The 106,070-nt window shown below is 71.0% G+C and carries 85 protein-coding genes (1 of these 85 only partly in view); 32 read left to right on the forward strand and 53 right to left on the reverse strand.

Annotated elements, in window-relative coordinates:
• Positions 1-381: the 5' portion of a GntR family transcriptional regulator gene (locus ACFVGW_RS02920; protein ID WP_385850559.1), read on the reverse strand. The gene continues 354 nt to the left of window position 1, outside the view; only the first 381 of its 735 coding nucleotides appear in the window; the start codon lies at positions 379-381; its stop codon lies beyond the left edge, outside the window.
• 128 nt (positions 382-509) lie between these two features.
• On the opposite strand from ACFVGW_RS02920, the gene ACFVGW_RS02925 reads away from it, so the two are divergent.
• Positions 510-1,511 (forward strand): Gfo/Idh/MocA family oxidoreductase, encoded by a 1,002-nt coding sequence (locus tag ACFVGW_RS02925; RefSeq protein ID WP_385850470.1) that lies wholly within the window; start codon positions 510-512, stop codon positions 1,509-1,511.
• Positions 1,512-1,577: 66 nt separating this feature from the next.
• Here the strand turns inward: ACFVGW_RS02925 and ACFVGW_RS02930 are convergent, their stop codons facing one another.
• The 4 genes from ACFVGW_RS02930 to ACFVGW_RS02945 are packed head-to-tail and all read right to left on the reverse strand — an operon-like array spanning position 1,578 to position 5,104.
• Positions 1,578-2,006 (reverse strand): PaaI family thioesterase, encoded by a 429-nt coding sequence (locus ACFVGW_RS02930; RefSeq protein ID WP_383219708.1) that lies wholly within the window; start codon positions 2,004-2,006, stop codon positions 1,578-1,580.
• 4 nt (positions 2,007-2,010) lie between these two features.
• Complete coding sequence (locus ACFVGW_RS02935) at positions 2,011-3,189, reverse strand: cytochrome P450 (protein ID WP_385850471.1); 1,179 nt, start codon at positions 3,187-3,189, stop codon at positions 2,011-2,013.
• Positions 3,190-3,221: 32 nt separating this feature from the next.
• Positions 3,222-3,890 carry a response regulator gene (locus ACFVGW_RS02940; protein ID WP_383219705.1) on the reverse strand — a complete coding sequence of 223 codons (669 nt, stop codon included), beginning with the start codon at positions 3,888-3,890 and terminating at the stop codon, positions 3,222-3,224.
• Positions 3,887-5,104 carry a sensor histidine kinase gene (locus ACFVGW_RS02945; protein WP_385850472.1) on the reverse strand — a complete coding sequence of 406 codons (1,218 nt, stop codon included), beginning with the start codon at positions 5,102-5,104 and terminating at the stop codon, positions 3,887-3,889. The genes ACFVGW_RS02940 and ACFVGW_RS02945 overlap by 4 nt, the downstream gene beginning before the upstream one ends.
• A 147-nt stretch (positions 5,105-5,251) precedes the next feature.
• On the opposite strand from ACFVGW_RS02945, the gene ACFVGW_RS02950 reads away from it, so the two are divergent.
• Positions 5,252-5,470 (forward strand): hypothetical protein, encoded by a 219-nt coding sequence (locus tag ACFVGW_RS02950; RefSeq protein ID WP_385850473.1) that lies wholly within the window; start codon positions 5,252-5,254, stop codon positions 5,468-5,470.
• A 6-nt stretch (positions 5,471-5,476) separates the two neighbouring features.
• Here ACFVGW_RS02950 and ACFVGW_RS02955 read toward each other — a convergent pair whose 3' ends face one another.
• From ACFVGW_RS02955 to ACFVGW_RS02965, 3 genes are all read right to left on the reverse strand, one after another.
• Positions 5,477-5,836, reverse strand: a complete 360-nt coding sequence (locus ACFVGW_RS02955) for a hypothetical protein (RefSeq protein WP_385850474.1) — start codon at positions 5,834-5,836, stop codon at positions 5,477-5,479.
• An 11-nt stretch (positions 5,837-5,847) separates the two neighbouring features.
• A complete protein-coding gene (locus ACFVGW_RS02960) occupies positions 5,848-6,774 on the reverse strand; it encodes a DMT family transporter (protein ID WP_385850475.1) in 927 nt (308 codons plus the stop codon).
• 108 nt (positions 6,775-6,882) lie between these two features.
• Entirely contained in the window at positions 6,883-7,491 is a 609-nt protein-coding gene (locus tag ACFVGW_RS02965) for a dihydrofolate reductase family protein (protein WP_385850476.1), read from the reverse strand.
• Between the two features lie 173 nt (positions 7,492-7,664).
• On the opposite strand from ACFVGW_RS02965, the gene ACFVGW_RS02970 reads away from it, so the two are divergent.
• Positions 7,665-8,405: an SDR family NAD(P)-dependent oxidoreductase gene (locus ACFVGW_RS02970; protein ID WP_385850477.1), complete on the forward strand. Its 741-nt coding sequence runs from the start codon at positions 7,665-7,667 to the stop codon at positions 8,403-8,405.
• A gap of 254 nt (positions 8,406-8,659) precedes the next feature.
• Here ACFVGW_RS02970 and alc read toward each other — a convergent pair whose 3' ends face one another.
• Positions 8,660-9,790, reverse strand: a complete 1,131-nt coding sequence (alc, locus tag ACFVGW_RS02975; protein ID WP_383291974.1) for an allantoicase — start codon at positions 9,788-9,790, stop codon at positions 8,660-8,662.
• Between the two features lie 3 nt (positions 9,791-9,793).
• A complete protein-coding gene (gene allB, locus ACFVGW_RS02980) occupies positions 9,794-11,128 on the reverse strand; it encodes an allantoinase AllB (RefSeq protein WP_383219694.1) in 1,335 nt (444 codons plus the stop codon).
• Positions 11,129-11,455: 327 nt separating this feature from the next.
• Between allB and ACFVGW_RS02985 the strand changes: the two genes are divergently transcribed.
• Entirely contained in the window at positions 11,456-12,265 is an 810-nt protein-coding gene (locus tag ACFVGW_RS02985) for an IclR family transcriptional regulator (RefSeq protein WP_352189150.1), read from the forward strand.
• Positions 12,266-12,443: 178 nt separating this feature from the next.
• Here the strand turns inward: ACFVGW_RS02985 and ACFVGW_RS02990 are convergent, their stop codons facing one another.
• Both ACFVGW_RS02990 and ACFVGW_RS02995 read right to left on the reverse strand, forming a co-directional pair.
• Entirely contained in the window at positions 12,444-13,124 is a 681-nt protein-coding gene (locus ACFVGW_RS02990; protein ID WP_385850478.1) for an ABC transporter ATP-binding protein, read from the reverse strand.
• On the reverse strand, positions 13,121-14,206 hold the full coding sequence (locus ACFVGW_RS02995; RefSeq protein WP_385850479.1) for an ABC transporter permease: 1,086 nt from the start codon (positions 14,204-14,206) through the stop codon (positions 13,121-13,123). The genes ACFVGW_RS02990 and ACFVGW_RS02995 overlap by 4 nt, the downstream gene beginning before the upstream one ends.
• A 112-nt stretch (positions 14,207-14,318) precedes the next feature.
• Between ACFVGW_RS02995 and ACFVGW_RS03000 the strand changes: the two genes are divergently transcribed.
• A complete protein-coding gene (locus ACFVGW_RS03000; protein ID WP_385850480.1) occupies positions 14,319-15,491 on the forward strand; it encodes a sensor histidine kinase in 1,173 nt (390 codons plus the stop codon).
• Entirely contained in the window at positions 15,488-16,126 is a 639-nt protein-coding gene (locus ACFVGW_RS03005; RefSeq protein WP_383568020.1) for a response regulator, read from the forward strand. The genes ACFVGW_RS03000 and ACFVGW_RS03005 overlap by 4 nt, the downstream gene beginning before the upstream one ends.
• 73 nt (positions 16,127-16,199) lie before the next feature.
• Here ACFVGW_RS03005 and ACFVGW_RS03010 read toward each other — a convergent pair whose 3' ends face one another.
• Both ACFVGW_RS03010 and ACFVGW_RS03015 read right to left on the reverse strand, forming a co-directional pair.
• Positions 16,200-17,567, reverse strand: a complete 1,368-nt coding sequence (locus ACFVGW_RS03010) for a pyridoxal phosphate-dependent decarboxylase family protein (RefSeq protein WP_385850481.1) — start codon at positions 17,565-17,567, stop codon at positions 16,200-16,202.
• A gap of 139 nt (positions 17,568-17,706) precedes the next feature.
• Positions 17,707-18,030 carry a DUF5955 family protein gene (locus ACFVGW_RS03015; protein WP_383219683.1) on the reverse strand — a complete coding sequence of 108 codons (324 nt, stop codon included), beginning with the start codon at positions 18,028-18,030 and terminating at the stop codon, positions 17,707-17,709.
• Positions 18,031-18,222: 192 nt separating this feature from the next.
• Between ACFVGW_RS03015 and ACFVGW_RS03020 the strand changes: the two genes are divergently transcribed.
• From ACFVGW_RS03020 to ACFVGW_RS03030, 3 genes are all read left to right on the forward strand, one after another.
• Positions 18,223-18,837, forward strand: coding sequence for an NTP transferase domain-containing protein (locus tag ACFVGW_RS03020; protein WP_383219681.1), 615 nt, complete (start codon positions 18,223-18,225; stop codon positions 18,835-18,837).
• A gap of 225 nt (positions 18,838-19,062) precedes the next feature.
• Positions 19,063-20,694 carry a malate synthase A gene (aceB, locus tag ACFVGW_RS03025; RefSeq protein WP_385850482.1) on the forward strand — a complete coding sequence of 544 codons (1,632 nt, stop codon included), beginning with the start codon at positions 19,063-19,065 and terminating at the stop codon, positions 20,692-20,694.
• A 306-nt stretch (positions 20,695-21,000) separates the two neighbouring features.
• Positions 21,001-22,155 (forward strand): GDSL-type esterase/lipase family protein, encoded by a 1,155-nt coding sequence (locus ACFVGW_RS03030; RefSeq protein ID WP_385850483.1) that lies wholly within the window; start codon positions 21,001-21,003, stop codon positions 22,153-22,155.
• Between the two features lie 25 nt (positions 22,156-22,180).
• Here ACFVGW_RS03030 and ACFVGW_RS03035 read toward each other — a convergent pair whose 3' ends face one another.
• From ACFVGW_RS03035 to ACFVGW_RS03065, 7 genes are all read right to left on the reverse strand, one after another.
• Positions 22,181-24,067 (reverse strand): hypothetical protein, encoded by a 1,887-nt coding sequence (locus ACFVGW_RS03035; protein WP_385850484.1) that lies wholly within the window; start codon positions 24,065-24,067, stop codon positions 22,181-22,183.
• A 97-nt stretch (positions 24,068-24,164) separates the two neighbouring features.
• On the reverse strand, positions 24,165-26,297 hold the full coding sequence (locus ACFVGW_RS03040; RefSeq protein ID WP_385850485.1) for a DEAD/DEAH box helicase: 2,133 nt from the start codon (positions 26,295-26,297) through the stop codon (positions 24,165-24,167).
• Positions 26,294-27,625 (reverse strand): BREX system ATP-binding protein BrxD, encoded by a 1,332-nt coding sequence (gene brxD / locus ACFVGW_RS03045; protein WP_385850486.1) that lies wholly within the window; start codon positions 27,623-27,625, stop codon positions 26,294-26,296. Before brxD ends, ACFVGW_RS03040 begins: the two co-directional genes overlap by 4 nt.
• A complete protein-coding gene (gene pglZ, locus ACFVGW_RS03050; RefSeq protein ID WP_385850487.1) occupies positions 27,622-30,366 on the reverse strand; it encodes a BREX-2 system phosphatase PglZ in 2,745 nt (914 codons plus the stop codon). Before pglZ ends, brxD begins: the two co-directional genes overlap by 4 nt.
• Complete coding sequence (locus ACFVGW_RS03055; protein ID WP_385850488.1) at positions 30,366-34,226, reverse strand: PglY protein; 3,861 nt, start codon at positions 34,224-34,226, stop codon at positions 30,366-30,368. Before ACFVGW_RS03055 ends, pglZ begins: the two co-directional genes overlap by 1 nt.
• Before the next feature lie 125 nt (positions 34,227-34,351).
• A complete protein-coding gene (locus ACFVGW_RS03060) occupies positions 34,352-34,849 on the reverse strand; it encodes a hypothetical protein (protein WP_385850489.1) in 498 nt (165 codons plus the stop codon).
• 257 nt (positions 34,850-35,106) lie between these two features.
• Positions 35,107-36,507, reverse strand: coding sequence for a PIN-like domain-containing protein (locus tag ACFVGW_RS03065; protein ID WP_385850490.1), 1,401 nt, complete (start codon positions 36,505-36,507; stop codon positions 35,107-35,109).
• 424 nt (positions 36,508-36,931) lie between these two features.
• Here ACFVGW_RS03065 and ACFVGW_RS03070 point away from each other — a divergent pair, with 424 nt between their 5' ends.
• On the forward strand, positions 36,932-38,317 hold the full coding sequence (locus tag ACFVGW_RS03070) for a hypothetical protein (RefSeq protein WP_385850491.1): 1,386 nt from the start codon (positions 36,932-36,934) through the stop codon (positions 38,315-38,317).
• A 79-nt stretch (positions 38,318-38,396) separates the two neighbouring features.
• Here ACFVGW_RS03070 and ACFVGW_RS03075 read toward each other — a convergent pair whose 3' ends face one another.
• Entirely contained in the window at positions 38,397-40,325 is a 1,929-nt protein-coding gene (locus ACFVGW_RS03075; RefSeq protein WP_385850492.1) for an AAA family ATPase, read from the reverse strand.
• Positions 40,326-40,422: 97 nt separating this feature from the next.
• Complete coding sequence (locus tag ACFVGW_RS03080; RefSeq protein ID WP_385850493.1) at positions 40,423-40,902, reverse strand: ATP-binding protein; 480 nt, start codon at positions 40,900-40,902, stop codon at positions 40,423-40,425.
• A gap of 122 nt (positions 40,903-41,024) precedes the next feature.
• Between ACFVGW_RS03080 and ACFVGW_RS03085 the strand changes: the two genes are divergently transcribed.
• Both ACFVGW_RS03085 and ACFVGW_RS03090 read left to right on the forward strand, forming a co-directional pair.
• Positions 41,025-41,882 carry a helix-turn-helix domain-containing protein gene (locus ACFVGW_RS03085; protein WP_385850494.1) on the forward strand — a complete coding sequence of 286 codons (858 nt, stop codon included), beginning with the start codon at positions 41,025-41,027 and terminating at the stop codon, positions 41,880-41,882.
• A complete protein-coding gene (locus ACFVGW_RS03090; RefSeq protein ID WP_385850495.1) occupies positions 41,879-42,085 on the forward strand; it encodes a DUF397 domain-containing protein in 207 nt (68 codons plus the stop codon). The genes ACFVGW_RS03085 and ACFVGW_RS03090 overlap by 4 nt, the downstream gene beginning before the upstream one ends.
• A gap of 81 nt (positions 42,086-42,166) precedes the next feature.
• Here the strand turns inward: ACFVGW_RS03090 and pglX are convergent, their stop codons facing one another.
• The 4 genes from pglX to ACFVGW_RS03110 all read right to left on the reverse strand — a co-directional run bounded on the left by pglX (position 42,167) and on the right by ACFVGW_RS03110 (position 56,665).
• Positions 42,167-45,847 carry a BREX-2 system adenine-specific DNA-methyltransferase PglX gene (pglX, locus tag ACFVGW_RS03095; protein WP_385850496.1) on the reverse strand — a complete coding sequence of 1,227 codons (3,681 nt, stop codon included), beginning with the start codon at positions 45,845-45,847 and terminating at the stop codon, positions 42,167-42,169.
• A 103-nt stretch (positions 45,848-45,950) separates the two neighbouring features.
• Positions 45,951-50,879 carry a DUF3320 domain-containing protein gene (locus tag ACFVGW_RS03100; RefSeq protein ID WP_385850497.1) on the reverse strand — a complete coding sequence of 1,643 codons (4,929 nt, stop codon included), beginning with the start codon at positions 50,877-50,879 and terminating at the stop codon, positions 45,951-45,953.
• Positions 50,880-51,020: 141 nt separating this feature from the next.
• Positions 51,021-55,454: a BREX system serine/threonine kinase PglW gene (gene pglW, locus ACFVGW_RS03105; RefSeq protein WP_385850498.1), complete on the reverse strand. Its 4,434-nt coding sequence runs from the start codon at positions 55,452-55,454 to the stop codon at positions 51,021-51,023.
• Positions 55,455-55,714: 260 nt separating this feature from the next.
• Complete coding sequence (locus ACFVGW_RS03110; RefSeq protein WP_385850499.1) at positions 55,715-56,665, reverse strand: fibronectin type III domain-containing protein; 951 nt, start codon at positions 56,663-56,665, stop codon at positions 55,715-55,717.
• Between the two features lie 131 nt (positions 56,666-56,796).
• Here ACFVGW_RS03110 and ACFVGW_RS03115 point away from each other — a divergent pair, with 131 nt between their 5' ends.
• On the forward strand, positions 56,797-57,375 hold the full coding sequence (locus tag ACFVGW_RS03115; RefSeq protein ID WP_383568034.1) for a hypothetical protein: 579 nt from the start codon (positions 56,797-56,799) through the stop codon (positions 57,373-57,375).
• 30 nt (positions 57,376-57,405) lie between these two features.
• Complete coding sequence (locus ACFVGW_RS03120) at positions 57,406-58,002, forward strand: TIGR03086 family metal-binding protein (RefSeq protein ID WP_385850500.1); 597 nt, start codon at positions 57,406-57,408, stop codon at positions 58,000-58,002.
• A gap of 313 nt (positions 58,003-58,315) precedes the next feature.
• Here the strand turns inward: ACFVGW_RS03120 and ACFVGW_RS03125 are convergent, their stop codons facing one another.
• The 9 genes from ACFVGW_RS03125 to ACFVGW_RS03165 form a co-directional block, all read right to left on the reverse strand.
• The gene (locus ACFVGW_RS03125; protein WP_385850501.1) at positions 58,316-59,026 is read right to left on the reverse strand and encodes an aspartate/glutamate racemase family protein; all 711 of its coding nucleotides are present in this window, start codon (positions 59,024-59,026) and stop codon (positions 58,316-58,318) included.
• A gap of 56 nt (positions 59,027-59,082) precedes the next feature.
• Positions 59,083-60,534: a nucleobase:cation symporter-2 family protein gene (locus tag ACFVGW_RS03130; RefSeq protein WP_385850502.1), complete on the reverse strand. Its 1,452-nt coding sequence runs from the start codon at positions 60,532-60,534 to the stop codon at positions 59,083-59,085.
• Positions 60,535-60,856: 322 nt separating this feature from the next.
• On the reverse strand, positions 60,857-62,248 hold the full coding sequence (locus ACFVGW_RS03135) for an 8-oxoguanine deaminase (protein ID WP_383219664.1): 1,392 nt from the start codon (positions 62,246-62,248) through the stop codon (positions 60,857-60,859).
• 48 nt (positions 62,249-62,296) lie between these two features.
• Entirely contained in the window at positions 62,297-63,763 is a 1,467-nt protein-coding gene (locus tag ACFVGW_RS03140; RefSeq protein ID WP_385850503.1) for a nucleobase:cation symporter-2 family protein, read from the reverse strand.
• A gap of 70 nt (positions 63,764-63,833) precedes the next feature.
• Positions 63,834-64,757, reverse strand: a complete 924-nt coding sequence (pucL, locus tag ACFVGW_RS03145; RefSeq protein WP_383219660.1) for a factor-independent urate hydroxylase — start codon at positions 64,755-64,757, stop codon at positions 63,834-63,836.
• Positions 64,758-64,762: 5 nt separating this feature from the next.
• Positions 64,763-65,152 (reverse strand): hydroxyisourate hydrolase, encoded by a 390-nt coding sequence (gene uraH, locus ACFVGW_RS03150; protein WP_383219658.1) that lies wholly within the window; start codon positions 65,150-65,152, stop codon positions 64,763-64,765.
• On the reverse strand, positions 65,149-65,676 hold the full coding sequence (gene uraD / locus ACFVGW_RS03155; protein WP_383219657.1) for a 2-oxo-4-hydroxy-4-carboxy-5-ureidoimidazoline decarboxylase: 528 nt from the start codon (positions 65,674-65,676) through the stop codon (positions 65,149-65,151). Before uraD ends, uraH begins: the two co-directional genes overlap by 4 nt.
• A gap of 156 nt (positions 65,677-65,832) precedes the next feature.
• On the reverse strand, positions 65,833-66,171 hold the full coding sequence (locus ACFVGW_RS03160; RefSeq protein ID WP_352189184.1) for a helix-turn-helix domain-containing protein: 339 nt from the start codon (positions 66,169-66,171) through the stop codon (positions 65,833-65,835).
• Between the two features lie 44 nt (positions 66,172-66,215).
• Complete coding sequence (locus ACFVGW_RS03165; RefSeq protein WP_352189185.1) at positions 66,216-66,464, reverse strand: hypothetical protein; 249 nt, start codon at positions 66,462-66,464, stop codon at positions 66,216-66,218.
• A 140-nt stretch (positions 66,465-66,604) separates the two neighbouring features.
• Here ACFVGW_RS03165 and ACFVGW_RS03170 point away from each other — a divergent pair, with 140 nt between their 5' ends.
• From ACFVGW_RS03170 to ACFVGW_RS03185, 4 genes are all read left to right on the forward strand, one after another.
• Entirely contained in the window at positions 66,605-67,438 is an 834-nt protein-coding gene (locus ACFVGW_RS03170) for a TIM barrel protein (RefSeq protein WP_385850504.1), read from the forward strand.
• Positions 67,439-67,571: 133 nt separating this feature from the next.
• Positions 67,572-68,462 carry a 2-hydroxy-3-oxopropionate reductase gene (locus tag ACFVGW_RS03175; RefSeq protein ID WP_383219653.1) on the forward strand — a complete coding sequence of 297 codons (891 nt, stop codon included), beginning with the start codon at positions 67,572-67,574 and terminating at the stop codon, positions 68,460-68,462.
• 189 nt (positions 68,463-68,651) lie between these two features.
• Positions 68,652-70,109, forward strand: coding sequence for a catalase (locus ACFVGW_RS03180; protein ID WP_352189173.1), 1,458 nt, complete (start codon positions 68,652-68,654; stop codon positions 70,107-70,109).
• Between the two features lie 461 nt (positions 70,110-70,570).
• Positions 70,571-71,236, forward strand: coding sequence for a DUF1524 domain-containing protein (locus ACFVGW_RS03185; RefSeq protein ID WP_385850505.1), 666 nt, complete (start codon positions 70,571-70,573; stop codon positions 71,234-71,236).
• Here the strand turns inward: ACFVGW_RS03185 and ACFVGW_RS03190 are convergent.
• Positions 71,172-72,374, reverse strand: coding sequence for an MFS transporter (locus ACFVGW_RS03190; RefSeq protein WP_385850506.1), 1,203 nt, complete (start codon positions 72,372-72,374; stop codon positions 71,172-71,174). The genes ACFVGW_RS03185 and ACFVGW_RS03190 overlap by 65 nt on opposite strands.
• 76 nt (positions 72,375-72,450) lie before the next feature.
• Between ACFVGW_RS03190 and ACFVGW_RS03195 the strand changes: the two genes are divergently transcribed.
• Positions 72,451-73,431: an ArsR family transcriptional regulator gene (locus ACFVGW_RS03195; RefSeq protein ID WP_385850507.1), complete on the forward strand. Its 981-nt coding sequence runs from the start codon at positions 72,451-72,453 to the stop codon at positions 73,429-73,431.
• 54 nt (positions 73,432-73,485) lie between these two features.
• On the opposite strand, the gene gcl is transcribed toward ACFVGW_RS03195, so the two are convergent.
• A complete protein-coding gene (gene gcl, locus ACFVGW_RS03200; protein ID WP_385850508.1) occupies positions 73,486-75,273 on the reverse strand; it encodes a glyoxylate carboligase in 1,788 nt (595 codons plus the stop codon).
• Between the two features lie 829 nt (positions 75,274-76,102).
• On the opposite strand from gcl, the gene ACFVGW_RS03205 reads away from it, so the two are divergent.
• The 3 genes from ACFVGW_RS03205 to ACFVGW_RS03215 all read left to right on the forward strand — a co-directional run bounded on the left by ACFVGW_RS03205 (position 76,103) and on the right by ACFVGW_RS03215 (position 78,431).
• A complete protein-coding gene (locus ACFVGW_RS03205; protein WP_385850560.1) occupies positions 76,103-76,702 on the forward strand; it encodes a hypothetical protein in 600 nt (199 codons plus the stop codon).
• A 288-nt stretch (positions 76,703-76,990) separates the two neighbouring features.
• Entirely contained in the window at positions 76,991-77,821 is an 831-nt protein-coding gene (locus ACFVGW_RS03210) for a TIGR04222 domain-containing membrane protein (protein WP_385850509.1), read from the forward strand.
• Between the two features lie 22 nt (positions 77,822-77,843).
• Positions 77,844-78,431, forward strand: coding sequence for a GNAT family N-acetyltransferase (locus ACFVGW_RS03215; RefSeq protein WP_385850510.1), 588 nt, complete (start codon positions 77,844-77,846; stop codon positions 78,429-78,431).
• A gap of 70 nt (positions 78,432-78,501) precedes the next feature.
• Here the strand turns inward: ACFVGW_RS03215 and ACFVGW_RS03220 are convergent, their stop codons facing one another.
• Together ACFVGW_RS03220 and ACFVGW_RS03225 are read right to left on the reverse strand one after the other, a co-directional pair.
• The gene (locus tag ACFVGW_RS03220) at positions 78,502-80,085 is read right to left on the reverse strand and encodes an AMP-binding protein (RefSeq protein WP_385850511.1); all 1,584 of its coding nucleotides are present in this window, start codon (positions 80,083-80,085) and stop codon (positions 78,502-78,504) included.
• On the reverse strand, positions 80,082-81,758 hold the full coding sequence (locus tag ACFVGW_RS03225) for an AMP-binding protein (protein ID WP_385850512.1): 1,677 nt from the start codon (positions 81,756-81,758) through the stop codon (positions 80,082-80,084). Before ACFVGW_RS03225 ends, ACFVGW_RS03220 begins: the two co-directional genes overlap by 4 nt.
• 91 nt (positions 81,759-81,849) lie before the next feature.
• Between ACFVGW_RS03225 and ACFVGW_RS03230 the strand changes: the two genes are divergently transcribed.
• The gene (locus tag ACFVGW_RS03230; protein ID WP_385850513.1) at positions 81,850-82,785 is read left to right on the forward strand and encodes a response regulator transcription factor; all 936 of its coding nucleotides are present in this window, start codon (positions 81,850-81,852) and stop codon (positions 82,783-82,785) included.
• Between the two features lie 17 nt (positions 82,786-82,802).
• On the opposite strand, the gene ACFVGW_RS03235 is transcribed toward ACFVGW_RS03230, so the two are convergent.
• Positions 82,803-83,924: a winged helix DNA-binding domain-containing protein gene (locus ACFVGW_RS03235; RefSeq protein WP_385850514.1), complete on the reverse strand. Its 1,122-nt coding sequence runs from the start codon at positions 83,922-83,924 to the stop codon at positions 82,803-82,805.
• Between the two features lie 159 nt (positions 83,925-84,083).
• On the opposite strand from ACFVGW_RS03235, the gene ACFVGW_RS03240 reads away from it, so the two are divergent.
• Positions 84,084-85,211, forward strand: a complete 1,128-nt coding sequence (locus ACFVGW_RS03240; protein WP_385850515.1) for a magnesium and cobalt transport protein CorA — start codon at positions 84,084-84,086, stop codon at positions 85,209-85,211.
• 47 nt (positions 85,212-85,258) lie between these two features.
• On the opposite strand, the gene ACFVGW_RS03245 is transcribed toward ACFVGW_RS03240, so the two are convergent.
• Positions 85,259-85,636: a hypothetical protein gene (locus tag ACFVGW_RS03245; protein WP_385850516.1), complete on the reverse strand. Its 378-nt coding sequence runs from the start codon at positions 85,634-85,636 to the stop codon at positions 85,259-85,261.
• A 54-nt stretch (positions 85,637-85,690) separates the two neighbouring features.
• Positions 85,691-86,719: a saccharopine dehydrogenase family protein gene (locus ACFVGW_RS03250; protein ID WP_385850517.1), complete on the reverse strand. Its 1,029-nt coding sequence runs from the start codon at positions 86,717-86,719 to the stop codon at positions 85,691-85,693.
• A gap of 131 nt (positions 86,720-86,850) precedes the next feature.
• Between ACFVGW_RS03250 and ACFVGW_RS03255 the strand changes: the two genes are divergently transcribed.
• From ACFVGW_RS03255 to ACFVGW_RS03265, 3 genes are all read left to right on the forward strand, one after another.
• On the forward strand, positions 86,851-87,813 hold the full coding sequence (locus ACFVGW_RS03255) for a helix-turn-helix domain-containing protein (RefSeq protein ID WP_385850518.1): 963 nt from the start codon (positions 86,851-86,853) through the stop codon (positions 87,811-87,813).
• 118 nt (positions 87,814-87,931) lie between these two features.
• Positions 87,932-88,372: a pyridoxamine 5'-phosphate oxidase family protein gene (locus ACFVGW_RS03260; RefSeq protein ID WP_385850519.1), complete on the forward strand. Its 441-nt coding sequence runs from the start codon at positions 87,932-87,934 to the stop codon at positions 88,370-88,372.
• Positions 88,373-88,456: 84 nt separating this feature from the next.
• Entirely contained in the window at positions 88,457-89,341 is an 885-nt protein-coding gene (locus ACFVGW_RS03265) for a GNAT family N-acetyltransferase (protein WP_385850520.1), read from the forward strand.
• 153 nt (positions 89,342-89,494) lie between these two features.
• Here the strand turns inward: ACFVGW_RS03265 and ACFVGW_RS03270 are convergent, their stop codons facing one another.
• Both ACFVGW_RS03270 and ACFVGW_RS03275 read right to left on the reverse strand, forming a co-directional pair.
• Positions 89,495-90,760 carry an NAD(P)/FAD-dependent oxidoreductase gene (locus ACFVGW_RS03270; protein WP_385850521.1) on the reverse strand — a complete coding sequence of 422 codons (1,266 nt, stop codon included), beginning with the start codon at positions 90,758-90,760 and terminating at the stop codon, positions 89,495-89,497.
• A gap of 199 nt (positions 90,761-90,959) precedes the next feature.
• Positions 90,960-92,027 carry a DUF2332 domain-containing protein gene (locus ACFVGW_RS03275; protein ID WP_385850522.1) on the reverse strand — a complete coding sequence of 356 codons (1,068 nt, stop codon included), beginning with the start codon at positions 92,025-92,027 and terminating at the stop codon, positions 90,960-90,962.
• 162 nt (positions 92,028-92,189) lie between these two features.
• On the opposite strand from ACFVGW_RS03275, the gene ACFVGW_RS03280 reads away from it, so the two are divergent.
• The 5 genes from ACFVGW_RS03280 (at position 92,190) to ACFVGW_RS03300 (ending at position 97,815) form a co-directional block, all read left to right on the forward strand.
• Positions 92,190-93,737, forward strand: a complete 1,548-nt coding sequence (locus tag ACFVGW_RS03280) for a carboxylesterase/lipase family protein (protein WP_385850523.1) — start codon at positions 92,190-92,192, stop codon at positions 93,735-93,737.
• A gap of 74 nt (positions 93,738-93,811) precedes the next feature.
• Complete coding sequence (locus ACFVGW_RS03285) at positions 93,812-94,522, forward strand: response regulator transcription factor (protein ID WP_385850524.1); 711 nt, start codon at positions 93,812-93,814, stop codon at positions 94,520-94,522.
• Positions 94,509-96,485: a sensor histidine kinase gene (locus tag ACFVGW_RS03290; RefSeq protein ID WP_385850525.1), complete on the forward strand. Its 1,977-nt coding sequence runs from the start codon at positions 94,509-94,511 to the stop codon at positions 96,483-96,485. The genes ACFVGW_RS03285 and ACFVGW_RS03290 overlap by 14 nt, the downstream gene beginning before the upstream one ends.
• Positions 96,486-96,608: 123 nt before the next feature.
• Positions 96,609-97,088: a hypothetical protein gene (locus tag ACFVGW_RS03295; RefSeq protein ID WP_385850526.1), complete on the forward strand. Its 480-nt coding sequence runs from the start codon at positions 96,609-96,611 to the stop codon at positions 97,086-97,088.
• 64 nt (positions 97,089-97,152) lie between these two features.
• Positions 97,153-97,815 (forward strand): class F sortase, encoded by a 663-nt coding sequence (locus tag ACFVGW_RS03300; RefSeq protein WP_385850527.1) that lies wholly within the window; start codon positions 97,153-97,155, stop codon positions 97,813-97,815.
• Positions 97,816-97,827: 12 nt separating this feature from the next.
• Here ACFVGW_RS03300 and ACFVGW_RS03305 read toward each other — a convergent pair whose 3' ends face one another.
• The 8 genes from ACFVGW_RS03305 to ACFVGW_RS03340 all read right to left on the reverse strand — a co-directional run.
• Positions 97,828-98,946: an agmatine/peptidylarginine deiminase gene (locus tag ACFVGW_RS03305; protein WP_385850528.1), complete on the reverse strand. Its 1,119-nt coding sequence runs from the start codon at positions 98,944-98,946 to the stop codon at positions 97,828-97,830.
• Between the two features lies 1 nt (position 98,947).
• Positions 98,948-99,814 (reverse strand): ABC transporter ATP-binding protein, encoded by an 867-nt coding sequence (locus ACFVGW_RS03310; RefSeq protein WP_385850529.1) that lies wholly within the window; start codon positions 99,812-99,814, stop codon positions 98,948-98,950.
• Positions 99,807-100,826 carry an ABC transporter ATP-binding protein gene (locus tag ACFVGW_RS03315; RefSeq protein ID WP_385850530.1) on the reverse strand — a complete coding sequence of 340 codons (1,020 nt, stop codon included), beginning with the start codon at positions 100,824-100,826 and terminating at the stop codon, positions 99,807-99,809. The genes ACFVGW_RS03310 and ACFVGW_RS03315 overlap by 8 nt, the downstream gene beginning before the upstream one ends.
• A complete protein-coding gene (locus ACFVGW_RS03320) occupies positions 100,823-101,683 on the reverse strand; it encodes an ABC transporter permease (RefSeq protein WP_385850531.1) in 861 nt (286 codons plus the stop codon). Before ACFVGW_RS03320 ends, ACFVGW_RS03315 begins: the two co-directional genes overlap by 4 nt.
• Positions 101,680-102,648 carry an ABC transporter permease gene (locus ACFVGW_RS03325; protein ID WP_385850532.1) on the reverse strand — a complete coding sequence of 323 codons (969 nt, stop codon included), beginning with the start codon at positions 102,646-102,648 and terminating at the stop codon, positions 101,680-101,682. Before ACFVGW_RS03325 ends, ACFVGW_RS03320 begins: the two co-directional genes overlap by 4 nt.
• Positions 102,645-104,324: an ABC transporter substrate-binding protein gene (locus tag ACFVGW_RS03330; RefSeq protein WP_385850533.1), complete on the reverse strand. Its 1,680-nt coding sequence runs from the start codon at positions 104,322-104,324 to the stop codon at positions 102,645-102,647. The genes ACFVGW_RS03325 and ACFVGW_RS03330 overlap by 4 nt, the downstream gene beginning before the upstream one ends.
• A gap of 88 nt (positions 104,325-104,412) precedes the next feature.
• Positions 104,413-105,426: an agmatine/peptidylarginine deiminase gene (locus ACFVGW_RS03335; protein WP_385850534.1), complete on the reverse strand. Its 1,014-nt coding sequence runs from the start codon at positions 105,424-105,426 to the stop codon at positions 104,413-104,415.
• Between the two features lie 116 nt (positions 105,427-105,542).
• On the reverse strand, positions 105,543-106,070 hold a 528-nt coding region (locus ACFVGW_RS03340), incomplete at its 5' end, for an amidohydrolase family protein (protein WP_385850535.1).

Here is a 106,070-nt window from a genome sequence, read left to right on the forward strand (position 1 = left end):
GCCCTCCGGTACGCCGAGGGCGGCGGCGACCCGGGCGGCGGCGGGTTCGACGCGGTCGACGAGGACCCGGGTGGCGGGGCGCTGACCCGCGGACTCCAGGTCGTCGTAGAGGCTGCTGAGCTCCAGCGGGCGCCGGACCTGGCTGTGCACCACCTGGGTGCCGACCCCTCGCCGGCGGACCAGGAGGCCCTTGTCGACCAGGGACTGGATGGCCTGCCGGACGGTGGGGCGGGACAGGCCGAGCCGGGTGGCCAAATCGATCTCGTTGCCGAGCAGGCTGCCGGGGGCAAGGGCCCCGTTCTCGATGGCCGCTTCCAGCTGCCGGGCGAGCTGGTAGTACAGCGGGACCGGGCTGGTGCGGTCCACGGAGAGGGGTGGCATGGCGGCGGACGACGACGGCTTGGACACGCACGGGAGCGTAGCCCCAGGAGATGATGACAGGAAGTGGTGAAGTCCGATTGTCCTGACAAATCCTTGACAGGGTGACCGTCCGGCACCACCTTGGGGCCATGCGTATCGGACTGATCGGAACGGGTCGTATCGGGGCCTTCCACGCGGGCGTGCTCGCCCGCCACCCGGAGGTCGAGTCGCTGATCGTGGCGGACGCGGACGCCACCCGGGCGGCCCGGGTCGGCGGCGCGCTGGGCGCCACCGCGGCACCCACCGTCGACGCGCTCCTCGACCACGCCCTCGACGCCGTCGTCATCACCTCCGCCACCGCCGCGCACGCCGAGCTGATCGTCCGCGCGGCCGGCGCCGGGCTGCCGGCCTTCTGCGAGAAGCCCATCGCCCTGGACGTACCGGGCACGCTCGGCGCGCTGCGGGCGGTCGAGTCGGCGGGCACGGAACTCCAGCTCGGATTCATGCGCCGCTTCGACGCCGGGTACGCGGCGGCCCGTGCGGCCGTACGGTCCGGGCGTCTCGGGCGGCTGCACACCGTACGGGCGGCGACCTCGGACCCGGCCCCGCCGCCGGCCGCGTATCTGCCGCTCTCCGGCGGCCTCTACCGGGATTGTCTGGTGCACGACTTCGACATACTGCGCTGGGTGACGGGGCGCGAGGTCGTCGAGGTGTACGCCACGGGTTCCGACGCCGGCCCGGCGATGTTCCGCGCGGCGGACGACGTCGACACGGCGGCCGCGCTGCTCACCCTGGACGACGGCACGCTGGCGACGGCCACGGCGACCCGCTGCAACGGCGCCGGTTACGACGTACGGATGGAACTCGCGGGCGAGCGGGACCAGATCGCCGTGGGCCTGGACGACCGGACCCCGCTCACCTCGGTGGAGACCGCGGGGCCGCCCGCCCCGGTCAAGCCGTGGCCCGGGTTCCTCGACCGGTTCGCCCCCGCGTACGAGGCCGAGCTGGACGCGTTCGTACGGCTGGTGCGCGGCGAGGCGGTCAACCCCTGCGACGGCCGGGAGGCACTTCAGGCGCTCCGGATCGCCGAGGCGTGCGAGCGCTCCCGGCGGGAACACCGGCCGGTGGCGCTGGACGAGATCCCGTCGTAGCGCCCGTCCTCGCGGGCTGTCCGACGGGGCTCGCCGCGGCCCGGCGCGGCCCGGCGCTCGGCGGCCTCAGCCGGCCGCGGAGAGCACCGTCCCCTGCGCCACCGCGCACAGCGTCTCGGCACCCTCCTCGTCCACGGTCAGCAGATCGCACCGCACGACCGCCTGTCGTCGCCCCGCGTGGACCACGCTCGCGCGGGCGACGAGCGTGCGGCCGCGGGCGGGACGGACGTACTGGATGGAGAAGCCCGCCGTCAGGACGGCGGGGCCGAGCGCGGTGCCGGCCGCGAAGGTGAGCGCGTTGTCGGCGGCGTACGAGAGCACCCCGCCATGGGCGAAACCGTTCTGCTGCTGGAGCTCCTCGCGGAGGTCCACCTCCAGGGTGGTGCCGCCGTCGCCGAAGGCGGTGATCCGGGCGCCGACGAGCCGGCTGAACGGCTGGGCGTCCAGGACCTTCCGCGCGAGGTCGAGGTCGAGCTGGAGCGACGGATCGGTCATCGGGTCACCACCGGACGGGAAGGCGGCGGACACCGCGGACGAGGAGGCCGGGCATCCACTCCCAGGGGGCGCCCTCGGGGTCGAGTTCCAGCCGCGGGAAGCGCTCCAGGAGTGTCCGGATCGCGATGCCGCCCTCGAGGCGGGCGAGTGGCGCGCCGAGACAGTAGTGGATGCCGTGCCCGAAGGCCAGATGGCCGCGCGGTTCGCGGCGGATGTCGAAGCGGTCCGGTTCGGGGAAGCGCTTCGGGTCGCGGTCGGTGGCCGCGAGGGAGACGAAGACGGGCGAGAGCGCCGGGATGGCGGTGTCGCCCACGGTGATCGCCTCCTTGGCGATCCGGAAGGTGGAGGACTCCACGGGGCCGTCGTAGCGCAGCCCTTCCTCGATCGCCCCGTCGATCAGCCCGAAGTCGGCACGGAGGTCGGCGAGTTGGTCCGGGTGGGCGAACAGGGCCCGGACGGTGTTGGTGATCAGACCGACGGTGGTCTCGTGTCCCGCGATGAGCAGCAGGTAGGCCATTCCCCGCAGTTCGGGGAGGGACAGCGCGTCGCCGTCCTCGGCGCGGGTGGTGATCAGGGCGGAGAGCAGGTCGTCCGTGGGCCGCGAGGCGCGCTTGTCCTCGATGAGCGCGTCGAGGTAGGCGCCGAAGCCCTCGACGATCTCCCGCTCGGGCGTCCCGCCGGACGGCGCCACCAGCTCGTTCGACCAGCGGCGGAACGATTCGCGGTCGGCCGCCGGGACGCCGAGGAGCTCGCAGATGACGGTGATGGGCAGCGGGAAGGCGAAGGAGTCCACGAGGTCGGCCCGGCCCGCCGGCGCCATCGCGTCGGCCAGCTCGTCGGCGAGCTCCTGGACGCGGGGGCGCAGCGCCTCCACCCGTCGGCCGGTGAACTCGCGGGTGACGAGTTTGCGCAGACGGGTGTGGTCCGGTGCGTCGACTGCGAGCAGGTTGGGGCCGATGACCTCCTCGTCGACGGGGGTGACACCGACGAGGGAGGGCGACTTCACCAGGCGGGGGTCGGCGAGGGCCGCGCGCCCCTCCTCGTGGCCGACGACGAGCCAGAACTCCCAGCCGTCGGGCATACGGACGTGGTGGACGGGACCGCTCTCGCGGAGCTTCGCGTAGTAGGGATACGGATTCGCGGTGAAGTCCGCGCCCCACTCCCCCAGTTCGATGGTGGACATCGCCTCAGCCTAGGCGGGCCCGTTCCCGCCCCCTACTCCTGCCCGTCGTCGAGCAGCCCCGCGTCGTGGACCAGGAGCGCGATCTGGACACGGTTGTTGAGGTCGAGTTTGGCGAGAATCCGCGAGACGTGGGTCTTGACCGTCGGCACGCTCATGTACAGCGCGGCGGCGATCTCGGCGTTGGACCGGCCCTGGCCGACGGCGACGGCCACCTCGCGTTCCCGCTGGGCGAGTTCGGCGATCCGGCCCGCGGCGGTCGCGCTCCGGGACTGCTCGGGCCGCTCCGCGACGTGGCTCATCAGCTGGCGGGTGACGGCCGGGGAGAGCACCGGGTCACCGGACGCGACGCGGCGCACGGCGGTGACGATCTCGGCGGGAGGGGTGTCCTTGAGGACGAAGCCGGCCGCGCCGGCCCGCAGGGCGCGTACGACCTGTTCGTCGGCGTGGAAGGTGGTGAGCACGATGACCTCGGGGGCCTCGGGGCGGGTCCGCAGGCGTTCGGTGGCGGTGAGGCCGTCGACGTGCGGCATCCGGATGTCCATGAGGACGACGTCCGGGGCGAGGCGGGCGACGAGTTCGGGGACGTCCCGCCCGTCGGTGCCCTCCCCCACGATGTCGATGTCGTCGGCGCCGCCGAGCATCAGGGTGAGGCCCGCGCGGACCAGGGGGTCGTCGTCGACGATGAGCAGCCGGATGGTCATGTGGGCCACGGTAGCCAGGCGTGCACGGCGAACCCACCGTCGGGGGCGGGACCGTGGTCCAGACGCCCGCCCGCGAGAGTGGCGCGCTCCGTGAGGCCGATGAGGCCCTGGCCGGAACCGGGGACGTGCGGGACGGGGCCGGTGGGGGCGGGGTTGCGGACCTCGACGGTCAGCCCGTCGCCGGCACGGCCGCGCACGGTGAGGGTGACTTCGGCACCCGGGGCGTGCTTGCGGGCGTTGGTGAGTCCCTCCTGGGCGATGCGGTAGACGGTGCGGCCGGTGGCGGCGGGGACCGCGTCCGGATCGTCGATCGTGGAGTCGAGGACGACCTTCGCTCCGGCCTCGCGGGACTCGGCGACCAGCGCGTCGAGGGTGGCGAGCGTGGGCTGGGGCCGGTCGCCGTCCGCGGCTTCGCCGGGGGTGCGCAGCACGCCGATGATCTGCCGGAGGTCCTGGAGCGCCTCGTGGGCGCTGTCGCGGATGACACCCGCTGCGCGCGCGACCTGCTCGGGCGGGGCGTCGGGGCGGAATTCCAGCGCTCCGGCGTGCACGCTGAGCAGGGTGAGGCGGTGGGCGAGGACGTCGTGCATCTCGCGGGCGATGGCCTCACGGGCGAGCCGCTGCGCCTGCTCGGCGCGCAGCTCCGCCTCGGCCTCGGCGCGCCGGGCGCGCTCACGCAGGGCCTCGACGAGCTGGCGCCGGGAGCGTACGAGCATGCCCCAGGCGGTCATGAGCAGGATCAGGATGAGGCCGATGGCGATCCCGAGGAGGGCGCCGGTGGCGGGGTCGGGCCGTACGAAGACCTGGGCGACGTTGCAGACGGCGGCCAGCGCGCCGATCCAGGCGATCTCACGGAAGGGCCGGCGGACGGCGACGCTGAACAGGCTCACGAGGAAGGCGCCGCCGGCGACGGGCGCGACGACGCTGACGAGGGAGAGCGCGACGGCGAGGCCGACGGGCCAGCGGCGGCGGAGCCAGAGGGCGCAGCAGGCCGCGGCGCCGAGCAGTTGGTCGGCGAGGGCGACGGCCTCGCTGTTGTACTGGTCGCTGGTCTCGGCGGCGAGGAGTCCGATGAAGGCGGCACAGAGGAAGAGGACGCTGTCGACGACCCAGTCCCGTACGGTCCGCCGCGGCCTGCGTCCGGGGTCACCGGAGGCCGTGGGGTCGGCCATGGCCGAGGGCAGCAGCCAGGCGTAGGGGTCCGTACGTGTCATACGGACCAAAGTACGCACGTCAGGGGCGCGCGGCCGGTCACGGAGGGCCGGAAGCTACCAAAGTCGCACGGTCCGAGACTTCGGTAGCACGCGGTCTGTCCCGTGGACCGACGCGGGCGCCGGGCGCCCGGGACCATGATCGGTCCCATGAAGAAGATTCTGGAGTTCGTGGGCGGTGTGGTGCTGGTCGGCGGCATCGCGGGGGTGGTGCGCGAGCTGACGGGCTGGTTCCCGTTCATGGGGTTCACCCGGGCCCTGACGGAGAACGTGTGGTTCCTGGAGGACAGGGCGCTGTTCGCGAACGTCGTGATCGCGGTCGTCGGCTTCGTGATCGTGATGATCGCGGACACGACCCGCCGCACGTGACGAGGGTCAGCGGGAGGCCTGGTCGAGGCGGGTGACCTCGGCGAGGTGCTCGGCCATCCGGTGGGAGACGGATCCGCTGGTGTAGAGGACGCCGCCGATCACCGCGAAGGGGATCGATCCGCCGAGTACGGCCAGCAGCTCGGGCCAGTCGCGTTCCGCCACGCAGCTGCTGGATCCGTTGTGGAGGTTCTCGCTGCTGAAGCGGGACAGGCACTCGTGGCTGGACTCCTCGGGCGAGTAGGGCGTGAAGAGCAGCACCGCGAACCAGATCCACATCAGTCCGGCGAGGGCCAGCAGCCCGAGTCCCCACCCCTGGGTGCGCCGGGCGCGGGCCCGGAATTCTATGTCGTACGGCAGTGAACGCATGGGGCAAGAACCTACCGGGCGGTCTCGTCGGCCGCGCGACGGCCCCAACTGGTCCCGGCCAGAACCAGGATGGCGCCCGCGATGCCGAGGACGCCGGGGCGGTCGCCGGCGATCGCGATGCCCGCGGCGGCGGCCCACAGCGGCTCCGTGCCGAGCAGCAGGCTGACCCGGGACGGGGAGGTGCGGCGGACGGCCCACATCTGCACGAAGAAGGCGAAGAGCGTGCAGAAGACGGAGAGGAAGAGCAGCCCGGCCCATTCGCGCGGGCCGAAGTCGAGCGCGACGGACCAGGGGGACGCGCCGGTGCCGGGGAGGGTGGCGAGCAGGGCGAAGACGGCGACGGCGGAGCCGAGTTGAACGGTCGTGAGCGAGAGCGCGTCGGCGCTCCGGACGGCCGTGATCCGGGACATCGCCAGGACGTGCACGGTCCGCGCGAACGCGGCGAGGAGCATCAGCAGGTCACCGAGGGAGGGGGCGGTGAAGCCGCCGCCCTGTGTCAGGAGCAGCACGCCGGCGACGGAGAGCGCGGCGGCGGACAGGAAGGCGCGGGGCGGCCGTATTCCGGTGACGGCGGCCTCGGCGAGCGGCGTGAGGATCATGGTGAGGCTGATGATCAGGCCGGCGTTGGTGGCGGAGGTGTGGACGACGCCGTAGGTCTCCAGGAGGAAGATCCCGCTGAGGATCAGGCCGAGGAGGCCCGCGCCCCGCCACTGGGCCGCGTCCAGCGCCTTCAGCCCCCGCCATCCGGCGACGGCGAGGGCGGGCAGGACGACGGCGAACCGCAGGACGAGAACGGCGACGACGGTGTGCGTGGTGGTGATGCCCTTGGCCGCGAGATAGCTGGCGCCCCAGACCACGGCGACGAGGAGGACCGGAAGGTCGGTGAGCCAGGCGCGGCGCGGGGCGCGGAAGGGCACGGAGGCGGCGATCGAGGACATCGTGGGCCTGCTCCAACACGTCGGACGAGGTGGAGACTTCGGCGGCTCGCACGCGGGACGATCACCGTACCCGGGAAGACGAGTGGTGGCTACATGTTTCGCCTGCGGCTAGACGTAACTGCCGTACTCGGGGCGGCCCGCCAGTTCGTACGTGGTGATGGAGACGCCCGCGCCCGTGGTCCTGGCCCCGACGTTGCGGAAGGCGGTGGGCGAGACGCCGTCGAAGAGGTTGCGGCCCGTGCCGAGGACGACGGGGAAGACGAGCAGGTGGATCGTGTCGATGAGGTCGGCGGCGAGGAGGGACTTGGCCAGGCCTCCGCTGCCGTGCATCTGCACCTCGCCGTCGACGCGGTCCTTGAGGGCCGCGACCTCCTGGACGGCGTCGCCGCCGAGGACGGTGGTGCCGGCCCAGTCGGCCGTCGTGAGGGTGGTGGAGGCCACGTACTTGGGGAGCGCGTTGAGCTGCGAGGCGACGGGGTCTGCGGGATCGGTCTGCTTCGGCCAGTAGCTCGCGAAGATCTCGTAGGTACGGCGGCCGAGCAGGAAGGCGGCGGGGCGCGCGAAGACCTCGTCGATGAAGGCGCCGAAGTCCTCGTCGCCGTACGGGACGGACCAGCCGCCGTGCTCGAAGCCGCCGCTGGGGTCCTCCTCGGGTCCGCCGGGCGCCTGGTAGACGCCGTCGATGGTCACGAACTGGGTGAGGGAGAGCTTGCCCATGGTGCCGCCTTTCGCTCCTGCCGGGATCGGGATCCCCGGTCCATCGTGTCTCACAGGCTCCGACTCCACCGCTCGGCGGAAGTCATCGGCGTCCGATTGCCGCCAGCGTCGGAGTCCGGCCCCGACTTTGATTGAACCCGCAACCACACAGTGCGTTTTACGGAGGTTTCGGGATGTCCACGTTGAACGGCAAGGCGGTCCTGGTGACGGGCGGAAGCCGCGGGATCGGCGCCGCGACGGCGCTGCGACTGGCTCAGGAGGGCGCGGACGTGGCCTTCACGTACGTGGCGGGCGAGGAGCGGGCGAAGGAGGTCGCGGCACGGATCGAGGCGGCCGGACGGAAGGCGCTCCCCCTGCGGGCCGACGCGGCGGACGCCGGTGACGCGGCGGGCGCCGTGGAGTGGGCGGCGGACGCGCTCGGCCGGCTCGACGTGCTGGTCAACAACGCGGGGGTCGGGGTGATCGCCCCGCTGGACTCACTGGCCCTGGCCGATGTCGACCGGGTCCTCGCGGTGAACGTCCGGGGAGCGTTCCTCGCCGCCCAGGCGGCGGCCGCGCGGATGGAGCGGGGCGGCAGGATCATCACGATCGGCTCGTGCATGACGGCACGGGTGCCGGGGCCCGGTGGCACGCTCTACGCGATGAGCAAGGCGGCGCTGACCGGTCTCAACAGGGCGCTCGCGCGGGAGCTGGGCGAGCGCGGCATCACGGCCAACATCGTCCACCCGGGCCCGGTCGACACCGACATGAACCCGGCGGACGGCCCGTACGCGGCGGACCAGGCGTCCCTGACGGCCCTGGGCCGCTTCGGCACGGCGGACGAGATCGCGACGGCGGTGGCGTTCCTCGCAGGCCCGGGCGCGGCGTACGTGACGGGCACGGAGTTCTCGGTGGACGGCGGCCACGCGGCGTAGACCAGAACAACGCCCCAACCGAACAACGCCCCTCCCCGGCGGCCACCCCGGGGGCCCGGCGAGTGAGCCGAAGGGCGCGCCGGGGGAACGACCCCGAGCGCGCGGAGCCTCCCGAGGAACGAGGGAGGCGAGCACGGTCGGGGTTGTGAGCCCGGCTGAGGCGCCCGGAGGCGAACCGAGCCCAAAAAAGAAATAGCGCGAGGGCGCGCCGGTGCTGTCGGCCGGTGCGCCCTCGCGGGCCGGGCGGGGTGTCGTTACCCGCCCAGTTCCTGGTGGCGGGCCGTCAGGCGCGCCGCGCCCTCCTCGGTGAGCGAACCGAAGAGGCGGAGGCGGGAGATGCCGCCGTCGGGGTAGATGTCGATGCGGACCCGGGAGCCGACCGCCGGCGTGTCCAGCACGAAGCGGTGGTTGGTGTCGGGCTGGAGGCGGGTCCGGGGCAGGATCTCGGTCCAGTCCTCGGATCCCTCGGCGGCGACGGACAGCGCCGCCCAGCCCGCGCTGTTGCCCTTGAGGTACGCGGTGTCGATCTCGACGGCGCGGATCTCGGACTCGGCGGCGAGGCTGTAACGGATCCAGTCGTTGCCCTTGTCGCGGCGGCGCCGCGTCTCCCAGCCGTCGTCCATCTTGCGGGAGCGGCCCGGCTGGATGGTGTTGGTCGCCGGGGAGTAGAAGCGGTCGGAGGCGTCCTCGACCTGGCCGCCGTTCTCCAGCGCCGCGAGGTCGAAGGTGCCGAGGACGCCGAGCCAGCGCGGGTCCGGGGCGACCTCTCCGTACACACGGAGGCGGGCGATGCCGCCGTCGGGGTGCTGGTTGACGCGCAGGTGCGTGAAGCGCTGCTCGACGTCGACGGCGAAGCCGTTGGCGGCGTGGCCGCCGATGGCGGTGCGCGGGACGAGGGTCGTCCACTTCACGTCGTCCGCGAGGAGTTCCTCGGGCGACGGGGAGCCGGCGACGGACGTGGCCTCGACCGAGACGGCCTGCGGGTAGTTGCCGCGGAAGTGCGCGGTGTCGACGACGATGCCGCGGACGACGCCGGGGGCGCCGAGGCGTACGAGCGCCCAGTCGTGGTCGTCGGCGGTCGGGTGGGGCTCCTGGGCGGAGACACCACGGCGGCGGCGGGTCTCCCAGCCGTCCATGATCTTGCCCTTGTGCCCGAAGTGCTCGGGGTCGAACTCGGCGGCCTCGGGCTTGAGCATGTTCTCGCGCTCGGCGAAGAACTCGTCGTTGGCGGCGATCACACCGGCGCCGAGGCGGCGGTCGGCCAGGTCCGCGTACTGCGTGAACGGGAAGTCCGCCGTGCGGTAGTCGGCGTACGGGTCACCGCCGCCGAAGGGGCTGGCGTCGCCGGTGAAGGAGGCCAGAGGAGATATGTGCAGCCCGGTCACGGTTCAGTTGGTCCTTTCGAGGAGGCGGCCGGAGGGTTCGGCCAGGGTGCCGCGGTCGGCGATGCGTTCTCCGCGCAGCCAGGTGGACGTCACGACACCGTGCAGGGTCCGGCCCGCGTAGGCGGTGACCCGGTTGCGGTGCTCCAGCTCGGCGGGGTCGACGGTGAACGTCGCCTCGGGGTCGAGGACGGCGAAGTCGGCGTCGCGGCCGGCCTCGATCGCGCCCTTCCGGTCCAGGCCGGCGAGCCGGGCGGGGCCCTCGGACATCCAGCGGGCGACGTCGGTCAGGTCGTGGCCGCGGCGGCGGGCCTCGGTCCAGATGGCGGGCAGGCCGAGCTGGAGGGAGGAGATGCCGCCCCAGGCCGAGGCGAAGTCCGGGGTCTTGAGGTCGGCGGTGGAGGGCGAGTGGTCGGAGACGATGCAGTCGATCGTCCCGTCCGCGAGCCCCTCCCAGAGCGCGTCCTGGTTGGCGGCCTCGCGGATCGGCGGGCAGCACTTGAACTCGGTCGCCCCGTCCGGGACCTCCTCGGCGGTGAGCGTGAGGAAGTGCGGGCAGGACTCGACCGTGATCTTGACGCCCTCGGCCTTCGCCGCGCGGATCAGCGGGAGCGCGTCGGAGGAGGAGAGGTGCAGGACGTGGACGCGGGCGTTGAGCCGGCGGGCCTGGTCGACCAGGTTCTGGATCGCCGTGTTCTCGGCGTCGCGCGGCCGGGAGGCGAGGAAGTCGGCGTACTTGCCGCCGGCCTTCTGCGGCGCCGCGGCCAGGTGGTGCGGGTCCTCGGCGTGCACGATCATCAGGCCGTCGAAGCCGGCGATCTCCGCGAGCGAGTTCGCCAGCTGCTCCTGGTCGAGCTCGGGGAACTCCTCCACGCCCGAGGGCGACAGGAAGCACTTGAAGCCGAAGACACCGGCGTCGTGCAGCGGGCGCAGGTCCTTGACGTTGTCGGGCAGCGCACCGCCCCAGAAGCCGACGTCGATGTGCGCCTTGGCGCGGGCGACGTCCTGTTTGACGCGCAGGTGGTCGACCGTGGTGGTCGGCGGGAGCGAGTTCAGCGGCATGTCGAGGAGCGTGGTGATGCCACCGGCGGCCGCGGCGCGGGTGGCGGTCCAGAAGCCCTCCCACTCGGTGCGGCCGGGGTCGTTCACATGGACGTGGGTGTCGACGAGCCCGGGGAGCACGACGTCGTCGCCGACGTCCTCCAGCCGGGCACCGGCCGGTACCTCGGCGTCGTACGGCAGCACCGCGGCGATGGTCCCGCCGGAGACGGCGATCGACGCGGGCCGCGTCCCCTCGGGGGTGATGACGCGAGTCGAGCGCAGTACCAGGTTGACGTCCACCCGTACCCCTTTCCAGCAGAATTTCAACGAACTGTTGAAGGAGTCTTCACTCGGGACGACACGGCGTCAAGGGTGCACTTCCAGCATGACCCCGTCGCCGCGACTCGCGCCGCACCCCACTTGGATGTTTCCATGAAGTGGAATGGGAATTTCGTACAGTAGAACGTAGCTCCGTACAGGCGGGGTGGAGGCGGACGCCGCCGGGCAGCCGCCAGCACCGGACAAACACCCCCCTGACCGGCCCGTACACCGGGACCGGGACCGTGTGTCCGACCGGACGGCCCGGTAGGCTGCTGCCTTGCCCGCCTGCCCCGAAAGGACCTTGACGTGCCGACGTCCAGCGCCAGCACCACCGACGCCGCCAAGCCCGCCGCCGCGAGCGGTGGCGTCCAGTCCCTCGAGCGTGCCTTCGATCTCCTGGAGCGGATGGCCGACGCCGGGGGCGAGGTCGGGCTGAGCGAGCTCTCCGCCAGCAGCGGGCTGCCGCTGCCGACCATCCACCGCCTGATGCGCACGCTGGTGGCCTGTGGCTACGTACGCCAGCAGCCCAACCGCCGGTATGCGCTCGGCCCCCGCCTCATCCGCCTCGGCGAGTCGGCCTCCCGGCTGCTCGGCACATGGGCGCGGCCGTACCTCGCGCGGCTCGTCGAGGAGACGGGCGAGACCGCGAACATGGCGCTGCTCGACGGCGACGAGATCGTGTACGTCGCGCAGGTGCCGTCCAAGCACTCGATGCGCATGTTCACCGAGGTCGGCCGGCGCGTGCTGCCGCACTCCACGGGCGTGGGGAAGGCCCTGCTGGCCTACACGCCGGCGGACGAGGTACGGGCGCTGCTGGCCCGCACGGGAATGCCGGCGGCGACGGAGAAGACGATCACCACGCCCGAGGGCTTCCTGGACGCGCTCGCGGTGGTGCGGGACGCGGGGTACGCGGTCGACGACAACGAGCAGGAGATAGGAGTCCGATGCCTCGCGGTCTCGGTCCCCGACTCCCCGACCGCGGCGGCGATCTCGATCTCGGGGCCGGCCGGGCGGGTGACGGAGGCGGCGACGGAGAAGATCGTGCCGATCCTGCAGGAGGTGGCGCGAGAGCTCTCGACGGCCCTCGCGAACACCGCGGGCAACGGCACGGCGTAGCGCTCACCCCGGGAGTTGTGGGCACCCGTTCCGCCGGCGCGGAACGGGTGGGCACAACGGACCGGCGCCCTTGCCGGGCCAGGCTCCCCGTGCTCTTGCGGTGCCCGCGGGGCGGGTGCGCCGCCGTCGTGGATTGTGCCCACCCGTTCCGCCCTGCGGAACGATTGCCCACGACGGGTCAGGCCGGGGCCCGGCTCGTGAGGCGGCCGTCCTCCACCTGGACCGACGCGTCCACGCAGGTCAGATGGGCCTGGTCGTGCGTCACCAGGACCGTCGCCGTTCCCCGCTCCCGCGTCAGCGCGACCAGCAGGTCCACCACCGCCCCGCCCCGCTCGTGGTCCAGCGCGCTCGTCGGCTCGTCCACCAACAGCACCGACGGCTCGTTCATCAGCGCCCGTGCGATGTTGACCCGCTGCCGCTGCCCCCCGGACAGCTGGTGCGGGCGGCGCGCCGCCAGGTCGGCGAGGCCGACCGCGTCCAGGAGCGCCAGGGCCCGCTCCCGTACCGCCTGGGGCCGCGCCCCCGACAGATGCGCCATCACCTGCAGCTGCTCCACGGCCGTCAGCGACGGCAGCAGGTTCGGCTGCTGGAACACGATCCCGATCCGCTCCCGCCGCAGCGCCGCCCGCCCCGACCGGTCCAGCGTCCCCGTCTCCGTACCGGCCACGACGACCCGTCCCCGGTCCGGGGTCACGAGCGTCGCGGCCACCGCCAGCAGGCTGGACTTGCCGGAACCCGAGGGTCCGACGACCGCCGTCACACGGCCCGCCGGGACCTCAAGGGAGACGGCGTCGAGGGCGGTCAGGCGCCCGTCGCCGTCGGGGTACGTCAGGGTCACGTCGTCCAGCAGCAGAGTCATCGGGCGCTCCCGAGCGCGGTCAGAGGGTCGACGGCGGTGATCCGCCGGATGGACAGGGCGGCGCCGAGGACACCGAGGACGATGATCACGGCCGCCGGCCCGAGCACGGTCAGCGGTTCGAGTACGAAGGGCACGTCCCCGCCGCTGATCAGCACGCCCGCGCCCACCGCCAGGGCGGTGCCGAGCAGGGTGCCCGCCGTCAGCATCAGCACCGCCTGCCCGAGCGCGTCCTTCAGCAGGTACGGCGTCGAGGCGCCGAGCGCCTTCAGCACGGCCACGTCACCGCTCCGCTGGATCGTCCAGACGGTGAAGAAGGCCCCTATGACGAGCGCCGAGATGGCGAACAGGAAGCCGCGCATCAGCTGCAGCGAGCCGTTCTCGGCCTGGTACGACCCTATGGCGGTGAGCGCCTCGTCGATCGTCCGCGACTCCGTGCCGAGCGCCGCGTCGCCCGCCCCGAGGCCGGCCTCGTCCCTGACGTCCAGCGCGACGACCGTCGCCTGCTCCTCCGGCGTCGTGCCGTCGTGCCCCAGCTTCTGCCAGTCGTCGAGGGAGGTCCAGACGACGGGCGTGTGGCTGTACGAGGCGTCGCCCGCGACGGCCGCGACCGTGGCCTCCAGCGGGCCGAGGCGTACGGCCCCGCCCACGCCGACGCCCAGTTCCTCGGCCGCGGAGGCCGAGAGGACGACCCGGCCGGGCCCGAGCTTCCCGCTCTCCGGCGCCAGATCCCCCGACGGCTCCGTACCGAACGCGGAGACGGCGGCCGTACGGTCCCCGGCGGCGCCGTTGAGCGTACGGATGCCCAGCGGCTGCGCACGCGTGACGCCGGGCCGCTCCGCCCACCGCTGCCACTGGCTCTCGGTCACGGTCGAGTCGGTGAAGGAGACCGACCGGCCGGCCGGCGGCGCGGCGAAGGCGAGCCGGTCGGCCGGCAGGCCGGTGATCGCCGAGATGTTCTCGCGCGCGAGTCCGGCGGTCAGCCCGGACAGCAGCCCGACGAGCAGGGTGATGAGCACGACCACCGTGCCCATCAGGGTGAATCGCCCCTTGGCGAATCTCAGGTCTCTCCATGCCACGAACATGCGGCCAAGCCTTCCGGGCTCCGCCGCCTCGCGGCATCGCGCCACGGATGGCTCCGCAATCAAACTTTCGGTTGAGTCCGGATTGTCTGCCCCCGCCTACGCTGGACAGATCATGGATCCGCGTTCCCTCACCCCCGCACTGCGCGCGCTGCGCCTCTGTCTGCATCTGCTGATGGCGGGGCTGCTGGCCCTCGCGGCCTTCCGGGCCGACTCGGGCGCCGGCGTCGCGTTCGCGGTGCTGACGGGCGCGGTCTACGCGGCGGGGTCCGCCCTTCCCGCCGTACGGGACTCCCGGCGCGCGGCGGCGCTCTGGCTGGCCCTCCTGTGCGCGTCCTGGCTCGCGCTGCTCTGGGCCACGCCCGACGGGCTGTGGGTGGCGTTCCCGCTCTACTTCCTCCAGCTGCACCTGCTGCCGGTGCGCTGGGCGCTGCCGGCCGTGGCCCTGACCGCGGGCGCGGCGATCCTGTCGTACGTGCGCCACGGCGCGACGCTCAATCCCGGGGTCTTCATCGGGCCGCTGCTCGGCGGGGCGGTGGCCGTGGCGACGGTCCTCGGCTATCAGGCGCTGTACCGGGAGAGCGAGCGGCGCAGGCGGATGGTGGAGGAGCTGATCGCGACCCGGGCCGAGCTGGCGGCGGCCGAACGGCACGCCGGCACGCTGGCGGAGCGCGAGCGCCTGGCACGGGAGATCCACGACACCCTGGCGCAGGGGCTCTCCTCGATCCAGCTGCTGTTGCGGGCCGCCGAGCGGGCACTGCCGGAGGGCTCGCCGGCGGCCGGGCACATCGAGGGCGCGCGGCGGGCCGCGCAGGACAATCTGGCGGAGGCGCGGCGGTTCGTACGGGCGCTGTCGCCGCCGGATCTGGAGCACGGCTCGCTGGCCGCCGCCCTGGAACGGCTCTGCGAACCGGGCCCCGGTCCGGAGGTGTCGCTGCGGGCGCGCTTCACGGTGAGCGGGACGCCGGTGGAGCTGCCCACGCCGTACGAGGTGGCGCTGCTCCGGATCGCGCAGTCGGCGTTCGCGAACACGGTGCGGCACGCCTCGGCGGCCCGGGCGGAGGTCACACTGTCGTACATGGACGCCTCGGTGACGCTGGACGTCGTCGACGACGGCAAGGGCTTCGACCCCGCGCTGCTCACCTCCTCCGCGGACGGCGGTTTCGGGCTGCCGGCGATGCGCGCACGGGCGGAGTCGCTGGGCGGGGTGTTCACGGTGGAGTCCGCGCCCGGTCAGGGCACGGCCGTCGCCGTGTCCCTCCCTCTTCCCGCTGGAGTGTCGACATGACGATCCGTCTCCTGCTCGCCGACGACCACCCGGTGGTACGTGCCGGGCTGCGCGCCGTGCTGGACACGGAGCCGGACTTCGCCGTGGTCGGCGAGGCGGCGACGGCCGAGCGCGCGGTGGAGCTGGCGACGGAGCTGGCCGCGGCGGGCGGGGTTGACGTGGTCCTGATGGACCTGCAGTTCGGGTCCGGGATGCACGGCTCGGAGGCCACGGCGGCGATCACCGCGCGTACCGGCGGGCCGAGGGTCCTGGTCCTCACCACGTACGACACGGACGCGGACATCCTGGCGGCGGTCGAGGCGGGGGCCTCGGGCTATCTGCTGAAGGACGCCCCGCCGGAGGAGCTGGCGGCGGCGGTCCGTACGGCGGCGGCCGGCCAGTCGGCGCTCGCCCCGGCGGTGGCGCACCGGCTGATGGACCGGATGCGGACCCCGGCGGAGGCGCTGACGAAGCGGGAGCTGGAGGTGCTGCAGCTGGTGGGCGAAGGGCTGTCCAACCAGCAGATCAGCAAGGCGCTGTTCCTGAGCCAGGCGACGGTGAAGTCCCACCTGGTGCACATCTTCGCCAAGCTGGGCGTCGACTCGCGTACGGCGGCGGTGGCGGCGGCGACGGCGCGGCGTCTGATCCGCCGGTAGCGGGGGGGGAGGCCGACCGCCGCCGAGCTACGCGCTCCTCAGGCGCCGTCGGCGGGCACACCGCCCCCGGTCCTCAGGCGGCGTCGGCGGCGCGCCGGATCGCGTCGAGCGCGCGCGTCACGTCGTCGTCGGTCGTGGACCAGTTGCTGACCGAGATGCGCATGATGCGCCGGCCGTGCCAGGTGGAGCCGCTGATCCACGTCGTACCGTCGTCGAGGAGCCGGGCGAGTACCCGTTCCGTACGGGCGTCGTCGCCGAACTCGGCGCAGACCTGGGTGAACACCACGTCGTTGAGGACGGTGGCGCCGTCGATCCCGGCGATGCCGTCGGCGAAGGCGGTGGCGTGCCGGCAGAGCCGCTCGACGAGGTCGGCCACACCCGACCGGCCGAGGGATCTCAGGGCCGCCCAGACCGGGAACGCCCTGCCGCGCCGGGAGAGCTCGGGGACCTTGTCGATGGGGTCGCCGAGCTCGTGCTGGATCAGGTAGTCGCCCCGCAGGCCCATGGCCGCCCGGAGTGCGGACGGGTCGCGGACGATGGCGAGGCCGCAGTCGTAGGGGACGTTCAGGGTCTTGTGGGCGTCGGTCGCCCAGGAGTCGGCCTGCTCGCATCCGGCCGACAGATGCGCGTACGGCGGCGCAGCGGCGGCCCAGAGGCCGAAGGCGCCGTCGACGTGCACCCAGGCGTCCGCCTCGCGAGCGGCGCGGATCGCCTCGGGGAAGGGGTCGAAGGCACCGGAGTGGATGTCCCCGGCCTGCAGGATCACCAGTGTGGGGCTCCGCCCGCCGCCCGCCAGGGTGTCCCGGAGGGCCTGGGGGCGGATGCGGCCCTGGTCGTCCGCCGCCACCAGTTCGGGCCGCCCCAGGCCCAGGTAGCGCAGGGCCAGGTCGATGGCCATGTGACGGTGCTCGCCGGCGACGACGCGTACGGCCGGCCCGCCCGCGAGTCCTTCGCGGGCGACGTCCCCGCCGACCCGTCGCACCACCTCGTCGCGCGCGGCGGCCAGGCAGGTGAAGTTCGCCATGGTGGCGCCCGTGGTGAAGCCGACGGCGCTGCCGTCCGGCAGCCCGAGCAGGTCGAGCAGCCAGGCGCCCGCGATCTCCTCGGCGGCCGCGTAGGCGGGGGTGACGGTGCGCATCACGCAGTTCTGGTCCCATGCGCTGACCAGCCAGTCCGCGGCCAGCGCGGCCGGTTCGCCGCCGCCGACGACGAAGCCGTAGAAGCGGCCGCTGGGGAAGGCGGTGAGCCCGGGTTCGCAGGCCGCGGCCAGCAGGTCGACGACGTCTGCGGGCGGGCTGGGGTCGTCGGGCAGTGCGGTGCCGAGCGCGCGTACGATCTCGTCGACCGAAGCGCGGGCGGGGACCGGGCGGTCGGACAGGCTGGCCAGCCAGCGAACGGCATGGTCGTACGCCTGGCGGAGCGCCGCCTCGCGCGCGTCCATACCTCGGACTATGGGACAGTCGCCGCGGGCCCGCAAGCCGCGGCCCGCCGACCCGCGCGCCGCACGGCCCGACCGTGCGCGTCACGGCCGCCCGTGCGCATCATGGACCGTCCGGCATGCCCCCCGGCGCGGCCACCGCTCACGGCAGGTCGCTCGGAGGTTCCCCGAAGAGTTCGACGGCCTGGCGGACGCTCGTCAGTCCGTTCGACAGCGCGCTGACCGAGCCGATCGAGCCGGCGATCAGGAGCAGGGAGCGGCGCAGCCGCCGGACCTCGGGGACGCCGCTGACGGCCATCGCGTCCAGTGCGGCGAGTTCGTCCTCGGCGATGCCCCGGTCGGTGAACTCGGCCGGGTGGCCCGCCAGTTCGCGCCGGAGCCGGGAGACGGCGGCACGCAGCTCCACCACCCTCGGGTCCACGCCGCTGCCGGTTGTCACACGCCTCTGCCCAACGCTACGCAACAAGTTTCTCCCCCTCGCACGACACTGTGCGGTCGGACTCCACCGTCCCCCCTCGCGCCCTGGGGGATCACCGGCCCGACCCGTGGAACGGTGGTCGGGCGCCCGGAGTCGCGAGCAAGTTAACGCCATCGCGCGCCCGGCGCGCCACTGTGCGGACACAATTCAGGCGTCCGTGTCATGGGGTATGCAATGAGCATGACGCACTCACGGCATTCCACCCCGCTCGTGGCCGGCCTGCTCCTCGCCGCGGGCGGCGGCCGGCGGCTCGGCGGCCGCCCCAAGGCCCTTCTCACCCACCGCGGGCGCCCGCTGGTCGAGCACGCGGTGCGGGTGCTGCGCGAGGGCGGCTGCGAGGTGATCCACGTCGTCCTCGGCGCCTCGGCCGACGTCGTGAGGGAGCGGGCCCGGCTGCCCGGCTGCGTCCTGGTCGACAACCCGGAGTGGGCCGAGGGCATGGGGTCGTCGCTGCGGGCCGGTCTCGCCTCGCTGGCCGCGGAGGCGCTGCCGGTGGACGCGGCGCTCGTGTCGCTGGTCGACCAGCCGGGGATCGGCGCGGAGGCGGTGGCCCGGGTCCTTTCGGCGTACGGCACGCGCGACGCGCTGGCGGCGGCCTCGTACGACGGCAAGCGCGGCCATCCGGTGCTCTTCGGCGCGGACCGCTGGGCCGGGATCGCGGCGGGGGCGCTCGGCGACCAGGGAGCGCGTGACTATCTGAAGACCCACCGGGATGCGATCACCCTGGTGGACTGTTCGGATGTGGCCGAGCCCTACGACATCGACACGGAGGCCGATCTGGCGCACCTTGAGTGAAGGGTGTGGCACTGAGCGCCATGTTCTGTCGATCCGGAGAATCTCGACATCAACAAACCATTGAACTTCCACCATGAGGAAACTAGTATCCACTGTTCAGAAGCGCCTGATCCCTGACGGCGCTCCGCGGCCGTATCTCGGCGCCTGCGGCACTCCGTGCCGACCCCTGACGCCCGGCGGCCGCAAGGCACCGCCCGTGAAGCCCGCTGAAGGAAGTGACAGTTCATGTCCGCACCAGCGCCGTCCCCCCTGGCCGTCGTCGAAGCCGAGCCCCTGCCGAGGCAGGAGGAGGTGCTGACCGACGCGGCCCTCGCCTTCGTGGCGGAGCTGCACCGGCGGTTCACGCCGCGCCGGGACGAGCTCCTCGCCCGCCGGGCGGAGCGCCGCGCCGAGATCGCCCGCACCTCGACCCTCGACTTCCTGCCGGAGACCGCCGCGATCCGCGCGGACGACTCGTGGCGCGTCGCGCCGGCTCCGGCGGCGCTGAACGACCGCCGTGTCGAGATCACCGGTCCGACCGACCGCAAGATGACGATCAACGCCCTGAACTCGGGCGCCAGGGTCTGGCTCGCGGACTTCGAGGACGCCTCGGCCCCGACCTGGGAGAACGTGATCCTCGGTCAGGTCAACCTGATCGACGCGTACACGCGGAACATCGACTTCACGGACCCGAAGTCGGGCAAGTCCTACGCGCTCAAGCCGGCCGGCGAGCTGGCGACGGTCGTGATGCGGCCGCGCGGCTGGCACCTGGAGGAGCGCCACCTCACCTTCGAGGGCCGCCCGGTCCCCGGCGCGCTCGTCGACTTCGGCCTGTACTTCTTCCACAACGCCAAGCGCCTCGTCGAGCTCGGCAAGGGCCCGTACTTCTACCTGCCGAAGACGGAGTCGCACCTGGAGGCCCGCCTCTGGAACGACATCTTCGTCTACGCCCAGGAGTACGTGGGCATCCCGCAGGGCACCGTCCGCGCCACCGTCCTGATCGAGACGATCACGGCCGCGTACGAGATGGAGGAGATCCTCTACGAGCTCCGCGACCACGCGGCGGGCCTCAACGCGGGCCGCTGGGACTACCTCTTCTCCATCGTCAAGAACTTCCGTGACGGCGGGCAGAAGTTCGTCCTCCCGGACCGCAACGCGGTCACGATGACGGCCCCGTTCATGCGCGCGTACACCGAACTCCTCGTCCGCACCTGCCACAAGCGCGGCGCGCACGCGATCGGCGGCATGGCGGCCTTCATCCCGTCCCGCAAGGACGCCGAGGTCAACAAGGTCGCGTTCGAGAAGGTCAAGGCGGACAAGGACCGCGAGGCGGGCGACGGCTTCGACGGCTCCTGGGTCGCCCACCCGGACCTGGTCCCGATCGCGATGGCCTCGTTCGACGCGGTCCTCGGCGACCGGCCGAACCAGAAGGACCGGCTGCGCGAGGACGTCTCCGTGGCGCCGGGCGACCTGATCGCGATCGACTCGCTCGACGCGAAGCCGACGTACGAGGGCCTGCGCAACGCCGTCCAGGTCGGCACCCGTTACATCGAGGCCTGGCTCCGCGGCCTCGGCGCGGTCGCCATCTTCAACCTGATGGAGGACGCGGCCACGGCCGAGATCTCGCGCTCGCAGATCTGGCAGTGGATCAACGCGGGCGTCGTCTTCGAGCACGACGGGAAGGCCGTGAAGGCCACCCCCGAGCTGGCCCGCAAGGTCGCCGCGGAGGAACTGGCCGCGATCCGCGAGGAGATCGGCGAGGAGGCCTTCGCGGCCGGGAAGTGGCAGCAGGCGCACGACCTCCTGCTCCACGTCTCCCTCGACGCCGACTACGCCGACTTCCTGACGCTCCCGGCGTACGACCAGCTGACCGGCTGACCGGCAGTCCACCCGCTTCGGCCGACCCGCACAGCGGCCGGACAACACGCGGCATCGCCGCGGAAACAACGGCTCCGCCCCTGGTGAACGCACAGCACCGGGGGCGGAGCCGTGCTCGCTCCGGAGATCTGCCGCTCCTTGGGCCCCTGCTCCGGAGAATTTCGCTCCAGTGTGTTTCACAGGGCACGTGACGCAACCGAAACACGCACCTACCTAGCGGTAACAAGCCATGGCGTGCCAGATTCCGCATGCCACCGGCCGGCGGCTGTCCCCCACTCCTCTGCACCGACGCAGGAGAACACAGCCATGCCCAGAACCCCCCACCGCACGGTCCGAAGATCCCTCGCCGCCGCCGTGTCGCTGATCGGCCTGCTGGCCGCCGGAGTGACCCCCGCCGACGCCGCCCAGGGATCGGGGCCGACCGCCGTCGTGTCGATGGGCGACAGCTACATCTCCGGGGAGGCCGGACGCTGGCAGGGCAACAGCCTGACCACCACCGGCAGCCGGAACGGTACCGACCGGGCGTGGACGGGGAGCGGGTACGACCCCTCCCGCGTGTACGGCACGACGGCGGCCAACGGCTGCCACCGCTCCGACGCGGCCGAGGTGAAGAGCGCGGGCGGGATCGCCTCGGCCCTCGTCAACCTGGCCTGTTCGGGCGCGACGACGAAGAACGTCTTCCGCGCCTCGAACGGCGGCGTCGCGTACAAGGGCGAGGCGCCGCAGGCCGACCAGCTGGCCGCCGTCGCCGCCTCCCACGACGTCGAGACGATCGTGCTGTCGATCGGCGGCAACGACCTGGGCTTCGCCGACATCATCAGGAGCTGCGCGACCGACTACATCGTCTGGTACTCGTACTGCCACGACGACCAGCAGGGCGAGGTCGACGCGAAGATCGACACCGCGATGGCGAACGTCGGCAAGTCCGTCGACGAGATCCGCGCGGTGATGTCGGGCGCCGGATACGCGGCCTCCGACTACCGGATCGTCCTCCAGTCCTACCCCTCCCCCATCCCCCGCGCGTCGGAGAACCGGTACGGGGAGAGCGGCTGGAGCCGCACCAACACGGGCGGCTGCCCCTTCTGGAACCTGGACTCCGACTGGGCCCGGGACTCACTGGTCCCCCAGGTCTCGAACCGGCTCAAGGGGGTCGCGGCGAGCAAGGGCGTGCAGTTCATGGATCTGCGCGACATGCTGCAGGGGCGTGAGGTGTGCGCGAAGACCAGCAAGCTGGTCAGCGCCACGGTGCCGGCCTCGGCCGCGACGAGCGAATGGGCGAGGTGGATCGACCCGAACGAGACCCAGGGACCGATCCAGGAGAACGTCCACCCCAACCACTACGGCCAGTTGGCGCTCGGCCGCTGCCTCGCGCTGATCCACGCGCGGCCGAGCGGCAACTTCTCCTGCCGCAACACGGCGGGGGCCGGCGCCTCCGGCATGTACCTGACGGCCGTCTCCTGACGGTCGCGCACGCCCCCCACGGGGATCAGCGGGCGTGGCGTCCGCGCCGACCGCGACGCCGCGCCCGCTCGCTCGTCCTCCTGGCACCGATACCGATACGTCCGCGAGTACGGGGCAGCGCGACGCCCAGTGCCCCGAGGGTCCGTTCCGCGCGGTAGGGGTCCGCCGCCACCATCTCCTTGACGAGGGCGTCGACCCCGCCCGGCCAGCCCTCGGCGGCGGAGTCGAGGAGTGTCCGCCCGGCGTCGGTGCGGCGGTGCAGCCGGTCCAGGATCAGCACGGCGCGGGCGGAGAGCGGCACGCGGGCCTCGTCCGCCGGCTCACCCCGGGCCCGCAGGACCCCGCAGGCGTACGCGCCCATCACCGGGTCGTCCAGGGCCTCGCGCAGCGCCTCGACGGGGACGGCCTCGGGGTCGAGGAAGCCGAACAGGGCGCGGGTGTAGGCCGCCTCGAACGTGCCGGCGTTGACGGTGCCGAGGGCGTCGATCAGCGCGGACCAGGCCTCGACGGTGTCGCCGTGCGCGTGCAGCCATTCGGCGAGGACGCGGGTGGCGGCGGAGGCCGACCAGCCTTCGGCGGCGGCGATCACGGTCGGGGCGTCCCAGGCCGCGGCCTCCTTGGCGTCGGGCGCCGCTACCCAGCGCACCCGCAGCAGGTAGTGCAGGACCTCGACGCCCCAGGGGGTGAGGCCGAAGGCGTCACCGGTACGGAAGACCATGCCGGTGCCGGTCAGCCGGTCGACGGCGTCGGCCATGGCGCGCGCGGACGGTTCGAGGCGGGTCCGGTCCTCGTCGGTGACGGACGATCCGAAGAGCCGGGTCAGCTCGTCGGCGGGCGGGACCCGGTACTCCTCGGGGGCCGTCGCGGGTACGAGGACGGGTGCGTCCTCCAGCCGGGGGTCGACCGGCCAGTCCTCGAACTCGGCGGCGCGGCGGGCCACCGACTCGGCGCACGAGCCCCGCTGGTAGAGCGCGTACAGCAGATGCGCGGCCTCGCCGTCGTACAGTCCGCCGTCCTCGCCCTTCATCTCCTCGACGGCCGTTGCGAGCAGGTCCGCGCCGGCCTCGACGGACCGCTGCGGCTCGTGGGCCTCCATGGGCGGGGGCGGCAGCGGGACGGAGGAGTCGCCGTAGTAGTTGAGGTGCTCGTCGAGGAGCGTGTCGGCGAGGACGAGATGCGGGAAGGCGTCCGGGCCCGGGGCGAGATGGGCGTACGGTCCGGCGAGGGCGCCCGCGAGTCCTTCGGCGGTCCAGCGGTCGACCAGCCGGCCGCCGAGGCCGGCCACGCCGTGCGAGACGTCCGCGTCGGTCAGCAGGGGCCCCGCGGGTGAGGGCCGCTCCGCCTCCCGCACGTACGCGCCGGTGAGGGCGTCCGCGAGGAGCATGTCCGCGAAGTCGCTCCGGTTCATCAGGTCGGCCCGGTTGAGCCCGTCGGGCGGCCGTACCCCGTCGTGTCCGGCGAGCCAGGCACGGACGGCCGCGGGGTCGCCGGGGTCGGCGCCGTCGGCCCGCAGCAGCGAGGCGTACCAGCGCTGCCAGGTGTAGTTGGCGGGGTCCGTCATCGCCCGTTCGAAGTCGGGCACGATGTCCTCGACCGCGGCCACGATCCGCGCCTGCCGCTTGGCGTTCAGCCGCCCGGCCTCCCGCACCCGTTCGGTGAGGGCGACGAGCACGGCGGGGTAGGCCGCCAGCTCCTCGGGCGTCGCGTAGACGAACGCCGGCGCGTCCTCGACGAGCAGCCGCCGCACCAGCTCCACGCTGGGCTCGGGCAGCCCGCTGCGGCGGTCGGCCCCGCGCAGGGCCAGCAACGCGAGCACCGCGTCGGCGGCGCGTACGGACGATGGATCACGGAGCTGCGGTGTTCCGTCGAGGAACGCGTCGAGCCCGGTGTTGGAGAGAGGTGTGCCAGCCACAATTCCCAGCGTAGTTCCGACTCGCGACTGACACGGATTCCGAACCACCGGTCACTCAGAGTGGTGAATGGTTCCGAACAACAGGACGCTGACCGACTCAGTTGCCTACGTCTGCCACGAATCTCGCCGGTTCGTCCAATACCGTCTGTGCGCCTGCCAGGTCGGAGAAGCGGATCGCGAGGGTCGATTCGGCGAGGCGAGCCGGAAGTGCCTCGCCAAACTTCAACCCCTTCACCGCGCGAGCGTCCACCTCGGGAAGGCACAACTGCCCCGACGCCTCCGCGAGAGCCTGCTTCCAGGTCTGCGGGTCGACGTCTTCCCTGAGACGGACCCAGCAGTCGTTGATGCGCTGCGCCGGCGCGGCCACCCCGCCGAGCGAGGCCGCGAGCGTGGCATTGGCCCGGTGCCCCGCCCAGGTCCACCACCGTGTGTAGCCACCACTGCCGCGCACGATCAGCGTGCCGCCAGGATGCACCGCCTCGATGAAGTGGTCTCTCGCGTCGGCGAGGGATGCCGTCGCTCGTTTGGTGAGGCTCACCGGAGGATCGACTCCGAGAAGCACCTCACGGACCGCTCGAGTCAACTCGAACGACGTCGCCCGGGCGAATCCGAGTCCACTCCACTTCGCCTTTCCGCCCCCGTCCGTCGGCTCCACGTAACACCGCTTGCGGCGCCAGTCGATGTACGTGACCACCCAGCTACGGCCCGCCAGGAGGAGTTTCCGCGGTCCCTCGACTTCCTCCGTCAACAGATCCGGGTCGGTGCGACCGATCTCCATGCGGCCCTGGAGAACAGTGAATTGGGGTGGTGCTGTGAAGACTGCCGTCAGGCCCATGAAGTGCCGATGTCCGAAGCGGCGCTCGGCCTCCGGTCCGATGAACAGCATGTCGCCGTCACGATCGAGATAGCCCTCGTTCACAAGGTGCCTCAGAATCGGCTCGGCGGGCTGTCCGAAGGGGCCAAGCCCGTTCCACCAATCCCGCCACAACCGATCGCCGACCTGATGTTCCTGCAGGCAGAGTGCAAGGAGCTGCTGGGCGACGATGTGGCGTGGTTCGGGCGGGGCGATGACTGGTTCGACCCAGCCCCGTGACCACAGCAACAGCATTCCTGCCGCTGACAGCAGTCCGTCTTCCGTCAGAGCCAGGAAGAGGCAGTTGCGCGTCGTGTCTGCCCTCCTCCCCGTTCTGCCAAGCCGCTGCAGGAAGGAAGCAACGGTCGCCGGAGCATCGATTTGGATGACCCGGTCGAGATCGCCGACGTCGATGCCCAGCTCCAGCGTGCTGGTGGAGACGATCACGCAGTCCCGGGCCTCCGCGAACGCCTGCTCAGCGCGCCGCCGTTCATCGACCGACAGCGAGGCATGAGAGAGGAAGGTAGTGACTCCTCGAAGGCGCAGTTTCTCCCCGAGCTCCTCCACAAGACGCCGTGATTCGCAGAAGACGAGGCGCTTCTCTCCATGGTGCAACGAAGAGATCACTCGGGCCGCGTTGTCTACGGAACCGACGTAGTCGAGCTGGATGTCGCCGGGGGGCGTCTGTGTCACTACGCTCGCGTCGCTCGGATCAGCAAGGTGAGGTGCGACCACTCGAGCCGGCCTCTTACCGGCCCCGGATCCTTGAAGCCAGTGGAGAAGTTCCACCGGATTGCCCACGGTGGCTGACAGTCCGACACGCTGGATCGGCCGTCCCACGGACTTCTGCAACCGCTCGAGTAGTGCAAGCAGGTGCCATCCCCGGTCGTCTCCGGCGAAGGCGTGCACTTCGTCGACCACGATGGTCCGTAGCCCGGAGAAGAACGCCTTGTGGTCGACGTTCACGCTGACCAGCATGGCTTCCAACGACTCAGGAGTCGTCAGCAGGACATCGGGCCGGTTGTTCAAGATGCGCTTGCGGTTGCCCGCGGTCACGTCGCCGTGCCACAGAGCGGCGGTACGCCCGAGCCACGACGTGTACGTCTCCAGTCGTGGCAACAGATTGTTGAGCAATGCCTTCAACGGACAGACGTAGAGGACCGAGGTGCTCTGCCATCGCTCCGCGGTCATCCGTGAGAGCAGGGGGAAGGAAGCGGCCTCAGTCTTTCCACCCGCCGTGGGCGCCAGCAGAATCGCGTCCTCGCCGGCCATCAGCGGCTCGATCGCCTCCTCCTGCAGCGGACGGAGACCTCGCCAGCCGAGGGAGTTGACGATGTGGTGTGTCAGAACCGGATCCAGGTCGTCGAGCGCGCTCACGGTAGGTCCAGCTCGATGTCGTCGGCATCGACCTGCGCGGCGTTCCTCTCGACGTCATTGAGCTCAGCGCTGGACACGGTGAGCGCGTAATGCAGACGCGGGTCGAATTCGTCGAACTCATCGACACGGTCGAGTACATCGGCAACAAGTTTGCGCAGGAAAAGCCGCGGGGCGACTCCCACCTTCCCGCCAAGGCCACCGGTGACCGCCGCGGCAAGCTCCGTAAGGTACGCGTCGTCGACGCGTGCTTCGATCCGCTCGGGGTTCCGTGCCGCCCCCGCATAGAGGTCGCGGACATTGCGTCCGAGCTCTCCCAGACTCGGCAGGTCGAAGCCTGCAAGGCGTAGCTGCACCGCACGCGGCGAGTCGAAACGCGGGTCGGTGGTGAAGTCGGTGGCGAGGCGTTGAGCCAGCGGGGCAAGCCGCTGGACGCCCTGCTGACCGTCGTAGAACGCGGGCGTGCCCGTGATCACCAGGAACAAGCCGGGAAAGCGCCCGGCGTCGATCTCGTCCAGAAGCTGCCGCAGGGCGTTGAGCCCCTTCTCGCGCACATCGCCTCGCACCCGCTGCAAGGTCTCGATCTCGTCGAGAACCACGAGGAGTCCGGGGTGTCCGCAGTCGCGCAGCACGGTGAGCAGCCCCTGCAGGAAGCCCATGGCGCCGAAATGGTCCAGGTCTCCACGGACCCCCGCAGCTCTGCGGGCCGAGGCCGCGACCGACTTCTGGCCACCCAGCCAGGCGATGAGCGCCTCGGCCGTCGCGCTGTCGCCCACAGCACGCGCCTCGCGATAGCCGCGCAGGGCCGCCGCGAACGCGGGGGTCGTCCGGGCGACTTCGGCAAGTCGCTGTTCCATCAGTTCGTCGACGGCCGCGGCAAGTGCCTTCTCGTCGTCGTCCGCCACTTCACCGGCGTCGAGGATCTCCTCCTCGAGGGTGTAGAACCACGAATCGACCACCGCCTTGAGCGCGCTGGGCTGATGGGTGGCTGTGGTGAGCCGTTCCGTGAGACGCCGATAGACCGTCTCCAAGCGGTGAAGCGGTGTTTCGGTCTCGGAGATCTGCACTTCCGTGGTGGCCAGCCCCGCGCGCTTGGCCCGCTCGGCGAGCCAGCGGGCGAAGAACGTCTTACCGGAACCGTACTCACCACGGATGGCGTGAAATGCGGACCCACCGCGCGCCACTGTCGCGACGTCATCATCCAGGGCCGCGGCGAAGCGGTCGAGACCGACCGCGAACAGATCGAGCCCCGCTTGCGGCACGGTGCCGCGCCTCAACGCATCCACCACTTCACGGCGGCGGGCCGCGCTGACCTCCGTCACACCGGTCACGGACGCTCCGTTCCGAATTGCTCATGCAGAAGCGGGACGTTCAGTTCCACGGTCCGTCCCGCGTCCACCAGATTGATCACGCCATAGCCTTCGACGTTGAGAAGGCGCTGCACCACGGTGACGAAGATTTCGGGGTTCCGTTGCGACCTACCGGTGGCAGCGGTCGCGGCGGCGGCCACCGCGTCCGGGGTCAGCTTTCCACCGGCGGCGGCAAGCGCATCGATCACAGCAGCCACCGCCTTGGCGTCCGGGGCTCTGCGCACGAACGCCTTCTGTGCCGTGTACCGCTGTGTCCGCACGACCTTGTCGCCGAGCGTCGGTGTCTCCGGTGCCACGTCGTCCGCTGCGAAGAGTCCCTCGCCGGCCTGCGCCTCCTTGGGCTTCCGGCCCCGGCGGCTCACCGAAGCCTCCGGCTCCGCAGCTGCTGCGGTCTCGGTGCGAGGTTCCCACCAGGACGGCACGCTCTGTTCGGGTGGCAAAAGGACCCATCCCGACGGCAGCAGCTCCTGTGACGGCACCAAGGCAATCACCGGCACGGTCACCTCGGCGATCGATGCCCCGCCGTGGTACCCCGCCTTGCGCGGTGTGTACCTGAGGTCCTCACGCCATGGCGCCACGATGGAGCCGTCGCCTGCCAGGACGCGCGGTCCGCTGAGCTCTACTTCGCCCTCCTCGGCTGTGCCCGTGCGCCAGCGGGCGCTCTGCACGCCCGCTGCCTTCACCGGCCCGCGGCCCTTGGGCGAACGGTCTATGACGTGGCCGTGGTCGGAGACGAGCAACACGGGGCGGCCGTAGCCGCGGGCCGCGTTGAGCAGGTCCAGCAAGTGGCTGATGTCCTTGAGCCGCCAGGTGGTGCGTTCGCCCTCCTGCCCGTGGTCCAGCGCATCGTCGATGGTGTTCAGTACGACGCCCACCACTCCGTCGCCGGCGAGCGCATCGAGCAGCTCCGGGGCAAGACGGTGCCCTTCGACCCCACCGATCTGGCCCTTGTGGAAGAGCGTCCCCGTACGCCGGTGCCGTTGCCACAGAGCTGCGAACCCCTTGCTCTCCGCCGGCTGCTTGCCGCTCGTCGCCGTCCCCGACAGCAGTGAAGCCCGGCTGATGGTGGTGACCGACGGCAGCATGGACACGGCCGCCTGACGCCGTGCGCCTTCCGCCCCTTGCGGGGCGGGGACGATCTCCGTCCAGACACGACGGTCGATCTCGTCCCCGAGCTGCGTCGCTATGGCCGCACTCATGCCGTCCAGTACGAGCACGAGCGGAGCCGCTGCCGTCCTGCCCGTTCCGGCAAGCGGTACGGCGAGCGTGGTGAGCACGTCCTCGATGAGAAGAGCGCCCGCCGTCGCCTGTTTCGAGGCAGTCAGGGCCCAACCGGCCAGTCGGGCAGCGAACTGTTCGTCGATCGCCGCCCGCCGGGCACGGGCCTTGCCGATGAGCAGGTGGTACGCCTGGCCCACGACGGATTCCCCGAGCGGATCACCCTCCGCCAGGACAGCAAGCGCACGGTCGACCCATGCCCATTGTGCGAAATGTTCACTGACCCCCTGTCCTACCGATGCCACGACAGGAGCCGGCCCGTCGAGCCATCGCAGGACGCGCACCGCCATGCGTGCGGCATTGCAGCTGGCCGGGTGCAGACGGGCCAGCTGATGGGCCAGGACCTGGTTCAGCGCTGCCCCTGCCTCTTCGGAAGAGGTCTCCAGAGCGGCGGCCAGATCTCTCAAGCGCGCCTTGAGCCCTGAGGGCAGCAGGGGATCGACTCGCAGAGCCTGCCCGAGTCCGGCTTCGGCTGCGAGTTGGTCGGCTCGGTCGAGTACCGCGTAGACACGCTGCCGTGCCTCGGCGCCCGAAGCGCTGTTGGCCTCGGCCTCGCCGATCCATCGTGCGAGCGTGCCGATCACTGAGGAGGTGAAAGGCGGTAGGTCGTCCACCGAACGCAAGGTCGAACCGAACAGGCCTCCGAGTGCGAAGCTCGTTCCGGCCGGAGCATCCGGCGCGCTCAGTACGGAGCCGAGGACGCCGAGGGCCAGGGCGTCCTGCCCCCTGCCGTCCGCGATGAGCGCAAGGAGCGTGGGTGCGGCCGACCCGATCACGCCGCTGAGCCAGTCGGTCAGTCCGTCGCGCTCCGATGCGGCCAGCTCTCGGAAGCGCGCGGGCCCCGCAGTGGTCCGGGACCAGGCCAGCAGCGCATTGGTGTCCAGATCGAGCGCGTGCCCCCCTGCTGCACGACCCAGCCCCAGACGTTCACCGACAAGTGCCTTTACGGCGGCATCCCGTGTGAGGACGGATCCGTCACGCGGCCAACCGTCGGCAGGCTCGGCCTCGATCAGGGCGTCGAGCAACCAAGTCTCGCGGATCACACGAGGGTCGAGGTCGGCGGCTCCGAAGAGCTGCTTGACGATCTCGGCCCGGTCGACCGTGAGACTGCGGCGTCCGACGGCATGGGCACGCAGGTCCCAGCCCAGAGCAGTGGCCGGCACATCGCTCGTGACCACAAGCAGCCTGTCGGGCTCGGGCTCGGCCAGGAATCGCTGCCACGCGTCGACGATTCCCAGAACGGAATCCTGGTCGGTGACCCGCACCAGGCGCTGCCGACCGTCGATCCGGGCCGTGAAGTCGGTAGGGGCCGCGCTGTCATATCGGGCGTGGACCAGCAGGAGGCGGCGGTCCTTGGCCCGCCGCAGCTCCGTCTCGAGGAGTGCTTCGACGATTCTGCGGTCGATGAGCGGCCGCACCGCCATCAGGACTGCGCCTCGGCGCCTGCGGACCCGCTTTCCTCCGGCGGCACGACCTGCCAGGTGATCTCGACTGCCATCCCGGGGTTGGCGGCGGAGTAGGCGAGGATCTCGTCCCAGAGGTTGTCCATCGCCTTGCTCAGGGCGTTCTCCATGTGGCTCGGCTGCAGACGTACGGTTCGGGAGCCCGCCACACCCCCCGTGCCCACGGAGGCGCCGGGCCCCGGCGTCGAGCGTGTGGACGATACGGGCGGTGTGCCGTGCTGGGTGAGGCGGACATCGTCCGGGGTCGGCTCGACAGGGGGCAGCGGTACTACCGGTTCCGCCACCTGGGCCAGCCGAGCGGCGTCCTTGACCAGTGCGACGGCCTTGCTGCGGATGGAGTCCAGGACCGGGACCAGAGAGCGTTCGAATTCACTCGCGGCGGCGGCCTCGGCGATCTCCCCGATCAACCGCTCGGCCCGCTCGCCGACGTTGTCCCGCCGCCCGGCGAAGCCACGGACGCTGTCGAGAAGCTGCCAGTCGGCGTCGTCGAGCGCCTTGAGCACCTCGGGGGCGGATGTGATGGCCGTGGCCAGCACCGCGTCCGATGTGGCATACGAGGCACCGGCCAGTTCCCTGACCGTCGCGGTCGCTTCGTGATGACGCCCCAGGCGAGCGAGCAGATCCGCAGCGTCCTTCACAGACGACGTCCGTGCGCTGGTGTCCGACTCGAGCCCCAGGGCTTCCGCATGCCGGTTCAGAGACGTCCGGACCCCGTTGACCGCCTGCTCGTACTGGTTGATCTTTTCCCGTACGCCGGTGTGGAGCTTGTTCACGTTCCGCGCGAAGAGGGTGGGCTGGACCGCCACTCCGAAGATCTTGGCAGCCCTTTCTCTGGCGGTCGCGTACTCCTCATCCGTGGGCAGCTGCTGTGCGCGCAGGCCATGGCCCGCCCCAATGTCGTTCAGGTCGGGCGCCTGGGGCAGGGGGCTGCCTCCGTGGAAGATCCAGGCACGGTCGTCGAGCAGTGCGTACGTGGCGATGATCAGACTGCTGACGTTCTTGTCGAGGCCGGTCCAGCCGTGATCCGTGGCGATCCACTCGCGGATCTCCTCGACGGACAGATCCTCAGCGCCGGGCCGGTGCTGATGGGCGGCCTGGTTGATCCGTGCACGCCAGTCGTTGCGGAGGACCAGCGGTCCGTCGTGGACCTGACCGAGTTCGAGCGGCTCGACGATCTTCTTGACGGTCTTGAGGTGGTGGCTGTCGACCTCGATGCGGCGGCCGCCGTCGTCCATGGCCCGGGTGATCCAGGTCAGCGCGGTCTTCAACTCGGCGGGGGTGACGGGCTTGCGGTCGCCGGCCCGGTCGAAGTCGGGGTGCTTGGGGTAGAGGGCGCCGAACACTCCGTCGGCCAGGTGCTGCAGGTTGTCCATGAAGGACTTGCCACCCTGCAGCTGGGGCCGGCTGTACTCGGGCAGCAGGGAGAGGATGTGCTTCCCCTCGCTGACTTCCGCGGACACGCTGTTTTCGTCGACCTTGGCGATGCCGTACAGCTGCGCGAGCGTGGCGGTCAGCTGCGAGGTCAGGGTGTCGCGCTGGGCTGCCAGCTGATGACGGACGCGGACACGGTCGTCGGAGGCGAGGTGCCCGGCGTAGTCGTCGAGGCGGTCGCGCTCAAGGAGGTAGTTGATCTTGATGAGGCGGCCCAGCTGGGCGTTCTTCTGCTCGGAGAAGAACGACGGCAGCCAGACAAGGGTCGGCGCCAGGAGCCCTTCGGAGCGCAGCAACTCGACCCGCTGCGCGTCGTCGTTGGGGAAGTGCTGACCGTCATCGAAGGGGTAGTCGAGGATGAACCGCACCCGACCGTCCACGCCGGGGCGGAACTGCTCGGAAGGCAGCTGCGCGGTGTCGCGCACGTTCTCGAATACGAACTCGGCGGTGCGTCGGCTGCCCTTCCAGACGATGTCGTGCTCGCAGACGAAGGCGCCGGTGTCCTTGAGCCCGAGCGCCTTCCAGAGCTGGTCCTTGACCCAGATGCGGCGGGCTCCCGTGCGGTCTTCGTCGGCCACCATGTCGAGCAGTGGCTCGATGTCCAGATCGGACAGGTGGAGGGTGAACACGGGGTCCTGGTCGCCGTCGGCCCGGATCTCGCCGAACTCGGCCTGCAGTTCCCGCAGTCGCGTCACGACCAGCGAGCCCGGAGCAACGGTACGGGAGCGGATGGAGCCGTGGTTCAGGGCGGCGATCCGACCGCCGGTGAGCCGCTTGAGGGCGGGTACGTCAGGGGCGAGCGCGGCAAGCAGCAGAGTCTTGACGAACCGGTCGTCGGCGATGAACTTCTCGTTCTCCTCCGATCCGTACTTCTCCAGCAGGTGGGCCCGCACCTTGGTGTGGAAGGTGTGCGCAGCCTCCGCCTCGTTCTTGAGGCGGTCGGTGAACGCCTCTCCGGTGCCGTCGGAGAGCACGTCCCACAGGTCGCCGAGGGGGATCAGTTCCCCCAGCTTGAAGTCGGCGCGCCGGCGCCGCAGCATCTCCTGCAGCAGCTTGAGACCCGTCCGTTCCCGCTGGAGCGCGCCGGACAGTGCCACGAGGACGTTGAGGAGCGCGGGCGAGAGGGGGTAGACGGCCCGGAAGTCCGCCCAGTCGGCATGGGTGGCGCCGTGCGCGTCGAGCAGGACGTCCTTGACCTGCGAGCTGGTGGACTCGATGGCTCCGAAGGCCCCGTCCAGAGCCGCCCGGGCCTGCTCGTCCTTGGGCTTGAGGATGCGCTCCTTGATGATCTCCGGAAGGTTGCGGTCCTCGAGGCTCACGACGTCGAAGCGACCCGCCAGATACTCGACCTGCTGCTCCAGGTTCTTCACGTCGGCACCGACGACGTCCGCGCCGACGAGCTGCGAAAGGTCGCGCTGGCGGGAGATGAAGGACACGATGGGAACAGGGCGGGCGCTGTCGCCGGACTCGATCAGCTTGACCAGCTTGCTGACCTCGGAGTTCACCTTCTCCCGGTTCGACATGTGCGCCTGGAGCCACAGGATCAGCTCGTCGAGGAAGAGGACGAGACCGTCGTATCCGAGGGACTTCGCGTGCCTGCTGATGACGGCGAGACCGTTCTCCAGCGGCAGGAACGCCTGGGCGTCGCCTCGGGCGCCCTCCGCGTAGGAGGACATCGGCCCGGTCAGCAGCGCCGACACCAGCCGGTCGCGTCGGGCGTCGCCCGCGGGCGCGGCAAAGGCCGCATCCAGATCACCGGGGGTCCAGGCCGCACCCGAGCCGTCGATCACATCGAGATCGTCGAGGTCACCGTCCGAGCTCCCGGAATCCGTACCGGCGGAAGGAAGCAGCGCCACGAAAGCGTCGTGGCCGATGCTGTTCCGGAGCTTCGCCGCGTCGGCGAGCATCGAGTCGGCACGGTAGACGGCGGGGGTGGGGGCGCCCGGGTGCAGACGCCGCACTTCGGCGACGTACCCGCCGAGCAGAGCCGAGTCCAGGTCGGTGGAGCCGACGAGGTGGTACGGCACCATCAGGAATCGCTTGCCCCGAAGCCACTCGTCGTGTTCGGCGATGACTTCCTGGAGCCGGGGCTTGGAGCGTGCCGACGGCTCGTTGTTGAGGACGGCGTGGAGCACGGTCAGGAAGTGGCTCTTACCCGAACCGAAGGATCCGTGGAGGTAGGCGGCGTGGGAGTTCCCTCCCCGGACGGAAGCGCGGACGATTCCGAGTGCCTTGCCGAAGGCAAGCTTCAGCTGGTCGGTGACCACGTATTCCGCGACCCTGGCGGCGGTCTCGGTGAAGCCTCCGGTGAGCTCCACCTTGAAATCGCCGGCGTGGACGTCTTCCTTGATGTCGATGACATCCCGCAGGAAGAGCTCATTCGTGGACATCGGTGGCTCTCGTTCCCTCACTCGGCGGTTCACATGGTCCGCGCAGCGCGCTCGTCCCCCTATCTTGCCAGCTCGCAGGGGCTCTCAGCGGGGGCATGGGAACTTCCGTGACAGCCAGTCGATCATCACCGACCCTTGGCCGTGTGCAGAGGAAGAGGCTCCACCGGCGACCAGGTGAAGGTGCGGTCCTCCTCGAGGTGCGCCTCCCCCCAGTGAATGGAGTGGATGCCCTCACCGCAGCTGGCAGTGAAGAAGACCGAGACCAGTTTGGTGCTGCGTCCGAGCTCCTCGAATGCCTCGTGGATCTTGTCGTACTCCGGGGTGGTCGAAACCTCTTCCAGGGGAAACAGCCCTTCCCTCGGCTCGGGGCCGTGCGCTGTCAGCAGCCGCTTTCGTTGGGCGGAAACGTCGGCACGCAGGCGGGCACGATCGAGAGGTATTGGCCGGTCGGAATACTTGAAGGGGAAGAGGGCCCATCCGTTGAGAACGGCGAAGTCGTAGCCACGCAGCTCACGGACCGATCCCCCGAGGGCACGGGCTTCGTCCGCCAGCTCTTCCAATACGGCCTCGGCCAGGACGTGTCCGTACGGCCCGCGCTTCTTGAGATCGGCCTGGTCGTGCACGGTCCTGGCCCGCTGATGAGCGCGCGCCAACCGTTTCGGAATCCCTGCGACAAGCCCACTCGCCTGGTTTCCGAAGCACTCCCGCGCCCAGCGCGACGGCGCCGCGGCGACTCCGCTGGTCTCTGTGCCCCCACTCACGGCTACCCCCTGCCCTCGATCCGCTCTCCCTTGTGTGACAGGGAGATGAGAGGAGGGCAAGGGTGCGATTTCAGCCTCTGGGCAGGACCCGCGGCACCGGTGACACGGACCTGTTATTCCTACCGCTCGGTCTCTGAAGGCTTCGGACTATCGCCGGGGTCGCCATCGCCCTTGGGGGGCTGCGACGACCGCCCCGGCTCCACGAACGTTTCCAGAAGTATCGGCACGGCCTCGTCCGGGATCCGGAACCCGGTGGCCCACGAGGGCTCCGTGGGCGAACCGTAGATGGTGTGGAGCAGGAAGGACTCCTCGCCCGTCAGCAGACCCTGGTCCTCCAGCTCCCGCGCCACGGTGCTGATGGGCCGGGTGAAACCCTTGAGCCGCCGATCGTCGGGATATCCCGCCAGGTCGTACACGGTGGCCCTGTCCACGAAGCCGCCGTTCGCCGCAGCGGCGATGATCACCTTGGCGTGCGCCGGGTAGCGCACCCGCAGGTGCTCGACGAAGGTTCCGAGGGACTGTCGGGTCCAGCCGGTCTCGGCCGTCGTGTCTTCGCGGTCCGCCTCACGGAGCTGCTCCAGGTCGTCGACAGAGTCCTTGTCGACATCGAGTCCGTCGAGCAGCTCCTCTGCCCACTTGAGGAGGTCGGCGGGGGTCAGCATGTAGAGCTGTACACCGGCGTGCTCACGCAGCTCCACCACCAGCTCGGCTCGAGGACGGGCGGAGATGTCGCCGTCCTTCGGGTGCCACCAGTCCTTCTTGACGTCACCGGTGACGAGCAGAACGTCGCCTTCGCGGTTCTGCGCCTCCTTGAGGAGCTGCACCCAGAGGAGATAGTCGCCGGCCGCGCGCTCCGGCGGCTTCGTCTTGAAGTCCTCGTACCCGGGCGGGATCTCCTCGTCCGCTCGCTTCTGCGCCGCCTGGACCGCCTTGTCGTACTCGTCGGTCGGCAGAGGCTCCCCGATACGGCCTTGCAGGAGCGGCTCCAGGTCGGCCAGTACGGGGTCGCTGTGCGTCTCGGCCGTGCCCAGGAGAGCATCCCGCTCGGCCTGCGCGTCGATGATCTCCCGCAGCCCGTCGATCGCCTCGGCGAGCGTCTTGAGCCCGTCGTCGATGCGTAGGGTGACGCCCTCGTCCTGCTTGAGTCGTACGTCCTTCATCCACCGGTCGACGGCGTCGTGCGCCGACCTGCGCGCCTTGTCGAGGGCGAGGGAGGTCTCCTTTGCCCGGGTGCTGTGATGATGGCGGATCGACCTGAGTTCGCGATTGCGCCAGAACTCGGTGAGCACCTGATGCGGGACCCAGAGCCGGTCGCGGAGCTTGGAGAGAACGGCGAAGGTGTCCTGCCGGGTGCGGGCGTTGGAACGGTAGAGGTTGAGCAGCACGTTGGTGTCGAGGACGATCATCCCGGACTGGAAGACCCGCTCGTAGTCGCTCTTGAGCGGGGTGCGATGGGCCCCGTCGCAGTCGAAGATCCCGCGGCCGGTGGTCTGACCTTCCGGGTTGTCCTTGTACCCCATACTGCTACGCGCTTCCCCTCGTTGGCCCGGTACATGCCACGGGCATGCGAGCCATGATTCCGGGATGGACCGTGGTGCGGGAGTGGTGTCTCGGCCAAATCCGGCCTGGGGCGAAGTCTGGTCACGGAGGTGCGGAATGTCAGGTATGCGGCGGATTTCTCGGCGCATGGCAGGGAGGGCGATTCCGGCTCAGCGGGGTGGTGATGGCCTGCGCGGGCACGAGGAGGGCGCGACTCCGGCGTTGCCTTCCTTGCCTGTCGAGCCGTTCAACCGACGGGTTGAGTTACTTGTCGCAGTGGTCGACAGTCCGGAGGAGGCAGGGCTGTCGACGCAACTGTTGGAGGGCCGAGGGTGGTCGGTACGGCCTTGGACCCCTGGCGACGGAGAAGGGGATGCTCTGGGGAGTGGGCGACGTGGACTGTTGGTGGAAGTGCGCCTGCACGGGGCACGGTTCGGAGCCGTTCAGGCGGCGGTCTCGGAGATCGAGGGGCTGGCACGACGGCATCAGGCCGGGATGTGGGTGGTGGATGCGGCGCTGATCGAACACGAGCTGTCCGTCGATCACCGAACGGTGCTGCATGCGTACCGCAGGCGTAGGGAGGCTTCCTCTACGCCTTCCGAGCAGCCGAGCATCGTGAGCCGCCTCCTGGACCGGATTTCCGTACTGGGTTGGGGCACGACCGTACGACTCGTCAAGCAGCACGGACGGCCGTCCGTCGAGACAGTTGCCGCACGTTTGGAGCGCGGAGCTCTCACCGGCCGCCCGTACTACGCCGAAACTCATGGGTTGAGGGTTCCCACGGGCATGGAAGGCCGGGACCCCGCGGACCCGCCGCCGACCTCCCCGATTCCGGTCTGGCGTGTGGTCCTCCCCTTGCTGGCCTACCTCACGGCGGGGGTCGCTTGCGGATTCGCCATCGTTCTCGTGAACGGGTTGTACGTCATCCTGCCGCTCCTCATCGCCTGTGCGCTTGCGTGGCCGGTGGGACGTGAACTCACCCGCAGACACGAGCAACCGCCTCTTGCGGTCCAACTGGTCTGGGGCGCCATGGCTGCGTGGCCGCTGGCCGCGTCCGGCCTCCTCCTCGCCGTCGTATCACCCGGTCCTCCCGCCGAGCTCGCACGCGTGACCCTGTACGCCGTCTTCGGAACCTTCGCAGCCATTCTGATTCTCTACGGCCTCGCCTACGCGTTCGTGCACTCGTGGTTCAGTCGCAACGCCCACTGGGCGGTGCCGGCGCTCATCCCCGCCCTGGCGCTCAGCCTGCCCTGGTTTGGAGGGCTGATGCACACGATGTACCTCAGGTACGGGTTCGGCATCCCGTCGGAAGCCGTCCAGGTCTCGGTGTACTGGTCGTACGCCGCCTCGCTGAAGCCCGTCGCCATCGCCTTGGGTCTCGCCCTGGTCGTCCTCTCCTTCGCCGGGTGGATGCGTCGTTACCACCAATGGGTCAATGCCCAGGGGATAGTGCGGGTCGGTGTTCCGCTCATGAGCCTCTTCGTCATCGGCATGACGCTGGCCGCGGGTCTCCTCGGAGCGCAGGCTGCCGCAAATCGTGCACGGGCTGCCACGACTTCGGGCCACGACCCGGCCCCGTACTACGGCGTGCAGGGCACCCTTGTCTGTGTAAGACCACTGAACAAGGACATCGCCGTCTTCAACGGACCGCTTGCTTCCACCCGCCCGTTGCTGACGTTCGGCCCGTCCGGCGATCGTCTCTGGCTCTGGGACCCCCGGCGAGGAAAGCCCCTCTCCGTACGCTTGGAGGACGTGGTCGTGACGGAGAAAGCGTCGCGAGCGTGCAGTTGAGGTCACTCTGCGGCCGCCCGGTCCGGTGGAGCACGCGGTGTGCGCCCTCCACCAGTCCCGACACCGGGTGAGCCTGATGTCAGCGAACCATCCCCCTGACGTTCTCCACCATTGCCTGGAGAACGTACGGCGGGTCCGCCGCGGCCGTACGGGCCGCCTCACGGTACGTGGCCGCGTTCTTATCCGAGACGCCCTCGCCCGCGGCGATCAGCTGCTGCTGCCGCTCGCCCCAGGAGGGCCAGCTCTCACCGAGATACGTCTCCAGGTTGTCCGCGAACACCGTGTACGTGACGGCAGAACCCGTCGCCGGCCACGGCAACCTGGACTCCCCCAAGTAGCCAAGCAGATCGGCATTGCTCCCCGAGATCTTTCGCGCCTGCTGCTCGAAGGCGGCCTCCTTCTCCGCCCGCTTCTCTTCGTCGAGGTTCCGCACGGACTCGCGCTTGCGCTCCTCCATTCCGGCGTCACCGTCGAAGACCACGTGGCAGGGCACGCCCATCGCCGACAGGATCGCGTGACTGAGCAGGAGGTTGTCCCTGCCGGTCACGTCGACGTAGGTGATTCCCTCGGCGCCGAGGTTGATCCCGTTCCGCTCCGCACACCCGTCGAGCACCGCGCCGTCGGTCGTCCCCTCACCGAGGACCGCCGCGTGGGCGAAGAAGGCCTCGGCAAGTGAGCCCGCCATCGCGACTCCGGTACGCCGCCGGACGGCCTCCTCCTTCACCAGCCCCTCCAGCGACCGGCACAGCTCGTCCTCCGTCACCTGCCTCACCCGGGTGACCGGGTGCTCGGCTCCGGCGTCCCGAGTGAGCCGGCGGACCTGGTGATAGCCGGCAGGGTCAATGAAGACCGGACTGTGCGTCGCGTACATCACCTGTGTACGCCCATCGGCGGACGAGGTCACCAGCTCGCGCAGCACCTTCGCGAACGTCCGCGCCTGCGGCGGATGCTGGAACAGCTCCGGCTCCTCGACCGCCAGGCACAGCGTCCGGGTCCCGCCCTCCGGCCGCCTGCGGTCGGCAAGGTACTTCAGCGCAGCGATGATCAGCGCCCGCTGGAAGCCGTGCCCCTGGCGGTACACGGACGTCTCGGCGGCCCCGTCCTTGATACTCACCTGGAACGCCGTCTTGGCCGGCCTCGGCGCCCGTACGGTCGGGGTCACTATGACCTGACGGCCGGTGGTGAGCTTCGCGACCTCGGCGGAGAGCGCGTCGGAGATGTCCTTCAGAGCGGGGCCGTAGATGTTGTCGTGGACCGCCTGGCGGGCGAGCTGAGCGTTCTCCTCGATCTCACCGAGCTGGGCGTCGGCCTCGGTGCGGTCGACGGCGTGGTCGAGGATGCGGGCGATGGCGGAGGCCTTCTGGTCGTCGGCCTCCTCGTAGGCGCGCAGGTCGGCGGAGACGAAGACGAAGTCGATCAGCTGGGCGAGCTTGCTCTGCCCGGCGAACCCGAAGAAGTGGGTGTCCTCGACCTCCGCCTCGGTGAGCTGGTCCCGGTGCGTCCGCTCCCAGGCGAGCATGGCCTCGTTCACCGCCTTCTCACTGCCTGCGGGAGGCAGCCCGAGACTCGGGGTGCTCTCCCGAAGCTCGTTGTACGCCCTGCGCTTCGCCATCGCGCCGCCGGTCACGCTCCGGATCTCGTCGAAGGGCGCGTACGCGAGGGCCTTCCCGGTGATCTTGTCCTCACCGTTGTCCCAGGTACGCCAGATGCTGACGGTGGTGGCGTCGTCGGGGGCGTACCGGCCGAGGGCCTCGCGGTCGAAGTCGGTCAGTCCGTCGAACTCGACCTCGACGGAGATGCGCTCGCCGCCGGCACCGGCCACCGCCGAGTGAATGTCGTCGGTGGTGAGGGCCACCGACTTTTCGCCGTTGAAGAACCAATCGAGTGCGCGGAGCACGGTGGACTTGCCGACGCCGGTCGGGCCGATGAACGAGGTGATCTCGTCGAAGACTATGTCCACCTTGTGCAGGCAGCAGAAGTTCTCGATGCGTACGCGCTTGATCTTCACGGTCGTCCTGAAACGTGGTGCGGGCGGGCCCGTTGGGGCCCGCTGGGACGGATCAAGGCTAGCGAGACAGATACTGTTGTTTCAGATCTTTTCACTTTTATGAGGATGCGGTGAGTGGTGTTGCCAGGAGGTCGAGTTCTGCCCAGACCGTCTTCCCGGGAGCGCCTACCGGGGGGAACCAGCCGAGGCGGTCGGCCAGGTGGCGGACGAGGTAAAGGCCCCGGCCTGATTCCTCGATCGGCGGTGGTGCGTGCGTGAGGTCGGTGTTGAGCCGCCTCTCCGTACGGGTGTCGGTGACCTCGATGCGGAGGGTTGTGGCGACGAGGAGCAGGCGGAGACGGAAGTCCCGGCCGGGGACGTGGCCGTGGCGGACGGCGTTGGCGGTGAGTTCGGCGGCGATGAGGGTGAGGGTCTCGTTGGGGCTGGAGGTGTAGGGGTGACCCCAGTCGTCGAGCCGATGGGAGACGAGCCGGCGGGCGAGACGGGCTCCGCGTGGGGTGGAGGTGAACTGCATCGTGAACTCGTGGGTGGTGGTCGGATGTTGTTCCACCACGGGAGGAGTAATTGCCTGGTTCATGCGGAGAACGGTTGCGGAGCGTGCGTACCGTTGACCAGGAGTGACGCGCTGACGGTACGGGCTGTACGCGTTGGTGGCGCGCGGTGTACGTGGTGTGGGGCGTGGCGCGGGAGGTGTCGGGCGTGGTGGAGCAGCAGGGGTCTGAGGACGACCAGGAGTACAGGGGTGAGGGCGGCGATGAGTCCGGCTCGGGGATCCTGCACCTCTTCGGTCAGCAGTTGAAGCTGTGCCGCGTTCGGGCGGGGATGGAACGGGCGGAGGTGGGGGCGCGGACGGGGTACTCGGCCTCGACAATCGCGTCGTTCGAGCAGGGAAGACGGATTCCGCCGCCGAAGTTCATCGACATGGCGGACGAGGTGCTCGATGCGGGCGGGGTGCTGAAGGCCAGCAAGAGGGAGGTGGCCAAGGCGCAGTACCCGGCGTTCTTTCGGGATGCGGCGCGGTTGGAGGGCGAGGCCGTCGAACTGTGTGCGTACGACACCCACGTCATGAAGGGGCTCCTGCAGACTGAGGAGTACACCCGCGCGCTTCTGCGCATGCGTCGACCGCTCTTGGACGAGGCGACGATCGAGCAGCGAGTTGCTGCACGGCAGGCTCGGCAGGAGATCTTCAACAGATGGCCGGCCCCTTTGCTCAGCTTCGTCATGGAGGAGTACGTCCTGAGGCGCTGCCTTGGCGGCAAGGCCGTGCGGCGTGGTCAGCTCGATCAGCTCCTCCTCATCGGCGAGAAGCGAAACGTCGAGATCCAGATCATGCCGCAGGATCTCGAGGACAACGCAGGTGTGGACGGACCATTCACCGTGCTTACCCGTCGGGGCAGTGACCAGGTCGGCTACATGGAGGTGCAGGGAAAGAGCACGCTGCTCACCGATCGAGACGGGGTCCGTGCACTCGCGGCCCGCTATGGGATTATCCGAGCGCAGGCTCTCACCCCTCGTGAGTCGCTGGCCTTCATCGAGAAGTTGCTTGGAGAGGTATGAACGTCGAAGTGACCACTGATTCCGCTGCCACGCTCACTTGGTTCAAGAGCAGCTACAGCGGCGCCGAAGGCGGCGACTGCGTAGAGGTCGCAACGAGCCCCGGCACGGTCCACATCCGAGACTCGAAGGACAAGGCGGGGCCTGTTCTGTCCCTGGCGCCTGAAGGATGGGCGGCCTTCGTGGGGTTCGCCGCGCAGAGCTGAGCCTGACCACGATGGCGCCCCGCCGACGGACCGTTCCGTCGGCGGGGCGCAATCGTGTGTACGCGGCTTTACGCGCGGCCCTCAGTCGGCCACCTTCGCCCGACCGCGAGTCTTCTTCTCCGGGCGCCAGGCCGTAAGGTCCTCCGCCGAGAGTCCATGCTTGGCACGCTGCTCGTCCAGGTACGCCTGGTACTCCTCGGAGGGCGTGCCGCCCCACTCCTCGTCGTGTTCACCGTGCCACTGGTGGACCCAGGGCATCAGTTCCTGGATGCCTGCGATGAGCGGAGCGAGCCGCGGGGTGTCCCAACCAGCCTGCTCGGTACGGTCATTGACCACGTTGACGAGCGCCTGGACCTGATCCTTGTCGTCCCAGCCGGCCCAGCCGAGCAGGATGGTGGGGTCGGAATCGGGCGACGCGTCTGGGTACGAAATGAACCGCTCCTTGGGCACGTCCAGCTTGCCACGCTGAGACCAGTAGGAGTGCTTGAGGAAGTCAGCGCCGCTGTACTTGGGCGGCACCGGGATGTCGAGACGTTCCCCCGACTTGTCCTCCTCGCGCTGTAGGTCCCAAACCTGCTCCCACTGAGCGCGCTTCCGGAGACCCGAGTCCTTGTAGCGCAAAGCGGCAAGGTAGGGAACGTGCTCGTTCGCGATGACATCAGCAAGCACGGACGCGAGAGTAGCGTCGCGCTTGCCCATATGATCGGTGGCATACAGCGAGGCGACCGCCTGCACGTCGGCATCCTGCCGGAGGGCGTCGGCAAGCTGGGAAACTGTAAGCGTCCGGGGAACGGGGAAGCCATCCCGGAGGGCGAACCAGAGCTTCTCGTCCTCACATCGATCGAGCAGCCAGGCGCAGAGGGCTTCCTTCTCCTTCTTCTCCCAGGGCTCAGAGGTCCAGCGGCGCTTGCACTCGGGACGCTCAATAAGAGCGATGTCCTTGCGAGATTCAATGATGTCGATCCGAGCTTGAACGACAGCCTTGTACTCATCGGGCCACCGCGCAGGAATCTCGGTGACAGGGGCGGATCCGTGCCTCTCGAACCAGGCTGTAGCGACCTCGCCTGAGGCTACCTTTCGGGCGAGTACGATCTCGAATGCCCGCTCACCGAGAGCGACTTCAGGAACTTCCATGACACCCGAAAGGGTCGCATTTTCCACCTCGCCGGGAGTAAGTAGCTTGTACGAGCCGTAGACGATCCAGTCAAGCTCCTCTTGGAGCGCGATCATTCGTGACCGGACACTCTCGTGTTCCGCGAAGGCGTCATCCAAGCAAGCACGAGCAGGCAGAGAGGAGGCCGCGATCACGGAAGGTTCATGCGTCGCCAACTCCTGCGCATGCGTATCCATGATTCTCCCAAAACCGACGGGAAGCTCGGCCGGAATGGGGAATTCCTGAAGTTTGGTTCCCGTGAACTCGTAGTGCGAGATCCACGCCTCAGGGGCCCAGCGATTTCCTCCACCGCTCGAATTGTCAGCTCCACCCTTCGCCTGGCTCACTTGCTTGAGCCAGAAACAGGCTGTCGATGAGTTAAGCACCCCTAGCAGCTCCAAGTACTGCTCCTCCGTTGCCCCCTTGAGCAGCTTGATCACGGGTGCAGACTGCTTGAAGACTTTCCCGCCCCGGTCCAACACAAAGTGATTATGCGTCGCCACAAATGCGAACGTGATCGAGAGAGGCTCCCTCAGCTTACTGGGATACAGTTCCTGCCATTCATGCCACGCCATTCCCCGATCGAGCATGGGGACGCCAAAGCGTCGCCGATGCGAGATAGCCGTCCTATACGCACCCAGAAAGCGAGCCGTCATGCCCACCTGCTCAAGAGGAAGGGTCTCTAGCTCATCGTCGTAGACCCAAACAGAGTCATAAAGAGGCTCGAGATCGTAGTCTCGGACAATGTCACCCGTGACCATTAGACGCGTTGATCCAACACCAAGTCGCCGCGCGGCGCCATTCCGAGGCAGCAGGAACAAGTCATCCTCGCCCGTGACCGAGGTAATGCCCATGGATTCCGCACGACCAGCCAGCTTCTCAACCCTTGCGGCCTCCAAAGCCTCAAGAACTAGGCTGGCCCCACCACCACTCAACGACCATGGGTGCGCGGCATACTTGTCCCGCTGCGCGTCTTCAACTGACACCCACTCCGATTCACTACCGGGCTTCTCCACCTGGTCAACGATCGACACCCACACCGGACCAAGCGCACCGACCTTCGGGATGCTCGACTCACCCTTTACTCCAAGTACAGCCCGAAGTGGCTCCGTCTGCCGTGCGATTCGGTTTCGCCCTGCCAGAATCACTGTGGGCGTCCCATGCCCTGGGATGTAGGCACCTGACGTGTCGATCACGTGCGTCAAGTCCACCTTAGGGAAGAACTCTTCAATAAGCTTCTTCCCGAACTCCCGCTTCATGAAGGAGTTCGCCGTGATCTGCCCGGTGAACCCACCATCCCGCCTGCCACCCCCCGCCCGCACCGCCAGCTCAAAGATCCGCTGCGCGAACGGCACCGACAGCGCATACTTGCCCGAGCATGCGTCGTACGCCTTCCGGTAGTTCTCGTTCTCCTGCTTGTCCTTCACCGTGATGTACGGCGGATTCGCCACCACCACGTGATACGTCCCCCGCCCCAGCAGATCCACCCGCTCCGCGTAGTCCCGCACATCCTCCGTCCGGTACGCAAACATCCCCTCGCCATCGCCCCCGAACAGCGTGTCCAGCGTCTCCGTCACCGACTCCGCGCCCCGCCCATGCAGCAGCGAGTCCCCCACCGCGACATTGATCGGGAACGCCGGCGCCGCACTCAGCCGCCGCTCCCCGCACGCCTTCAGGGCGGCGACCAACAACCGGAACCGCGCAATCGCCACCGCGAACGGGTTCTTGTCGCACCCATGCACCGACTCCAGCGAGCGCCGCACCAACTCCCAGTCGTCCGTGCCCGGCTCTGCCGCCCGCCACTTCTCCAACAACCGCCCGAACATCCCCAGCAGGAAGTGGCCCGACCCACACGCCGGGTCGATGCAGCGCAGACCCCGAGCGATCGGGTCAGTCCCCTGCCAGCCCTTCGGCTTGTGCTTCCACACCGGATCGAGGCCGAACTCCTGGATCGCCGGCTCCAGCGTCAGGTCGAGGATGAACTCCTCCACGAACTCCGGCGTCTGTAGAAGCGCGTATGTCTTCCGGGCATGCTCGCTCAGGTCCTGGTACAGGTCACCCAGGAAGCGGGTGTCCAGCTCCTCGTCCACAAACAAGTGGACGATCTCGCCGTCCGCACCCCGCTCCCGCCAGAAGCCCAGCAGCCGCGTCGCCGCCTCGTACGACGGGCTCAGCTCCCACAGCGGGTTGTGGCCCCGGTCGAAGAGCCCCGTCACCGCCTCGTGCGAGCCGGCCAGCGCCTCGAAGCCGGCAACCAGCCAGTCCCGGTCGTTCAGCTCCGGCCGCTCCCGGAAGAACGCCGCCTGCCGGTCCTCCGCGTCTGCAAGCCGCTCCCCCGGGCCCGCGATGTACGGATCCGTGATCAGCTCGTTGTCCTCGCAGAAGCGGACAAACACCGTCGCGAGGACCCACGCCGCCGCCGCTTGCGTGACGCGTTCGTCGCGCCACGCTCCGTACGTGGCCGCCGTACGCTGGGCCTCGCGCGCCGCCGCGTACTCACGCTCAAGCGCCACACGGAACTCGTCCTCCGAGTCCGTCCGCGCCCTGAGGTCGTCCTCCAGCGCGGTGACCTGCTTGCGCAGGTCCTTCAGCAGTGCGGCCTTGTCCACGAGGCGGCGCCTTTCTCTCCGTAACACACAACCCGTCCCAAACCTACGGTCCGTCCATCCTGCCAGCTCAGAAAGAATGTCCGGACCTGTCGCGCTCTCGCCGTCAGCGGACCGCGCTGACCCTTCCCGGTCCGCCTTCGAGCCCGCCGCGCCGGTAAAGCTCGGCGATGTCCGCCGTAAGCGCCTCGCGGATGTCGCTGCCCATCCGGCGCCAGCCGAAGAAGTCGCAGACCTGCTTGATCAGCTCGTCCTCTGACATACCAGGGCATTCCATGGCAATCTCATACAGAGCTAGCTGCCGCTCTGCCGGGGCGATGAGGGTCACCTTCCGCGGGGTGTCCCCGGCCTCAGGGCGCCGTGCCTTCAGCGCATCCAGTCCGCCCCGGTCGTTCGCGTCGTAGAAATCGCCGTCCCGGGCGACAGCCTCGGCGTTCACCAGGCTCCGCACCACGAACGTCACGTTGTCCCGGATTCGGCTCCCGGCCCGTCCCACGCCCCAGGCCTCGCGCGCCCGCAGGACGAGCAGGTCCAGGTGGATCGGCCCCTCGGACTCGACGATCTGCGCCAGTACGTTGCGCAAGGCCGGCCGTGCCTCGGCCGTGTGCATCTCGTAGTTCGAGCTCACGGTCAGTCGGCTGGGGCGGTACGGAGCAGCCCACTCGCGCTCCACTCCTCCCGTGTCCACCGGCACACGCTCATACTCGACCTCGACCTGCGGTTCCTCGACCGGGACGGTCACCACCCGTCCACGGCCCTGGGCCGCCGCGCTGGCAGCCGTACTCGCCCCAGCATCCTGCACCAGCTTCGGCCCCGACACGGCCAGGGGACCCTGCTCGATCGCCTGCTCCACCGCCTCCCGCAGCCGCAGTTCCGCCGCTTTCCGTCCCCGGTACCAGTCCGTGCCCCAGATTCGGTACAACCGCCAGCCCAGGCCGTTGAGCACCTGCTCGCGCAGCCGGTCGCGGTCGCGCGCGGTCTTGGAGGAGTGGTACATCGCGCCATCGCACTCGATGCCGAGGGCGTACGCGCCCGGCAGCTCGGGGTGGCGCAGGCCGAGGTCGATGCGGTAGCCAGCGACGCCGACCTGGGGCTGGACCTGGTAGCCCCAGCCCCGAAGTACCTCGAGCACGGACTCCTCGAACGGGCTGTCGGGCTCGGCGTCCCCCTGGACGACATCACGGGCAAGGACCGCGGGGCCCTGCTCGGCGTACTCCAGGTACCGCTTCAAATGCTGAACGCTGACATTGGGGCTGTCCTTGAGCTGCGTGCCGCGGAAGGAGGAGACGACCTCCATGCGGTAGCGGGCACGGGTCACCGCCACGTTCAGGCGGCGCCAACCGCCGCCCTTGTTGATGGGGCCGAAGTTCAGTCCGAGGGTGCCGTGCTCATCGGGGCCGTATCCGACGGACATGATCATCACGTCTCGCTCGTCGCCCTGGACCGATTCGAGATTCTTCACGAAGAAGCCGTCGAGACGGTCCTCGGTGAAGCAGTGTTCCAGGTCGGGACGCGAGATGCGGGCCTGCTGGACGGCCAGGTCGATGGCCGAGGCCTGTGCCTGGGAGAGGGCGACGACGCCGAGTGTCCTGCCGGGGCGGGTGTCGAAGTGGTGCATGACCCGCTCGGCCACGAACTCCGCCTCGCTCCGGTTGTCCCGGCGGCCACCCCTGTCGTACACGCCGTCCGCTTTGAGGAAGTCCACGCCGACGTCATTACCCTTGTCGAGCGACCCGGGGAAGGTCACCATCGAGTTCCCGTAGAACTCGCGGTTGCTGAAGGTGATCAAATCCTCGTGACGGCTGCGGTAGTGCCAGCGCAGCGGCAGCTCCCGCATCGCCCCAGCCTTGCAGGCGTGCAGCAGGGACTCGAAGGAGTCGGGCACGTCCTCCGCGTACTCGTCCGAATCGTCCTCCACCGAGGAGTCGAAGAACGAGGTCGGCGGGAGCTGCTTGTCGTCGCCCGCGACGATCAGGCTGCGCCCCCGGTAGATGCAGTTGATCGCATCGCTGGGGCGGACCTGGGACGCCTCGTCGAAGATGATGACGTCGAAGGCGAAGTCCGGAGGCAGGTGCTGGCTGACGGTGAGCGGGCTCATCATGAAGCACGGCTTGATCGACTGGACGACCTCACGCGTACGCCCGAGCAGTTCGCGTACCGGCATGTGCCGGGTCTTCTTCTCCGCCTCGCGCTTGATGACGGCGCTGCCGCCACCGCTGTGATTGCGCGGGCGACGTCTGTTGCACCGCTCGATCACCGCCCCGCCGGCAGCCGCGATGAGGCGACGGTCCGCGGCGCGGAAGTCCGCCACCCGGGCGTCGAGGTCCTCTGAGCGGGTGGTGCGGAGCCGGTCGTCGCCGGCCAGGACCGCGTCGGCCCAGGAGCGGAGAACCGCTTGCTCGACGATGGTGGGCAGCTGCTTCGGTTCGATGCCGCGCTCGGCCGCGTTCGCGACGAGGTCGTCGGCGTCATGGCGAGCGAGGACGGCGACACCGGCACGGTAGGCCTGCCATTCGTCCGGGCCGTGCGGATCGGCGAGGAGTACGTTGATCAGCTGCTGCGCCTGGTCGAAGCCGCCCAACAGGGACGCGGAGAGTTGGGCGCTCCTGGCCGTGTCGAAAAGGCCGAGGAGTGCGGACGCGGACGCGGACCAGCGTTCGACGCGGCGGCTCGCCGTGGTGCACCACGTGGCCAGGGCGCTCCGTACGTTCGCGGCGAGCAGCGTGGGCAACGGGTCGGTGTCGGAGCCGTCGGCCAGTTGGCTGATCAGTCGCTCGCGTCGGGCGACCCCGCCGCCCAGCTCGGCAATGCGGTCGGCGGTCGCCAGAGCCTGGGCGAGATCCTCGATCTGCGACGCGGTGCGCGGTGTCCAGCGTGCGAGGAGGGTGGTGTGCTGATCGGCGAGACGCTGTAGCTCTTCCGTCGCGTGAAGCCAGCCGAGTGCCTGCTCGAGACGACCGGGAAGCTTCTTGTCCCAGGTGCCGCTGTGCGTCAGTGCCGCCACCGCGGCCCGGTCGGCCTTGTACTGCGCCGAGAAGCGGGCCAGCAGTCCGCTGTGCTGGTCGGTGAATCGTGCCGCCAGTTCCGGCAGTTCGGTCGCGCTCAGTACCTGCTCGCCGAAGACGTCCTCCGCTGCTGCCCGCGCCTCGGCCTCGGCGGCCAGCGCCTGGCGCAGTTCCCGTGCGGCGTTGTGTGCCGCGCTCCGTACGCCGTCGTCGAACCATCCCGACGGCGGTCGGTGATCGGCTTTCGTGAGATCTGCCAGCTCACAGAGCGCGAAGGCGGCCTCAGCTCGGTCCGGCTTCGGCACACCGAAGAGATCCGCGAGCTGGGCGAGCTGGTCGGAGGCGTCCTCGGGCAGACCTCCGTCCGCTGCACCGTCCTGCCCGGGGAGTCCGTCCCGCAGTGCGCGTACGGCTTGCTCGAGTTCACGTACCGAGGCGGGTTCGCCCTGAGTCGCAGCGAACGGGCGTCGTACCGCAGCAGCCCGTACGGCGCTCAGTGCGTCGGCCGCCTCAGAGAGCACGGAGGGTGCCGAATTTCCGACCAGCCCCCGCCAGGGGAAGGAATCCCCTTCGGCGGCCGGTCGCCAGGCACGGCTGACGGCTTCGGCGGCGGAGACGAGTTCCTGCAGCGCATAGGCGCTCAGCCTGTCGACCGTCCGATCGTTCTGCCCGGACAGCGGAAGCTGCGGGGTGCCGGCCAGCTCCAGCTGGATCAAGCGTCCCAGGACGTCGTGGAGGCCGCGCTGCAAAGGCTCACGCGTCTGGTTCATCGCCGCCGCATAGGCGGACAGTTCCTCGCGCAGCCGGCGGGCCTGCTTCAGCTCGTGCTCCGCCGCTCCCGTGGCCCTGGCCTCGCTGGTCAGCACCCGGGCCAGTTCGGTGGCTACCGCCTTCTTGCTCGTGTCGGCGCTGTGCAGCCCCATGACGAAGTCGCCGAGACCCACGCTCCGCAGACGATTGCGCACGACATCCAGGGCCGCGGCCTTCTCACTGACGAACAGCACGCTGCGGCCCGCGTGCATGAGCGCGGCAATCATGTTGGTGATGGTCTGGCTCTTGCCCGTGCCAGGAGGACCGCTCACCACGAAGGAACGGCCGTCGAGCGCGGCCGCGATGCACTGCCGCTGAGAGGCGTCCGCGTCGAGAACGAGCGGTGTCTCCTCGGGCAACTGGACTTCGTCGATCCTGTCGAGCTCCGGAGGCTCGAAACCGATCAGATCGTCCGGCAGTCCGGCGCCAGGGCCGAGGGCGACGGCCTTCACCAACGGATGCCCGAGGATGCGCTCCTCGTTCTGCTGAAGGTCCTGATACATGGCCTCTCGATGCGAGGCGAACAGGCCGAGCACCACCCGCTCGTGGACCTTCCAGCCGACTTGGCCGGCTGCGGCCGAGCGAACCGCGGAGATCACGGCGGAGAGGTCGGTGACGTCGGTGTCCGTGACGCGACTCCAGTCGATTCCCTGCCGCTCGAGCTTCACTGCAAGGGCGGGATTGTGCATGCGGTCCTGGCCGTCAGCCGGATGCAGTCGGTAGCGACGGTCCTTGTCACGGCGCAGTTCCACGGGCACCAGCAGCAGCGGCGCGGAACTGCCTTCTTCGGCGCCGACCTCGCGCCAGTCCAGCATGCCGACGCCCAGCCACAGCACCCACAGACCGTAGTCGTTGAACGTCTGGCCGGACTTCTGACGAAGTTGGTACAAGGCACTGTCGAGCGCCGCCTGAGTGGGCTTCTGCGTCACCACCCCGGTTCCAGAGCCTTCCGCCGACGCATTGATGCCGTCGGCCTCGGATTCCGCGGGATCCGGCGCGACCGGGGCGAAGTCCCAGCCTTTGGCGAGTCCGTTCAGGAGTGTCGCGGCGCTGGGCGATGTGAACTCCAGTGACGCCGTCTTCGCGTGGCGGAAGTTCAGCAGCCGGTTACGGCCACCCAGGTCAAGCAGCGAGTGGCGCCAGCCTTCCAGCACGGCCTTCAGCCGGTCGAGACCGGGATCGCTCGCCGCGGTATGCAGGGTCTGACGCTGATGGGGCATATGGGGTGACCTCCTGAGCTGAGCGCACAGGGGTGTCCACACTCACAGGCCCCCCTGGAGACACCTGCTTATCAGCCCGTCCCTCAGGACACGCCCGAGATCCAAAACTCAGTATGAACCCGTTGTCGGCCACACGCACCTTCAGCGCTCGTCGCTTGCGCTCCCCTCCTTGAGTCTCTTCAGGAACAGCGAGTCAAGCAGCGTCCACTCGGTGGCGCGGTCGACGACTTCGACCGTGCGTCCGTCCAACGACGGTGTCTGCTTGGGGTCTTCCATCGGGCACAGCCACCACAGCCCGTGCGGGAGCTGCGCCGGGCGCCGGGCGGCCTGCTGAAGGTTCACCAGCAGGTCGTGGCCGCCGCCGTCGAAGTAGCGCGCGAGCAGACTCGCGTTGTGGAAGAACAGCACCGCCCTGGGGCCTGCTTCCTCGGCGCGCGTAGTGAACTGTTCCGCCAGCCGATCGGTGACCCGCTGGACGTAGGAGCGCAGTCCGGGCTTCAGCTCGCCTCCGCTGGTGAAGGCGGCGTCCGCGCGCAGGACCTTGGTCCAGTCGGTCCCCAGTTCTGCGGCCAGCGCCCGGAAGACCGCGAGGAACTCGGCGTTGAAATCCACCGCGGTTACGCCGAACTCCTCTGCCAGAGCGGCCGCTGTGCCTGGCAGGTCCGCGCCCTTGAGTGTGAGTGCCAGGAAGCCTCCGCGCTCGGCGGCCCCGGTCAGCTTGGCGCGCACGACGGCCTGCGGATCGCGGCCCGCGGCCACTGCCGACCGTGCTTCCGCTACGAGCACGCTCGTACGGGTGTAGGTGGAGCTGGTCCAGCGGGTCCCCTCGACCGCCGGGGGGAAGAAGCGCTTGCGTACGGTGTCGTACTCCAGCGGGAATCCCGCCTCGGCAAGCGCGTCCTCGATCTCGATGTGCGTGGGCAATTCCGAGAGGGGCAGGGAGGGGAAGCGTGCCTTGACCCGGGCGATGAGTTCTCCGGTGGAGAGGCCGACTTCGCGGCGGACACCGGCTACCGCCTGAGAGATGCGAATGGCGCGGGCAAGACCGAGCCCCTTGGGGTAGATCTCCAGTCGCGGCGACGCGGAGGCGTCCTGCGACACCACGGCCGCCAGCCCGACCAGACGAGTGTCGGCCAGCGGCGTCATACCCTCCGGCGCAGGCACCTCCCGAAGGGTCCGTACGACTGTGGCCCGGCCCGGCAGTGGTTCCTCCGCAGCCATCCGGTCGGCGGCCGCGCCGAGTGCCGCGGCATAGTCGGCCAGCTCCTGTGGAGTGGGATCATCGGTGCCGGGCAGGGAGTCGAGCGCGAGCAGCACACGGGATCCCCGGCGCAGCACTTCGAGCCGCGGATCCTGCTCGTTGCCCCGCTGCAGTGCTTCGGCGTCGGCCGCCGCACGGACGACGGCAAGTGCCTTCGCCAGCGTTCGCTCAGCGGTGTCGTCGCCGGCGCCATGGCGTACGCGAAGCTCACCAGCGGCTTCCTGGACGGTCATCACGCGGCCCGCCAGGGCCAGAATCTGCACCAGTTCGTCTCGGACATGCGTGATCCAGCCGGTGGTGGACCACTCCTCGATCGCCGCGACATGGTGCCGGGACACGGTGGGCTGGCTGCTGCCGAGGTGCTTGGCGATCAGCGTCTGCGGCGGCCAGGGACCGAGGGGAGAGAGGTCGCCTCCCTCCTCCTTGGTGCGAGGCAGCCCCAGAGTCAGGCGTACGACGTCCGGGCGCAGGTTGCCCTTCCGTGCAGGGCCCGGAACGAGTCTGGCTGCCAGAGAGTCGACCGACTCGTTGGCAATCAGCCGCGCCTCGTCCTGCGGCGCGGATGTCAGAGCATCGGAAAGGGCTGATTCCAGCGCAGTTGTGGGGCGCTCCGAGGTCACAGTCGGGCGCTTGAGCATCGCGGTCCACTGCTTATGGCGTCGGTTCAGTTCTCTGCGTACGAGCGTGCCTGCGCCTCGCGCACGGGCGATGGTGTGCGGGGGCACGTCGAGGAGTTCACCGACTGTCACCGCACCCAGCCCGTTGGCGACGGAGACGGCTCGCGGGGAGAGCCCGGCCGCGTCCAGGGCCGTGGTCGACTCTGCTGCCGCCGCCGCGGTCTCGCGTGCTTCTTCCGTGGTCGCCGTCAGGGCACCCACGGTGGCAGGAGTGGTGACCGGCTTCGCGGAGTCGGCGGTACGGAAGATCTGTCGCCAGGCGTCCTCCATCTGCTTGAACGTGTCGAAGCGTCGGTCGACGTCACGGTGCAGCGCGCGATGGAAGAACGCGGTGAGCCCGTCGCGAAGCCCGGGCTCGAACAGCTCGGCAGCAACGAACAGTTCTACGTCTTCGCTCACTCGAGGGTCGCTCTGACCGTCTCCCCACACGGGTCGCTCACCGGAAGCCATCTCGTGCAGCGTCACGGCGGCCGCATACCGCTCGGCGTGGTCGTCGTAGAGCGAGCGACGGGCACTGCCGAGGAACGGGTCGAGGTAGCCGCGCGTTCCGGCGGTGATGTCTCGTTCGGACGCGTCGGCCAGCGAGAAGTCGAACAGCAGCAGCTCCCACGAGCCGTCGTCGCGCTTGTGCAGACCCAGGTTGTCCGGCTTGATGTCGCGGTGCCGCACGCCCTTGGCGGCAAGCTGGTCGAGCGCGATGAACAGGTCGTTGCCGTATCGCTCCAACTGATCGTAGGTGAGCCGCCCTTCGCCGCGCAGTCGCGCACCCAGGGAGGTCTCCCCCGCGTACTCGAGTTCCAGAACGGTATGGCCGGCGATCTCCCTCGGCTCCTCGAGCAGCCGGATGATCCGGCCCCCGCCCACCGTCTTGAGGGCGTTCGCCTCCGCGTAGAGCCGTGCGTCCTTGTCCTGGTCGAGCGCGACCTTGAAGACCCGCTCCACGACGACGGTCTTGTCATCGGGCCCGACAGGCTCCTCGACCACTCGCTCGACCAGCAGTGCCCGTGCGGTGGCGCCGGTCCCAAGGACCCGCTTGACCGTCCAGATCTCGTCCACGGGCTGGCCGGGGAGCGCCGTCAGAGGATCGGTCTCCACTGTCGCGGGCTGATCTGGGGTCGCGGCCTGTTGCTCCGCCTCGTCGAGGAGGTCGAGAAAGCGGTCGGCTCCGGGCAGCCGGTCCACGACCTCGGCGCGAGTGGCCCGGTAGATCAGGGTGTCAAGACTGTCCGAGAGGCCGTCGGCCACGGCGTACGGGTGCAGTCCGCCCTCGGCCGACAGCCTTTCGATCAGGGCACTGCGCTGAGGGGCAGGTGCCTCCCCCGTGAGGATCAGGTAGGAGAGGGCGCCGAGCCCGAAGAGGTCCAGATCGACGGGGTCGGCGAACTCCTGGTCTGTCTCCGGGGCCAGGTAGACCTGGGCGGAGTCCTCGATCAGCCCCCCGTCGAGCGGCGTGTCTCCGATCGAACGCATCGACGTGGTCTCGAAGTCACGCGCGGCGGTCTGCCAGTCGGTGATGCGCACGGCCGGAGCGGAGCCGTCCTCCTTGGCCGAGACGTACACCGATCTGGCTGACAGGGCCCGGTGGTAGAGCGACCGATTGTGCGCGTAGCGGAGTGCCTCGGCCAGCTGGCGCACAAGGTCGAGTCGGACCTCAGGTGTGAGCTTGCCGCCGTATGCCGCCAGGTAGGCGTCGAGTCGCAGATCCGAATGGCGATGCCGGAACAGAATCGCCGGGCCGCCTTGATGCTGATGGATCTGGGCAGCCTGGGCGATGCCCCGGTGGGTAATACCCTGCAGCACCTGGTACTCGCGGCGGGCAGCTCGATCCGCGGCCCGCCGGGCGGCCTCGCCGGCCATCTGCTCGACGAGGTATATCCGTACCCGGCCCTCCTCTTGGACAAGGCCATCGACGCGGACCGCGAGACGGTCCTCCCAGCCGGGACCGGCGTCGAGCACACGCGGCTCGAGTTTCCAGTCGTCACCGAAACGCAAATGAGCGGTGGAGTGGCTGATGCCGATCTTCTGCATCAGCTGCTCGAGCAGCTGCGAGGACTGCGGGGTGATGCGCCAGCTCTCCCGCTCCGGCGGCTTGCCGAGCAAGTCGTCCCAGATTCTGCCCAGGCCGCTCGCACCGTCGTTGCGACCGTAGACGTTGATCCGCTGGAACTCGTCCAGTCCGCTGACGAGTCCGGAGTCGTGGAGGAAGACTGCGGGTTTGATGAAGGGGACGCGACGCGGGTCGACTCCCATCGACCGAGCCGCCCGCTCCAACTGCCCCTTGAGTTCCTTGCACTTGAGGTCAGTCAGATGCAGGGGGTTCTTCAGGGTGCGCACTCGGTCCGCATGGAACTGCCACGTGTCTCCGTGATTGATGACGCGGCCAGGGTGTCCCTTGAGCTCGAGAAGATAGAGACCGCCGGGCACCGCGATGAAGAGGTCGCACTCGTTCGTGCGCCCGGAGGCGGCGGTGAAGGAGAACGTGGCCCAAGCGCGATAGGGCTCCGCCGACGGCATCAACTGCCGGATGTGATCGAGGCCCTCCTGTTCCCAGGTGTGGGTGGACCGGCGGGGCTGGAACCAACGCTCCTTGCGGGGCGGCCCGGGCTTGGGCGCCGCCGGCGTACCAGCTGCCGACACGGTTCGACCTCCGTGGTGATTCCGCTACGCCGTCCGGCGCGAGTCTCCAAGTCATTGACCCTACCCCGGTGCGGCCCTGTGCTCAGCGGTCCACGCTCTCTCGATCTCTGGCCATGACTTCAACGGACCCTCATCAGCCAGGCAGCCGGAGCGAGACTGGAGCAGAACCGTCGAGCCGCTCGACAACGAGGTCGAAGTCCCACACCGCACGTACGCGCGGCCCGGTCTGGACCATCTACTACTTCCCTTGCGTAACTCTGCTAACGCACGACAACGGTGCGTTGGGCCGAGAAGTCACCCCAGGTGCCGTCGGGGAGGCGGGCGCGGAGTTTGACGCTGTAGCGGGTTCCGGGGGTGGTGGGGACCGTGAAGGTGTAGGTGGCCTCGGCGGGCGGGGGGTCGGTGCCCCAGATGATCGTGGTGGCGAAGGCCTCGTTCAGGTAGAGCTGGTGTTCCGTGACCGGGGCGCCGGTGCGGGGCGGGGTCCAGGTCAGCGTGATCTCGCCCTTCGTGGCCTTGGCCGTGAGGTCCGTGGGGGCGGTGTTGGGGGCCGCTCCGGGGGCCGGCGCGGTGGTGAGGTCGGCGGGGCCGCTGTCCGGGGAGGAGTTCTCGGCGGCGTCGCGGGCGCGGACCGTGAAGGAGTAGACCGTGCCGGGGCGCAGGCCGGTGAGGCGGGTGGTGGTGGCCGTGCCGGGGACGGTGTGGATCCGGGCGTCGGCCTGGTAGACGTCGTACGCGGTGACCTCGGTGTCGTCGCGGGCCGGGGTCCAGGTCAGGGTGGCCGCGTGGCTGCCGTCGGGGGTGGCGCGCAGGGCCTGGGGCGTCGAGGGCGCGGCGCGGTCCTGGGCGGTGGCGGCGAGGGTGGTGGCGGGGACGGTCGCGCTGTGCGGGGAGCGGTTTCCGGCGGCGTCGCGGGCGCGGACGGTGAAGGTGTACGGGGTCGAGGGCGTGAGGTTCACGATGTCGGTCATGAGGGTCGTCGCGGGGAGGTCCTTGACCTTGCGGCCCTGCTGGTAGACCTCGTAGCCGGTGACGGCCCGGTCGTCGGCGGACGCGCTCCACATGACGTGGACGGTGCCGGCGCTTCCGGCGGACGCGGTGACTCCGGTGGGGGCGCCGGGGGCGTGGGTGTCCTTCTCGGGGCCGCCGGAGCAGGCGGCTACGGCGAGGAGTGCGACGGTCAACACGCTTGCGGCGAGCGGGCGTTGCACAGGAATGCCTCCGTCCGTCGAAAAGGTCCAGACCTGTATCCCACGGCATGGAGGCGCCCGGCAAGGGGCCGTTGTCAGTGGGGTGCGCTTCACTGGATTCGTCACTCTCCGTGACGATCCGAGGGGGAATCATGACGGACCGTACGATCTACACGACGCTGGCCGGGCTGCGCGGGCGCGGCTGGAGCGACGCGATGGTGCGCGACCTGCTGGGCGCGCCCGACGTGCAGGGACGGGATCCGCGGCGGTGGTCCGTCGCGCCCGTGCGGCTGTATCTGATGGCGCGGGTGGAAGCGGTGGAGAGGACGCCGGAGTTCACCCGGTGCGCGGCCGCCTCGGGCAGCCGCTCCTCGGCGGCGGAGGCGGGGGCCGAGCGGCGACGGCGGGCGGTCCTCGCCGCGATCCGGGCACAGCCGATCGAGGTGCCCCGGCTCCCGGCGGTGGAGCTGGAGCGGCGCGCGGTGCGGCACCGGCACCTCCTCGGGGCGCGCAGCCCCGGCGGGGCGGGGGCCGGAGCGCTGGTGCGGTGGCAGGTGAACTATCTGCGGCACGCCCTGTCGCGGTACGAGTACCTGCTCGACGGCCTGTACGGCTCGACGGGCCGGGCCGAGGCCGAACGGCTGCTGCGCCGAAGGGTCTACGAGGCGATCGCGGCGGCCTATCCCGCACTGGCGCAGGAGTGTGCGCGTCGCATCGGGACCGAGCGATGAGTTCCGGTGCCCCCGGCGGTCTGCATCTGCATGGAGAACACGGAGCACATCGATCTGGGACCGGCCGCTCAGCGGGTGGCGCGACTCGCCGAGGGCATCGGGGACGAACGGCTCGGGGACCCGACGCCCTGTCCCGAGTACGCGGTACGGGAGATCCTCGCGCATCTCGCCGGGCTGAGCGCGGCCTTCCGCGACGCTGCCCGCAAGCACGTCGGGGAGACGACCGGAACGCCGCCCGGCTCGGTCCGCCCGGTCCTGGCCGAGGACTGGCGCACGGCCCTGCCGAAGGCCCTGGACGAGCTGGCGGCGGCCTGGCGCGAGCCGGGGGCATGGGAGGGCGACACCCGGGCGGGCGGCGTCGAGATGCCGGCGGCGGTCATGGGGCAGGTCGCGCTGAACGAGCTGGTGATCCACGGCTGGGACCTCGCGCGGGCGACGGCCCAGCCGTACGAGGTGACGGAGGAGGATCTGGCCGTGTCCGAGGCGCTGCTGACCCCGGCGGACGACGCCCCGGCCGAGGACGGCTTCTTCGGCCCCGTCGTCGCCGTCCCGGACGACGCGCCCCTGCTCGACCGTGTGGTGGGCCTGAGCGGGCGCCGGCCGGGGTGGCGACCGCCGACGTCCTGACCGGCCACGAGCGTGCGGCGGTCGGGGGTGGGTCCCCGGAACGCCCGGAGCCAGGAGGGCGGGGGCCGGCGGGGCGGCCCCGCCGAGAGCACCCGACCGCGAGCGGGGACGCCGGGCCGGCGGGCCGACGCGCGGTCGACAAGGTCCCCGGGCCAGCCGACAGCTCGTCGTGCGGCTCGCGGGTCCGGCGCACCGTCGACCAGGTGCCTGGACGCCAACGGCCCGTCGTGCCGCTCGCGGGTCCGGCGCACCGTCGACCAGGTGCCTGGACGGCCGACGGCCCGTCGTGCCGCTCGCGGGTCCAGCGCGCTGCCTACAGCAGCCTCGCCACGCTGTGGCAGGCCGCGCGGATCGGGGCGATCACCGGGACGGTGAAGCGGGGGCGCAGGAGTTCCGCGGCCTCGCCGAGGGGGCCGCCGCCGATCACCACGGCCCGGGCGCCGTCCCGTACGACGCACTCCCGGACCGCGCGCGCCAGGGCATCGGTGAGCGCGGCCGGGTCGGCGGACAGGGCGTGGGGGTCTCCCCCGGTGAGGCGGAGGCCGGTGAAGCGGTCGCGGAGGCCCAGCGCCTCCACGGCGTTTGCGATGGGACCCGCCAGGCGCGGGGTCGTCGTCGCGATGCCGAAGCGGGTGCCCCCGGCGGACGCCTCCAGGAGCGCGGCCTCTCCGATGCCCACGACCGGGACCGGAGAGAAGGCCCGCAGCTCCGCCACACCCGGGTCGCCGAACGCGGCCACCAGCAGCGCCGCGCAGTCGCCGGCGGCGAGGGCCCGGCCGCCGGAGGCGACGACCTCGGAGGCCGCGGCCCGCAGCGCCGCCGGGTCCGTGAGCATCCGGGGACCGCGCGCCGCCGTCACCCCGCGGACGCGGACCGTCGGACCGAGGGCCCGGCGGGCGATGGCGGTCATCATCGCGGTGGTGGCCGCCGAGGTGTTGGGGTTGACGAGGACGACCGCGGGTACGGCGGGCGCGGCGGACGGGGTGACCTCCGAAGACGGGCCGAGGCCGGCCGCCCCACGCACGACACCGGTCCCCGCGTCACACGCGGGAACCGGCTCGTGGGGCGGAGGCGAGGCGCTCAGTGGACGTGCGCCGCCTTCGCCGTGCGGGTCTCGGAGATCTCCTCGCCCGGCTCCATGGGCGCGGTGACCGTGTCCTCGTCGCCGCGCTTGCCCAGGTGGTTGAAGACCAGGTTCAGCAGGACCGCCGCGACACAGCCGGTCGAGATGCCCGAGTCCAGGATGATCTTCGCCGTCTCCGGGAAGGCGTGGTAGAACTCCGGCGCCGTGATCGGGATGATGCCGACGGCCAGTGAGACCGCCACGATCAGCACGTTGTTGTCCTTCTCCAGACCGGCCTTGACCAGCGTCTGGATACCGCTCGCCGCGACCGATCCGAAGAGGACGACGCCCGCGCCGCCGAGCACCGGCCGCGGGACGACCGAGATCAGCGAGGCGGCGACGGGCGAGAGGCCCATCAGGACCAGGAAGCCGCCGCCGCAGGCGACGACGAACCGGCTGCGGATCCGCGTCATGGCGACCAGCCCGATGTTCTGGGCGAAGGCGCTGCACATGAAGCCGTTGAAGAACGGGCTGATCGCCGAGCCGAGGGTGTCGGCGCGCAGTCCGGCCGCGATGGTCTTCTCGTCGGCCGGACGGTCGACGATCTCCCCGAGCGCGAGCATGTCGGCGGTCGACTCGGTCATCGACACCAGCATGACCACGCACATGGAGATGATCGCGGCGAGCGCGAACTGCGGGGCGCCGAAGTGGAACGGCGACGGGAAGCCGACGATCGACGCCTCCGCCACCGGGCTGAAGTCCGTGACCCCGAACGGGATCGCGATGAGCGTCCCGATGACCAGGCCGACCAGGACCGCGATCTGCTTCAGGAAGCCGCGGGTGAAGCGGCGCAGGACGAGGACGACCACGAGCGTGATCGCGGCGAGCGTGAGATAGGTCGTCGAACCGTAGTCCTCGGCCGCCGGGTTGGGCCCTTGGGCCCAGCCGAAGGCGACCGGCAGCAGCGAGACACCGATGAGGGTGATCACGGTGCCGGTGACGACCGGCGGGAAGAAGCGGACGAGCTTGGAGAAGTACGGGGCGGCTATGAAGCCGAGCACACCGGCGACGATGATCGCGCCGAAGATGATCGGCAGCGCGTCGGACTTGTCGTCCGTGGTGTCGACGATCGCCAGCATCGGCGCGACACCGGCGAAGGTGACGCCGTTGACGAACGGCAGCCGGGCGCCGATCTTCCAGATGCCGAGCGTCTGGAGGAAGGTGGCGAGCCCCGCGGTGAAGAGGCTGGCTCCGGTGAGGAAGGTCAGTTCGGTGCCGGAGAGTCCGACGGCCGCGCCGACGATCAGGGGCGGGGCGACCACACCCGCGTACATGGCGGCCACGTGCTGCAGACCGCTGGTCATCATCTTCAGAGGCGGCAGAGTCTCGTCGACCGGATGCTTCCGGTCCTCCGAGTCGGCGGCGCTTTCATCCTGTGCTTCATTGCGAAACCTGGGCTTGATGGCCACGGAGGTTCCTCCGGTCGGGTAACACGTCGGCGGAGACGTGGGTGTCATGGAGGTGGTGCAAAGCGGTTCAGGTCGTGCGCCTCACGGTGTGCGGCTCATGAGGAAGGAACTGTGTTGCGGGGGCTTCGAGGGACTTCGGCGGACCGAGCGGTCGTGGGGAAACCGCTCGCGGTGGGTGCCCGGGAGGGGGACACGTCGACCGTCCGGAGGGTGCCGTACCTCTTTTCGTACGGACACCCCCCGTCCGGCCGGCCACGGACCCCGCTCGGGTCCGCGGCGACCGACCGAGGGCCGTCCCCCTCGGTCGGACTCCTTGGGGAGGTCAGCCCTGGGCCGTGATCCGGGCCAGGCGCTGCGCCTCCGCACGCGCGTCGCGCGCGATCGCCTCTTCGTCCGCGAAGAGCAGGCGGTTGCTCTCGACGATCTGCTTGCCGTTGACGAACGAGGCCGTCACCGGGGCCGCGGCGCCGAACACGATCGCGGTGACCGGGTCGGCGATCGACGAGTGGCCGAGGCCGTCGATCTTCCAGAGGACGAAGTCGGCGAGCTTGCCGGCCTCGAGCGAGCCGATCGAGTCGGCGCGGCCGAGGACCTGGGCGCCGCCGAACGTGCCGAGGCGCAGGGCCTGGCGGGCGTTGAGCGCGGCCTCGCGGTGGACGCCGAGGCGGTTGATGAGGAGGGCGTTGCGCAGCTCGGTGTGGAGCTCGCCCGACTCGTTGGAGGCGGTGCCGTCGACGCCGAGGCCGACCGGGACGCCGGCCCGCAGCATGTCCGGTACCCGGGCGATGCCGGCGGCCAGCCGCGCGTTGGAGGACGGACAGTGGGCGACACCGGTCTTCGTACGGGCGAAGGCCTCGATGTCGGAGTCGTTCATGTGGACGCAGTGCGCCATCCACACGTCCTCGCCGAGGAAGCCGGTGGACTCGAAGTAGTCCGTCGGGCCCATGCCGAAGAGCTCGTGGCAGAACTTCTCCTCCTCCACGGTCTCCGAGCCGTGCGTGTGCATGCGCACACCGAGGCGGCGGCCGAGCGCGGCGCCCTCGCGGAGCAGCTCGGTGGAGATGGAGAAGGGGGAGCAGGGGGCGACGGCGACCTGGGTCATCGCGTCGAAGGAGGCGTCGTGGTACTTCTTCACCGTCTCCTCGGTCGCCGCCAGGGCGCCCTCGGTGGTCTCGACGGCGAAGTCCGGCGGCAGGCCGCCGTCCTTCTCGCTGCGGTCCATCGAACCGCGGGCGAGGGTGAAGCGGACGCCCATGTCCTGGGCGGCACCGATGATGGCGCCGGACAGGTCGCCGGAGCCCTTCGGGTAGACGTAGTGGTGGTCCATGGCGGTGGTGACACCGCCGCGGGCCATCATGGCCAGCGAACCCTGGGCGGCGACGCGGACCATGGCCTCGTCGATGCGGGCCCAGGTCGGGTAGAGCGCCACCAGCCAGTTGAAGAGGTTGTGGTCGGTGGCCAGGCCCCGGGTGATCCACTGGTAGAAGTGGTGGTGCGTGTTGACCAGACCGGGCGTCACCAGATGGCCGGTGGCGTCGATCCGGCGGACCACGTTCTCCAGGCCCTCGGGGGCCTTGCCGGCGCCGACGGACTCGATCTTGTTGCCGGCGACGACGAGGTGGCCGGTGGCGTACTCGGTGTCGTCGGCGTCCACGGTCGCGATCGCACAGTTCTCGATGACGATGCGCTCGACTGCTGCCGAAGGTGCTGCCATGGCGGTGCTTCCTTCATTCCTCGGGAGTGGTTTGGGCACGGCAGGACCCTAGGAGGATTTGAGTGCCGGAGCCGGGTGACGGGTCCGGGTGCCGAGATGGTGGAAGAACAGATTGAGCGTGACCGCGACGAGCGCTCCGGCGCTGATGCCGGAGCCGAGCACGGTCTGTGCCCAGGCCGGGAAGTCGGCGTAGAAGGTGGGCGCGGCGAGCGGGATGATGCCCGCTCCGAGCGCGACGGCCACCAGGATGATGTTGGAGCTGTCGTCGAGTCCGGCTTCCGAGAGGGTACGGATTCCGGAGACGGCGATCGAACCGAAGAGGACGATGCCGGCACCCCCGAGGACGGGCATCGGGACCATCGACACGACCGCTCCGAGGACCGGGAAGGCGCCGAGGACGAGCAGGGCGCCACCGGCGACGGCGACGACGTAGCGGGAGCGGACCCGGGTCAGGGAGACCACTCCGACGTTCTGGGCGAAGGCCGAGGTGGGGAATCCGCCGAAGACGGGGCCGAGGAGCGTGGCGATGCCGTCGGTCCGCAGGCCCCGGGTGATCGTCCCTCCGTCGCTCCTGCGCCCGCAGATCTCGCCGAGGGCGAGCATCCCGGCGCTGGACTCGGTCATCAGGACCAGCATCACGATGCACAGGGAGAGGATCGCGGCGGGCTGGAACTCCGGTGCGCCGAAGGCGAAGGGGGCGGGCAGCGCGGCGACGGGCGCCTCGCGCAGCGCGGTGAAGTCGGCCATCCCGAACGGGATCGCGGCCACGGTGCCGATGAACAGGCCGAGCAGCAGGGCGATCTGCTTGACGAAGCCCTTGCCGAAGCGCTGGAAGAGCAGGATCACCACGAGCGTGAATCCGGCGAGCGCCAGGTACTTCATGGCGCCGAAGTCGGCTGCCTCCTTGTTCCCGCCCTGGGCCCAGGTGACGGGCACGGGCATCAGGGTGACGCCGATCAGGGTGATCACGACGCCGGTGACGAGCGGCGGGAAGAAGCGGAGCAGGCGCCCGAAGAAGGGACCGACGGCGAGGCAGAAGACTCCGGCGACCATCACCGCGCCGTAGATGGCGGGGAGTTGACGGCCGGGGGCGCTGGTCTCGGCGATCGCGAGCATCGGGGCGATGCCGGCCGACGAGGCGGCGTTGACGAAGGGGAGCCGGTTTCCGGCGAAGCGGCCGGCCCCGAGGGTCTGGAGGACGGTGGCGCAGCCGGCGATGAGCAGGCTCGCGGCGATGAGGCGGGTCATTCCGGCGGCGTCCAGGCCGACCGCCTGGCCGATGATCAGCGGAGGGGTGACCACGCCCGCGTACATCGCGGCGATGTGCTGGAGCGCGGCGGGAACGAGCCGCGAGGCGGGGAGCTTCTCGTCCACCGGGTGGACCTCGGCCGAGGTGACCGGCGAAGCGACCGCCGTGGTGACCGGCGAGGTGTCCGGCGAAGTGACCGGCGAGGTGTCCGACGGGGTGGAACAAGGGCCTTCGGCAGGTGCCGGCCCCGTTGCGGGCTGTGCCATGGGTACGTCCCTCCGGTGGTGGCTGCCCCCGCCCGACTGCGGGCGGGCGGGGGCGGCCACGCGGTGCCGCCTAGAGGTTGGTCATGTCGACCGGGATCTGCGCCGTGGCTCCGTCACGCAGCACCGTGGCCTCGATGAGGCCGTAGGGGCGGTCGGCGGCGTAGTAGACCTCGTTGTCGTTCTTGAGCCCGAAGGGCTCCAGGTCCACCAGGAAGTGGTGCTTGTTCGGGAGCGAGAAGCGGACCTCGTCGATCTCCGAACGGTGGTTGATGATCCGGGTGGCCATCTGGTACAGCGTCTGCTGCAGCGAGTACGAGTACGTCTCCGAGAAGGCCTCGAGCATGTGACGCCTGGTCTGCGCGTAGGACTTCTCCCAGTTGGGCATCCGCTGGTCGTCGTCGGTCCAGTTGAACCGCCAGCGACCGGACACCTGCGTGGCCAGGATGCGGTCGTACGCCTCCTGGAGCGTCGTGTACTTGTCCTTGATGTAGCCCCAGAACTCCGAGTTGGTGGAGTTCATGACGATGAGGTCCTTGAGGCCGGAGATGACCTCCCACTTCTCACCGTCGTAGGTGATCTGGGTGACGCGGGTCTCCTGGCCCTTGCGGGCGAAGGAGTGGTTCACCTCGTCCGAGCCGATGAACTTGGAGTTGGCGTCGGAGCTGGCGATCCGCTCCCACGAGTACTCCTCGATCCGGATGCGCGCCCGGTGGATGGGCTCCTGGCTGGTCACGAAGTGGCGGGCCAGGTGGATGCCGAACTGCTCGGCCGACTCGATCCCGTACTCCTTGGCGAAGGCGTACACGGTGTTCTTGGTCGTGTCGGTGGGCAGGCAGTGGGCGTTCGAGCCCGTGAGGTGGACGTCGTCGAGGTCGCCGGAGAGGGCGACGGAGACGTTCAGGTCCTTGATGTGGTGGGTGGCGCCATCCCGCGTGATCTTGACGACGCGGTTCTCTGCTTTGCCGTACTGGTTCTGGCCGAGAATCGTGGGCATGTCTGCTAGCTCCCTCGGTAAACGGAGTAGCCGAACGGGTTGAGCAGCAGCGGTACGTGGTAATGCTCGCCCGGCTTGACGGCGAACGTGATCGCCACCTCCGGGAAGAACGCACCGCTGTCCCTTACGCGGGGGGCGTCCTGCTGCGCCTCGGCTTGCTTCTTGGAGAAGTACGCCTCGGTCTCGAAGTCGAGACGTACGTGGGTGGTGCCCTCCGGCAGGGCCGGCAGGTCCTTGCAGCGCCCGTCCGCGTCGGTGGCGGAGCCACCGAGCGTGATCCACTGCGCGTCGAAGCCGCTGCGGGCCGCGAGCGTGATGGCCACGCCCTCGGCGGGGCGGCCGATGCTGGTGTCCAGGATGTGGGTGGACACCGAAGCGGTGGTGTCGGTGCTCATGCGTTCTCTTCCTCGTTCTCTGCGCGCTCTACGAGACGGGTCAGCCTGATGCGGTTGATCTTGCCCAGTTCGGTGCGGACGATCTCCCGCTCCTGCTCGGGCGAGTTCTCGATCCGCTCGCGGACCGCGTCGCGCATCTGCTCACCGGTCTTGCCGGTCGCGCAGATCAGAAAGACATGACCGAACCTGTCCTGGTAGGCCAGGTTGAGTTCGAGCATCTCGGCCTTGAGCTCCTCGGAGGCCCCGGCCATCCCGCTCTGCTCGCGGGAGGAGGTCGGGTCCCCTGCCTTCGGACGACCGATCGGCGGGTGGCCCGCCATCGCCTCGGCCAGATCCTCCGCGGTCAGTTCGGCCATGGCGGCGTCGCTGGCGAGGAAGAGGGCTTCGACGGTGGCGTACGGGCGCTGGGCGAGAAGCTTGCTCCCCCACGCCGAGCTGGAGCACACCTCGTGGAGCGCGGCGACAGCGTCGCTGTCCGCCGAGGTGTTGAACCGGGTCAGACCCGGTGTCGTACCTGAAGTCACGGGAAGCCTCCGTGGCTGTTTTTCGCTGTGCGTCGGACGGGCTGCGGATAGCTAACGCCCTCCCGCAACACCACGTCAACACTTTGTTGAAAACTCGGTGACACAAAGGCCGTCGTCCCGACATCTGGACGACGGCCTTCGGCTACCCATGATCAACTAACCGTTCTCGGCGGCCTTTTCCCTGCTCAGGGCGGTCTCGCGGTTGAGGTAGTTGTACACGGTGAAGCGACTGACACCCAGTGCCCCGGCCACCGTCTCCACTCCATGACGCACGGAGAAGGCGCCGCGCGCCTCCAGCATCCGGACCGCCTCCTGCTTCGCCTTGCGGTCGAGCGAGGCGAGCGGCATCCCGTGCCGGCGCTCCATGGCCGCCAGGATGTGGTCCAGCGAGTCCGAGAGCTGGGGAAGCCGTACGGCGATCACGTCCTCACCCTCCCAGGCGAGCACCACGTCGTCGGTTCCCGCCTGCTCGGGACCGAGTATCTCGGCACCCATCGCGTCGACCAGCGGCTTGACCGCCGCCACCAGGGGGTGCTCGGTCACGACTCCTCCCCGATCACGTTGACCTGGAGGGAGACGCGGGTCGCGCCGGCCGCCAGGGACTTGCGCAGCAGCGCGTCGACGGCGGTCAGGACCTCGTCGGAACCGCCTTCCGCGGTGTTGCCGAACGGACCGACGTCCACCGCGTCCAGGTCGGCGGCCTGGATGACCTCACGGGCCACGACCGCGTGCTCCGGCGCCTCGTCCAGGTCGAAGGGCTCGGTCGTGAACTCCACTCTCAAACGCACCATGGCCCCACGCTACTGGCCTGAACGGCACCGACGGCAGCCCTGAGCTGCCGAACCCTCTTGACAAGTGCGCGGCTCCCCTTGCAACATTCCGTCAGACAGAAACTTACTTCCGCAATACGGAAGGAGCGCCGCCCCTCATGGGATACACGGACCAGCGCTTCGATGTGAACCTGTCGATCCTCTTCACGGAACTCCCGCTCCTGGAGCGCCCCGCGGCCGCCGCCGCGGCGGGCTTCACCGCGGTCGAGCTGTGGTGGCCCTGGATCGACACCGCCACCCCCGCCCAGAGTGAGCTCGACGCTCTCAAGAAGGCTCTGGACGACGCCGGCACCCAGCTGGTGGGCCTGAACTTCTACGCCGGGCAGCTGCCGGGTCCCGACCGCGGCGCGCTCTCCGTGCCCGGCGAGGAGTCGGACCGCTTCCGCGCCAACATCGAGGTGGCGGCCGACTTCGCCGCCTCGGTCGGCTGCAAGGCACTCAACGCGCTCTACGGCAACCGCGTCGAGGGCGTCGACCCGCAGGTCCAGGACACCCTCGCCCTGGAGAACCTGGTCCTGGCGGCCCGCGCGGCCGACCGGATCGGCGCGATCCTGCTGATCGAGACCCTGAACAAGCCGGAGTCGCCGCTCTACCCGCTGGTGAGCGCCCCCGCCGCGATCGAGGTCGTCGACAAGGTCAACGCGGCCACCGGGCTCGGCAACGCCAAGTTCCTCCTCGACATCTACCACCTGTCGATGAACGGCGAGAACGTCAGCCAGGTCATCGCGGAGTACGCGGACAAGACCGGCCACGTGCAGATCGCCGACAACCCGGGCCGTGGCGCGCCGGGCACCGGCGAGCTCCCCCTGGAGCAGCTGCTCGACGAGCTCAAGAAGGCCGGTTACGACGGCTGGGTCGGCCTGGAGTACAAGGCCGCCGACGCCGCCGCGTCCTTCGCGTGGCTCCCCGCCGAGGCCCGCGCGGCCCGCTGACACCGGACGGGGGCCGACACCCCCGTCCGTACGAGCCCCTCGTGGCCCCGGCCCGGCCGCGCCGGCCGGAGACCGGCGCCACGACGCGGGCGTCAGCTCCCCCTGACATCGCACAACCCCGAGAGGTACCCCAATGAGCAACCTCCCCAAGATCGCGTGGATCGGTCTCGGCATCATGGGCTCCCCCATGTCCGAGAACCTGATCAAGGCCGGCTACTCCGTCACCGGCTTCACCCTGGAGCAGGACAAGCTGGACCGCCTCACCGCGGCCGGCGGCACCGCCGCCGCGTCGATCGCCGAGGCCGTCAAGGACGCCGACGTCATCGTCACGATGGTGCCCGCCTCCCCGCAGGTCGAGGCCATCTCCTACGGCCCCGAGGGCATCCTGGAGAACGCGAAGTCCGGTGCGCTGATCGTCGACATGTCGTCGATCACCCCGCAGACCTCCGTGGACCTGGCCAAGAACGCCAAGGAGAAGGGCATCCGCGTCATCGACGCCCCCGTCTCCGGCGGCGAGGCCGGCGCGATCGAGGCCGTGCTCTCGATCATGGTGGGCGGCGAGCAGGCCGACTTCGACGAGGCGCTGCCGATCCTGGAGGCCCTCGGCAAGGTCATCGTGCTCTGCGGTCCGCACGGCTCCGGCCAGACCGTGAAGGCGGCCAACCAGCTCATCGTCGCCGTCAACATCCAGGCGTGCGCCGAGGCCGTGGTCTTCCTGGAGAAGTCCGGCGTGAACCTCCAGGCTGCCCTGGACGTCCTCAACGGCGGTCTGGCCGGCTCCACGGTCCTGACCCGCAAGAAGGACAACTTCCTGAACCGGGACTTCAAGCCCGGCTTCCGGATCGACCTGCACCACAAGGACATGGGCATCGTCACCGACGCCGCCCGCAACGTCGGTGCGGCCCTCCCGGTCGGTGCCGTCGTCGCCCAGCTCGTCGCCTCCCTGCGTGCGCAGGGCGACGGCGGCCTGGACCACTCGGCCCTGCTGCGCGCCGTCGAGCGCCTCTCCGGCCAGCAGGTCTGACCCCGCGCCCCGTCACGGGGCCCCAGACTTCCGGTCGGCGGCGGCGCTGACAACCTGTCCTGTCGCGCCCAGGCGCCGCCGCCGCCCGGAACACCCTCCTTCGTTTTCAACAAACTGTTGACGTTCGCTTCAGCTGCTCCTTACGCTCCTGACACCGTCACCAGTGCAGCTCCCGTACGGAAGGTCACGATGTCGAAGCGCGTGCTTACGACCGAGTCCGGCGCCCCCGTCGCCGACAACCAGAACTCCGCCACCGCCGGCGTCGGTGGCCCCATCCTCCTCCAGGACCAGCACCTCCTGGAGAAGCTCGCGCGCTTCAACCGTGAGCGGATCCCGGAGCGCGTGGTCCACGCCCGCGGCTCCGGCGCGTACGGGTACTTCGAGGTCACCGACGACGTCACCGGCTTCACCAAGGCCGCCTTCCTCTCCGAGGTCGGCAAGCGGACCGAGACGTTCATCCGCTTCTCCACCGTGGCCGACTCGCTCGGCGGCGCGGACGCCGTCCGTGACCCGCGCGGTTTCGCCCTGAAGTTCTACACCGAAGAGGGCAACTACGACCTCGTCGGCAACAACACCCCGGTGTTCTTCATCAAGGACCCGATCAAGTTCCCCGACTTCATCCACTCCCAGAAGCGCGACCCCTTCACGGGCAAGCAGGAGCCGGACAACGTCTGGGACTTCTGGGCGCACGCCCCCGAGGCGACGCACCAGATCACCTGGCTCATGGGCGACCGCGGCATCCCGGCCTCGTACCGTCACATGAACGGCTACGGCTCGCACACGTACCAGTGGACCAACGAGAAGGGTGAGGCCTTCTTCGTCAAGTACCACTTCAAGACGAACCAGGGCATCCGCTCGCTCTCCGCCGAGCAGGCCGCCGAGACCGTCGGCAAGGACGCGAACTCGCACCAGACCGACCTGCTGCAGGCCATCGAGCGCGGTGTGAACCCCTCGTGGACCCTGTACGTCCAGGTCATGCCGGCCGCCGAGGCCGCAGAGTACCGGTTCAACCCGTTCGACCTCACCAAGGTGTGGCCGCACGCCGACTACCCGCTGCAGCGCGTGGGCCGTCTGGTGCTCGACCGCAACCCGGACAACGTCTTCGCCGAGGTCGAGCAGGCCGCGTTCTCCCCGAACAACTTCGTCCCGGGCATCGGCCCCTCGCCGGACAAGATGCTCCAGGGTCGCCTCTTCGCCTACGCGGACGCCCACCGCTACCGCCTCGGCGTCAACCACACCCAGCTGCCGGTGAACGCCCCGAAGGCGACCGTCGCCGACAACTACGGCCGCGACGGCCTCATGGCCACCCGTCAGGGCTCGCGCCACGACAAGAACTACGAGCCCAACTCGTACTCCGGCCCCTCGCAGACCGACGAGGCGCTCGCCGCCCCGCTGGCCATCCACGGCTGGACCGGCACCCACGCGGCGCCCGAGCACGCCAAGGACGACCACTTCTTCCAGGCCGGCGAGCTCTACCGCCTGATGTCCGAGGCCGAGAAGGACCGCCTGGTCGCCAACATCGCCGGCGGGCTGTCCCAGGTCTCCCGCGAGGACGTCATCGAGAAGAACATCGCGCACTTCGCCGCCGCCGACGCGGACTACGGCAAGCGCGTGGCCGAGGCGGTCAGCGCCCTGCGCGAGGACTGATCCACGGCGGTATCCAGACCGCGTACGGCATATGACGGGAGGTCAGATGCCGTACGCCGTCCGGACCGACGGCCCGGATGAGGGGTGGCCGGCGGTACGGACAGCGTGAGGACCGCGGCGGCGACGAGCCAGTGCGGTGGTAAGGGCGGACCAGGACCCTTCTTGACCTGAAGGAAGGGTTCCCGGGCCATCCGTCGCCGTCGCCGCGGTCCCAACGCCCCACCTCCCCCCAAGACTCCGCCCGGCGGCGCGAACGTCCTGTCGCGCCAGCCTCGCACCGTCGGGCGGGCACAACGAGAGCGCGGAACCAGGTTTACGGTCCCTGGTTCCGCGCTCTTTCGCGTCCCGTCGGGACCGGCGCCCCAGCGCATCGTTTCTGCGGTGAAGATCCACACCCGCTCGGGCGAGCGCACCGCGATTCGCCCTCCATGCGCCCCTCCCCCGCCGCTATCCAGTCGCACGTGATCAAGAACCTGGTGCGGGGCCTGACCCCGCTGGCGCTCATCCTGTCCCCGCTCGCCGCCCCCTCCCCCGCGCTCTCGGCGAACGTCGTCCTCTTCCCCGACGCCCTCGCCGATCTCACGGAGGCCTCCGAAGACCCCGCCGGCTACAAGGACTCCGCCTTCCCCCACTGGAACGCCGGCCTCGACCCCGCGGACGGCTGCGACACCCGCGCGGAGGTCCTCCTGGACGAGGCCGTGGACGCCCCGAAGACCGGCACCGGCTGCGTCCTGACGGGCGGCAGGTGGACCTCGTACTACGACGGCCAGACCGTCACCGACCCCGCCGCGCTCCGCGTCGACCACGTCGTTCCGCTCGGCGAGGCCTGGGAGTCGGGCGCCTCGGCCTGGACCACGGCCCGGCGCGAGAAGTACGCCAACGACCAGGGCGCGTCCGGCACGCTCGTCGCCGTCACCGCCCGCAGCCAGAAGGACAAGGCGGGCCGTGACCCGGCCGACTGGGTGCCGTCGGCCTCCACCCAGTACTGCCGCTACGTCGCCGAGTGGGTGGGCACCAAGCTGCGCTGGGGCCTGAGCGCCGACAAGGACGAGGTGGAGGCGCTCAAGCTGTTCGCTGACGGGCCCTGCGAGGAGACCGTCGTGGTCCGCTCGAAGGCCCCTCGGTGAGGGCGAGCGTCAGCGTGACCGCGAGCGAGGCGAGGGCGAGCACCACCATCGCCGTCCGTGGCGAGGTGAACTGGGCGACGGTGCCGGCCAGCGCCGCGCTCAGCCCCTGGAGGGCGAGCATGCCCGAGGAGTGCAGCCCGAGGGCGTGACCGCTCAGCTCGTCCGGCACGAGGGCCAGGAGCCGCTCCTGGTACAGCAGGCTCGCGCCGTAGCCGACCGCCGAGACCGTCACGGCGGCGAGGGCGAGCGGCAGTCCCGGGTTCAGGGCGAAGAGCAGGAACGGGGCGGCCAGGAGCGCCTGGAGCGGGGCGGCGAGCCGGCCGCGGAGCCCGCTCGGGACGAACCGGCCCAGGACCGTGTCCCCCGCCAGCATCCCGAGCGCGCCGCAGGCGAAGAGCAGCCCGGCGCGCTCGGGGTCGTACGGCACGAAGAGCGACTCGCAGCCCACGATCAGCCCGTTGGGCACCCACAGCGCGACGTAGACGCGACGGCGGGCGCGGGAGGACAGGAGCCGCCGGTTCGTGCGCCAGGTCGCGGCGGCGGAGGCGCGGCCGGTGGCGCGCGGGGCGCGCCGGGTGAGGCCGAGGCGGGCGACGAGGGCCGCGACGAGGTAGAGGGCGGCGCCGACGAGCAGGGTGCCGCGCGGTGAGAGCAGTGCGACGAGCAGCCCGCCGGCCGCGAACCCGGCGATCTGGCATCCGCCGGTCGCCATGTTCATCACCGACCGGCCCAGCAGGTAGCCCTCGCGCGGAAGGACCTCGCCGAGCAGCCCGTAGCGCACCCCGCCGCCGACGGAGCCGACGAGTCCCTGGGCGAGCAGGATCGCGAAGACCACCCCGATCGGCAGCCCGGGCACGGCCGTCGCCGCGCTGCCCGCGGCGAAGAACAGTGCCATCCCGGCGAGCGCGGCGCGTGGCGGGAGCCGGTCGGCGGCCGAGAGGAGCGTGGCGGCACCGAGGAGCTGGGCGAGCGAGGGCCCGAAGAGCGCGAGGGAGGAGAGGAGCGGGGAACCGGTCCGGCTGTAGACGAGAGTGGCCAGTCCGAGCCCGGCCACCGTCTGGGCGGCGACCTGGACGGAGCCGGTGAGGAAGAGAGGGGTGAACTCGGCTGTACGGAAGAGGTCTCGGTAGCTGCGCATGCGGCGGAGTCTGCGGGGGCCGACGGGAGGGCCGTTATTGTTTCGCACAGACGCGAAACAAGGGGTGGGGCGGATCATGGGCTGGTGGCGGATCGACGCGGACGCGCTCGCGGGGAGCAGGTTCCTGCTCTCGCCGCTGGCCGAGGCGACCGCCGCGCTCCAGACGCTGGACCTCAGGATGGCCGCCCACCCGGGCGAGCGGGCGTGGCTGGAGGCCCATCTGCCCGCCTACCGGGCCCGGTTGGCGTCCGAGCCGCTCGACGCCCTGCTCGTCCCGGCCGCGCTCGGGACCACGTGGAACGCCGACTTCGTGACCCCCACGCCGAGGGGCGACGGCGAGCGGAGCTTCGAGGAGGAGCTGACCCGGATCCGCGAGACACCGCCCGCTGCCGCCCTGGCGGACCTGGCGGTGTCGCTCGGCGGCCCGGTCCCCGAGCCGCTGGCCTCGGCGACCGATCTCCCGCACCGGATGGCGGAGTTGCTCACCTGGGTGTGGCGGGAGACGGTCCTGCCGACCTGGCCCCGGCGACGGCGGATCCTGGAGGCCGATGTGCTGGCGCGGACGGCGCGGCTGACCCGGGAGGGCTGGGCGGCCGCGCTGGACGAGCTGAACCCGGGGCGGACGCGCTGGTTGGGCGAAGGACGGCTCCAGGTCAACGCCCGTGCCTTTCCCCCGCGTTCGGCCACCGGAGCGCGGCTGCTCTTCGTGCCGGTGACTCCGAGCCGGGGGTGGGTGTCCTGGGAGGGTACGGAGCGGTTCGCGATCGTCTACCCGTGCGCCGGCGCCCTGGCCGGGACGGACGGCCCGGCCGTGCCCGAGGCACTCGGCACGCTGCTCGGGAGCGCACGGGCCGGAGTGCTCGTACGCCTGGAATCGCCGCTGTCCACGAGCCAGTTGGTGGCGCTGACGGGGCAGGGACTGGGGTCGGTGGGGCGGCATCTGAAGGTGCTGCTCGACGCCCGGCTCGTACGGCGGAGGAGGGCGGGCCGCTCGGTCCTCTACGACTGGACGGAGGCCGGGGCGGCGCTGGTCCGGGCACAGGACGACCGGACATGAAGCGGCCCCCGCTCCGGTGCTCTCGGGGCGGGGGCCGTTCGGTGGCGGTGCGGATCAGACCTTCAGGGCCTTGATCGCGGTCGGCGCGTGGCCGGGCTCCGTCGCGAGCTCCTCGAACTCGGTGACGTCGCTCATGTCGACCGTCTTGCTCATCGCGATGTTGGTGATGCGCTCCAGGATCGCCTCGACGACGACCGGGACCTGGAACTCGACGGCCATCTTCTTGGCCTGCTCCAGCGCCTCGCCCAGCTTGCTCGGGTCCTCGACGCGGATGGCCTTGACGCCCAGGCCCTCGGCGACCTTGACGTGGTCGACGCCGTAGACGCCGATCTCCGGGGTGTTGATGTTCTCGAACTCGAGGTTGACCTCGAAGTTGATCCCCAGGCCGCCCTGCGCCTGACGGATCAGACCCAGGTAGGCGTTGTTCACGAGGACGTGGACGTAGGGGACCTTGTGCTGGGCGGCGACCGCCAGCTCCTCGATCATGAACTGGAAGTCGTAGTCGCCGGAGAGCGCGACGACCGGGGTCTCCGGGTCCGCGGTGGCGGCACCGATCGCGGCCGGGATGGTCCAGCCGAGCGGGCCGGCCTGGCCGCAGTTGATCCAGTGGCGCGGCTTGTAGACGTGCAGGAACTGCGCGGCGGCGATCTGCGAGAGACCGATGGTGGTGACGTAGCGCGTGTCCGGGCCGAAGGCCTTGTTCATCTCCTCGTAGACGCGCTGCGGCTTCATCGGGATGTTGTCGAAGTGCGTCCGGCGCTGAAGGGTGGCCTTGCGCTCCTGCGCGGAGGCGGCCCAGGCGGAGAAGTCGGGGAGCTTGCCCGCGGCCTTCCACTCCTTGGCGATCGCGACGAAGAGCTCCAGGGCGGCCTTGGCGTCGGAGGCGATGCCGTAGTCCGGGGCGAAGATCTTGCCGAGCTGGGTGGGCTCGATGTCGACGTGGACGAACTTCCGGCCCTTGGTGTAGGCCTCCATGTTGTAACCGGTGTGACGGTTGGCCCAGCGGTTGCCGATGCCCAGGACGAAGTCCGACTCCAGGAAGGTCGCGTTGCCGTAGCGGTGCGCGGTCTGGACGCCGACCATGCCGGCGGCCAGCTCGTGGTCGTCCGGGATGGTGCCCCAGCCCATGAGGGTGGAGATGACGGGGATGTTCGTCAGCTCGGCGAGCTCGACCAGCAGGTCGGAGGCGTCGGCGTTGATGATGCCGCCGCCGGCGACGATCAGCGGGCGCTCGGACTCCAGGAGGAAGTTCAGGGCCTTCTCGGCCTGCGCGCGGGTGGCCTGCGGCTTGTAGACCGGCAGCGGCTCGTAGGTCTCCGGGTCGAACTCGATCTCGGTCAGCTGGACGTCGATCGGCAGGTCGATGAGGACCGGGCCGGGACGGCCCGAGCGCATCAGGTGGAAGGCCTGCTGGAAGACGCCGGGGACCTGCGCGGCCTCCAGGACCGTGGTGGCGGCCTTGGTGACGGGCTTGGCGATCGTGGCGATGTCGACGGCCTGGAAGTCCTCCTTGTGGAGCTTCGAGACCGGGGCCTGGCCGGTGATGCACAGGATCGGGATCGAGTCCGCGATCGCGGAGTACAGGCCGGTGATCATGTCGGTTCCGGCGGGGCCGGAGGTACCGATACAGACACCGATGTTGCCCGCCTTGGCACGGGTGTAGCCCTCGGCCATGTGGGAGGCGCCCTCGACGTGGCGGGCGAGGGTGTGGGCGATACCGCCCACGTTCTTGAGCTCCCGGTAGAAGGGGTTGATCGCCGCGCCGGGCACGCCGAACGCGTTGGTGACGCCTTCGCGCTTGAGGATCTCAACGGCCGCTGCGGCGGCGGTCATACGAGGCATGGAGGGCTCCTGCTTCGGCCAGGCGGAAACGGATGCGCCACCGGCTCGTGGGCTCGTTTCCGTATTGCGGAAGTATTGTTCTACTATGTGGAAGCAATGTAGGTCGGGGGGTCGAGAGTCGTCAAGGGAGTGGGGTCGGACGTTGGCCGAACTCACTCCCCTCGCGTGGCGGATTGGTGGACGATGGGGTCGGGAAGACAGGGGGTTCGGCGTGGGGTTCGGTGTGGGTGACTCGGTTCCGGTGCGGTGCCCGGAATGCCTCCGTACGCAGCCGTACGCGGCTCCCGTCTTCCCCTGCGCGTGCGGCACCCCGGTGGTGCCGCCGCTGCTCACGGGGGCGACGGGCGAGCCGGTCACGCACCGCAACTGGACGGACGAGTGGGTCACGGTCCGCTGCGCCGCATGCGGCCGCGAGGACGAATGGCCCCACCCGGAGCTCGGCTGCAGCTGCGGCACCGTCCTGCGCGTTCCCGTGACCCCGCCGGACGGCGGATCCCCGGCGGGCGGCGGTACGGGCCTGGGACCGGGTACGACGGCCGGTACGGCCGCGGGCGGCGCCACGGGCCACGGCGCGGACGCCGCGGGCGCCTGGCCGCGCGGCCGGGGCGCGGGCCCGGCCACGGACGCCGCCGCCCTGGACGGGTGGCCGGAGACCGACCACGGGACCGGCCGCGGAACGGGAGCCGAGGCACTCGGGGACGCGGAATCGGCACCGGGCGGCTGGTTCACACCGAGGAGCACGACGGGCGACACGGGCGGCGCCGGCGGCGACCCCGGCGGCAGCGGCGGCACCGGCGGCGGCAGCGGCGACCCGGGCGGTCCCGGCGGGATCGGCGACCCGGGCGACACCCGCGGGATCGGCGACGCCGACGGCACCGGGGATACGGCACGGGGCCGCGCGGGCGGTACCGGCGGCAGCGGCGACCCGGACGGGCCCTCCGAGAGCCGCGCCCACGCCACCCCCGGAACGAACGGGCACCGCTCCTTCGCCGAGCGCTACCCCGCGCACATCCCGCTGCCGCCCACCGCCGCACACCCGGCCCCGCCGAGGCCCTCGTTCCGGCCCATGACCATCCGTACGGCCAGGGACGCGGTCGCCACCTCGGCCGGGTACCTGCGCTGGCTGGGGTTCCGGGACGTCGTCCAGCCCGAGGAGCGGTCCGCGTCCGGGGTCGACCTCCGGGCCCCCGGACTCGTCGCCCAGGTCGACCCGAGCACCCGCCCCGCCGCCCTGCGGGCCGTCGAGTGCCTCTGGCTCAACGGCCTCAGCAACGCGGCGGTGAGCGTGTTCTTCTCCCTCGCCGGCTACACCCCGGAAGCCCGGTCCCGCGCGGACGAGCTCGGCATACCGCTCTTCGTCCTGGACCTCACCGGCACGCCGCAGCCCGTCAACACCCCGGCCGACGAACTGATCACCACCGGCGCCTAGGGCGTGTTGCGAAAGTAGCGCCGTTCGCCCGGAGGGCGGGCCCCGCGGCGTCTGGTGCGTGCGATCGCAAGGCGGAGGGTCGCCCTCGTACCGGGCGTACTCGGACGACCCCGACAACGCAGCGAGCGTGCGTGCCAGGCGTCGCGGGGCAGGCGGGACTTTCGCAACACGCCCTAGCGGTCGTCACGCCCGAAGCCGGTCCTCAGCTCAAATTAACCTCAGATTTCGGCCATTCACGCGTGATGATCAGCCCCCGCCGGGCACAACTCCCTCGGGGGGTGTTGCGTCATGGGGGCGGACACATGGTGGTTCATCGGCGCGTCCTGCGCACAACTGCTGTGCGCACTCGTCCTGTTGCGAACGCGCAGCCCGCAGCGGACCGAACTCGCCCCACAGGCACTGGCGTTGCTCAGGGGCGGGCGGCGGGCGGCGGTCGTCGTGGCCCTTGTCGCGCTGCATCAGCGCGGGGCGGTCGCGGCCGGCCGCAAGGGAACGATTCGGGCCAACGGCGGCCCCGGCCGGACCCGTGACCCCGTGCAGCTGGGCGTGCACGGCTCGCTGCGCCGTGCCCTGGGGCTGCGAGTCCTGGCGTCGCAGCCCCAGGCCCGGCGGGCGGTGGACGCGCTGCGGGCCGAGCTCGGCCGGGAGGGGCTGCTCCGCCCGCAGGGGCGCCTGCTCGTCGCGCGCACGCTGCTCGTGGGCACGGTGGTCACGGTGGTGACGGGCCTGGTCGTCACCGGCCCGTCGGGCGCGGGGCTCGCGCTCGCGCTCGCCCTCGGCGCCGTAACGGCCGGTGCCGCGCTCGCCCTGCTCTTCCTGCCGCCGACGACCCGCGCCGCCCGCCGGCTCCTCGCCGGACTCCGCCGGCGGCACCCGCTGCCCGCGCATCGGCGCGAGGTGACGGACGGCAACCTGGTGCTGCTGTACGTCGCCCTCTACGGTGACCCCGCGCTCGCCCTCTTCCTGCCCCGGTTCTCCCGTGACGGCGGGCTGCTCGGCCGGGGCGGGGGCTCGGACGGCTACGCGACCGGCCGCGGCTGGTTCGGCGGAGGGGACGCGGCCGGCGGGAGCGGCGGCGAGTCCAGCGGTGGAAGCGGAGGCGGAGGCGGCTCGGACTGAGGTCGCGCGCCATACTCGTCGTATGCGCATCAGAGCGGCCGCACCGGCCGAACTCCCGCTGCTCCAGGACATCGAGCGCGCCGCGGGCGAACCCTTCCGTCACCTGGGCATGGCGGTCATCGCCGACGACGAGCCCCTGCCGCTGGACGTCCTGGACGCCTACCGCCTGGCCGGACGCGCCTGGGTGGCCGCCGACGAGGCCGGCCACCCGGTCGCCTACCTGCTGGCCGACACCGTCGACGGTGCCGCCCACATCGAGCAGGTCTCCGTACACCCCGACGCCGCCCACCGGGGCATCGGGCGTGCGCTCATCGAGCACCTCGCCGCGGAGGCGGCCGGGTGGGGTCTCACGGCGCTGACCCTGACGACCTTCACCGAGGTCCCCTGGAACGCCCCGTACTACGCCCGTCTCGGCTTCCGTCCGCTCGCCGAGTCCGATCCGGAGCTCACCGCAGGCCTGCGCGCCATCCAGCAGGCGGAGGCCGCCCACGGTCTGGCGACCTGGCCCCGCGTCTGCATGCGCCGCGAGCTGGCGGCGGCGCCCGCACCCCGCGCCGTCCCGCCGCCGCAGCAACGAGCTTCGGCCCCGGAGCGAGCGCCCTCCCCGTGACCCCACCGGGCGCCGGCCCGGGGCGCCTCCGGCCCGGCGCGCGGGCCCGTCCTTCGCGCGGGCGCCGCCCTCACCCGTACCGCTGCCGCAGCTCCACCTTCCGCACCTTCCCGCTCACCGTCATCGGGAACTCGGCGAGGATCTCCACCCGGCGCGGGATCTTGTAGTGCGCCAGCCGGTCACGGCAGTACGCGGCGATGTCGTCCAGGCTCGGCGGATCGGCGGGGTCGCGCGGGATCACGCAGGCCAGGATCTCCTCGCCGTAGCGGGGGTCGGGGACACCGACGACCTGGACGTCGGCGATCTTCTCGTACCCGTACAGGAACTCCTCGATCTCGCGCGGGTACACGTTCTCCCCGCCGCGGATGATCATGTCCTTGATGCGGCCGACGATCTGGACGTAGCCGTCCTCGCGCATCACCGCGAGGTCGCCGGTGTGCATCCAGCGGCCCGCGTCGATCGCCTCGGCGGTCTTGTCCGGCTCGTTCCAGTAGCCGAGCATCACGCTGTAGCCGCGGGTGCACAGCTCGCCCGCCTCCCCGCGCTCCAGGGTGAGGCCGGTGGCCGGGTCGACGATCTTCACCTCCACGTGCGGCATGACGCGGCCGACCGTCCCCGTCCGGCGCTCCAGGTCGTCCTCGCGGCGCGTCTGGGTGGAGACGGGCGAGGTCTCCGTCATGCCGTAACAGATGGACACCTCCGCCATGTTCATCTCGGCGACGACCCGCTTCATCACCTCCACGGGGCAGGGCGAGCCCGCCATGATCCCCGTGCGCAGGGAGGAGAGGTCGTACGAGGCGAAGTCGGGGAGGTTCAGCTCGGCGATGAACATCGTCGGCACGCCGTACAGCGAGGTGCACCGCTCCTCCTGGACCGCGCGGAGCGTGGCCGCGGGGTCGAACGACGGGGCGGGGATCACCATGCAGGCGCCGTGCGAGGTCGCCGCCAGGTTTCCCATCACCATGCCGAAGCAGTGGTAGAAGGGCACCGGGATGCAGATCCGGTCCTGCTCCGAGTAGGCGATCATCTCGCCCACGAAATAGCCGTTGTTGAGGATGTTGTGGTGGGAGAGGGTCGCTCCCTTGGGGAAGCCGGTCGTGCCCGAGGTGTACTGGATGTTGACGGGTTCGTCGCAGGAGAGCGCCGCGGGGCGCAGCTCTCCGGCCGTACGGGCGAGCAGGGCGTCCCAGCCGGCGTCGCCGAAGTAGACGGTCTCCCGCAGCTCCGGGCAGTTGCCCTCGACCTGCTCGACCATCGCCCGGTAGTCGCTCGTCCTGTGCGTCAGCGAGGCGAAGAGCATCGAGATCCCCGCCTGCCGGAGCACGTACTCCAGCTCATGGGCGCGGTAGGCCGGGTTGATGTTGACCATCACGGCGCCGATGCGGGCGGTGGCGTACTGGACGAGCACCCACTCGGCGCAGTTCACCGCCCAGATCCCCACCCGGTCGCCCTTGGCCACCCCGCTGCCGAGCAGCGCGTCCGCCAGCCGCTCGACGTCCGCGCCGAACCGGGCGTAGGTCCAGCGGCGTCCGGTCGGCACGTCGACGAGCGCCTCGCGCTCCGGCCAGGTCGCGACGGCCCGGTCGAGGTTCGCTCCGATCGTGTCGCCGAGGAGCGGGGTGGGGCCCGCGCCGTGCGCGTAGGAGAGGCTCATGCGAGGTCCCCTTCCGTGTACTCCGTGCCCTCGCCCTTCGCCGTACGCTCGCGCAGCTCGATCCGGCGGATCTTCCCCGAGACCGTCTTCGGCAGCTCGGCGAACTCGATGCGCCGCAGCCGCTTGTACGGGGCGAGCACCGCGCGCGAGTGGGCGAAGAGGGCCCGTGCCGTCTCCTCCCCCGGCTCCCAGCCCTCCGCGAGGACGACGTACGCCTTCGGGACGGCGAGCCGCAGCGGATCGGGGGCCGGGACGACGGCCGCCTCTGCCACCGCCTCGTGCTCCAGGAGCGCGCTCTCCAGCTCGAAGGGGCTGATCTTGTAGTCGCTGGCCTTGAAGACGTCGTCGGCGCGGCCGACGTAGGTGATGTACCCCTCGGCGTCGCGGGAGCCGATGTCGCCGGTGCGGTAGTAGCCGCCCGCCATGGCCTCGGCCGTGCGCTCGGGGTCGCCGTGGTAGCCGGTCATCAGGCCGACCGGGTCGTTCGACAGGTCGAGGCAGATCTCGCCCTCCTCGACGTCCGCCTTCCCGCTCACCGGGTCGACGAGCGTGACCCGGAAGCCCGGGCTCGGACGCCCCATCGAGCCCTCCTTCAGGTGCTGGCCCGGGCTGTTGGAGACCTGGACGGCGGTCTCCGTCTGGCCGAAGCCGTCGCGGATGGTGACCCCCCACGCCCGGCGTACGGACTCGATGACCTCGGGGTTGAGCGGCTCGCCGGCCGCGACGACCTCGCGCGGCGGCTGCTTCAGCTGCGTCAGGTCGGCCTGGATGAGCATGCGCCAGACGGTCGGTGGCGCGCAGAAGCTGGTGACGCCGTTCCGCTCCATCTCGGCCATGAGGCGCGCCGGGTCGAAGCGCGCGTAGTTGTGGATGAAGACGGTCGCCTCGGCGTTCCACGGCGCGAAGAGATTGGACCAGGCGTGCTTGGCCCAGCCCGGTGAGGAGATGTTCAGGTGCACGTCGCCGGGCTTGAGGCCGATCCAGTACATGGTGGCGAGATGACCCACGGGGTACGAGGTGTGGGTGTGCTCGACCAGCTTGGGGCGGGCGGTGGTGCCGGAGGTGAAGTACAGCATCAGCGGGTCGTCGGCACGGGTGACGGCGTCGGGCTCGAAGCTCTCGGATTCCGCGTACGCGCCCTCGTAGGGAATCCAGCCCGCGCGCTCGCCCCCGACCACGATCCGGGTGTACTCCCCCGGCACGTCGTCGAACTTGGCGGTGTCCTCGGCGCGCACGATCACGTGCCGGGCGCGGCCGCGTTCGACGCGGTCGCGCAGATCGGCGGGGCCGAGGAGCGGGGTGGCGGGGATGACGACGGCCCGCAGCTTCATCGCGGCGAGCGCGGTCTCCCACAGCTCGGCCTGGTTGCCGAGCATGACGATGATCCGGTCACCGGCCCGTACGCCCTGTGCGCGCAGCCAGTTGGCGGCCCGGTGCGAGCGGGCGGACATCTCGGCGAAGCTCAGCCGCGTCTCGGCGCCGTCCTCCTCGACGATGTGCAGCGCGGTCCTGTCGTTGCCGGCCGCGATGACGTCGAACCAGTCGAGGGCCCAGTTGAACCGGTCGGGGCGGGGCCAGGCGAAGCCCTCGTAGGCCGTCTCGTAGTCCTCGCGATGCCGGAGCAGGAAGTCGCGGGCTGCCCGGAACCTCTCCGTCGCGGTGGTGGCCGTCATGTGTCCTCCTCGTTGCGGTTCCGGTCACGGACATCGTGTAATCAGTGACCCAGGTCTCACTACCCCCGTTCGGGGGTGAAGGAGTGGTCGCGTGCCCGAGCGGATCGAATCGGTGGAGTTGCGGGCGGCGCTGGTGCGGATGCGCCGCACCACCGGCCTCACCGTCGTCTTCGGCGGCCTCCTGCACGACGGCCGCCGGCTGCGGATCGAGGAGCTGAGCGGAGCGCTGACGCCCGCCCTGCGGGGGCTCGCGATCTCGACGGGCAGCGGCCTGGGCGGGAAGTGCGTGGCGCTGTCGCGGCCCTGCGCGGTCGTCGACTATCCGTCGGCGCGGCACATCACGCACGAGTACGACGGTCCGGTCTCGGCGGAGGGGCTCCGCTCGGTGATCGCGGTGCCCGTGGTCGTACGGCGGAAGGTGCGGGGAGTTCTGTACGGGGCGCTGCGGGACGCGCTGCCGCTGGGCGAGCGTGTCCTCGACGCGGTGGTGTCGGCGGCCAGGGACGTGGAGCAGGCGCTGGCGGTCCGGGACGAGCTGCGGGAACGGGCGCCGGGCTCGGGGTTCGGGGTCGGAGCGGGGCCGGGTCTCGGGACGGGCTCGGGGCTCGGGCTCGGAGGGGGGCCGGGGCTCGGAGCGGGGCCGGGGCTCGGAGCGGGGCCGGGGCGGGGACCGGACGGGGTGCCGTCGCCGTCGTGGGAGGAGGTCCGCCAGGCGCACGGCGAGCTGCGCGAACTGGCCCCGCGGATCGCGGACCCGGAGCTGCGGGCCCGTCTCATGGCGGTGTGCGGCCGCCTGGAGACGGCCTCGGCGGGCCCGCGGCGTCCGGCGGACGTGTCGCTGACACCGCGCGAGGTGGATGTCCTCGCGGCGGTGGCGACGGGGGCGACGAACGCGGTGGCGGCGGAGAGGCTGGGGCTGCGCGCGGAGACGGTGAAGGGCTATCTGCGCTCGACGATGCGGAAGCTGGGGGCCCACACACGCCTGGAGGCGGTGGTGGCGGCGCGGAGGGCGGGGCTGCTGCCGTAAGGGGGCCTTCGGGCCAGCTACGCGTCCACGACACCGAACTCGACCGCGAACGGAACTCCCTCGGCGCCCAGTACTCCGGCCCCCGCCATGCGCTCGGCCTCCTCCGTCAGGGCGGCACGCTGGGCCTTGGTCGTACGGCCGAAGGGCTGGACGGTCGTCGTCGTGCGCTCCTTGGTCTCCTCCAGGCGCCAGAGCCCGGCGACGAGGCCGTCGAGGAGGAAGACGGAGAAGGCCTGGTTCCCCTTCCAGGTACGGCTCCTGGCCGCGGCGGAGACGAAGCGGGTCCGGTCGGCGTGGGAGAGGAGGAGGTTGTCGTACTCGGGGAGGAAGCGCGGAGGGGCCTGGGTGTCCGCGTCGGGGCGGGGGGCGTCGGGGAGGTCGAAGAGTTCGACGCCGTGCTCGTCCTGGAAGGCGAGGAGCTGGGGGCGCAGGCGCTCGAAGGCGTCGCGGAGCCGGGTGAGACCGCACCAGGTCTGCATGTCCTTGACGGAGGCGGGGCCGAAGGCGGCGAGGTAGCGCAGGACGGTCGCGTCGGGGGCGGGGGCGGGTTCGGCGGGGCGGCCGAGCCAGTTCTCGGCGGTGGTGAGGCGGACCTGCCCGCTCCGCCGCCAGAGTCCGCGCGGGGTGACCTGGACGAGCGGCAGGAGGCAGCGGGCGGCGACCGAGAGCGACTGGGGGTCGGCGTCGGGCCAGTGGACGAGGAGGGCCTCGCGGATCTCCTTGGGGGTACGGGGTGCCTCCTCGACGAGCTCCCGGGAGAGGGCGGCGAGGCGGTCGAGGTCGACGCCGCCGAGGCCCTTGCGGAACATGGTCAGCTCGCGGTCGCGGGCGGCCTGGACGAGGGGCCGCAGGGTGAGCACGTCGTCGGCGGTGTGGGTGTGGATGGTGGAGCGCATGGTGACGATCCGGGCGACCGCGCGGGACTCCATGAGGTCGGACAGGTGCTCGGGCCGGAAGCCGGCGAGCCGGGCGGCGAGGGCGTGGTAGGGCGGCTTGGTGTTCTGCGCCTGGAGGCCGAGGAGGTGGGAGACGGCGTCCTCGGCGGAGAGCGCGGCGGGCTCCAGGAGGAGCTGGCGGGCCAGCGTGGCACGGCCCAGGGCGCGGGTGGAGAGGACCGGGTTCGTGGAGGTGGAGGCCATGTGGGCACGCTACTCGGGCTTGCGGACAGGGATGGTCCGCAATGAGGATGTCCGGCCCGGGGCTCATGGGGCTGCTGCCGCCGAGCCGCTCGAATTCGCCCCGTATATCCTTCCTGGGAGCCACTGGCCCCGATCATGCATACGGAGATGGACCCCACGATGTCGGATCGCCGCCCCCGCGCATCCTGGCGCCGCCAGCCGGAACCCCCGGCGGCGCAGCGTCCGGAGCCGCAGCCGTCCGGACCCGGTCCCGAGCCGGCGGACCGTCCGAGCGTGGTGCAGGCGACGCTCTACCGGGACGGACGCAAGGTGGCCTCCCCCGCGACGCTGGCCGAGACGTTCCGCCAGCTGCGCGAGTACCCGGACGGCATGGCGTGGATCGGTCTGCACCGCCCGACGGAGTCCGAACTGCACTCGCTGGCGGGCGAGTTCGACCTCCATGAGCTGGCGGTCGAGGACGCGCTCGAGGCGCATCAGCGTCCGAAGCTGGAGCGGTACGGGGACACGCTCTTCGTGGTCCTGCGCGCGGCCCGCTACCTGGACGCCCAGGAGGAGGTCGACTTCGGCGAGCTGCACATCTTCGTGGGCCGGGACTTCGTGATCACGGTCCGCCACGGGGCGGCCCCGGACCTCTCGGCGGTCCGCCACCGCATGGAGGAGGACCCGGACCTCCTGGCCCTCGGCCCGGAGGCGGTCCTGTACGCGATCCTCGACGCGGTCGTGGACGGCTACGCCCCGGTGGTGGCGGGGGTCCAGAACGACATCGACGAGATCGAGACCGAGGTCTTCGGCGGCGACCCGGCGGTCTCGCGCCGCATCTACGAACTCTCCCGCGAAATGGTCGAGTTCCAGCGCGCGACCCGCCCGTTGGTGAGCATGCTGCACGGCCTGATGGCGGGCTTCGCCAAGTACGGCACGGACGAGGAACTCCAGCGCTACCTCCGCGACGTGGCCGACCACGTCACCCACACCAGCGAACGCGTGGACGGCTTCCGCCAGGCCCTGACGGAGATCCTGACGGTGAACGCGACGCTGGTGACCCAGCAACAGAACGCGGAGATGCGGGCGTTGGCGGAGGCGGGCTTCGAGCAGAACGAGGAGATCAAGAAGATCTCGTCGTGGGCGGCCATCCTGTTCGCCCCCACGCTGGTGGGAACGATCTACGGCATGAACTTCGACAACATGCCGGAGCTGCACTGGGCGGGCGGGTATCCGTTCGCTGTGGTGCTGATGGCGGTGGTGTGCACGAGTCTGTACGTGGTCTTCAAGAAGAAGGACTGGCTGTAGCCGGCGAGCCGACCGGGCGACGACGCACCCTCGGCCGGTGGTGCGGGTCAGCGCGGGGTCAGCGACCGGGCCAGGGCCAGGGTGCTGAGGGCGAACATCACGACGCCCAGGGGGACGTGCAGCGAGGCCATGTGCGCGATGCCGAGGACGACCTGCGCCGAGGCGAGGAGCAGGAAGCCGGTGGAGTACAGGATGGGGCGCGGGGATCCGCCGCCCGGGCGCCAGGCGAGGATCGTGGCGAGGACGTAGAGCATGGCGGCCGCGTACATCACCTTCGATCCGTAGTCGTGCAGCACGTAGGCGCGCGACGAGCTCAGCAACAGGCCCGCGGTGGACGCCTGGAAGAAGAGGGCCAGCGTCTGCAGGACCGTCGCGGTCCGGAGGAAGGTGCCGCCGCGCGGCGCTGCGACCGTCTGTCCGGTCATGGTGTGGGTCCTCTCTGATCGGGGTCGTGTCGGTCGGACGTCGGGGTCGCGTCGCTACGGGAGCAGTTCGAACGTGACGTGCGGGGAGAGGGCGCGCAGGAAGTCGGGAGCGTCGAAGATCGCGCCGGCGGCGGCGACGCCGACGGTGCGGATGCGGCCGGCGAGGACGCGTTCGAGGGCTTCGACGACGAGGGGCGCCGTGACGGCGTAGATGTCCCGGCCGTGGGCCACCGCCCGCCGCTCCGCGCCGCCGCGCCGTACAAGCGCGTCGACGAGGAAGGTCTGGTCGGACCGCCCGCTCGCGTCGGCGGCGGCCGGCGCCGGCGTGCCGGGGGCCGCGATGTCCTGGACGGCGTTGGCCGTCATGTAGGTCGTGACCTCGGGGACGGAGAGGTGGCTGGGCACGGTCACCACGTCGGCCATCGTGAACTCCCCGATCACGGGCCGAGGGCCCATCGGCGGCGGGAAGGGCCAGGTGAGGGCGGGCGGGGCGTCGGTACGGTACTCCCACTGTCCGCCGGTGTAGCGCAGGCGTCGCTCACCGCGCCGCTCCCGGGAGACCGCGCCCGAGAGCCGCGTCCCCGCGGTGGGGTGCCAGCTGCTCAGGCCGTAGGCGATGTGCACCTCGTCGGCGTTGCTCCAGTCGCGCAGGGCGGCGGTGGCCAGCAGGTCGCCGAGGCCGCCGAAGAAGGCCATCGCGGGGACGACGACCGCGCCGGCGTCCCGTGCCCGGTCGGCGTACTGGGCGAACGTGTCGAGGTTGGCCTCCAGTTCGGCAGCCACGTCCAGGTACGGGATCCCGGCCCGGAGGGCCGCTTCGATCACGGGGGCGGTCGTCGAGGCGAAGGGCCCGGCGCAGTTGATGACGGCGGCCGTACCGGCCAGCGCCCGGTCGAGCGAGTCCGGGTCGTCCACGGTCGCCGGGCGGGCGTCCAGACCGGTCCCGTCCGCCAGCGTCTTCAGCCTGCCGGCGTCACGGCCGGACAGCACGGGGACGAAGCCCCGCTCCACCAGCTCCGCCACCACGAACCGGCCGGTGTGCCCGTACGCGCCGAACACCGCAACCCTCTGCCCCGATCCCATGAACCCGCTCCTCCGCGCCGAGTGCCGCGCCGCGGATCCGTGTGGTCCGCCGCGCTCCGTCATGAAGATCCTGGCGTGGAGCAGCCCTTCCCACGAGTGTCCGGAACGACATGACCCGTACACTTCCAGACGTGACCACTGTTGCCCTGGCCATCACCGACGGCATGCTCCACTTCGAACTGTCCCTGGCGACGGAGGTCTTCGGCGCCGATCTGACCCACATCGTCGACCCCTGGTACGACTTCGCGCTCTGCGGTCCGAGCGCCGTCCAGGTCGGCCGGTTCCGGCTGGACCCCGACCACGGGCTCGACCACCTCCGACGAGCGGACACCGTGATCGTCCCCGGCTGGGCGGACGTCGACCAGGACCCGCCGGCCGAACTGGTCGACGCCGTCCGGGCGGCCCACGAGGCGGGAGCCCGCGTGGCCTCTCTGTGCACGGGCGCCTTCGTGCTCGCCGCAGCCGGCCTCCTCGACGACCGGGTCGCGACCACGCACTGGGCGCACACCGAGGAGCTGATCAGACGCCACCCCCAGGTCACGGTGGATCCCGATGTCCTCTACGTGGACAACGGGAGCGTGCTCACCTCCGCGGGCAAGGCCGCCGCCATGGACCTGTGCCTGCACCTGGTGCGCCTCGACCACGGCTCGGCCGTGGCCAACACGATCGCCCGGCGCCTGGTCGTCCCTCCGCACCGTGACGGCGGCCAGGCCCAGTTCGTGACCACTCCCGTACCCGCCCCCGGCAACCATCCGCTGGCCGGTCTGCTCCCCTGGGTGCTGCAGCGCCTCGACCAGGCGCTCAGCGTGGAGGACCTGGCCCGTCAGGCCGGGATGAGCTCGCGCCACCTGGGGCGCCACTTCAGATCGGTCACCGGCACCACTCCCCTGCAGTGGCTGCTCACCCAACGCATCCGGCATGCGCAGGAGTTGCTGGAGACCACCGACGACACCGTCGACACGATCGCGACGGCGACCGGGATGGGCACCGCCACCACCCTGCGCCGCCACTTCGCCCGTACGGTCGGCGTCCCGCCGGACACCTACCGCCGCACGTTCCGCACCCGGACCCGGTCCCGGAGCACTCAGCAGTAGATCCGAAACTAATAGTCTGCAACAAAACCATCTGCTACGGTCTCTCCTGTGAGCCCGAACGGCAGATGTCCGGGCCGTCGCGTCCCGCCCGTCCCCGACCACCGGAAGGCTGATCCCCATGAGCCCGCAGACCGCCACCGAGAACACCACCGGCACCACACGGAACGATGGCCCGGCACCGCGGGTACTCGGCGATCAGGAGCTCTCGGAGCTGTTGCGGCAGCAGCGGTTCGGCGTCCTCGCGAGCGTTCGCGGCACCGGTCACCCTCACCTGTCGACCGTCCTCTACGACTGGAACGCCGAGGAGCGCGTCCTGCGCGTCTCCTCCACCGCCGACCGCCTCAAGGTCCGCCAGCTGCGCCGCGATCCGCACGCCTCGCTGCACGTCAGCGGTCCGGACGTCTGGTCGTTCGCCGTGGCGGAGGGCATGGCGGAGATCCTCGACCCGGCCGACGCGGCGGCCCCGGGCGAGCAGCCGCTGCCCGACCGGCGCGTGACCATCAGGATCCAGGTCTCCCGTCTGTACGGGACCGCCCTGGACATCCCCTCCCAGGACTGAGGCCCCGCCGCGGGCACGGTGACGAGTCGTCCGTACTCTGCCCCCAACAGCCGTGTCGTGCCGGACCCCAGCATCGGAGACAGCTTGTCCGTCCGCATCACCGCCCTGACCGACCCCGAAGAGACCTCCTCCAGCCGCCGTCTGGCCTGGCTGGCGTCGGACGCCGACGGCAGACCCGTCGGATCCGCGTTCCTCCGCCTGTTCACCAAGGAGGGCCAGCGTCACCTCGCCGAACTGGACCTTCAGGTCCACCCCGCCGAGCGGCGCAGGCACGCCGGCTCCCAACTGCTCGCGGCTGCCGTGGCGGCAGCCCGTGAGGACGGGCGGCGCAGCGTCATCGCCCAGGCGGAGGAGGGTGGTTCCGGTCACGCCTTCCTGGCCGCCCGCGGGTTCCGGATCGCCCTGAGCCTGACCTACGCCCGGCTCGCCCTGGCCGACGCGGACCTCCCCGCCCTGACCGCGCTCGCCGAAGCTCCGCACGACGAGGGCTACCGGTTGACGGCGTGGGAAGGGCAGGTGCCCGACGAGCTCGCCGACACCTACGTGACCTCACGCCGCGCGATGGACGACATGCCGATGGGCGCCGTCGACTACGGCACGGTGGTCTGGGACGTCGAGCGGATGCGGGCGGCGGCCGCGGCCGTCGCGGCGCGCGGGGAGATCCTGCACACCGTCGCCGCGGTCGACCGGTCGGACGGCTCCGTCGTCGGCTTCACCGAACTCGTGGTCCCCGGCAGCGGCACCGGCGACGCCCAGCACTACGGCACGGCCGTCCTGCCCGGCCACCGGGGCCACGGACTGGCCCGCCGGATGAAGGCCGCCGCGATCATCGAGGCCCGCGAGCGCCACCCCGGACTCGGCGGCCTGCTCACCGACACCGCCGACAACAACCCGTACATGCGCCACGTCAACGACGCGCTCGGCTACCTGCCGACGCACGTGGCCCACGAATACCAGCTCGACCTGTAGCGGGCGCAGTCGGCTCCCGGCCGGAGCGGGGCGCCGGAGCGGGGCGCCCGGCCGGAGCGGGGCGCCGGAGCGGGGCGCCCGGCCGGAGCGGGGCGCCGGAGCGGGGCGCCGGGCCGGAGCGGGGCGCCGCGCCGCTCCGGCCAGGACCGCCGGTCAGCGTGCGGATGCCCCCACTGCCCTGCGGTGCCTGATGTTCACGGCCGAGGCCTTTGCCACGGCCAGGGGGTTCAGGAACCGCAGGGGGCCGATCAGGCGGTTGCCGAACAGATGCAGGTGCCGCGCCACCGACTCGTCGCGCGCCGCCGCCGAGAACATCAGCCGCTCCAGGGGGTTGAAGGGACGGGCCTTGGCGAAATCGGCGCCCAGGAACTGGTGACCGCGCAGCCGGCGTCCGTGCCGGCGGGCGTACACCGCGAGCGCCTTGTCGAGGTCCGCCCGGCCGGTCGCCGCCGGGGCGACCGCCTCGGCCAGCCATTGCGCGGACTGCAGGGCCCAGCCGCATCCCACACCCCACAGCGGATCGCCGGTCAGGGCGGCGTCGCCGATGAGCGCGAGGCCCGGCGCGGTCGGCTTCCGGCTGTGGAGCGGGTAGTCGACCAGGCCGATGAACTTCGAGACACGCTCGGCGGAGTCGATGGGCGGTGCCTCGGGCAGGGCGCGTACGAAGTCGAGGAAGCTGCCCTCCAGGTCCTCCCTGAAGGCCGGCAGCCGCTTCTTGTCCGGGAGCACGGCGAGGACCGTCACCCCGTCGTCGTTGGGGAACGCGTACGCCATGTCGGGTTCGAGGAACCAGGTCTGACCGATTCCGCCGTGCAGCGGAAGGTCGCGGAAGTGCGCGAGGTAGCCGAACCGCGCGTTCTCGTGCTCCCGGTCGGGCACCCCGGCGAACTTCGCCACGGCCGAGTCCTTGCCGTCGGCGCCGACGACCAGACGGGCCCTGATCTCGCGCTCGCCCTCCGTCGTCGTCGCGCGCACCCCCACGGTCCGCCCGGCCTCCGTGACGAGCCCGGTGACACGGTGGCCGAGGAGCAGGTCGACGCCGGGCGTCTCGGCGGCGTTCGACCTGATCAGCGGATCGAGGACGCTGCGCCGGATGTTGTACGCGTACGGCAGCTCGGGGCCCGCGGGCGCCGCCCTCGGCTCGATCCAGCCCCAGCGGGTGTACCAGCGGGCCTCGTTGCGGACGGCCCCCGCCTTCTCCAGGGCGGGGACGAGGCCGAGTTCGTCCAGTACCGGGTACGCGCAGGCGGTGACGGAGTGGGTGCACAGCACCTTGTACGCCTCGGGGTCCGAGCGGCGTTCCAGCAGCGCGACGCGGGCGCCGCGCCGGGCCAGCAGGGTCGCCGCCGCGCTGCCGGCGAGACTGGCTCCGCTGATGACGACGTCGTAGTCGTGTCCCGCGCTCTCAGGCCTGGTCATGCGCCGATCGCCCCCTTCGGGTGTGTCCGTTCGTGGGAGTGGTGCAGCGCCCCCGCTGTCAGGCGCATGACCAAGTGTAGGGAACTGCGGTTCGACGGAGGCGTGTTCAGGCCGCCCCCGCACGCACCCGCACGCACCCGCACACGCTCTGCGGGCCCGCGCCACCCGCCGGGGCTGCCGGCGGCGCTCCTCGCAGACCCTAGGACTCCGCCAGCCACGCCAGCAGGCGCCCCTGCGACCAGCAGCGTCCGACGGCCTCGGCGCGCAGGGCCGCCCCTTCGAACAGCGCCAGGCCGATGATGCTGTGGCCCGAGGCGCGGCGGTCGCCGAGCGTGGGGATCGCGGGCGCGACGCCCACCCCCTCCGCCGACACCCAGGCGACCGGTCGGTCCGCCGCCGCCTCGTCGAGTCGGTGCAGGAAGCGCAGGCGGCTGTCGAGCGGGTAGCGCGACAGCGCCCACGTCGTGGTGACGACGGGCAGCGCGTCCGCGGGCACGCGGGCGAAGGCGTCGGGCATCAGCTCGATCGCGTCGCCGCGCAGGAGCATCGGAGGGGTCGCCGCCGCCAGGGTCATCTCCGCCTCAAGCCCCGCCATCCGCTCCGGCCGGTCCGGCGGCACACAGGCGCGCAGCCATCGGGCGTCATCGGCGTCCGTGACGTCGGCCGGGTCGGCGTCGATGCCGATCCGGGCCACGACCTCGGGCATCGCCCGCGTCGGGAGGGGCCGGTCACCCACGACCGACGCCGACAGCCGTACGGGAGACGACGGGTCGCCCAGCGACTGTCCGTTGCCGTACCTGATGTCCGCGCGGTCGACCGTGAGGTTCAGCCCGGCCGAGCAGCCCACGTCGATCAGTCCCACCGCATGCGCGCCCGCCCGGCGCGCCGCCTCGGCCACGGCCGGGTACAGCACGGCGCCGCGTCCGGTCTCGTCGGGCTTCGGCTGCCGGCGCGTGGCGGCGGCCACGACTTGGTCGGTCATGCGCACCAGCGTGTCGATCGCCGCCTCGGCGGCGGCGTCGCGGTCCGCGGCGGCGTAGGCCGCGGCGAGCGCCGGGGCGAGCCCGGCGAGGGCGAGGTCGTGCAGGGCGGCGAGGATCACCGCGGGGCTCCGCCTGCGCGCGGGCGCAGCCTCGACGGCGCGCAGGGCTTCCCCGGACTCGCCGAGGGCGACGGCGACGCGCGCGTACAGCGGCGATGTCCTGGCGGCGTCGGTCTCACCGAAGTGCCGGTAGACCTGAGCGAGCGTGCGGGCCCTGCCGGCCATGGGAAGCCCCCGTCCTTCGCCTCGTACGAGCGCGCCGAGGCGGTCCCCGGCCGACTCGCAGGCTACTGCCGTAAATGATTGGCGAGGCATCGGGACCCGGCGGATCATGGGAAGGGTCCGTGCTCCACGCGAGCCCGCTCCACCCGGCTGGGGGTAGTCCCGATGACCGATGCCGCGTCCGGACCGTCGGAGTCGTCGGGTTCCCGGCCCGAAGTCCGTGCGGCGGGCGGAGTGCTGCGCGGCAGGCGCGAGGCGGGAGTGGCCGTCTTCCTGGGCGTCCCGTTCGCCGAGCCCCCGGTCGGCGCACTGCGGTTCGCCGCGCCGCGGCCGGCGCGGGCCTGGAGCGGGGTGCGGGAGGCGCTCTCGTACGGTCCGCCGCCTCCGCAGGCGGGCGTCTTCGGCATGGACGCGCTGGCGGGGGACGCGCAGGGCGACGACTGGCTGACGGTCAACGTCTGGTCGCCCGAGCCGACTCCGGGTGCCGGTCTGCCGGTGATGGTGTGGATCCAGGGCGGCGCCTACGTGTTCGGCATGTCCGGACTCCCCGAGTACGACGGCGGCCGCCTCGCCCGGGACGGCGACGTGGTCGTCGTGACCTTCAACTACCGCGTCGGCATGGAGGGCTTCGGGCAGATCGAGGGGGCTCCGCCCAACCGGGGGCTGCTCGATCAGGTCGCCGCTCTGGAATGGGTGCGGGACAACATCCGGGCCTTCGGCGGCGACCCCGGGCGGGTCACGGTCTTCGGCCAGTCGGCGGGCGGGGGGTCGGTCGCCGCACTGCTGGCGATGGACCGGGCGGCGGGGCTCTTCCGCCGGGCCGTCGCCCAGAGTGCGCAGGGCACGTTCTTCTCGCCCGAGCTCGCCGCGGACATCGCCGCCGTCAACGCCGCCGAACTGGGGCTGCGCCCCACGGTGACCGACCTGTCGGGCGTTCCGCCCCACCGGTTGCCCGCCGCGAGTGACGCGCTCGCCGCCACGATGGACCGTCGGACCGAGCGCTGGGGGCGGCCCGCGTACCGGACGATCCCCTTCTCGCCCGTCGTCGACGGCGACATCCTCCCCGTCACACCGTGGCAGGCCCTGTCCGGGGGCGCCGCCCTCGACGTCGAACTCCTCGTCGGCCACACCCGCGACGAGCAGCGTCTCTTCACGGCGATCGACGGACTGCTCGGCGAGGTGGGCGAGGACCGGGCGGCGGCCGCCCTCCGTCTCCTCGCCCCGGGCCCGGACGGTCCTCGCCGGTATCGCGACGCCTTTCCGGCGGCGGACGCCGAGGGGCTGTACGAACGGGTGCACTCCGACTGGCTGTTCCGCATGCCGTCGCTGCACCTCGCCCAGGCGCACACGGCCGCCGGCGGCCGCTCCCACGTCTACGAGCTGACCTGGTCCGCCCCGGGCATGGGCGGCGCCCTCGGCGCCTGCCACGGACTCGACGTTCCGCTGGTCTTCGGCAACCTGGACCGGGGCCGGCCGGCCATGCTGATCGGTGAGGCACCCTCGCCGGAGGCCGAGGCCCTGTCCGCCCGCATGCGCGCGGCGTGGACGGCGTTCGCCGCCCACGGCGACCCCGGCTGGCCCCCGTACGACACCGAGCAGCGACTCGTCCGGCTCTTCGACACGAGTCCCGCCGTCACCGCCTACCCGGAGGAACCCTCCCGCCTGATCTGGCAGGACCACGCCTTTCCCGTACTGCCCCTGACCGGCAGCTAGCGCGCTCGGCCGCCCACGGCCCGGCCGGGCCTTCGCACGGATCGCCTACGATCGGCCGCGTGTGCGCTGACGTGATGGTTGCAGAGGACGACGAGAAGCAGGCTGAGCTGGTCCGGCGCTATCTCGAACGCGAAGGACACTCGGTCACGGTCGTGGCCGACGGGCGGGCGGCGTTGGACCGGGTCCGGGAGCGGGAGCCCGATCTGCTGGTCCTCGACGTGATGATGCCGCGCACCGACGGCCTCGACGTCGTACGGGTGCTGCGCGGCGAGGCCAGGGAGCTGCCCGTGCTGATGCTCACCGCCCGGTCCACGGAGGACGACCTGCTGCTCGGACTCGACCTCGGCGCGGACGACTACATGACCAAGCCCTACAGCCCGCGCGAGCTGATGGCGCGCGTACGGACCCTGCTGCGCCGCACCGGCCGGGCCGGGGTGCCCGGCGCCGACGACGGGCGGGTTCTGCGCGTGGGCGCGCTGCGGGTCGACCCCGACCGGCACGAGGTGAGCGTCGACGGTTCGCCCGTGGAGTGCACGCCCGGTGAGTTCCGGATCATCGCCGCCATGGCCGCCGAGCCCGACAGGGTCTTCACACGGCCGCGGCTCCTGGAGGAACTGCACGGCTTCGACCGGTACGTCAGCGATCGCACCGTGGACATGCACATCATGAACCTGCGCAAGAAGCTGGAACCCGAGCCTCGTACGCCGGCCCGTCTGCTCACCGTCTTCGGCGTCGGCTACAAGCTGACCGACCCCGCGAAGGGCGCGCCGCGTGCGTCGTCGTGACCGCGGGGCGCGCTCACGGCTGCCCCTGCGCAAGAGTCTGCTCGGGCGCTTCCTCGGGGTCTTCGCCCTGGTCGCGGCGTGCTCGGTCGCGGCGACGGCGTGGCTGGCCTCCCAGACCACCTCGGGGGCGCTGAAGCAGGAGCAGGGCCAGGCCCTGGCCGACGACGCCCGGATCTACGACGCCCTGCTCGGGTATGCGGCGACCCATCCCCGTTGGGACGGGGTGGACCGGGAGGTGGAGGAACTGGCGTCGCGGTTCGGGCGCCGTATCGCCGTCACCACCCACGACCGCGGCCCTCTCGCCGACTCGGCCGGGGGCACCGGACCGCAGCTGCCCGCCCGGCCGTCGGCGGTCGTCGATCCGCTCTCAGTGGACAGCGCGCTCTCCGGCGCCGTGAGCGCGGGGCCGGGCGATGCCACGTCGTCGACCGACCGGATCGACACGCGGGCCGTCGGCCCCTTCCGGCTGCCGCCCTCGGAACGCCGTGAGCTGCGGGCCAGGGCGGATCGCCTGGCGGCCTGTCTGCAGCGGCTCGGCGAGAACGCCGTCGTGACGGAAGGCCCGTCAGGACGCCCCCGCATCAGCCGTTCCGCCGCCACCAGTGGGCTCCTGGCATCGGACGAGTGCTCCACCACCAGCCTCGACACCCCCACGGCGACCGAGGCCAGGGCCCTCGAAACCCTGGCCAAGCTCGCCAACGCCTGCCTGAGCCGCCAGGACCGTCCGGCCGTCACCCTGAACGCGGACCTGACCTGGCAGGAGCGGCCCCGACGGCCGGCCGCCCCCGCGGACGTTCCCATGCCGGTTCCCGCGCCGAGCGAGATCGACCGCTCGGCCGACGAGGCCGTCGGCTCGTGCGTGAACACGGCACGACGCGAGCAGCTGAGTTCGTACGTCGCCCAGCCGGCGCTGCTCTTCATCGGCGATCCCGACAAGGGCAGCGTCCCCGGCTTCGACCTCTCCGCCGCGAACACGGCCCGGATCGCGGGGGCGGCGGCGCTCGTCCTCGCGCTCACCATCGGCGTCTCGGTCGTCATGGGCCGCCGGCTCGTCCGCCCGCTGCGCGCGCTGACCGGCGCGGCCCAGCGGATGAAGGAGGGCGGCGAGGCCGCGCCCATCACGGTCCCCGCCGACCACGAGATCGGACAACTCACCGCAGCCTTCAACGAACTGACGGAGCATCGGGCGCGCCTCGAAGCCCAGCGCAAGGCGATGGTCAGCGACGTCGCCCATGAGCTGCGTACGCCGCTGAGCAACATCCGGGGCTGGCTGGAAGCCGCGCAGGACGGGGTGGCCGACACCGATCCGGCCCTGATCGCCTCGCTCCTGGAGGAGGCCGTACAGCTGCAGCACATCATCGACGACCTGCAGGATCTCGCGCAGGCGGACGCCGGTGCGCTGCGGCTGCACCGGGAGCCCGTCGACGTGGCGGAGCTGCTCGGCCAGGTCGCCGCCGCCCACCAGGCGGAGGCCGAGCGCGCGGGTGTCAGCCTGGTCGTCGAGGCGCCCCAGCCGGCGCCCGAGCTGACCGCGGACCCCGTACGGCTGCGGCAGGTCATCGGCAACCTGGTCTCGAACGCGGTCCGCCACACCCCGCGCGGCGGTCGCGTCGATCTGCGCGCGTACGGAGTCGGCGGGGCCGGCGGGGCCGGCTCGGGCGGCGAGCCCGCCCGTGGTGCGCACGACGGGGCGGTGGCGGAGGTCGTCGTGGAGGTCGCCGACACGGGCAGTGGGGTCGCCGCCGGCGATCTGCCGTACGTGTTCGACCGGTTCTGGCGCGCGGAGAGGTCGCGCAGCCGGCGTACCGGCGGCAGCGGTCTGGGTCTGGCGATCGTCCGCAAACTCACCGAGGCGCACGGCGGTTCGGCCACCGCCGCCTCGACGGAGGGCGTGGGCTCGACGTTCACGCTGCGCCTTCCGCCGGGTCTGCGGGAGGACGCGGGCCGCGCGGCGAAGGTCTGACGGCAAGGCCACAGGCTCCTGACAGCTTTCTGACATGTTCCCGTGAGCATGGCGATCACCGGGCGCCCGAGCGGATCAAAGGCGAGGGCGCCGGCCGTCTTGTACCGAAGGGAAGCCACAGCCATGCCGTCCCACCGCAGCCCGTCCCGGCGCCGTCGCAGCCTGCGCGCCGCCGCCTTCACCACCGTCGTGATCGGCGGGGTGCTCCTGCCCTCGACGTCGGCGTTCGCCGACGACAGGCCGTCCGCGGCGCCGTCGGAGCCGGGGGCCGTCCCGTCGGCGAGCGCCTCCGACACCCCCCGCGACTCCGGCTCCGCCACTCCGCGCCCCGTCCCGGACCGCACCTCGGGCGAGGTGGCGGCGCCGCGCGGCGGTGTCGCCGCCGGTGAGCGCGCGGACGGCACACCGCGTCCTGTCCCGGACCGGACGGCCGGCGAGGTGGCGGCGCCGCGCGGCGGTGTCGCCGCAGGTGAGCGTCCCGTCGGCCCGGAAGGCGGGAACCCGGCCACCGCCGTCGCCGGGGCGGCCGCCGGTGCGGTGCTCCTCGCGGGCGCGGGCACCGTCGTACTGCGCCGTCGGGGCACCGCCCACCGCAACGACTGACGACCGACACGCCGTGGTGCCGTCGGCGACGGCGGCACCACGGCTCCGCGCCACGGGAGCCCTCATGACCCGCACCACCGGCCGACGAGCACCGGCCCGGCGACGGTACGCCCGGCCGCTGCTGCTCTGCGCCGTCCTGACCACGACCGTCGGCGCCTGCGCGACCGAGGGCGCCCGGAGCGCTCCCCCGGCGGCGACGGCGTCGCACGTCCCCGCCCGCGATCCCGGGCCCGACTCCGCTGACTCCACGGACTCCACGGGTCCGGCCCGGGTCCCCGCGACGAAGGCGGCCCCGGTCCGCGTGTCCGTCCCGTCCCTCGGCATCGACAGCGAGCTGATGAGGCTCGGCCTCAACCCGGACGGCACGGTCGAAGTGCCGCCGCCGGACAAGGGGATGACGGCCGGCTGGTACACCGGCAACGCCCGTCCGGGAGAGCCCGGCGCCGCGGTGATCATCGGCCACAACGGCACCCGCTTCGGCAGGGCCGTGTTCCACGACCTCAAGCGGATACGCAAGGGGGCGGCCGTCGACGTCCGCGACAGCCGGGGCGGCAGCGTGCGCTTCACCGTCACCGGGACCGAGACCGTCGGCAAGGACGCCTTTCCGACGGAGAAGGTGTACGGCGCCACCCGGGAGCGCACCCTGCGGCTGATCACGTGCGACGGCGCGTTCGACGCGGCCGGCCACCCCGTGGACAACCTGATCGTCTACGCCGTCGCACGCTGACCTCGTGCCCTGTTACGCGACGGGCTGCTGCTGGGTGACGCAGTGGATGCCGCCGCCGCCCGTGCCGAGGCGGTCGATGTTGAGCTGCTCGATCACACGGTCCGGGTAGAGGCGGGCCAGGGTCGCCCTGGCCCCCTGGTCCGCGCGGGTGTCACCGAAGTGGGCGCTGATGACGGCGCCGTTGCAGAGGTAGTAGTTGGCGTAGGAGGCGAGGAAGTCCCGGCTGGTGGAACGAATCTTGTTGTAGTCCGGACCCTGGAGGCGCAGCACGTCCATGGGGTGGCCGGCGGCGGTCGTCGAGGCGGACAGGATGCTGAACTGCTGGCGCGCGTCGCGGGCGTAGGCGTCGGTGTCGGAGGCGAGGGGCATCTGGACGAGGGCCTCGCCGGGGGCGAGGAAGCGGGACGTGGCGTCGACGTGGTCGTCGGTGATGTCCTGGCCGCGCACGCCGTCGAACCAGATGACCTTGGAGGCGCCGTACGCGTCGCACATCGCGGTCTCCAGCCGGCGCTCCGACACCCCGGGGTTGCGGTTGCGGTTCACCAGACTGCTGCGGGTGGCCATCAGGGTGCCGGCGCCGTCCTGTTCGATGGCGCCTCCCTCACCGACCAGGTCGGCGGAGGTGAACGGGACGCCCACGTAGGCGGCGATCCGTTCGGCGACGAGGGCGTCCTTGGCGTGGGCCTGCTTGTTGCCCCAGCCGTTGAAGTTGAGGCCGACGGCGTCCAGGCCGCCGGCTCCGTCCGTACGGAAGACGGGTCCGCTGTCGCGCATCCAGCAGTCGTCGACGGGGATGGAGCTGATGACGGTGACCGTGGAGCCGCACAGCGAGCGGGCCCTGGCGGCACTGCCGGAGTTGGCGCACATGACGACCGGCTCGTACTTCGCGATCGTACGGGCGATCAGGGCGATGTCCGTCTGGACGCCGCCGAGCTTGTTGCCCCAGATCGAGGTGCTGTCCGGCCAGGCCATCCAGGTGCGGGTGTGGCGGACGTCCTCGATCGGGACCCGGTAGGCGCCCGCGACGGCGCGGGCCCTGTCCTGGGTCGTCATGGCGAGCGCGGCGCCGGCGGCGGTCGCCCCGGCGGCGACGAGGAATCCTCGCCGGTTCAGGCCTCTGTTCAGGGTCATTTCATGCCTCCTGTGTGGGGGTGCCTGCGGTGTCGGGCAGCTCCTGACGGGCCGTCGCGATCCCGTGCGGGTTCCAGCCGGGGTGCGGGACGGAGTCCAGGAGCAGCCGGGTGTACGGGTGTTGCGGCGCGGCGAGCACGTCGGCCGTGGCGCCGGCCTCGACGACGCGGCCGTGGCGCATGACGAGGACCTCGTCGGTGACGCACCGGACCACGCCGAGGTCGTGGGTGATGAAGAGGTAGCCGATCGGGGTCTGTTCGCGGATATCGGCGAGCAGGTTGAGGATCTGGGCCTGTACGGACACGTCGAGCGCGGCGACCGCCTCGTCGAGGACGAGGACGGCCGGTTCCACGGCGAGCGCGCGGGCGATGGCGACACGCTGGCGCTGACCGCCGGAGAGCTGGCGCGGAAGCGCGTCGGCTGCGCGGGTGCCGAGGCCGACCTGGTCGAGGAGTTCGCGGATGCGGGGCTCGGGGTTCCGGTCGGGGAAGTGCAGGCGCAGCGTCTCGCGGAGGACCCGTTCGACGCTGGTCCTGGGGTCGAGGGACAGATACGGGTCCTGGAAGACCATCTGCACCTCGCGGGCTCTGGCCAGGCGCTTTTCCCGGCCGCGTACCCGGCCGGGGCGGGCCCGGCCCCGGATCCGTACCTCTCCGGCGTCGGCCCGCTCCAGACCGACGACGATGCGGGCGGTGGTGGTCTTGCCCGAGCCGGAGCCGCCGACGATGCCGAGCGAGCGGCCCTCGGGCAGGGTGAACGACACGCCGTCCACGGCCCGTACGGCGCCGAAGGTGCGGCTCAGGTCGAGGACCTGGAGCAGGGGTTCGGCCGGCAGCGGGGGTTCGGCCATCAGCAGGGGTTCAGCCATCGATGACCGCTCCTTCTCGTGCGAGGCGTTCGCTGTGGTGGCAGGCGGCGAGGTGTCCGGGCAGGCCGGGGGCGGGCAGCGGCTCGGGGGCCGTCCGCTCGCAGACCTCGGTGGCGAGGGGGCAGCGGGCGGCGAACGCGCAGCCGGCCGTCGCGGTCCGCAGGTCGGGCGGCTGCCCGGGGATGGCGGAGAGCCTGCCGCCCGGGGTGGTGAGGCGGGGCGTGGAGGCGAGCAGCGCCGCGGTGTACGGGTGGCGTGGGCGCTCGAAGAGGGCGGCGGCGGGGCCGGTCTCGGCGATCCGCCCGGCGTACATGACGTACACGCGGTCGCTGATCGCCGCCGCGAGGTCGAGGTCGTGGGTGACGAAGAGCAGGCCGGTGCGGAAGGACTGGCGCAGCCGGGCCAGCAGAGCGATCACCTCGGCCTGGGTGGTGACGTCGAGCGCGGTGGTGGGTTCGTCGGCGAGGAGGAGCACGGGATCGCCCATCAGCGCCGCGGCGATCACGACGCGCTGCAGCATGCCGCCGGAGACCTGGCTCGGGTAGGCGCGCAGGGCGGTGTCGTCGAGGCCGACGGCGTGCAGGAGTTCGGTGGCGCGGACGGTGGCGGTGGCCCGGTCCAGGGTTCCGGCGGCACAGACGCCCTCGGTGAGGAAGTCGCCGATGCGGCGCAGCGGGTTGAGGGTGGCCCGCGGGTCCTGGAAGATCATCGCTACGGTGCCCGCGCGCAGGGCGCGCAGCCGTTCGGCGCCCATGGTGAGGACGTCCCGGCCCTCGACGAGGACGGTGCCCTCGGTGGTGGCACCCGGCGGCAGCAGGCCCAGGGCGCTGCGTGACGTGAGGGACTTCCCGGAGCCGGACTCGCCGACGAGCGCGACGGTCTCGCCGGGTCCCACGGTGAGGTGGACGCCGTCGAGGACGGGGCGGGCGGTGCCGGGGAGTGTGAGGCGCAGGCCGCGGACGTCCAGGGTGGGGGTCGGAGGGGTGGGCTGCTCGGTGTGCGGTGTGGTCATCGGTCTCTCCTGGCCACGCGGTCGGCCCAGCGCTCGCCGACCACGTTGAACGCGACGACGGTCAGCACCACGAGGACGCACGGCAGGATCGCGGAGAGCGGGTAGCCGTGCTGGATGGCGGTCTGGCCGTCGAAGACCATGCGGCCCCAGTCGGGCGTGAGCGGTGGCACGCCGAGACCGAGGAAGGACAGGCCGGCCAGGTCCATGAGGGCGTAGCCGAAGTTGATGGTCGACTGGGCGAGGACGACCGGGGCGATGTTGGGCAGGACGTGACGCAGGCAGATCTGGAGCCCGGAGTGGCCCTGGACCAGGTGGGCGCTGACGTACGGGCGGGCGCGTTCGGCCAGGACGAGGGAGCGGGTGAGCCGGCTGACGTACGGCAGGTACGCCACGCCCAGCGCCGCGACCGGGGCGAGCAGGCCCTCTCCGTACACCGACACCACCAGGATCGCCAGCAGCATCCCGGGGAAGGCGAAGACGAGTTCGGTGGAGCGGGAGAGCAGGGAGTCGAGCCGGCCGCCGCGCCAGGCCGCGGCGGTGCCGACGGCCACCCCGACGAGGGTGGAGACGGCGACCACGCCGAGGGGGCCGAGCAGGGAGGTACGGGCGCCGAGGAGAAGCCGGGACAGGGTGTCGCGGCCCGCGGTGTCGGCACCGAGCGGATGGCCGGCCGAGGGTCCGGCGAGCGCGGCGCCCAGGTCGACGGTGTTGGGATCGTGGGGCGCCAGCCAGGGCGCGAGCAGCGCGGCGGCGACGACGAGTCCCACGAGCGTCAGGCATGCCAGGTGGAGCGGCGAACGGCCGGATGAGGCACGGAGTTTCGCGAGGCCCGGCCGCCGGGTCAGGACGGCGGTCATGCGGCGGCCCCTCTCGTCCCGAGGGTGATCCGGGGGTCGACCAGCGGCAGCAGGAGGTCGACGATCAGGTTCACGGCCATGAACAGGGCGACGATGATCAGGGAGACGGCCTGGACCGTCGGGAAGTCCTTGGTCGTGGTGGCCAGTTCGAGGAGCTGTCCGATGCCGCCGATGCTGAAGGCCGTCTCCACGAGGATCGTGCAGACCAGCAGCGTGGAGACGATGAGGCCGCCGGTGGTGAGCACGGTCCCGAGCGCGTTGCGCAGCACATGGCGGCGGATGACCAGGCGTTCGGGGACGCCCCGGCTGCGGGCGACGGTGACGTGTTCGCCGTCGAGGGCTTCGAGCATGGCGGCGCGGGTGACGCGGGCGAGCATCCCGATCAGGTAGAGCGCGAGGGCGACGGCCGGCAGGGTCAGGTGCCACACCATGTCGAGGAGTCCGTCGCCGGAGCCGCTGCTGGGGAACCAGCCGAGGTTGACGGCGAAGAGGCCCTGGAGCAGGACGGCGGCGACGAAGGAGGGGGTGCCGATCGCGAAGGCGGTGGTGACGAGGACGGCCGAGTCGGCGGTGCCGCCGCGCACGGCCGCGAGCCGCCCGAGCACGAGGCCCACGATGACGACGACGACCAGCGCCATGGTGATCAGCAGCAGCGAGGTGGGCAGCCGGTCGGCGAGGAGCCGGGATACGTCCGTACGGTAGGTGAGGGAGCGGCCGAAGTCGCCCTGGACCATGTCGCCGAGCCAGCGCAGGTAGCGCACCGCGAACGGGTCGTCGAGGTGGTAGCGGGCGTTGACGGCGGCGAGCGCCTCGGGCGAGGCGGAGCGGCCGGAGAGCAGGAAGCTCGCGGGACTGCCGGGCGCCAGGTACAGGGCGCCGAAGACGACGAACGAGGCGACGAGGAGGGTGGCCGCCATCTCGGCGACCCGGCGTGCGGCGAATCTGACGAAGTCGACGAGGGTCACGGCGCGGCCCCCGGGTCCGTGGCGCCGATGCCGGCGGCCCACGGGTGGTACATGTACGCGATGGTGGTGGGGGCGCCGGTGATCCGCTTGTTCTGGAAGACCGCGGTGGGCCACTCCGCGACCGGGATCCAGGGCAGCTGCTCGGCGGCGTGCCGCTGGAGTTCGCTCTCGACGCGCAGGCGCCGGTCCTTGTCGTAGGTGCCGGTGGCCTGCTCGACCAGGGTGTCGTACCGCTTGTCGCTGTATCCGGAGAAGTTGAGGTACGCGCCGGTCCTGAAGTTCGTCAGGAGGTCGAGCGGGTCGGTGACCGAGTTGTAGTAGGTGACCGGGAAGAGGTCGATGCCCTCGCGCGCCTCGGGGTCGGTGAACAGGGCGGTGAAGGCGTTGGGGGCGACGGACTTGAGGTTCACGTTCAGCCCGATCTCGCTGCCGGCGGCCTGGACGGCGGTGGCGAGGAGAGAGACGTCCTGCCCGATGGAGCTGGTCGCGACGGTCAGGGTCCTGCCCTGGGCGCCGGCCTCCTCGATGAGCTTCTTCGCCCGCTCGACGTCCCGCTTCGTGGGCGGCAGTCCGCCGAAGGCCGACTCGCGCACCTCCGGTGAGGCTCCCGCCCATGCGGCGCGGGTGGTGAGCGAGCTGGTGACGGTGCCCGCACCGCCGAGGCCCGCCTTCACGAACCCGGAGCGGTCCAGGGCGAGGGAGAGCGCCTGGCGTACGCGTACGTCGCCGAGCGCGCCGTTCATGTTCGTGATGCCGAGGTTGACGGTGCTGAGGCCCTCACCGAAGTGGAGGGTGCCGACCCCGCTGTCCTTGAGGCGGCCGTAGCTCTCGGTGGGGATCAGGTATCCGCCGTCGGCCTCGCCGCTGAGCAGGGCGTTGGTGCGGGCGGAGGGGTCGGTGAGGAAGCGGAAGACGACCTTGCCGGCCTTGGCCCGGGTGCCCCAGTAGCCGTCGAACCTGTTCAGTTCGAGGGTCTGCCCCTTCTGCCAGGCGCCGAGCGTGAACGGGCCGGTGCAGGCCAGACCCCCGCTGGTCCCGTAGTCGCCACCGGCCGCGGTGACCCCCTTCCTGGAGGCGACGACACCGGCGGCGGTCGCCATGTACTGGGGGAACTGTGAGTCGGGCTTCTTCAGGGTCACGGTGACCTGGAGCGGGCCGGTCTTGCGTACGGAGGCGACGTTCTGGAAGTTCTGCGCCCAGGCGGCGGCGTTCTTCGGATCCGTCTGCCGGCCGAGGCTGAAGACGACGTCGTCGGCCGTCATGGTCCCGCCGTCGTGGAACCGCACGCCGCGCCGCAGGTCGTAGACCCAGGTGGTCGGGTCGGGGTTGGACGCCTTCTCGGCGAGCCCGGGTTCGAGCGTGAGCCCGGGCGTCCAGCGCATCAGGCTCTCGCAGACGTTGGAGAGGATGGTGTTCTGCGGGTAGTCGAACGCCATCGTGTAGTCGAGCGTGGGCGGCTCCGCGTAGACCGCCCAGGTGAACGCGTCGATGTCCCCCTTGGGCTCGGGGGTGCCGGCCGACAGCGCGAACGAGGCACCGGATCCGTCCGCCCCGTCGCGGGGCGGGCCGGAGCAGGCCGCGAGGGCGGTGAGGGCGGCGGCCACGGTGAGGGCCGCGACGGCGGTCCTCGGCGGGCGCCGTCTCGGGACGCGGGGCGGGGGCGGTGCGGTGCTCATCGTCGCGCTCTCTTTCGGTACGGCAGGCGGAGGGTGGTGCTGAGGGGGTGCCGACGGGCGCCGCGCCGGGGGTGGCGCCCGTCGGGGACTACGCGGCGGGGCGGGCCGCCGGGATCTGCTGGGTGATGCAGTGGACGCCGCCTCCGCCGTACGCGATGACCGGGGCCCGTACGCCGACGACCTTGCGGTTCGGGTACGCGGCGGCGATCACCTCCAGGGCGGCCATGTCCTGCGGCACCCCGGCCACCGGTACGACGACTCCGCCGTTGGCGACGTAGTAGTTCAGGTACGAGACCTCGACCCGGCCGCCCGCGACCTCGGCGAACGCGGTCTGGGGTACGTCGACGATCTCCAGAGCACGGCCCCGGGCGTCGGTGGAGACCTCGAGCACGGCGCGGTTGGCGCGCATCCGGGCGTGGTCGGGGTGCTCGGGGTCGTCGGGCGTCGAGACGACGACCTTGCCGGGGGCTGCGAACGCGCAGACACCGTCGACGTGACCGTCGGTCTCGGTGTCGAGCAGCCCGCCGTAGGGGAGCCAGATGATCTTCTCGACGCCGAGCTGCGCCTTGAGCTCGGCCTCGATCTCCTCCCGGGTCATGTCCGGGTTGCGGTTGGGGTGGAGGAGGCACTGCTCGGTGGTGATGAGGGTGCCTTCGCCGTCGACCGTGATCGCCCCGCCTTCCAGGATCATCCCGGAGGCGATCCGGTCGACCCCGAGGTGGTCCAGGAGCAGCGCGCTGATCCGGTCGTCGGAGTCGTACGGGTGGTGCTTGCGGCCCCAGGCGTTGAAGCGGAAGTCGACACCGGCGCGGCGGCCGTCGCCGTCCAGGACGAAGAGCGGCGCCGAGTCCCGGAACCAGGAGTCGTCGAGGGGCAGTTCGACGACGGTGACGGTGTCGCCGCAGTGGGCGCGGGCGTCCTCGGCGAAGCCAGGAGGGGCGACCATCGTGACGGGTTCGAAGCGCGCGATGGTGCGGGCGACGTCGGCGTACTCGTCCTTCACGGCGTCCAGGACGTCGTGCCACAGGTCCTCACGGGTGGGCCAGGCCATCAGGCAGCCCTCGTGCTCGGACCACTCGGCGGGCATACGAAAAGCGGTCATCGGGGGTCTCTTTTCGGTCGCTGGGAAGGATCGTGGCCCCAACTGAAATTTCAGTCAAGACTTCGGAGAAAAGGAAGCGGGAGCCGGAAGGGCTCCGAGAAGGGGGTTCGGAGGAGTCAGAGGAAGTAGAGGCGGTTGAGGGAGACGGATTCGGCCGGTTCGGAGCGGAGCGGGTCGCCGTCCAGCGACACCAGTCCCGTCCGGCCGTCGACCTGGACGTCTCCGACACGGGAGTTCAACAGCAGGTTTCCGGGGCCGATGCCCCGCGTGCCGCGCACGGCGACCCGGCGGCGCCGGGTCGGCAACAGGTCCGAGCCCAGATCGACCGCCGCCCGGGCCACGAACGCCACCGACAGCTCCGCCGGCGCGGCCCCATGTGCACCGAACAACGGGCCCAGCACCAGCGGTTCACAGGTGTCGGTGGCGGCGTTCGGATCGCCCACGACCCCCCACGCGGGGAAACCGTTCTTGATGACCATCTGCGGCTTGGCACCGAAGAACTCCGGCCGCCACAGCACGACGTCGGCCATCTTCCCCACCTCGATCGAGCCGATCTCATGGGCCAGGCCGTGCGCGATCGCCGGGTTGATGGTCAGCTTCGCCATGTACCGCAGCACACGCGCGTTGTCGTCGTGCGCCCCGTC

Origin of the sequence: Streptomyces sp. NPDC127129, assembly GCF_042671585.1 — a bacterium.
In the GTDB taxonomy this organism is placed as follows: domain Bacteria; phylum Actinomycetota; class Actinomycetes; order Streptomycetales; family Streptomycetaceae; genus Streptomyces.

Excerpts from the sequence above, each read along its gene's own strand:
- ACFVGW_RS02925 (WP_385850470.1), top strand. The coding sequence starts at position 510 with ATGCGTATCGGACTGATCGGAACGGGTCGTATCGGGGCCTTCCACGCG.
- pglZ (WP_385850487.1), bottom strand. The coding sequence starts at position 30,366 with ATGGCGGTGCGGCCGCTCATCGACCGCAGAATCGTCGAAGCACTCCTC.
- ACFVGW_RS02940 (WP_383219705.1), bottom strand. The coding sequence starts at position 3,890 with ATGACCATCCGGCTGCTCATCGTCGACGACGACCCCCTGGTCCGCGCG.
- ACFVGW_RS03250 (WP_385850517.1), bottom strand. The coding sequence starts at position 86,719 with ATGGGATCGGGGCAGAGGGTTGCGGTGTTCGGCGCGTACGGGCACACC.
- ACFVGW_RS03330 (WP_385850533.1), bottom strand. The coding sequence starts at position 104,324 with ATGAGCACCGCACCGCCCCCGCCCCGCGTCCCGAGACGGCGCCCGCCG.
- ACFVGW_RS03305 (WP_385850528.1), bottom strand. The coding sequence starts at position 98,946 with ATGACCCTGAACAGAGGCCTGAACCGGCGAGGATTCCTCGTCGCCGCC.
- ACFVGW_RS03320 (WP_385850531.1), bottom strand. The coding sequence starts at position 101,683 with ATGACCGCCGTCCTGACCCGGCGGCCGGGCCTCGCGAAACTCCGTGCC.
- ACFVGW_RS03275 (WP_385850522.1), bottom strand. The coding sequence starts at position 92,027 with ATGGCCGGCAGGGCCCGCACGCTCGCTCAGGTCTACCGGCACTTCGGT.
- ACFVGW_RS03020 (WP_383219681.1), top strand. The coding sequence starts at position 18,223 with ATGACGCACTCACGGCATTCCACCCCGCTCGTGGCCGGCCTGCTCCTC.
- ACFVGW_RS02935 (WP_385850471.1), bottom strand. The coding sequence starts at position 3,189 with ATGTCCACCATCGAACTGGGGGAGTGGGGCGCGGACTTCACCGCGAAT.
- ACFVGW_RS03295 (WP_385850526.1), top strand. The coding sequence starts at position 96,609 with ATGCCGTCCCACCGCAGCCCGTCCCGGCGCCGTCGCAGCCTGCGCGCC.
- ACFVGW_RS03210 (WP_385850509.1), top strand. The coding sequence starts at position 76,991 with ATGGGGGCGGACACATGGTGGTTCATCGGCGCGTCCTGCGCACAACTG.
- ACFVGW_RS03120 (WP_385850500.1), top strand. The coding sequence starts at position 57,406 with ATGGAGAACACGGAGCACATCGATCTGGGACCGGCCGCTCAGCGGGTG.
- gcl (WP_385850508.1), bottom strand. The coding sequence starts at position 75,273 with ATGCCTCGTATGACCGCCGCCGCAGCGGCCGTTGAGATCCTCAAGCGC.
- ACFVGW_RS03140 (WP_385850503.1), bottom strand. The coding sequence starts at position 63,763 with ATGGCACAGCCCGCAACGGGGCCGGCACCTGCCGAAGGCCCTTGTTCC.
- ACFVGW_RS03220 (WP_385850511.1), bottom strand. The coding sequence starts at position 80,085 with ATGAGCCTCTCCTACGCGCACGGCGCGGGCCCCACCCCGCTCCTCGGC.
- pucL (WP_383219660.1), bottom strand. The coding sequence starts at position 64,757 with ATGCCCACGATTCTCGGCCAGAACCAGTACGGCAAAGCAGAGAACCGC.
- ACFVGW_RS02995 (WP_385850479.1), bottom strand. The coding sequence starts at position 14,206 with ATGTTCGTGGCATGGAGAGACCTGAGATTCGCCAAGGGGCGATTCACC.
- uraH (WP_383219658.1), bottom strand. The coding sequence starts at position 65,152 with ATGAGCACCGACACCACCGCTTCGGTGTCCACCCACATCCTGGACACC.
- ACFVGW_RS03160 (WP_352189184.1), bottom strand. The coding sequence starts at position 66,171 with ATGGGTGCCGAGATACTCGGTCCCGAGCAGGCGGGAACCGACGACGTG.
- ACFVGW_RS03215 (WP_385850510.1), top strand. The coding sequence starts at position 77,844 with ATGCGCATCAGAGCGGCCGCACCGGCCGAACTCCCGCTGCTCCAGGAC.
- ACFVGW_RS03260 (WP_385850519.1), top strand. The coding sequence starts at position 87,932 with ATGAGCCCGCAGACCGCCACCGAGAACACCACCGGCACCACACGGAAC.
- ACFVGW_RS03115 (WP_383568034.1), top strand. The coding sequence starts at position 56,797 with ATGACGGACCGTACGATCTACACGACGCTGGCCGGGCTGCGCGGGCGC.
- ACFVGW_RS03190 (WP_385850506.1), bottom strand. The coding sequence starts at position 72,374 with ATGCGCAGCTACCGAGACCTCTTCCGTACAGCCGAGTTCACCCCTCTC.
- aceB (WP_385850482.1), top strand. The coding sequence starts at position 19,063 with ATGTCCGCACCAGCGCCGTCCCCCCTGGCCGTCGTCGAAGCCGAGCCC.
- ACFVGW_RS03285 (WP_385850524.1), top strand. The coding sequence starts at position 93,812 with ATGGTTGCAGAGGACGACGAGAAGCAGGCTGAGCTGGTCCGGCGCTAT.
- ACFVGW_RS02960 (WP_385850475.1), bottom strand. The coding sequence starts at position 6,774 with ATGTCCTCGATCGCCGCCTCCGTGCCCTTCCGCGCCCCGCGCCGCGCC.
- ACFVGW_RS03335 (WP_385850534.1), bottom strand. The coding sequence starts at position 105,426 with ATGACCGCTTTTCGTATGCCCGCCGAGTGGTCCGAGCACGAGGGCTGC.
- ACFVGW_RS03005 (WP_383568020.1), top strand. The coding sequence starts at position 15,488 with ATGACGATCCGTCTCCTGCTCGCCGACGACCACCCGGTGGTACGTGCC.
- ACFVGW_RS03310 (WP_385850529.1), bottom strand. The coding sequence starts at position 99,814 with ATGGCTGAACCCCTGCTGATGGCCGAACCCCCGCTGCCGGCCGAACCC.
- ACFVGW_RS03245 (WP_385850516.1), bottom strand. The coding sequence starts at position 85,636 with ATGACCGGACAGACGGTCGCAGCGCCGCGCGGCGGCACCTTCCTCCGG.
- ACFVGW_RS03135 (WP_383219664.1), bottom strand. The coding sequence starts at position 62,248 with ATGGCAGCACCTTCGGCAGCAGTCGAGCGCATCGTCATCGAGAACTGT.
- ACFVGW_RS03000 (WP_385850480.1), top strand. The coding sequence starts at position 14,319 with ATGGATCCGCGTTCCCTCACCCCCGCACTGCGCGCGCTGCGCCTCTGT.
- ACFVGW_RS03180 (WP_352189173.1), top strand. The coding sequence starts at position 68,652 with ATGTCGAAGCGCGTGCTTACGACCGAGTCCGGCGCCCCCGTCGCCGAC.
- ACFVGW_RS03240 (WP_385850515.1), top strand. The coding sequence starts at position 84,084 with ATGTCGGATCGCCGCCCCCGCGCATCCTGGCGCCGCCAGCCGGAACCC.
- ACFVGW_RS03300 (WP_385850527.1), top strand. The coding sequence starts at position 97,153 with ATGACCCGCACCACCGGCCGACGAGCACCGGCCCGGCGACGGTACGCC.
- ACFVGW_RS02965 (WP_385850476.1), bottom strand. The coding sequence starts at position 7,491 with ATGGGCAAGCTCTCCCTCACCCAGTTCGTGACCATCGACGGCGTCTAC.
- ACFVGW_RS03225 (WP_385850512.1), bottom strand. The coding sequence starts at position 81,758 with ATGACGGCCACCACCGCGACGGAGAGGTTCCGGGCAGCCCGCGACTTC.
- ACFVGW_RS03030 (WP_385850483.1), top strand. The coding sequence starts at position 21,001 with ATGCCCAGAACCCCCCACCGCACGGTCCGAAGATCCCTCGCCGCCGCC.
- ACFVGW_RS03235 (WP_385850514.1), bottom strand. The coding sequence starts at position 83,924 with ATGGCCTCCACCTCCACGAACCCGGTCCTCTCCACCCGCGCCCTGGGC.
- ACFVGW_RS03065 (WP_385850490.1), bottom strand. The coding sequence starts at position 36,507 with ATGGGGTACAAGGACAACCCGGAAGGTCAGACCACCGGCCGCGGGATC.
- ACFVGW_RS03280 (WP_385850523.1), top strand. The coding sequence starts at position 92,190 with ATGACCGATGCCGCGTCCGGACCGTCGGAGTCGTCGGGTTCCCGGCCC.
- ACFVGW_RS03270 (WP_385850521.1), bottom strand. The coding sequence starts at position 90,760 with ATGACCAGGCCTGAGAGCGCGGGACACGACTACGACGTCGTCATCAGC.
- ACFVGW_RS03175 (WP_383219653.1), top strand. The coding sequence starts at position 67,572 with ATGAGCAACCTCCCCAAGATCGCGTGGATCGGTCTCGGCATCATGGGC.
- ACFVGW_RS03010 (WP_385850481.1), bottom strand. The coding sequence starts at position 17,567 with ATGGACGCGCGCGAGGCGGCGCTCCGCCAGGCGTACGACCATGCCGTT.
- ACFVGW_RS03315 (WP_385850530.1), bottom strand. The coding sequence starts at position 100,826 with ATGACCACACCGCACACCGAGCAGCCCACCCCTCCGACCCCCACCCTG.
- ACFVGW_RS03090 (WP_385850495.1), top strand. The coding sequence starts at position 41,879 with ATGAACGTCGAAGTGACCACTGATTCCGCTGCCACGCTCACTTGGTTC.
- ACFVGW_RS03055 (WP_385850488.1), bottom strand. The coding sequence starts at position 34,226 with ATGTCCACGAATGAGCTCTTCCTGCGGGATGTCATCGACATCAAGGAA.
- ACFVGW_RS02990 (WP_385850478.1), bottom strand. The coding sequence starts at position 13,124 with ATGACTCTGCTGCTGGACGACGTGACCCTGACGTACCCCGACGGCGAC.
- ACFVGW_RS03080 (WP_385850493.1), bottom strand. The coding sequence starts at position 40,902 with ATGAACCAGGCAATTACTCCTCCCGTGGTGGAACAACATCCGACCACC.
- ACFVGW_RS03100 (WP_385850497.1), bottom strand. The coding sequence starts at position 50,879 with ATGCCCCATCAGCGTCAGACCCTGCATACCGCGGCGAGCGATCCCGGT.
- ACFVGW_RS02955 (WP_385850474.1), bottom strand. The coding sequence starts at position 5,836 with ATGCGTTCACTGCCGTACGACATAGAATTCCGGGCCCGCGCCCGGCGC.
- ACFVGW_RS02945 (WP_385850472.1), bottom strand. The coding sequence starts at position 5,104 with ATGACACGTACGGACCCCTACGCCTGGCTGCTGCCCTCGGCCATGGCC.
- ACFVGW_RS02970 (WP_385850477.1), top strand. The coding sequence starts at position 7,665 with ATGTCCACGTTGAACGGCAAGGCGGTCCTGGTGACGGGCGGAAGCCGC.
- ACFVGW_RS02930 (WP_383219708.1), bottom strand. The coding sequence starts at position 2,006 with ATGACCGATCCGTCGCTCCAGCTCGACCTCGACCTCGCGCGGAAGGTC.
- ACFVGW_RS02950 (WP_385850473.1), top strand. The coding sequence starts at position 5,252 with ATGAAGAAGATTCTGGAGTTCGTGGGCGGTGTGGTGCTGGTCGGCGGC.
- ACFVGW_RS03195 (WP_385850507.1), top strand. The coding sequence starts at position 72,451 with ATGGGCTGGTGGCGGATCGACGCGGACGCGCTCGCGGGGAGCAGGTTC.
- ACFVGW_RS03170 (WP_385850504.1), top strand. The coding sequence starts at position 66,605 with ATGGGATACACGGACCAGCGCTTCGATGTGAACCTGTCGATCCTCTTC.